Raw genomic sequence first — 115343 nt, 5'->3', positions numbered from 1 at the left:
AATTGATTTAGCTACCTTAAAAATGGATATTTCTTAATACCTTGTCTAAAGTTAAAAGCTTAACTAGTAAAGAAGAATTACAAGAGTTACTACAGGGAACTGACAATCTTCTCTTAGATCTATATGCAGAGTGATGTCCTCCTTGCAGACAATTAATGCCTATACTAGATCTTCTATCTCTTGAGGAAAAATACAAAGATATTAAGTTTATGAAGATCAATACCTCTTTATTCCCAGACGTTGCCAGACAATATGAGGTAACTTCTATTCCAACCCTTATCTTTATTTCTAAAGATAGAGCCAGATCTGTAGAAAGACACACTGGTTTCATTGAATTAGAGATTCTTAAGACTCTAATAGATAAATACTTCTTCTAATCCAATATGGCCGGCGTAGGCCATATGGATGGTGGGGATATTCTGTTTTATGCAGGAATTACTCTTGCAGTATTCATTATTCTGTTATTCCTAAAAAAGGTCTTCTTTAGGTTTTGGCTACAGCAAAACTTCTTAATGTTTCCGAGCCTGAATATCAATGTGATCTCGAGCATTGCAATGATTATTGCAACAAACACTGCAGTAATCTTCACCATTACATTCTTAACCCATAACTTATTAGGAATAGTTTTTCAAATATATCCAGGTAGCAGATTATTAATTGAGACTATTCTGATAAAGATTGGAGGGAGCTTATATGGTCCTGTAATAGGTATGTTGATTGGACTACTAACAGACTTATTAACTGTGGTTCTAACTTCCTCAGTGTTTAACTATGGATATTTACTAGCTGCTATCTTTAATGGTTTCTTAGGTGGCTTTATCTATATGTTTGGAGATAGTGACTCCGCTAAAAATAAGCTAAAAAGCTGACAAAACGCCTTTTGTGTTACTGCCTTGCTGGGAATTACTGCAATAGCCTATTACTTCTTTAATGAGTCTGCATTGATGGCAGAAAAGAAAGGTGATCAAGGCAAAGTCTCTTTGAATATCTTTTCCCAAACATTAACCTTTCCTAGTTGATTCTTCCCTTCCTTTTTAGCAGGCATTGGAGGAATTTTACTCATTGCTTTAGGGGCATGTCTACTTCTTTCTAATAAAAGAATCTCTCCTAAGATAGTTGAGAAAGCAGATAAATGAAATGTGATTATTAGACTAACAATCTTGAACTTTATTGCTTATGTTTTGGTAGACATAATTACTCTTCCTCTATTTGACATCAAAATCTCTACTCTACCTTTCGAACAATTCTTTATTATGAGAAACTTCTTTTTAATCCCTTCTGTGGTCTTTTCTTCTCTAATTATTTGAAAGATATTTAAGCTAAATAGGAAGCTACAATTCACAACTATTAAAAATAAATTACCTTTACCGAAGAAGAAAAAAGTTGTTAAATTGTGTTCGAATTTACATCCGAATTTAGTCTATTAAGTTCACTTCACTTAATTAACTAATAAATAGAGATAGATAACTTTATTGAGCAGAATAGAAAAGTTCTTACTAGAGAATAGATTTATATATCCTTCCAGCTCTATTTATGGAGGGATGGAAAATAGCTGAGACTATGGTCATTTAGGTGTATTACTTAAGGAGAACTTAAAGAAATGTTGAATAGAACACTTTATCTGTGGCAAAGAAAACACAATACTCTATGAAGGGAATCTATTAACTAACAGAGAAATTTGAGAAGCTACTGGACACATCAAACATTTTGAAAGACAATTAGTGGAGTGCAAAGATTGCAATACTAGATTTGAAGATATTGTTGAAAAATGCAAATCTTGCTCTTCAACTAACTTAACAGAACCTAAGAGTTTCAACCAAATATTTAGAGTAGAAAGTTACTATCTAAGGCCTGAAACAGCCCAAACTATCTTTGTTAACAGTAAGTTAATTTCCTTGGACTCTAAACTCAAGTTTCCTTTTAGAGTTGCTCAAATGGGTAAAGCCTTTAGAAATGAGGTAACAACTGGTAGAACAATATTCAGAACTAAAGAATTTGAACAACTGGAACTAGAAGAATTTACCTATCCGGAAGAGACTACTAAAACTCTAAAGTCCCAAAAAGAACAAATTTCTTTCTTCTTAATTTATAAGTTGGGATTCTCTCCTGATTCTTTTTCTTTCAAGGAAATAGAAGGAGAAGAACTTCCTCACTATTCCAAGAAAAACATTGACCTTTACTACAAATTTGAGTTCGGAGAAGAAGAGCTTTGAGGTATAGCTAACAGAGGAGACTTTGATCTTGTGTCCCATCAAGATCATTCGAAAGTAAAACTTCATCTGCAGGCTAACAATAATCAAACTACTTTAGTCCCTCATATAGTAGAACATTCAGTTGGATTGAATAGATTGATGTTGGCAACTATTACTGAGTTCCTACAAACTAGAAGTAATAGATCTTGAGAGGTTTTATGCTTGCCCCTTCACCTAGCTCCCTATAAATTTGCTGTCTTGCCTTTGGGGTCCGAACAGGAAGCGGGAGCTTTCAGACTTTACCAATGATTGCAAAAATTTCCAATCTTCACTACCTTATCTAAAGGGGGATCAATAGGAAAAAGATACAAGGCACAAGATCAAATAGGAACACCTTATTGTCTAACAGTAGACTATGATAGTGGCTCCTTTCATAGTGAGGATTTTTCCTTCACTATTAGAGACAGAGACTCAGGAATTCAAGTAAGAATTGGTTTGACAAAGTTAAAAGGTTATGTCTTAAAGTGTCTGAAAATGGAAGATCTTGTAGAGGCTAATCAATAGCTTGGTGTGGAACGAAACAAACTAAACATAAAAGAAGTTATAGGTAGTTACTTAACTCTAGAAAAAAGAGGAAGAAATTATTGAGCTTTATGTCCCTTTCACGAAGACAACAAACCTTCTCTTTCAATCTCTGAAGAAAAAAATATATTCAAATGTTTTTCTTGTGGAATTTCAGGAGATGCAGTCTCATTCATTATGAGAAAAGACAAGATGAACTCTCAAGACGCTCTCATCCATGCCCACAAGCTACTTAAATTACCTATCGAAAATGTCTTTGATGCAAGAACTTCTCGAGAATATCAATTCAAGCAAAAGCTAATTAAATTCAATAATTTTGTCTCTGAATTCTTTGTAAAGCATCTATTTTCTGCTGAGGGAAAACCAGCTTTAGACTACTTAACTCAAGAGAGAAGACTTACTTTAAACCTAATTAAGCAAGCAAAAATAGGCTATGCGCCAAAAGGTCAAGTGCTTTTGCAAGCTTTAGAGAAGATTAAAAAATCCTCTGAGGAATATCAATTTATTGAACCAGAATTTCTTCTAAAAACAGGAATATTCTCCCCAGAATCCAGAAAAAACAAAGATACCTTAATTGCTTTGTTTCAAGAGAGAATAACTATACCTATCTTTTCTATTCTTGGAGAGTTAATTGGATTTAGTTCTAGAGCACTTCCAACTTCAAAAAGTGAAATTAAATATTTGCACTCAAAAGAAACTCTCTTATTTAAAAAAGTTCATTTACTATACAACTTGCCTGCATTAACAAATGTTTCTAGAGAACCTATTTATTTATTTGAAGGATTTTTTGACTTATTTGCATTATCGCTCTTAAAGCCACATTACAAAGCTTTAGCTCTTATGGGAAGAGAACTCTCTGCAGATACATTGGACTTATTAAAGAAACAAGAAGTAAAAAAAATAGTCTTAGTTCTAGATACTGACAAATCAGGAATTAGTGCAGCCATGAAGATAATTCAACAGCTATTAAAAGTAGGTATTGAGCCCTATTCTTTAAACCTAGACTTCAAGGGGGCTAAAGACTTTTCAGAACTATATTGTTCCAATCCAGCTATAGAACTTACAGAGCCCATTTACTTTGTGGATTGAATTAAATGCAGTTGAAAAAAATACATAAACAACTCTTCTCCCGAAACAGAATTACTTTCCTTAAACCAGATAGTTAATACATTACTGATTGCTTTATTTATTGGTGAACCTAACTATTCTTTTAGACTCCAACCCAATTTAGAAGCGCAATTTACCATCGACTCTCTAAATGCAATCTTCAAGCTATATGAATTAATTGAGTTATCTAAGAAAGAAAAAGAAGTTATTTCCGCCAAACAAAACAGCTATTTAGAAGCCATAAATCTATATTTTCTCTCTCCAAATAAGAGGGAAGTCCCGAAGAGAATGGAACTTTCTAGGAGGCAACAAGAGCAACCCAAAAATATTATCTCTAACTTCTCTTCTATTTTGGCCCTTTGATCCAATGTACTTAAGTCCAAAAGCAATCAAGAGATAATTCAAAAGAAACTGACTGATTGAAAATCACAATCTTTAGAAGACTATTCAGAATTATTTCAATGAATACTTCTTCCTGAAGAAAGACTTTTTTTAAACCAGTTACAAGACAATCTATCAACTACAGAGTGTGAAGATACTTCAACTAAAAGTTCTAAATCTCAACAAAGCTCTTTTAGTAAGCTATGAGACTTCTTTGAGCTTTACTATTCCTTAATTCATTCCCTTTTAGAAAAATCTGAAAAATATCTACAAACTGACAGCCTAACTGAATGGCCAATTAAATTAGATTGACTTAAAAAAATAGAAACTGACAGAGAAGAGTTAAAGCATAAAAGTTCAAATATTTTCAATAGACTTTTGGAACTAGAAAAAAGTTAAATTTATGCCTTTTTTCTTGGAACGATTAATTAAGGAAATGAGATGTACTATCTTAGAGGTAGGATAGTTGAATTACAAAAGGACTATATCATTGTTGAGGCTCAGAGTAAGGGATATAAAGTTCATTTTTTAAATTCTTCATCTCTTAAACAGGGAGAAGAGCAATTAATCTATATCTTTCAGGAATCTAGGTTAGAACCTACAGGACAATTAACTACTCAATTATTTGGTTTCTTAACTAGACAGGATTACGAGATCTTTAGATTTCTATTGTCAATTAAAGGAATTGGTTCTAAGACAGCTCAGAAAATCTTGACTAATAACTGGCACAGCATTCTAACTCTGGCAGAGCAAGAAGATGGAATCCAACTTGCCTCTCTCAAAGGATTCAATTTAAAACTTGCTAATCTATTTATTGCCACTTTAAGAAATTCCAAATCTATTAAACAAAGTCTTTTAAGTCTGCCAATGATTGACTCATCTTCAAATGGAATTTGAGATGAAAACCAAATTATTTCATCACTAACTGAAATTGGGTACAAGTGAAAAGATATTCGAAAAACCTTGGAGATAGTGAAACTGAGAAAAAATGAATTTGTTGATTTGAACTCCATTATTAGTGAATGTGTCAAAACTATCTCACAAGTCAATTGTCTTTAGATAAGGTGATTGATTCTGAAACTCTTAAGGCGCGTCCTAGCTTTCTAAATGAATTTGTTGGAAAATCTGAGATTGTTAGAAGTCTTCAAGTAGGAATTACAGTTTCTAAGAAGCTAAATAAACCTTTAGAACATATATTGTTTTATGGTCCTCCGGGGGTTGGTAAAACTTCTTTGGCCCAAATCATTGCCAATGAATTAAAGGTAAATATCAAGATTATTCCTGCCACTAATATTCAAACACTTCCTGATTTAATTGGTGTTCTAAATACCCTGAAAGACTTTGATGTTTTATTTATTGATGAAATTCACAGCTTGAAATTGGAATATTCTGAAATGCTGTATTCAGCTCTGGAGGATAATGTTTTAGATTTATTGGTTGGAAAAAATTACAACTCCAAGGCTATAAGAATTAAGTTACCTCAATTTACTCTAATTGCCGCGACTACTAATTTGGGGGCTGTCCCGAAAGCTCTAGAAGAAAGATTTGGTTATATCTTCTTTATTGATTGTTACGAAGATTGAGAAATTGTTAATTTAATTAGGTCTCTCTTAAACCAATGGGAGTTAGAACTAACTGACAAAGAAATAAATATTATTGCCAATAATTCTAGGGGGATTCCAAGAAATGTCAAAAGAATATTAAGAAGAGTTATTGATTACAAAACAATCAATAGTGATTGTGAGATTCAAGACATTATCAAAGAATGCGGTTTTCTATTTCAAGGCTTAACAGAAGTTGATCTCAAATATTTAGTTTTTTTAAGTGAAGCTGATAGACAAACGGCTGGAATCAAAACCATTGTTCAAGGAACTAATACAGATGAATTAACAATTATTAAGAAAATAGAACCTTACTTAGTCTTTAGAGGTTATATAAATAAAGGATTAAAGGGAAGAGTCCTAACTTTAGAAGGTCAAAAAATCATTAAAGAATTTCAAACATTTATGCGGAAGAAAGATACAAAAACTTAATTTAACTTAAAAGGGAAACTTCTGTATTTTTCTTAACTAACTTAACTAAAACAAAAATAAATTTATATTGAGAATGTCTTTTTCGGACTCAAATAACTCCGAAGAGTGTCACAATTATTTCTTTTTGTATTGAGAAAAGTTAATTTATGACTTGTGAGAACAATCTCGCACTAGTGATTCCAACATAAAAGCAGATGATTTGGTTGATGATATTTGCAAGACATGATCATTGAAAAAATGAGAAACACATCAACAACAAAGGGTGGAGGTGGAATACAAAGCTTTTTTGAATATTAGTAAGCAAGAGGACACAAAATTAGAGCGACCAATTAAACAATTTTTTGAAAATGATGATATTTTAGCTGTCAATTTATCATCCATTGAAAAATGAATTGATATTTTCAAATATTTACCCCTCAAGCCTAATATTTTCACTAAAAAATTTGATTATCTTCTGTATCGAAAAACTTCAATTCAAGACCCAATTATTAGAAAAGAATTAGCCATGTTATTTAGTGAAAATTCTGAAATAATTTCTATTTGACTTAATGGAATATTGGCAAGAAAAAAAGACTACATATTCAATGCCAAGACTAGAGTTGAAACTTTAACAACATTGCTTTTGGCTGAAAATGGAATCACCTGAGAGCGAAGTAGATGGGGTGAAAATGAAGATATTTTTTGCTTACCTAGTTGAGGGCATAAAAATATAGATTCACAAAAAATTATTTTTTCATGCGTACGAACTAATCTAAGTATGACGGCTGGGGGGGGCAAGAAAAGAGAGAGAAACTGTTAGAGCAATTAGCTCAGCTTAAAACTAAGTATCTTTATCTAATCACGCTGGATCGAAAAATATCAAATGAATTTTTAGATAAATGTAAAGAAAAGGGGATTCTATTAGTAACTACAAAATCTATTAAAGATATTTGCTATTCATCTAATGAAGATGTAATAACTTTTGAAGATTTTTTAAATATTTGTAAAGAAAATCACGATTATTGAAAAGATTACAAATATACAAAAGATGAAAAATGATCTTTTAAGTACTGGCTACAAAAAAGCATTCGTAACTTCTCTGATTTCCCCTTTTTAAAGAAATGTTTTCAAAAACAACTTGAAAAATTAAATGAAAGTGAATACAAATCTCTTTCAGAAATTATTAACGGAGACTGACAATAAATAACTTTTGGAGAAGTTCAAAGAGTTCATAGAAAATTGGCACAAAAATAATGGTCTCGAAGAGTCCCAGCTAGTCTATGGATTATTTATGAAGTTATTGCAAGAAAGTTACAACAATCAAAGTTTCTTAGAAATTGCCAGTGAATTTATTGAAGAGCTAAGAAAGAAATTTGATCACGAATGGAGAAAAAAATGATGAGATTCTTTTCAAGATTCCTGTATTGCTTATTTATTTGAAAAAATGCCTATAGAAAGTGAAGAAGTGAAAGAAAAAATTGGAGATAGATTTAAACCGCTTCCTCAAGAAGGCGCAAAAAATATTCTGTTAGAGCTAGCCAAATGATACTAGTCGAGTAAATAGAAGCTATTCTGGCGAGGAACTAAGGGTTTTTTTAGAGCTTTTCAAAGCACACATTATCTTATATCAAGATTTCTTAGGGTGACTTAATCGCAAATAAACTAACTATAAATGAACCATATTAATATATGCATTTCAATTATTTGGAGAAATACAAAAATTCACTGTAACTAGACATTTATTTAAAAATGTTGACAATGATAAAGGGGGGGATTATCTTCTTTCTCCTAGTCACGCCCATTATCTAATAAATCCAAAAGAAACAATATTCATACTTGTAAGAACTAGAATTGGGGGAGGCGCTTGACAAGAAATTAAAAAGAGTTAAACAAGTACCAATTGAAAGCAAGCAAAATCCATTTATTCACTTTTGACATTAATCTGTATTCTCATTTATTTTGAGAATTTGAGCAGGTAAATATTCAGGTAATAACCCTTAAATCTATCAAAAAAACAATATGCCGACAATGAAGATGTGATAACTTTGGAAGAATTGCTGAGCCTATGTAAAGCTAAGAAACATAATTTCTGAAAAGATTACCGATTGTCGCCGAAAGAGAAGCGGGAAGTTCAGAGATTATTTCGCAAAAAAGTAAGCAATTTTGAAGATTTTGAGCTTTTAAAAAATTGATATCAAGAACAAGTAGAGGAATTAAAGGGTTACAAATCAATGAGCGAAATTATTAACGCACAATAAAGCTTTTATGGAATTAAAACCTGAGAGTCTTTCCAAATTTAAAGAGTTTATGAGGAATTGGCACACTGAAAACGGCCTCGAAAAAACCAGCTTGTTATGTGACTTATTTACGAAATTAAGGCAAGAACATTGCCAAAGCCAAAGTGTATTGGCGGAAGCTAGTAATTTGGTTGATCTAGTGTGAGAGAAACTAGATGATATTTGAAGAAAAAAATGTTACCTTAATTTCCAAAATGCTTGCATTAATTATTTATTAGAAGAAGCAAGCATTACTAGTGACAAAGTAAAAGAAGAAATTACTAGATATTTCCAAAGACCTGATCCTAAAAACTATGGAAATATTTATTTAAAGTTAATGAAAGAAACCTGATGAGTTAACAATACTACCCTTAAAGACGAATTAATTAGTTTCCTATCACTTTTTGCAAAACATGTTAGCACATTTCAATTTAGTCTAGAAAAACTTAATTACAAATACAACCGGTGAAAACAGATTATTCTGCTTTATATTTTCTTGCTAATTGGAGCTTCTGAGAAATTTCTAATTAATCGCCATACTTTTAAAGATTCTTTCTTAATCTTTGCAGAAAATAACTATCTAAGTGTTCCCAGCAATTTTCATCAAAAAATTAATCCCAAAGAGACAATTTTCATACTCGCAAAAACTCAATTGAACGAAGAAAAAAACCTATTTAATTGAACAAAAATTCAGGAAAAAATAAACCAATTACAAACTCGACCTGAAAAAATATTCCTATTTACACTAGATTCAAAATTGAATCCTAGTTTACTTCTTGAATTCCAAAATAACAATGTACAACTTGTAACAACTAAATCAATAATAGAAAAGCACTACATCAATAACGAAGAGATAATACCTTTAGAAGATTTATTGAAGTTATGCAAAGAAAAACAAAATTACTGAGACAACTATAAATTTTCTAAAGAAGAAAAGCATGAACTCGCAAGATTACTAAGAAGAAAGTTAAAGATGTATTCTAGATTACCAATTTTGAAAGATTTTTACCAACAACAATTAGATCAATTAGACAAAGCTGAATTAGAAACAATGGCAGAAGATATTAATAAAAAAACAAGTGAAAAAATAAAGGGAAGGGAAGAAGAAAAAAGCCAAGAAATACAAGACAAAATAATAGAACAATTAGAGGAAATATGCAAAGAACTCAAAAATATAAAAAATAAAAATTCTTAAAATCTCTACTTGAGTGTTTCTAGCAAGCAGAGATTTTCTCTCTTTGCTTGAGACTGATTATGTGCACTTGTCTTAACAAATAAATTAAGATGTGCTAGATATTTGACAATTTCTAGGAACAAACAAAAGACCGAGTAAATAAACAGAAGTAAAAGAAAACAAAAGATTCTTAGTTAAATTACTAAGGGCTAGTAACGGATTCCTTGGAAATGATAGGCGATGAAGGACGTGCTAATCTGCGATAAGTGTCGGGTAGTCGATAAGAGACCTTGATCCGGCAATCTCCGAATGTAGAAATACAGTAGAAACTAATCTTTCTACTATTATCACCTGAATCCATAGGGTGATAAGGCAAACTTGGCGAAGTGAAACATCTCAGTAGCCAAAGGAAAAGAAAACGAAGTGATTCCCTAAGTAGTGGTGAGCGGAAGGGGAACAGGCCAAACCAGCACAATAGAATTGAGCTGGGGTTGTAGGACCTTGCAATGCATCTCCGACTATAGTAGAAATTTATTGGAATGTAGTGCCATAGAGGGTGAAAGCCCCGTATGCGAAATATGAAGAGAGCTGAAGGTATCCTGAGTAGGGCGGGACATGTGAACCCTGTTTGAATCTGCCCGGACCATCGGGTAAGCCTAAATACTAATCATTTACCGATAGCGAACAAGTACTGTGAAGGAAAGGTGAAAAGAACCCAGATATGGGAGTGAAATAGAACATGAAATTACTAGCCTACAAAGTGTCAGAGCGCGTTTAAAGCGTAATGGCGTGCGTTTTGAAGTATGAGCCGGAGAGTTATTGCAAGTTGCAAAGTTAAGCTGTAGAACAGTGGAGCTGGAGCGAAAGCGAGTCTTAATAGGGCGTTTTAGTAGGTTGCAATAGACCCGAAAGGGGACGAGCTAGCCATGAGCAGGTTGAAATTTGAATAACATCAGATGAAGGACTGAACCGACTGTCGTTGAAATGATAGCGGATGACTTGTGGCTAGAGGTGAAATTCCAATCGAGTTCCCTGATAGCTGGTTTTTGTCGATATAGTTTTAGGACTAGCGTCAAGTAAATTTACAGCTGGAGGTAAAGCACTGAATCTATAAGGGCGGTTCGCGCTGTACCAAATAGAATCAAACTCTGAATTCCAGCTGTCTTACCTTGGCAGTGAGACTATTTGGGATAAGCTTTATAGTCGTGAGGGAAAGAGCCCAGACCAACAAATAAGGTCCCTAAATTAAGCTAAGTGGAAAAGGAAGTCAAAATTCATAAACAACTAGGATGTTGGCTTAGAAGCAGCCATCATTTAAAGAGTGCGTAACAGCTCACTAGTCTAGTTTTTTGGCGCCGCAAGTACAACGGGGCTAAGCTTAATACCGAATTTTTGGATGAGACATAGAATGTCAAACATGGTAGACAAATGTTGTATAGGGATTGAAGCTTGAGCGAGAGCACAGGTGGACTCTATACAAGTAAGAATTCCGGCGTGAGTAACGAATGAAAGTGAGAATCTTTTTAGCCGATTGATCAAGGTTTCTGGGGCTAGGTTCGTCCTCCTCAGGTAAGTCGATCCTAAGGTGAGGCCGAAAGGCGTAGCTGATGGGCAATGGGTTAATATTCCCATACTACCTTGATGTTCTGATGGGTTGACAGAACAGGTTAAACTGGGAGGGTTACTGGATTCCCTTTTAAGATTTCGAGCATGCTGGGGATGAAAATCACCCCAGCGCAAGTGTGAGAATCGAATACGATCTCGGCCGGCAACGGTCGGGAGAGCCAGACTTAATCACATTCTCCAGAAAAGGCTCTAAGAACTAAACATCAGGGTACTCGTACCGATAACGAACACACGTGATCAAGGAGAATATCCTAAGGCTAGCGAGCTAACTACAGTTAAGGAACTCTGCAAAATAACTCTGTAACTTCGGGAGAAAGAGTGCCCGCATAGAATGTGGGTCACAGTAAAGAATGAGGGCGGACTGTTTAACAAAAACACAGCTATATGCGAAATTCAAACATGAAGTATATGTGGCGACACCTGCCCGGTGCCAGAAGGTCAAAGAAGGAGGTCAGGCTAGCTTGCTAGCTGAAGCTTTTAACTTAAGCCCTGGTGAACGGCGGCCGTAACTATAACGGTCCTAAGGTAGCGAAATTCCTTGTCAGGTAAATTCTGTCCCGCTTGAATGGTGTAACCAGCTCTTAACTGTCTCGACTGTAGGCTCGGTGAAATCCTGGTGAGAGTGAAGACACTCTCTTGCCGCTATGGGACGGAAAGACCCTATGAAGCTTTACTGTAACTTGATATTGTGAAGATTTGTTGTTATTAGAGAATATGTGGGAGGCGAGGAAGATGGCGCGCTAGCGCTGTTGGAGCCGGCAGTGGAATACCACAATTTCAATAAGTTTTCACTTACATATCACCGTGTATCCGGTGTGTGGACAGTGTTAGGTGGGCAGTTTGACTGGGGCGGTTGCCTCCTAAAAAGTAACGGAGGCGCGCAAAGGTACACTTAGTACGCATGGAAATCGTACAGTAAGGGTAATACTATATGTGTGCTTGATTGTGAGACAGACAAGTCGACCAAGTAAGAAATTAGGCTATAGTGATCCGGTGGTTCTGAATGGAAGGGCCATCGCTCAACGGATAAAAGCTACTCTAGGGATAACAGGGTAATAATCTCCAAGAGTTCATATCGACGAGATTGTTTGCTACCTCGATGTCGACTCATCTTATCCTGGGGGTGAAGCAGCTCCCAAGGGTTCGGCTGTTCGCCGATTAAAAAGATACGTGAGTTGGGTTCAAACCGTCGTGAGACAGGTTGGTCCCTATCTGTAGTGGCTGTAGGAAAGTTGAGGGGATTCATTCCTAGTACGAGAGGACCGGAATGAACACACCGCTGTTGTATCAGTTGTCACGCCAGTGGCATTGCTGAATAGATAAGTGTGGATTAGATAAACGCTGAAAGCATCTAAGTGTGAAACTAGCCTCAAAAAACTTTCCCGTCCGGCGTTAGAAGTGCCGGCATAAACATGGTAGAAGACTACTACCTTGATAGGCTACAAGTGTAAGTGCAGTAATGCATTAAGCTAAGTGGTACTAATTATGTGAAAGATTTAAGGAGAATCTTTTGTTAGAAACTTTATTTCTGACTAAGTCTTTTGACTCCTAGAATTGTTATTTGCGCAGTCAGGATACTATGGTGGAAATACTTATCCCCATCCCGAACATAACAGTCAAGCACTATAGGCTCGGTTAGGCTTCTAGAAGAATGCCTCTCCGAGTTGACTGCGCTACTTTATTGAACTAACTTTGGAATTTACTTAACTAGATTTCCTTCTCCTTTTAGATAGAAATAAATAGTTTTAAAGAGAGGGGCTAGAGCTGTATTTGAATGATTATTTGTACTAGAAACATTAGCTATGTCTAGGTGGATGAACTCTTTATTATCTCTGAATTCAGCTAAGAATGTAGCTGCTCGAGAGGCTCCTCCGGCACCAGTAGTTGCAGAGTTCTTTAGTTCAGCTATACTGCTTTTCAATTTTTCGAGATAGTACTTATCCAAAGGTAGTCTTCAAACATATTCGCCTGTATATTCTGCAAGGGCATTGAATTTCTTTCAATTCTCTTCAGAGCTAGATCAAGCCCCTGCATATTTTTTTCCTAGTGCATAGCCCACTGCTCCTGTAAGAGTTGCGACTGTCATTATCTCAGAAACTTCTAGATCTTTGGAGGCATAGGAAATTGCCTCTGCAAGAAGCAATCTTCCTTCTGCATCAGTATTTGAGATTTCAATAAATTTCCCTCCGTAAGACTGAATCACACTATCTACCTTAATAGAATCTGAACCTATTAAATTTTCTGAGATAGGCAACACTGCTATCACCTCATTTTCATCAGAGAATTTATTTTTAGCTAGTGCAAAAAAGATAGCTGCAACCAATCCAGCTCCAGTCATATCAAACTTCATTCCAGTCATATTACCTCCTGTTTTGATACTCAATCCACCGGTATCAAAACAAATTCCCTTTCCGATAATAGCTATTTTCTTTCTAGGCTTATCTGTATGTTTTTCTCTATTCTCTCTTAAAGTAACTAGGTAGGAATTTCTCTTATTCTGACCAACTGCACAAGTTAACTTAAATCCTTTAGCATTTAACTCTTCTCAATTAAGAACTTCATATTCAACTTCTAATTCTTTAGAACTTGCAATGATCTCAGCAACAAATTTCTCTGCATCTAATATATTGGGAGGTAATTCAGTTCAGTCTTTTATTTGATTCTCTCCGCTTAATATATTGGTAATTTCTTCAGATAGATTTTTTAGTCCAACTAGTTGAATTTGTCTCCCTGCTTTCTTGGATTTAGGTTTTTTTGGTTTATGAAGATATTTCTTAGGCTCTCTAAGAATTGAATCTATTATGCCTCTAAGATTTAGCTCAAGCTCAAATTCATCAAAACTTGGTAATGTGGCTTCTACAAATGAGTTGTAGTCTATATCTCAAGAATAAGCGGATTCTAAACAGCTTTTAAGCGCAGGGATAAATTCTTTAGTATTAACTCTCTTAGTATCAATAAAAAACTTTGCTTCTGCTTGTTCGTAATCTATCTTGTAGTCTAAATGTCTTATTGCAGGGTCTACAATTTTGGAAGCTGTTAATTTAAAAACTCTTGTGTCTTTTTTAGGTTGTATCACTAAATAAAAAGCCTACTCTAATTAAATTTAAATCCAACTTCCCTTAAATAGGGGAGTTAAATTAAATTTTTTGAGAAATTTTATCCCAAAATAGCCAATATAAAGCTCTCTATAGACAATTACTTAGTTTCTAAGCTATTCATAGTAACCAAATTAGATAATTGTTCTGTTCACAAAAACAAAGTTATTAGTTTCTTTTTTTGTATTCCCATAATCTTTCTTTGTAAGGTCTCTCAAGCATTTGATTTTTCATTCATTAGCTTTGATTTAAGCAATCCATCAATTAGATCCAATTCAAAATAGTTATTTGTATTGTTCAGTAACTCTGCTTTCTTGATCTTTCTAGAGATTCAATCTAACTTAAGTGCTCTTTCTCTCCAAAGATAATCGTGCTCTCTTCATCAATCTATCCACACTTGACTATCTTTAGAAAGATATAACACTGAACTATCAGGAGAGTCCTTGGTGATTCTATTTTCGAACTCAGAAACAGATAACCAAAAAAATGAATTAGAAGCTAATTGAATATCAGGAATAGATCAAGAAGAATAAATTAGATTATTGCTTACTTCTTGTTCATTAATTCCTAATATTTCACTCATAATTTGAGCTTTTGTGTGTTTCCTAGAGAATAAGTAAATGGCAGGATCAACTACTTGATAATCAATCTGTACTTGTAACTCCAGTAACTTAATTAAGAAGTTATGTATCTTTTTTATTCTTAATTCAGATTTCTTCTCTGTAAACAACATCTTCAAGCTGTAAACAGAATTGTTCTCTATTACCTCTTGAATTTGGCTCAATTTTTTTAATCTAACGAGCCCAGAATATATTTTTTGCTCTTCTGAATTCAAATAATCGAACCCAAATATAAAAGATTGATTGGCCCCAAGAATTACAAAGATTAAGTTATTGAAGAAGCTAAATCTAACTATTAACTCTAATAGCTCTTGGTCTAAAAAGCTTTCTTTCTCCTTCTTATTAGTTATTAAGTTGTAAACGCAAGTGCCTGAGTTAGAGATTAAGTATCCAATATTTAACTCTTTCTCTTTTAAAAAGTTACTGGCTAACTGTAATGAGGTATTGGTAAACAGAAATAAGTTACCATAAATTCCTAACTCCTTAAGAAGACTAAATAACTTAGTTAGTTCTTCTTCAGAATAGTCTTTCTTAATTTGGAGAAAATCCAGCTCAAAAGCTATTATCTTTTCTTGCTCAATGATCACCTAAAGATTCCCTTCAGCATTTAATTCTTTTAGATGATCAATAAATTCTGAGAACTTAAAAGTCTTGGGTTCCTTTTCTCCTAATTGTCTGACTTGTAAAACATCTAGAGATTGAGATTCTTTCTCTCCCACTAATATTTGGAAAGGGATTTTGGACTTACTAGAGAGTAACACTTTTTTAGTGAATCTTTCTTTTCCAAGATCTGGGCATGCTCTAAAACCTTTTTGAGAAAGTCTATAAGCTAATTCTTGGGCAACTCCCCCAAACTTCTCAGGATCTATAGGAATAATTGAAATTTGGGTTGGACAAAGTCAAAAGGGGAATCTCCCTTGATATCTCTCAATTAGATAAGCAATAAATCTCTCTAGAGTTCCAATAAGTCCTAGATGAATAACCCAAGGATTTAAAGAATCTAGTTCAAAGCCCAATCTTTTAGTCATAAAACAATCTAATTGCAAAGTTGAGATGGTATAGGTTTGATTCTGTTTATCTACTGCATTGAAGTCAATTTTGGGACCATAGAAAGCTGCATCCCCCTCTTTCTTTACCAATAAACCAGCAAGATTATTCTTCTCTGCTCAACCACTTGTTGAGTTGAATAAGATGCTCTCTACTTCTTCTCATTCTTCCTCTCCAGAAATGTATTTATTCTTAGAAGCTTTTGTGGCCAATACTATCTCTTTTAGCTCAATCTGAAACTTTCTCAAGAGCCTTCAAATTCAAGACAGTACTCTGGGAATTAACTCTGGGGCTTGCTCAGGCAACAAGAAGATATGGGTATCTATTAATTCCATAGCCCTAACTCTTTTTAAACCTAATAATCCTCCTGAATACTCATCTCTATGTAATAAAGAGTTTTCTCCCATAAAGTAAGGTAGCTGAGACTTACTGATAATTATTTCTTTGGCCAAGAGAATATGGTGAGGGCAAGTCATTGGTCTCAGTATTAATTCCTCCTCTCCCTTCTTGATCTCAGCAAAAATATTCTCTGAGTAAAGTGGCAAATGCCCCGTTTTCAGAAATAACTCTTTCTTCGCTAAAACAGGTGTCTTAACTAGTTGAATTCCACAAACCTCTCTTTGAAATCTATTGATGTAATTTCTAATTAACTCTTTGAGTCTGTAACCTTGTGGCCCTCAAGAGAGAAAGCCTGGGGCTGTATTAGAGAAAAATCAATTGTGTTCCGATCCGAAAGTTCGATGATCGAAACTTTCTTCTTTATCTTCCAGTTGAGTCTTTTCTAGCTCCTTCAATTTGACGGGGATTGAATCTTAACTTCATAAAGTTCTCGAGCTAATTTTGCATATTCTTTCAGTCAACCATTAAAGATTTGATTAATTCTTCTATATTCTCTTGCAGACATTAGATCAACAGAAAGAGAGTCTAGTGACTCTAAATTAGTCAAAGAGTTGCCTGCGGAGAGGAAACTAAAGTAATCAGAGAGAGCTTGTTCTCTTTCCTCTTCACTAGTTATTCTTTCTGCTAGCAATACAGAGGTCAACATCCCAACTGCATATTTATATACATATAGAATTCCGCTATAGAAGTGAGGAATGGAAAATATTCTGTATAGTGACTTTTGTCTTAATTCTGGGTTTTCTGTAGGAGTTGTTCCTCAGTAGCTCTTAACTATTTCGGCATATTCTTTAACAGACTCTTCTAGATCTCAGAACTCATTATTAGCTATTTTTTCACTGAATTTGTATTCTCACTCACTGTATCCTAGTTGTACTACAGAAGTACTTACAAAGGTATTTAACAAGTGATCAAGGATATAAAACTGTTTGAATTTATCTCCTTCCTTTCTATATTTAGCTAATAAGTGATATTGAACCAATATCTCATTTAATATGGAAGGAATTTCTGCTACAAAGATGGTAGGGTCAAAGTAATAGGTATCTTTCTTATCTATCTCAATATCATGTACAGCATGTCCCAGTTCATGTGCAAGAGTTAACAGATCATCAAAATAGCCATTGTAATTCAGTAAGACATATTTTCCCTTTAACCTATAAGCCCCTCCTGAGAAATAAGCACCGCTAATCTTATGTGGTGGGTTTGGCTTTCAGTCTATTCATTTACTACTGAACATTAGATTTAAAGAGTCTATGTATTCTTTTCCCAGAACTTGTAAAGCAGTCAAGACTACTTGTTTAGACTCTTCTATTTCAAAGGTAATTTGCTTTCCAGAAGGATCTTTAAGCTCTAGATAGCCATCTCATTCTTGGAAACTATCTATTCCTCAAACTTTCTCAATTACCTTTCTTCTAATATTTCTGAATTTTTGAATATCTGGTTGAAATTGTTTCATATTCCTGTATAGATTCAACAAAAACCTTTTAGGGATCTCATCCGCATACAAAGCACTTTCTACATATCCTGTCTTGAAGGAAATATTCTTAGCACCAATATTTCAAGCTAAAAATTGGTAATACAGTAATTTGTGTAAACTTTCCTTTTTTTGATCTAAGAACTCTACGTAGCTAGTAAACAGATTCTTTCTAAAGATCTCATCCTCTTTTTTCATATGAAGAATGTATTCTGCATAATTCCCCACAGTAAAGGTATTTCCTTCAGAGTCAGGAATATCTTTGAGTAAGAAATCTTTTTCTGACAAGATATTGAAGATCTCATAGTAGGCTGAAGCCAGAGGGGCTTTTGTCTCTTCATATTTGGCTACTAAAGATGGAAGTCTTCTAGATTGATATTTAAAGAGAACCTCATAGTATCTTCTTAAGTGAGCAAATTTTGGCTCTGAATAGAAAGAAAGAATGGTTTTTTTATTTTTGATGGCATAAGACTGAAAAGTTGAAAGAGCTTGACTGAATGGAATTGTCTTATGAATAAACTCTTGTTCTTTAATAAATCACTTGGGTTCAGTTAAATCTGTATTCTTGTGATTATGTAAGTAGGTCTGTATTCTGCTAGAGACAATATTTAACTCTCTAAATATTCTGTGAAACTCGACTAAATCATCTAGATTCTTAAAGAGATTGACAGAGTATCTTTCAAGAATAGAGGCTTGAAGTTTTTCTAACTCAATCATTCATTCATCTAAAGTCTTTCCTTCTAATACTTCTTCTAGATCTCACTTGAGAGGGGCATTGACAAGATTATTTGAATTAATGTTCATGTCTTTTAAGTTACTCATCTAAGCCTTTTTTAATATAAGAAATTACTGTTTGAGCTTTTTCTTCTCAACTAAGTGAGCTAGGTATTCATACAACTTCTTCGCCTGTATCCCTTAAATATTTAACAGCTCAATCATAAGCAGTTACTAGATCTTCATAGGAAAATGAATTCACTGAATCATATTCATTATGGGACTTGCCATTCTTTTTGGTCTTATAACTTAAGTGATTCTCTTTGGACACTTCCAAGACAAAGGTAACTAAGGGCTTAATTCCCTTAGAAATGTGTTTCATATTAGAGACAAGTCAATTAGTATCTACTTTCTTTAGGTAAGATTGATAAGCCAATGTAGAGAGAAAATATCTATCACAAAAGATAAGTGAATTCTCTTGTAATTTAGGAACAATAAAGCTGGAAAGATGATCTGCTCGCATAGCTAAGAAAAGATATGTTTCTGATTCGGAACTAAAAATACAATCCTGAGAGAATATTAAATCACTCAATCGAAAATACTTAATTTCTTGGTTAGGACCATAAGGTTCAGAGGTAAAATAAATCTTTTCTCCAAAATAATTCCTGATTAAACTATTTTCTGGCTCCTCTAGTTGTTTTTTTATCAGCTTCAATAAGGTTGTTTTTCCAGAATTATCTATTCCTTCAATAACTACAAAGAAGTGTTTTTTCATCCTTTTTTACTAATTTAGCTAATTAATAGATTGACAAAACTAATCAATAATGCTTTTCTCTAAATCCAAGAATTTAAATGAAAAACTTAATTCCTTAGGAGTCAGACTTTGAGATGAAGATAAGAGAGTTCAAACAAATCCAATAGATAATAACTTCGCAAAGATTCCTACTGGCTCTTATGCTTTGGATAGAGCCCTTGGTACTGGCGGATGACCTGGGGGAAAGATTATTGAAATTTTTGGAGCCGACTCTTCCGGTAAATCTACTTTAGCTTTACATGCAATTGCAGAGGCTCAAGCAGAAAACAAAACTTGTGTCTATATTGACCTAGAAAATACTCTAAATAAAGTTTGGGCAGAGAAGATTGGGGTGAAAACAGACCAACTATATATTTGTTATCCCTCAAATGGAGAAGAAACTTTCAAGGTAATCAACTCTCTGGTTCAAGGAAATGAAGCAGATCTAATTGTGGTTGACTCTGTGGCTGCAATAGTTCCTGGAATGGAACTGGAAAGTTCATTAGAGGATCAAAGTATGGGGCTACAAGCAAGATTAATGAGCAAAGGTTTGAGAATATTGCAATCCTACTTAATTAATTCCCAAACAACAGTTATCTTCATTAATCAAATTAGAGAGCAAATAAAACAATCTTTCTTCCCTTCAACTACAACTTCTGGAGGAAGAGCTCTTAAATATGCTGCAAGTATTCGAGTTGAAGTTAAAAGACTTGAGGCTATCAAACAACAAGACAAAACAATAGGTTTCCTAACGAAAATTACAATCATTAAGAATAAATTCAATAATCCCCTAATTCAGCTAAATCTAAGACTTTATTTCGATTCAGGATTCTGTAAAGCTTACGAACTAATTAATGAAGCTCTTGAAAGAAAACTTCTAGAAAAAAGAGGAACCTGATTCTATTACAAAGATAAAAATATAGCTCAAGGGCTATCAGCTTTAAAGAAAAAGCTTTTTAGCCCAGAATATAATGAACAACTTCAAGAACTTAAATCGAGTCTAGGGAATTAGATACTCAGGAGAGTGAGCTTTTGCTCACTACTCCCCTCTTTTATGCTTCAGGAGATCCGCACATTGGACATGCATACACTCTAATACTCGCCTCTTTAGCCAAAAGATATTACCAATTAATAGGTAAAAAAGTACATTTACTTACTGGAGTAGATGAACATGGAGAAAAAATCCTACTTAAATCTCAAGAGCAAAAATTAAACCCTCAGGATTTCGTAGATCAAGTTAGTCAAAAATTCAAAGAATTAGATCAAACTTTAGAACTATCTTCTGATTACTTCATCAGAACTTCTGCAGAAAATCACAAAGAATTTGTTAAGTCTTTCTTTAATGATTTATTGAAAAAAGGAAATATTTATCTTTCTCAATGATCTGGTTATCAATGTATTAGCTGTGAAACTAACTATTCCTCTAGATACTATGAAAAAAACAATCTTTGTGAACTAGGACATCAATTAATTATTAGGGCTGAAGAAAGTTATTTCCTAAAGGTAAAGGAGTTCAAAGATTGATTTTTAACTCACTATCAAGAGAATCAAATAATCTTTCCTGAACACTACAAGAGTAATCTAGAAACAGGAATAATTAATGAACTTGAAGATCTTTCAGTCTCTAGAAAAGATTTAGCTTGAGGAATTCAGATAGACAATAGTCCCTTTTGTGTTTATGTATGATTTGATGCTTTATTGGGTTATTTAAGTAATTCTGAGCTCCAAGAAAAATGAAAAGATGGAAAACTACAGATTATTCAAATTATTGGGAAAGAAATCTTTAAATTTCACTCTATTTATTTTCCATTGCTTTTAAAAGCTAAGAGCCTAGCTTTTCCTAATAAGTTGATTGTTCATGGATGGCTAATTAATCAAAAAAATAGAAAAATTTCTAAATCTGAAGCTAGTTTGATTGAAAAACCTTTACCCAAAATACTTCAAGAATTTGCTATTGAAACCCTTAGATGATATTGTGCCTATCTAAATTGAGGATCAGACCATGTTTTCTCAGAGGAACTCCTGAAGGAATATCACAATAAATATTTACTCAATTTATATGGAAATCTAATCAATAGATTGAAAGGCATACTTCTTAAAAACAATCTAACCACAAGTTATTTAGGGTGTTCTATGTATTTTCAAACTCCTGAATTAAATACAGAATTCCAGTTGGGCATTCAACTTCTCTCTGAGCTTGAATCCAAAATTGAAGCTTGTGAATTCTGATACATAGTCAGTCAAGTCATTAGCTTATTAGAAAATGTCAATTGTCTATTAGAAAAATTTGAGCCTTGGAAATTAGAAGCTAATTCTGTAAGGTACCAAGAACTAAATGTTTTGATTTATAGACAGCTTGTTCTGGCTTCTTATCTTTTCTATCCAATATTCAGTGAATCTAAGTGAGTAGAAATCAAACAATCTTTGAATATATCTGATAAAAACAACAAATTAGATATTGAATTCTTATCTTCTCTCTCTAATTTTCAAGGAATTTCCTTGCCTAAAGCTCAAAACCTGTTCGTTAAATACTAAGGTTTTGGTTGAAAGATAATGTCTTTATTCTCTAATGTCTTTAGCAAAATTAAAAAATCTACTACATTTGAATATGTTTCTCAATGATTCTCTTCAACTACTGATTGAGACCCAGAAAAATTAAAGAAAAATATCTCCAACTGCCTCATTAAATTAGATTTCCAGCTAGAAATAGCTGACTCAATTGCTGAAAGATTAATTCAAGAACTTAAGAAAGCTAAGGAATTAACAGAATCAATAGTTAAAGAGAAATTAATTGAGTTATTAATTAATCATTACTCTAGCTCTTTAGAGACACCCCCTCAAATAGAAATCAATAATTCTTCCCTACAAGGACTTAATTTCAAGCCCAATCAATGTAATGTTTTTTTCATTGCAGGCTCTAATGGGGTTGGAAAAACTAGTTTCATTGCTAAATTGGTTTACTTACTAAAAGTGAAATATCAATTAGTAAGTAATATTCTTTTGGTTGCGGGAGATACTTTTAGAGCTGGGGCAGTAGACCAGCTAGATATTCTTGCCAAACAACTGAAGGTAGATATTATGACTCCTAATTTGCCTGAAAAAGCAAGTGCATTAATCTACAGGGCCTTGAGAGACAATCACACAAAGTATGAATTAATTATTCTAGATAGCTCTGGAAGGCAATATAATAATCAAAACTTATTGTTAGAGCTCAAAAAACAATATTCAATTATCGAAAAGATAATGTCTAAACCTGCGGAGGAAAGTTTCTTAATTTTGGATTCAACTCTTGGAACATATTCTCAACAAGAATTATCAAAGCTATTAGAGGTTATTCCTATCTCTGCTTTTGTGCTTACAAAAATGGATAGTACTACTAGAGGAGGAGTAATCTATAACCTAAGACCTAAATATTCCATTCCAATCAAGTTCATTTGCTTTGGAGAAAAGGTGGAAGATATTGAACTATTTGAGATTAACTCAATAACTTCTCAGCTAATTAACTCTGTATTTAAAGATGACTTATCTCTTAGCTAATTTACTTTTGAGCTTTAGATTATCTTTAAGTATCTTGTCAAAAGCTTTTGCAGAGTTATAGCCTGATTTTTTCATTTTGTGATCATTGACGCAAGCCTGAATGAGTTCACTAATATTTCTTCCCACTTGAACAGGAATAATGTAGTGAGGTAACTTAACGTCCAATAGCTTTTTATATTTAATTTCTTCACCTCAATTTTCTAAGCTATCTATCCTATCAGACAGGTTATATTTCTTTAGCTCTACTATCAAGTGAATTTTGGTTTCATCAATAATCTTGGATCTTCCAATGGATTCCTTGATATTGATCACTCCAATTCCTCTCACCTGAATAAATTCACTAGATTGTGGGTTAGCTCTCGCAATAACTGCATTCCCTAGTCTAGTGATATTAATGGCATCATCTCCTAAGAATAAGTGATTCAAGCTCAATAAATCTAAAACTAGTTCTGTCTTTCCAATTCCAGGCTCTCCTATGATCAAAACTCCTTCTCCAAAAACACTAACAACAGAACCATGTATGGTTTCTCAAGTTGCTAAGCTTTTAGCTAATCAAGTTCCTACTGAGTTAAATATTTCTTTGGTTGAGTAATCCAGTTGAATAATTGCTGATTGATTATCATTAAATTCTTTATTCAATGAGTCTAAAAGTTGAATTTCAGTAAATCTACTACTTAAGAGAAATAGAGGGGGATTCTTAAGTATTATTGACTTAAGAACTTCAATTTGCCTTTCCTTCCCCATAGTCTCCAAAAATTGACATTCCATCTGGCCTCAAATGACTACAGATAAAAGCTCTTTTTCTAGGAAGATTCCATTTAATTCCATTCCTAAGCGACTTAAAGAAGAAAGTTGAATTAATCTTTGACAATTCTCTGGAGTTTTATTAATAAACTTGCCACCAAATCTTTTGTAGATAGAGAAAACGGGGATAGAACTCCTTTCCATAAAACTTTTATTCTTTAACTAGACAGCCCAAAGAGCTGTCAGTTAACTGAACTAAGTCTAAACTTTTTTGTCTTTAATGACTTCTATTCCAGGCACAGGTCCTTTTTCTAGGTAAGTCAAAGTAGCTCCTCCTCCAGTAGATACAAAGCTAAATTGATCTGTCATCTTCAGTTTTTCAGCGGCTGCAACTGAGTCTCCTCCTCCTATTAAGCTATAAACTCCTCTTTTTTGAGTTAACTCGGCTAGCTTTTTAAGAATTGAGAAAGTACCTCCTGAGTAATTATCAAACTCAAACACTCCCATAGGTCCATTTCACAAAACCACCTTAGCACTTTCAAGAATTTCAGAGAAATATTCAACTGTCTTAGGTCCAATATCTAAAGCCATTCCGATATTTCAGTCTTTAGATTCAGCATCTATAACTCTTCCAGGCTTATCTTCAAATTTGTCTGCCACTAAATGGTCTACAGGCAAAACTATTTTCTCTGGGTATTGTGAAAGTATCTCATTACATTGTTGGATATAATCATGTTCCACTAAAGAAAGTCCTACAGGCTTGCCTTGTGCTTTCAAAAAGGTATAAGACATTCCCCCTCCAATAATTAGCTTGTCTACCTTGCCAATAATTTCCTTAATTAGCTTTAGCTTGTCTGAAGCCTTGCTTCCTCCCAAAATCATCACCTTAGGTCCTTCTGTAGTTTCACAAGCATAGTCAAGAGCCTTTAACTCTTTTTCAACCAAGAAACCAACGGCATTGTCTTTTGCTCTTTCTGCAACCCCTACATTAGAAGCATGTGCTCTATGAGAAGTACCAAATGCATCATTAACAAATACATCTCCTAATTCAGCATAGAACTGAGCTAATACTGGAGAGTTCTTGCTTTCCCACTTAACAGCTTCTTTTGTAGAAGGATCAATGTCATAATATCTAGTGTTTTGCAGAATAACCAAATCAGCTCCTGTATCCTTAATCTTTTTCTTGATTACATCAAACTCTCTATCTTCAACAAATTCAACCTGTTTGCTAGAGAATATTTGCTTAAATTCTTCAGCAACTATCTTCAAGCTTTTCTTTCCAGAAATCATATCGTCATAGTCCTTAATTCTGTCAAAGTGACTTAATGCAACTACTTTACAACCATTTTCCATTAAATACTTAAGAGTCTCAATGGTTCCCAGTATTCTAGTTTTGTTTTTTATAACTCCATTTTCGATAGGAACATTTAGATCTAATCTAACAACTACTCTTTTATTCTTAAGGTCAAGATCTCTTAAAGTTTGCTTGTGAAATCTCACTTTTAAAAGTTAAAAAGAAACTGAAATAATTTTTAAAAAACTAAAGAGAGATATAGTAATGCAAGGTTCTAGATAGTTGGTTCACATAAGAGGACTCGTTGTCATATCAAGAATATAGTTTCACTTCACCTGTAGGCAACACCTTAGTTAGTTGAGAGTCAAAAATAGAACCATAAGTACTTCCAACAATGTCTGAAGAAACTATTGGATCGCTAATGTATTGCATAGTTTCATTCGCAGCTGATTCCAAAGATTGGTTAATTTCTTCAGCAGTAACTGGCTTTGCAAGTCTCACAGTTAAATCAACTAAAGAACCAGTTAATACAGGCACTCTGTGAGCAATTCCATCTAATTTGCCTTTTAGGTCTGGAATTACCTTTCCAATCGCAGCAGCGGCTCCGGTGGTCGTTGGAATAATGGAATTAGCTGCAGCTCTAGTTCTTCTTAGGTCTGCGTGTGGAGCGTCTTGAAGTCTTTGGTCAGAGGTAAATGCGTGAATAGTAGTCATAAACCCTGATTGAATTCCAAACTTTCTATGAAGTACCTTTACTACAGGAGCTAATGCATTTGTAGTACAGGAAGCTCCTGAGATTACATTGTCTGAAGTTGCAATTGAATTGTGGTTCACATTGAAAACTACTGTCTTAATGCTGTCATCCTTTGCTGGTGCAGAGATTAATACCTTGCCAGCTCCTGCATCAAGGTGACACTTAACAGCATCTCTAGTTAATAATCTACCTGAACATTCAACTACACAATCAACATCCATTTCTCCTCAGTGATAACTCTTTTCTTTAATGAAGTTGAAAACCTTAAAGCTCTTTTCTACGCCACTCTTAATGTTTTTTAGATAAATATTGTCTTGGTCGCTTCTAACTTCTCAGTCTACTAAAACTCCTTGTGAGCTATCGTACTTTAGAAGGTGTGCTAATACATTAGGTTCAACAATGTCATTTACTGCAACAACATTAATGCTTTGAGAATTTAATAGATTTCTATAAAGAAGTCTTCCTATTCTTCCAAATCCATTAATTGCTACTCTATAAACTTCCATAATTCAACTAATATTTTAAATCTCTTTTGATAGATTTCTCAAAATATCTCATTAACTCAAAGAGTTTTTCAAGCTCAGAAGTGTTATTTAAAGGTGATAATGAAAACCTAATAATAGCTTTACTAGCCAATAAAGAATTAGAAGAACAAAGATCATTGAATCTAAAGATAAATCTATGTTCCTCTAATAAATATGCAAAGTCATGTATTGAATGCATATTGGATTTCACTAGAAAAATCAGGGAATTAGGATAGTGTGTGTAACTAAAACCCAATCTTTCTGGGAAATGTTCAACTCAGTAGTCAATTAGCTCTTGAGTTTTTGTCTTACTATTTTTTAGGAGATTCAAGATATTTTCAAACTCTTGATTTCACACATATATAGATCTTCAGTCCAGCCCCAAAAGGCATTTTGAAACAAGATTTTTTATTTTTGGAGAAACTATACAACCCAAACCAAAGGGGCCAAAAATCTTGTGAGCAGAGAAATAGAAATAGTCAAAATAATCTTTAATTTCAGAGATATCATCGGTCAACATTGACTGAGTGAAATCACCAATAATCACTAATTCTGGATTGTTTTGGGAGAGAGTCTCAATTTCTTCTTGGCTTCAGTTGCGATTTCCTAAGTTATCTCTTAAGGTAATGAGTATTATTCCTTTCTCATTAGTCAAGCTATGAACAACTTTCTTATTTGACTGATAGTATTGGATCTTAATTAGGTCTTTATTTTTCTCCCTAAAGTTTCAAAGACTAGCTAGATTAGAGATGTGTTCACTTTCTGAGATATAAACCTTAAGTAGATATTGGTTTCAACTCTCAATTAATCTTTCAAATATTTCATTAATTGCATAGGTAGAAGAAGGAACTAAAGCTATTTGATCTAGGGCGACTCTTAATCAACTGGCTAATTTCTCAAGTAAAGATTTGAGATATTCTTCCTTATCTTTTATTCAACTAGTATCAGAGTAGCTTTGGAGTAGTCTATCAATAAAAGAAAGTAATTTAAAAGAAGTTGTGGCATTATCGAAGTAGATTAACTCCTTTGATTTAGTAATCAAGATCTAAGAACTTACTTTTATCCCTAGACCTTAGATATTTCTTATTCTTTTTCTCTTTTAAATAGTTCTTGTTGTATTTGCACAACTGAATCTCTAATTTAATTCTTCTATTTTTTAAGAAGAGAGAGGAAGGGAGTATGCTATATCCATTCTTTTTGGAAGATTCAATAATCTTTCTTATCTCTCTCTTTTGAAGTAGTAGTCTAATTGGTTCAGGACAAAATCCAACTAAGAATAGTTCAGTACCTATAGCTTTCACATAACTATTAGAAAAGGCCAATTCCCCTTTAAGTATGCCTCTAACAATAGGAGAAGTAAGACTTAATCCAGCAACATAACTATCAAAGGATTGATATTTATGGAGTCTTTTTTTGTTACTTTGTAGATGAATCTCCCCCTTACCTCTCTATAAATTCATCTCAAGAATACTCCATTTTCTTAAGTAGAATGAAATCACCTAATCTCTTGTTAGACTTACAGTTTTCTCTTCTAATAAATCCTTCGTAACAATTATCTATTCGGATATTGTAACCACATTCTGTTTTAGCTACTATTATTCCTTCAAACTCTTGATTAGGGTATTTAGTTAATAAGTATTGATACATTTTCCTAGAAGTGAATCTTCTTTCTGCAGTAACAGCTCTTTGTTCAAAAAGATTAGAGAAATAGACTAATTTATCTAAGATCTCAAGACTAGTTTCTTTCTCTCTCTCTGAATAGAGAGAAGGGGAAAGGAAATACATTCATAAAGCCTTATGAACTAATAAATCAGGGAGTCTTCTAATGGGAGAAGTGAAATGTAGGTAATTTTGACTATTAAGTCCAAAATGACCTATATTCATTAGGCTGTATTCTGCTTTTGGCAAAGTTAATAAGAAGTTATATTGAATTAGCTGAAAGTGTGGGCTTTGTTTAAAGACAGATAATAACCTATTTAACTTGTTAGTGGTTAAGTCAGGGGAATCAAGGAATATGGGGGCATTGCACTTAAAGGATTGCATATCATAAAGGAAATTATTTATTCTTGAGTGTTCTGGAGTCTTATGTACTCTATAGATTGTCTTAAGGTTATGTTTCTTAAATCACTCTCCTACTAAGTTATTGGCTAGAACCATATACTTCTCTATCACTTTCTCAAAACTTAAGAAGCTATGAGAGTCTTCATTGCTTCTAGAGTAGCCTGTAATTCTTTCTTGCTCATCTAGGTGATACTTTAACTTATCTTGAGAGATTCTTAAAGGCTCTTTGTCTCCTGTCTGCTCTTTCTCTACAAACTTTCTAGCAACTTCATAACTATGAAGAACAGATAATTTAAGTTGTTCATCTGAAAATAGATTTTGTTCTTGTCCTTTCATATACCTATTTAGTTGTTCATAGGTAAATCTTTTCTTGGAAGAGATAAAAGCTGGAAAGATCTTTAGAGTTGATTTCTTTATTTCAGCTCTTTCTGTGATCTCTATGGAAAGACAGATGGTGTTCTTTTTTTCTCCTTCTCTCAAGGAACAAAGATCCTCAGATAATATGGGAGGAAGCATAGTAATAACTCTATTGAGTAAGTAGATAGAAGTTCCTCTTTGATTAGCTTCTTCAGATATAAAAGGACAGTGTCTTAAGTAACCTCATACATCTGCAATAGCTACATAAAGCCTAAAGCCATTTTCAAGCTTTTCTGTGCAAATAGCATCATCAAAGTCTTTAGCTTTTTCTCCGTCTATAGTGAAGAAATACTTATCCTCTAAAGACTTATATAGTTCTGTATTAGTTAATACAGACTCTCTTTGTGATTTAAGTTGTCTTATTTCTTCCTGTAGTTCTTGGCCTAGAAACTTATTAGGGAGCTTTAGATCTAGTACTAAAGACTTGAAGTCTACTTCCGGCTCTCCTTTAGGTCCTAGTATCTCTAAAAGTTTTCCTTGTATTCTTTCAGGAGGAAAAGCTTTCAATTGAACAAGAATCTTATGTCCTATTTGAACTTTTGAAAAAACTCCAAATATTGCTCTCTTTCCAGACAGTTGAGGATCATCAAAAAAAACAATAATTCCCTGTCTTAATATCTCAAGAACTTCAACTACAAAGTTAACCTTGAATCTCTCAACTATCTTTATGATCTTTGGTTCAGTATCTCTAGAACCTTTTCTGAGATCTGGTAACTTAAATAAAACTAAATCATTATTTAGAGCTCCCTTAAGGTTCTCTTTGGAGATCTTTAGCTTGAATCGGGGAATAAACCCCGTTCCGCTAAATCTATTTACCTTTATTCTTTTGTAAAAATGATTGCGATTCAAGAAACATTAAAAGCTATCCTTTTAATTTTTTCAGATAACTAATACAAAGAATAAATAAAAGTAAGGTAAACAAAAACATTAGTAACTTAAGTATCTTGACTATTCCATAGTCTTTAGTCTTCTTAAATAGTTCTATGTCATAACCAGACAATACAGAGAAACCTCCTGTAGAACCTGAGGAAGAAAGAAGAAGACCTAAAACTAAAAGAAGAAATGCAAGACTATATATAACTGCAACCACTAAGGAATAGTTGTTCTTCTATAGTAACTTAATTGTCTGTGTTGAGCATTTACCATCTCCTTAGCTTTATGAATCTGTAATAGATCTTTGTTGTATTTTGCTTGGAGTTTTCCCCCAACATAATAAAAGGCTCCAGTAGTTAAACTAGCTAAAGCAACAAAAGCAGAGGCGAAGACCTTAATATATAGCGGAGCATCTAAAAATATCTTTTTCATTATTACCTAACTAAATTACTTTTACTTACCCTTAATTTAGTTAATTAGTCTACTTTATGTTCTATATGTTTAGAGTGTTTTCTACATTTCTTACAGAATTTATTTAGCTCTAATTTTTTATTAACCACAGTCTTATCTATCTTCTTTTGACTTAAGTAGTATCTAAATTTACATTCAGAGCACTGGAATAGGATAGCTATTCTAGGCATAATGAAAACTTAAGTTAAGAAATTAATTAATTTAAAGAATACTAAATGTTTTTTTATTATGGTGGCTTCGGGCAGAATCGAACTGCCGACACACGGTGCTTCAGACCGTTGCTCTACCGACTGAGCTACGAAGCCTACCCAAAATCCATATATGGCGGGCCTTACGGGATTCAAACCCGCGATCTCCACAGTGACAGTGTGGTATGTTAGGTCTCTACACTAAAAGCCCCTATTGGTAGCGGGGGTAGGATTTGAACCTACGACCTTCAGATTATGAGCCTGACGAGCTAACCAAACTGCTCTACCCCGCGATATTACAGAAAAAAATACTCTCTAAAGAGGAAGGAATTCCCCTTAATGAGAGACTTCACTCATAGGTGATATTAACAAATAAATGGCGGAAGCTAAGGGATTCGAACCCCTGCGCACCTATTAGATGCCTCTCAGTTTTCAAGACTGACCCCTTCGTCCACTTGGGTAAGCTTCCTATAAATGGTAGCAGGAGCGGGGCTCGAACCCGCGACCTATCGGATATGAACCGATCCCTCTAACCAACTGAGATATCCTGCCAAACTACTGGTCGGGACAACAGGATTCAAACCTGCGACCTCTTGGTCCCAAACCAAGCACTCTAATCAAACTGAGCTATGTCCCGAACTTCTGGCCTCCTAAATAAGAGTCGAACTTATAACCTCTAGCACCGCAAGCTAGTGCTCTGTCCATTGAGCTATTAGGAGCTTTTGGAGGTGTCTATCAGATTCGAACTGATGCATATGGAGGTTGCAGCTCCATGCCTTACCAACTTGGCTAAGACACCCTATTTTTATACTATAAAAACTTTATATATTAGAAATTAGGATTTTCTTCCTCAGTCTTTGTCTCAAAAACCTCTAGTTCGTTAGATAAAGCTTTGTCAAGCTTTTCTAACTTTTTATTAACTTTATTGAGTTTTTCTTGTAACTTTTGTTTTTTAGCTTCTGTTTTCTTTAAATATAAACCTAATTTTCGATCTAGGTTTTTTATTTTGCAATCTAATTTAGTGCGTTTCTTGACGAACTTAACATGTCTTTGCTCTCTTTGTCTATGAAGTCACTCTAAATAAGACTTACAGAATCTAGAGATAAAGTTTTTTAGTTTAGTTCAATAGGTTTTAAAGTTACTCATTAGTTGAAGTTAGAAAACGATTATAGATAGGTTGGTGTTCTGGATTTGGAATAGGTTTTCAGGCTCTATTCCTAATTAATTGAATCTCTCATTTATAGGGAGAGACTAAGGTTTTCTTTTCACCAACTTTTTTAATTCAGAAAGGCGTTTCTACTATTATGGGAAGAGTTGAAAAGAATTCATCATAAGCTCACTTCATTAAAGTATCAAAACCTATATGACCATAATTAAGGTTTGCATGTCTATCTTTTCTAGATCCTCTGGGATTCATTGAATCTCCTAGATGTATAGTCTTAATTCTGTCTAGTCCTATTAAAGAGTCAAAGTGTTTTTTAAATCCTTCTACATCAGAGAGGTCGTAGCCGCTGTCATGTAGATGAACTGTATCTAAACACACAGCTAATCTAGGGTGATTTTCACATCCTTCAATGATTTCTTTAAGTTCTTCTAAACTGCTTCCTAATTGATTCTTTTTGCCTGCCATTGTCTCTAAAGCGAATCAATAGTCTAAATGTTCTGTGGTTTTTAATATTCTCTTTAGATTACTAATAATTTGTTGTATTCCAGCCTGTCTATCTTTGGAGAGTTGCTCAGGATCTTTGGGCTTTGAGTAAAAGAAACCAGGATGAACAACAAAGATCTTTATTCCCATTTGAACGGTTCTCTGAATCTCATTAACCACTAAAGAATGGATGAAGCCATCTTCATCTTTTTTTGCTAGGTTAAAGATATAAGGAGCATGGACTACACAATTTTGGAAGTTTATATTGGCTTTTTGAGCCTCTTTTAAAGCTTCTGATAGAAATAGTTGATCAATTGGGACTCTTCGTTGATTTTGGGGAGGGCCAGTAAAAATCATGAAGCAATCGGCACCATTGTATATTGACTCTTGTACTGCTCCTAAGAGATAGTTATTAGATTTGTTTAGGGAGATGTGTGATCCTAGAATTAATTGTTTTTGTGAATCAATAATTAGTTAGTTTCTATAGTCTTTTTTAGCTCTAAGGCTCCTAGTGTTAGACAAGTTCTTCTGCTTAAAGCTAATTTAAATTTTTCAAATATCTTTAGACTCTCAGTTAAGAATTCAGGGTTAAAGTTTTCTCCTTGAATCATCTTTAAAAAGTTATCGATTATTTGAATACTTTCTGTTTTGCTCTTATTCTCAATAGCTAAGCAAAGAGCATTAACAGAGGCTTTAAGTAAGATACATCCTTGCATCTCTAATTGAATATTTGTAATAAAAGGATTAGAGCTTAAGAGAACTTGAATGTTGTCTTGACAACCTAACTCTTGACTTGGTTTGACTAAGATTCCTCTCTTTTGCTCTTTGGAATAGAATCTAGTAACTTCAGAGAGAGAGTAAACAATATCTTGATACATTAGGCTTAATTGCTTGGCTTAAAGCCAAGCTTAGAGCTAGCCTAACTTAAGCTTCCTTTGTGTCCTGAACAGTCTTTGCAACAACTTCCACAAGATTCTTCTTCAGCGCAAAAATCTGAACAACAACTGGAAGTAGTTGAGCAACAATGATGGTGATGAGAGTGGCAACAAGAAGACATACAGCAACAAGAACCACAACAGTGATGACACATATGTTTACAGCAACAAGACATAGATTTACCTTAATTATATATAAACTTCTTAAGTGTATATTTATTTCTTTATTAGTTTTTGTCTTAATTAATGAATTGGCGAGGCCTACTATATGAAGATTTACTACCAAGAAAGTGAACATGAATGTGGTGTTTCCGTTACAAGATCATTAATTAATCACTTTCTAGGCAGAGAAGTAAGTAGATCAGAGATATTCGATCAACTAAATATCACTGAAAGAGGTATCTCTATCTTTGAATTAGAAACCATTAATAGAAAGTATGGAATACATTTAGAGGCTTACAAGCTATCTATTAAAGAGTTACAGGCAAATCCTTTACAAGGATTTTTTGTAATGCTCTTATATAGAAATAATGCTGAGCACTTTGTAATAGCTAAGAAAACACAAAGCACTTGTGTGTTATATGACTCTGAACTAGGTAGATTCAGAGTTGACTATCAACAATTAGCTTCTATATTCTCTGGGAAGATACTACTAATAGAGAAGATTGATTCTTCTGGTAAGTCCAGAATATTAGTTAACTATTCCCAGAAAGAAATCTCTATTCTTAAGCCTTCTAGATTATTGAGAAATATATCTCTAGAGCTAACAGTTTTTTTCTTACTAATTATTAGTTTTGTTACTAACAAATTGGTATTTGAGGATGTGATACAGAGCCAATACTTACAAAATATTGCCCCCATTATCTTTATTGCCATTCTAGTTATCTTTATCTGAGCTCTAGTAGAGTATCTGAAGTCTATTTATTACTTCAAAGATAAGCAATGATACTGTAAAGAGCTATACAGTATCTTGCTGAATAGATTAGAGAGAAAAAAGAACTATTTCTGATCTAAGTTATCTAAGAATCAATATCTAATGATTCAAGAGTATATAGAGACAATGTCTCTCTTCTACAGTGAATTACTGAGCACAATGATCTCTAGTGTTATGATTGCTTCTCTCATAATCTTCTATCTGATCTATCTGCAATCTTGATTCTTAACCCTAATTATTGTTTTGATATTTACTAAGACAGTTAATTTCTATATCCTTCATAAGCTAGATAATTCAGGAGTAGGAAAGTTACTCAAACATAAGGTCAATATTCAGAAATTAATTTTCAAACTAAATCAATTTCTGAAATATGAATGAGATTTCAGCAAGTTCTCTTTTCTAAATAGTTCACTAAGTACTGAAATAACTGAGTGACAGTTAACTGATAAAAACTTTCAGTTAAAAAAGACTTTGTTCCTAAAACTGAATTTTTTTATGACACAATTGATAAATTGCTCAATTTACTTTATAGGGGCATATCTATGTTTTTCAAGAAGTATTTCTATTTCTCATTTGATCCTTGCTGGAATTGCCTATATGCAACTAAGCTCTGCTTTAGACAAATTAATACTTAATGGCTTGAATTGAGCTAAATATAAAAACTCAGTGAATCACTTTAAACATCTGTTGTTTAATGACAACTTACCAATAACAATGAGTGAAGCTTATATTTTTCCTTTGGAGCCTAGATTAATTGAGATCAAAGGATTGAGTTATCACAATGGAGAAAAAACAATATTTCATAACTTAAATTTGTCCATCTATCCTAGTAGTTTTATCTCTGGGCCTTCTGGAATAGGCAAGAGTACTCTATACAAGTTAATTTCTGCTAAGTTACCTGATGCAGTTAATTCCATCTTTATTAATGGAACTAGACTATCTAGTCTTTGAATGAGTTCTCTTAATAAATTAGTTATCTATCAAAACTCTAAATCAGAAGCTCTAGAACTTGACTGATTGAAACTGAAGCAATCTTTAAGTGAAGAAAGGCTTAAGACTGTTTTGACTTTAGCTAAGCAAATAGGAATTTATGACTATCAAAAACTAAAAACTAAAGAACTTAGTGATGGACAAAGACAGTTTGTTAATTTTCTTTATCTATGTACTCTTTCTAGAAAGATCTTGTTATTAGACGAAACAACTTCTCATATTAACTCTGCTATTAGAGAGATTGTATTTAAGAAATTATTTCCATTAATTTTTGAAAAGAACTTTGTAATTTGTTCTGAACATGATCTCAATCTAAGCCAATTCTTTATTAACCATATTGACTTAAGACAAATATCTTTGATCTCTTAAAGTATGTTTCTTAAGGAAATCTTTTCTGTGATAGCTTTTAGCTTTGTAACTCTAGTATTCTCTGGTTTTGCAATAAAAGTTGATAAGTTTGATTATGCTCATTTGACTAATGATAAATTAATTATTCCTATAGAAAACTGAAAGAAAAGAAAGTTGAAAGACAATGACATTTTTAAATATTTTGAAGATGGAAAGGCGAAATCAGCGAGTATCAAAAAACACTTAGATTTTAAAGATCCTAAAGGTATCGAATATACAACAATTTGACTAAATTTAGGTAATAATCAGGAATCTGTAGTTGGAGGTGGGGGAGAAATAGCTACAATTTTTTCCCATTCAAAACCCGACCAACCTAAGGAACACAGCCCAAAAATGATTAAGTATTTTGTAGAAACTAAATCTTTTTGAGCAAACTTCTTCTGTTAAAGATAATTAATTGGTTAATTAATAAACTGGCGGAAACTAAGAGATTCGAACTCTTGCGCAGCAAATAAGCCACCTAACATCTTAGCAGGATGCCCCCTTAACCACTTGGGTAAGTCTCCTCTAATAAATACTTTTAATTAATTTCTTTGTTTTTCTAAAGTAACTAAAAACTAACTATTGGTTTGCAATTTTAAAGATGGTGCAATCACTTTATCATAATGTTCAGCTTCAGTCATTCCCGCTTTTTTGGCTGCATCAATATTTGCAAGCTTAACTCGCAATGTATAGAAATTCACATAGAAAAGAATCAAATTAATTGCAGTCAATACTGCATCAATGCAACCATAACTTACATCACTTCAATCACACATCCCCCAAATGCAAGCAAATCCTAAAAAGAAACAAGCAAAAAGCTGACCAATCATGAACTTTTTATCAAGAAAAACAGTATTTTTAGTATCCTTCACCCCTTTATATTGTGTAAAAGAAATAAGACTTAGGATGAAAGCTCCCAAGCCAATAAGAACTAAAGCGGGAGTTTTTCCGTTTTCATTAAGAAAAACAATCATTATTTAAGCATTTTCTACCCGTGTATCTATACTAGTGTCAAGAACAATTGATTTTTGATCTTTATTGTTTCTTTCCATTCTTTTATTCTTAAACCAAAGGAACACGGTATATGCATTAACTGACATAACGAAAAAGTTCAGATATACAAATCATCATCCTTTAAAATACCCCGGTTTTCATTCTGGTGATTTACAAATTCCTGCAATAGACCCTGCGGTCATCAAAATACCTACAAGAAGAAATAATGCAAAAAGTTTGATTGGTAGACCTTTAGTATCTTTGGTTTTGTAAGTTTTATAAAATCCCGGCCAAAAAGCTGAAGTTATAGCCCCAGCACCGATAACAACAAAAACAGCCGCTAAACAACCATGTCAGTTTCAGTCATCTAAAAAAAATAACAAAACTCTTAAGACTTAAACAGGTCCAGACCTAAGTCTTGTCTAGAGCCTTTTCTAACTAAAAAACGACCTTAATTTTAGTAATTAACTAAAAACTAATTCATAAATTCTTTAAGTATTAATGCCATTTGTTTGTGTATTCATTGCAGGAATCAATAAAACATCAGATATTTGTTTCATCTGAGAAATATTGCAATAAAAGAATTCATAGTCAAATAAATCTAGAAACTTATCTGAGTACTTATTAAGACAACAGTAATAATTAGCTCTAGAGAAAATAAAACTATTCTTATTACTTACTCTATTGTTGTAACAACTTTCTAAGAACTTCTTCTCATGCTCTCCCAAAAAAGCTAAAGCTGTTTGTATTTCACTAAGATATAGTTCTCAGGCTTGAACTAACTCTCTAGAAAAGAAAGACTTATAACTTAACCTGTGATGAAATATATTGGCTCTATAAAAAGCTAAAAAGGTATGTTCTACTTGTCTTTTATTCTTCCTTATCTTGCATACTTTGTCAGTGTTTAAAAATAACTGTTCTGCCCTTTCAATACAATCCTTCAAATCTAGTTTTTCTAAAACTATTTAAAGAAAAAGTTTAATTGTTTCAATACACTAATAGGAACTAACTATCCAAAAGGAAGAAAAATACCTTTCTTTTCTTCCTAAATTAGTATGTATCTGTGTCTAAGCTCAACTTTGGAAAACTCAATAGTAGTAATCTAAAACTTAAGCTTTCAGGCATTTCGGGAGCTTTCATGCTCCCAATTGCCTCCATGGCTATTACTAGCTTATTCCTATCAATAGGAGGAATAGTTAATAAAGATGGTAATGGAAATATTCCATCTCAAATTGGAAGGGCAATACAGGCCATTGCTTTTCCATTACTACAAGCATTTCCTTTACTCATATGTATTTCTTTTGCTTTAGCCTTCACTAAGAAACACGAGGGAATAGCTATTTGGTGTGCTTTACTAGGATTCTTAACCTTTACCTACTTTAACTCAGCTTTCATTACTAACTGTAAGAATAACAAATCTACTTGTCAGTGTGGTACATCAAATGGAGTGTGTGGTTGTCTACTACCTTGCTGTACTGAAAAAAATGGTGAGTTACAAATCTTATGGAAAGGGGCAGGAAGAGACCAAGCCTCCCATTTAATACATAGATTCTTTGGAGTTACTACCTTAAATTGCTCTATCTTTGCTCCAATGATTATTGGAGGGTTAATAATCCCTTATCTATTCAAGAATTGTTCAGAGATAAAACTACCAGCATGTTTAGCTTATTTCTCAGGTAAAAGATTACTTCCATTACTAACTACTCTTGCAGTAATACCTGTAGCTTTACTATTCCTAGTCTTCTATCCCTGAATAGGAATAGGCTTATCCCATGCAGGTAACTTTATTGCTAAAGGAAAAGGGGCTGATGCCTTCTTCTTTGGTTTTCTTGAAAAACTCTTAATTCCCACAGGTTTTCATCACTTATTTGCCTCTCTATTTTGATACACGCCTTTAGGGGGAGATATCCTGCAAAATGGTGGAGAACTATGTAAAAAATGTTGTACAGGTGGTTGTAATGGAGGAACTACCTGCTGTTGTTGTTTAGGGGGAGGAACTCTTAACTCTCTTCAATGACAAGGAGATGCTTTAATGGGTGCTTCCGCATTAGCTCTTCCTAGTTGTACAAAGATATTTGAACGCTGCAATGGAAATAATGGTAACTCCATTCACATAGGTAGATTTACACAAGGTAAATTCCCAATCATGCAGTTTGCCTTACCTGCAGCTGCATTAGCTATCTATCTCTCTTCTAAAAAGGGAGGAGAAAAGAGAAAAGAGCTTTCTAAGACTCTATTCCCAGGAATGATGAATTCTGTAGTACTAGGTATTACTGAACCTATAGAGTTCAGCTTTATGTACTCTATGCCTAGACTCTTCTATTGATTCCACACAACTATGTGTGGAGTTTCTTTCTTGGCTATGCGATTAGCTAATGCTCATATTCCTACAGCATTCTCTGGAGGGATTATTGAGCTAATAATCAATGGAGTAATACCTGTACAGAAAGGTACAACCTTCTATTGATGAGCTGTGGTTGGTGCTGGACTAGCAGTAGTCTACTTTGCAGTATTCTTCTACCTATTCAGACAAAAGCATTTAAAAGAAGAATTACAACTTAACACCAATATGGAAGTAGATAGTTCTGCTGAAACAGTTTCTGCAGAAGACAGTGAATTACCTCCACAAATTGCTTCCTATAAAAGAGGTCTAGGGGGTTGAGATAATGTAACTAACTACAAGAACTGTGCCTCTAGACTCAGATACGACATCAAAGATAAATCTAAAGTGATAGAATCAGAACTTAAGAAGGCTGGAGTGATAGCCATTAAATGAGTAAGTGACAATCACGTTCAGTTGATTGTAGGTCCTAAAGCTGAAGAGATTAACACAACTCTCTTAAGTTACGCTAATTCAAAAGAGACAGTAACTATTTAATGAAACTAATCTATATCAGTAGTTATTCCCTAGCCTATCCAGAAGTATTTAAGACCCTGTTTGAACACTTTCAAATAGACTCTATTGACTTCTACAAAAAAGGATTAAGTCCCAATGTTACTGATAAGAAACTAGTTTTTTTCGAGCAACAAGTAGAGTTGAATGTAAAGCTATCTAACCCTTCGACATCTATTAACTTCTTTGAAATTCCTAAAGGACAAGACCTAGTAGATCCTGAAAAATGTAGAGACTATGTTCAATCCCTAATAAATAGCAAATACAGCTCTCTACCTAAAGAAACTACCTTCTTAATTGAAACCTTAGCTATAAACCACATCAAGTGAAAGTTAGAAACTCTTTCTAACTCTTATACCTTCCTTCTCTTCACTAACAAACATAAAAAGAGCTTAGACCTTTCTCTAGGGGGTCAAAACTGAAAGAGAATACATATGGCTTCCCCTGAACCAGAGAAGTCTTGAATGGATGCTCTAAAAAGAGCCAGAAAAGAAGAATCTGAAGATAGATTTGAACACACCTTAAGAGTCTTAGATTTTGCAAATCAAATAGCTATATGATGTGCTCTAGATGACTTAACTAAATCAAAGCTATTACTGAGCTGTGCCTATCATGACTTTGCGAAGAATTGATCTACAACCAAACTCCTAAACTATGCAACCAAGATCTACTCTAAACCTAAAAAGGAATTAGAATCAGAGCTATGAAGCCTTCATGGCCCTGTAGCTAAATACTATCTAGAAAAAACATTTAAGTTAGACTCAGATGTATTGGAGGCAATAGAGTATCACACTAAGCCTATTGCAAGCCTAAATAAGATAGGACAATTACTAGTTATTTCAGACAAACTAGAACCGCATAAAAAAGAGAGTTACTCCCCTCAACAATATGAAACTATGATCAATCAAATAAAACAAGGAAAGATACAAGAAGTCTTTAAGTACATTCTGGAAAACCCTACTAAAAGCTAGTTTCTCTTAATCTTTAGTATCAATAACAGACTCTTTCTTTCAAAAACATACAAACCTTTATTCCTTAGATAAATGTGAGTAAATTAGGAGACTACATAGAAAGAGTCAAAGAAGTAATTCCTTATGACAAAAACATTCCAGTTAAAGGTTTAAGTGTAGATAAATGTTTTACAGAAACTCACATAACTAATTTAGATAGGATTAAGGTTCCTTTTCAATTAGTAAAAAGAGGGCAATTTTGTTACAAACCTTCTACAGCGCGAAATGGAGATAAACTCTCCCTCGCTTTTAACAGTGAATTAGACAAAATTCAAATTTCTACCACTTATGTAGTCTTTCAAATAAATAATCCACAGATAAATCACTTTTATCTTGATTTCTTCTTCAAAAAGACACTTACAGACAAAATTGTTAGATATTCTGCTACAGGAGGAGTTAGAGAAGAGCTTAGTTGAAAAAATTTTGGAGAATTACCTATCTCCATTCCCCCTTTAAATAAACAAGAAAGAATAGTCAAGAAATATCAAACAGTAACTAGATATATAGAGCTAAAGAGAAGAATTAATGAATTATTTGAGAAACAAATGACTGCTTATTTCCATATATTGTTTGATAACTTAAGTGATTACACAATTAAGAATTTTGGAGAGTTATTCACCATTATTAGAGGAGGCCGGCCCCCTCGAGGAAACCTAGAACAAGAAAAGAAATATTTCTGCAAAGAGAGAGGAATTCCTTGATTACAAGTAAGAGATATTTCTAAGAAAGGGTTTAAGTTTGTAGATAAAACAGAAGAGTCATTAACTAAAGAGGGGTTCAGAAGAGCCAATTGTCATGTGGTATCTCCCAAAGATCTGATCTTTATACATAATGCCAGTAGCTCTCAATTAGGAAAGATTTATGTGAATTCTTCAGAATTAACTATGAATACTAATTTTTGAGGAATTTCTAATAATCTAGCTCGCAGGGGGGGCATCAAGATAATCTCCCCATAACTTTTATTTATTTTTTGATTAGGGAAAACATTTGACAATTAAAAAGACTGATTAATATGTCCACAGCCAAAATAGCTTTTGATTTAAATAGATTTTTATCTTTTAAAGTTAAGCTCCCTCCCCAATCTTTAATTGACAAATTCAATAGTTTCTGTGAACCTATTTTTGAGTTGCAAAAAAGTAATGAACAGATAATTAAGAGGCTTTTGAGAATGCAAAAATGTTGAGTTGAGAGTTTAGATTAAAAGTCTTTTCTAATATTTCTGTAATTTGATTTCTGTAAATTTAAAGAAAAGCAGGTTTTTAACTTTTGAAAACTTATCTTAAGGCTATTCTTGCTGTTACTGGAGGGGTAGTTGGAGTAGGTGGAGGAACAACTGTCGCTGTAACTCTTCGACAAACAGGCCAGCAAAGTACCTTAGTTGGGGGGGGCGATACAATCCTTGCTAGTGTAAATTCAAGCGATAACGTAACACAAGAAGTTGCACCTATAGTTACTTCAGAAGGTGTTACAGCTAGTCCTACTGATCCGGAACAAACTGATCAAATTTCTGAGCCAGATCAAACTGTTCGGGCGAAAGATGAAGCTGAGCCATTAGCTCCTGCATTACCAGTTAAAGAGAAAGAAAACTGCAGTATTGTTAACTCTAAAAACTTGAATGATGTTTTTTACAACTTGATAAACAACAAGTCTTATTTTCTGGTTTCTTGCTCAGGAACTAATAAAGATTCTGTTGATGAATGATCAAATAATTGAGCAGGATTATTCCCTAGTGAATTATTTTCAAGCGGAAATGCAGTAACAAAATTTAAGATGACAACAGAAACAACGGGTTCAAGTGACAACGGTACAGTGAGTTTTTCTAGTGACGCGCTCTCCCCTTCTTCAATAACAGGTAAAAGAGGTGATATATGGCAAGCTGAAGCTAACAGTAAAACTTTCTTGGTAAAAACAGTTAATTTAGAAACACCTTCAACAGGAAATATTTTCCTTATTTTTAACGAAGATATTGGATTTCTAAGACAAAGTAGTTAGTTTTTAGTTTCAAACCCAAGTTAATTAAGTTTTCCAATAACCAGAGTTTCTTTAATAATTAGTAGATAGTTTCAAAGAAAAGTTATTCCTTTTTAAGACTTTTATTAATTAGTTAATTAGAACTTCAAACTTATTATCTTTGAATTTCAATATGTCAAGCTGAAACACCTGAAATTAATGAAAGAAAAATTACTATATTCCAGTACTTGACCCTTATTGTTTGATGAAGAGGATAAAACCATTGAGTCTTGTTTTATAAAAGAACTGAAAAAATCAGATCGTTTAGAAATTGCTGTAGGATTTTTCTCCCATAATGCTCTGGAAGAATTAGATAGGTTAGTTATTCAACAAAATATTAAGAATATTTCTTTAATTTTGGGAATGCACTACTTTATTGGATTCCCAAATAATAACCTTCTTGAATTAGCACTAAGAATTAATGAAAAATGACAAAGATCTGGCATAGGAGAAATAAGAATAACTTATGCTTTTAGGTACCACGGAAAGTTATACTGTTTTCTCAAAAATAATGAAATTCACTCAGCAATATTAGGCTCTCCTAACTTAAGTTTTCTCCCACTTAAAACTTCATCCTTGCAAAAATGCAAACAGTGTGAAATATCACTTCTATTAAAAAATTCTGAGACTCTAAAAGAAATTAGAAATCATATGAATGCGTTGAAAGCTGACAGTTTCTCAAAAAACATAACTTCTTTTATGAAAAATAATGTTTTTTTAACTTTTGAAACGGATCAACAAAAACTTAAAAGACATCTAAAATCAAACTCACAAATATTCAATTAAACAAGATGTGATTAAATTTCGGAGAATATCAAGAAGTAAAAAACTCAAAAGTATTAAAAACCATCATTTTGACTTTAGATGCTCCAACCGAGGAAGAAGTTATGAATGCAGAAAATTTCGATTATTTATCTAAATATCCTTTAAACGCCTGTTACAGCAAACCATTAGTAGATAAAAAAACTGGAAAAAAACAGAGTTGATATGAAGTGCAGTTCACAGTAGATGTTCCATATGATCTGCCTTCAATAAAAGATTGGTTCTACTTGGTAACAGATGAGGGATACGTTCATAAGGCTTGTTTTTCGGGCAAGAGAGTTAAGAGATTAAGCACTTTTAAAGACAGAGAAGCTATAGGAGCCTGAATTAAAAGTATATTTGTTGAATGACAGGTACTTATTAAGTTTCATTATGTTTACCAAGATTGCCAAAGAATGGGAATAGTTACTAAAGAAGCATTAGAGTATTATGGTAATAACAAGGTATTTATTAAAAAAACTGACAAGGTTATGGTAGATAGCAAAGGAGTTAAGAGGGACGTATGATTTATTTCTTTCCCTAACAAAATCGATTAATTAAAAAAAATTAGACATATTTAAAGTTTTTTAAAACAAAGTCTAAGAATAATCTCGACAAAAATGATGAATCTCGCGTTGCATATTACTACTTCTGTAAATGTAGAGGTTGAGAAGGAACAAAAAGTTTAGGAGGAAGAATAATTTTGATGAAACTACAAGAATTTATATAGACCTATTTTCTTATTCCTTTTTCGAGTCTAGTCTCAATTAATTAAATGGGGGAACTACAAAAAATCAAAAAGTACTGAACTTAAAAACCTAATCAATGCAAGATGATGAGTTGCTGTGTTCTAGTATCTGGCCTTTGTTGACCGAAGAAAATGACAAAACTATTAAAGATTGTTTTAAGGAAGAAATAAAGAAATCGGATCAATTAGAAATTGCTGTAGGATTTGCTTCTTGTAAATCTTTACTTGAATTAGATAAATTAATAACTCAACAAAATATAAAAAATGTCTCTCTAATTCTAGGAATGTATTTTCTTAATGGATTTCCGGAAGAGCTTCTTCAATTGGTTATGGAAATTAATGAAAAATGACAAAAACAAGGAATAGGTGAGATAAGAGTAGTTTTTGCCTTTAAAAATCACGTGAAGTTGTATTGTTTTCTTAAAAATGGCGAAGTTCGTTCAGCTATAATTGGCTCTCCTAATTTAAGTTTTCTAACAGATCAAGAAACAATTTGACCAAAATGAAGACAATATGAAATGGCGTACTTAACACATAATCCAAAAATATTAAAAAAAACTAAAAAACACATAGACTCCTTGAAGTCAGAAGATGTTTCGAACAATATAGCTTATTTAGTTAAAAACCAATTACTTATTGTCAAGAAAGTTAATAAAACAGAGCCTGAAAAGTTTTTTAAAATCAGTGGGAAAAATACTTTTAAGAAGTAAAAATGTTTACTCTCGAAGACTTAGAAAAATCAGAAGCACTACAAACAATTGTGATACCTTTAATTGTTCCTACTCAAGCAGAAGTTACTATTTGTAGAAATTTAGATTGATCAAGATATGACTTAAATGCTTGCTATGGTAAGCCATGAATAGATGCAAGAGGAAAAGAGCAAAGTTGATATGATGTACAGTTAACCGTTAATTCTGCAGATTATTTACCTTCAAGAAAGGAATGATTCTATATGGTAACAGATAATGGATATATCTTTAAGGCTTGTTTTACTGGAAAAAAAATTAAAAAATTAAACACCTTCGAGAATAAGAGAATAATAGGTGAATGAATTAAGAGCCTATTGGTTGAATGGGAGGCGCTTGATGAATTTCAATTTGTTCACCAAGATCGAGGGGGAATAGGAATAGTTACTAAAGAAGCATTAGAGTTTTATGGCGGGGACACAATATTCATTAAGAAGACTAGTAAGACTAAAAAGGATAAAAAGGGGATTGAAAGAGACGTATGATTTATTTCCTTCCCTCATAAAAATTATTTAGAAGAGTGCGGTATTCAATAATTTATTATCAAACCTATTTAGATTGTTTTGCGTTATTTGCGCTTGTACTTGAAACGAAATGATTTTCTCAATAATCACCTCACTCTAAAGCTTTTGAATATAAATTCTTTGCATCTGTTTTTCCATTCCCAAATTGTTTAGTTAAAGTCTCTACTAACACATCTAGCAATAGGTTCAAAGCAATAGGAGACCTTAATCCCTCATTTCATAAGTGGTAGTTACTCATAATTATTTGGTCTTTGTCATTACCACTTGTCTTTAGTAAAGACCTCAGAGACCTTAATTTAGGGCTATCTCAAGAATTAAGAATATTTCAATCATCTGTTGTAGCTAATAAGATGATGGAGTCTGCGGTAGAACTAAAGCTGTCTAGTCCCTTACTAGAGAAATTAAAGTCTCCTAATCTTCACCATCAACCATTGTCATCTACTCCTAATACATCCTCGTGAGAAGAATCTTGTGAGGTCTTTTCAAATCCTTTAGGAATAACTTCATTTAGTCCCAATTCGTTATATAAGAATGGATACTTAGAAACTGTTTGAATAGAGGCATCTCCTGCTCCTAATTGAGATGGAGGGTAGGAAATAATTGCTACTGTTTTAGATTTGGTTTTGGTGGAATTACCCTTGTCTGGATCAAAACACTTATCCACTACTCCAATGTGTTTCAAATATTCTCTAACATTTTTCAGCCTTTCCCTATAATTCTTAGCCATCAAGACTGCATTATTTCAAGCTTTTTCAATAAATTCTTTTCTGTGATCTGAGCCAAACACAGAACTAAAGTGTGAAGTTTTAGTAATCTTGTCCAAAGCGATTGCCATTTGAGAGAGATAAACCAATAAATCTTTTTGAGTTCCCTCGGAAATAGGACTACTGCCCTTCATAGTTTGGTGTTCTAGGGCTGGGTGATGAACCTTCTCGGGAAGGCCATTGATTAATTCTGAGGAACAAATAGAGTCATTAGTAACGGATGGGGAGGCAACTGTAACTGCCGAGGCTTGTACCCCTGTTTCTTTCAGATAATTCATTGAAAACTTTTCAAAATCTCCATTAAGTTCCTTTAACTCCTCGTCAGTAAAAACAGCTGCAAAAAACTCTTTGGCAATGTGTTGGTCTACTTCTTTCTTTCCGTGAGGGGCAAAAAGTTGTTCTCCCTTGTAAGGTAACCTAAATAGGTTTTTTAAGTCTTCTGAGTTATTCTTAGCTTTTTCTTTAAGGTGGTGGCAAAAATCATTTCAGAAATAAATGTATTTGGAACTTCTAAATAGATTGTTAGGGGATATTTTGGAATAATTCTTGTAGTATTCATGTAATTTCTTAGCAATGTGATTATTAGAAGACTGTCCTGAGTTCCCAGAATTCTTGAAATACTTATAAACATCTTCACCAAATAAGCTATAAGGATCTCTCGAGGCCCTAAAGTTAGTAATTGCTAAGTGTTTATGTTTAGGTAATCTTTGAATTAGAAATAAAGGGTCTGAGGAATCATCAACAATGAATTGTTCTAGGAATAAGTAATCTGCGCTCTTAGTATTCCAAAACTGAACATTTCTATTAACTAAACCTCCAGAATATAAGTCTTCATTCCAAAGGCTAGGTCCAAAAGTACTAACTTTACTAATTAACTCATCTATTCTTTTTTGAAGTTTTTCTTTTAGTTGTTTTTTTTTCTCAGAGGTTTTTTCATTAACTACTAAATATCTATTTATATTGGTTAGGTAGTCATATAAGGATCTCTGTTTGAACTGATAGGGAAAATAATCAGGAGTTATTTGTAAACTCAAGAGTAATTCTGCCTGTCCATTATAGTTAGCTAGTATTCGATAATGTGAATGGGTCTTAGATCCTTTTATTGCTAATAAAGAGGGAGAACAACAAGGGGCTAGAGTAGCAAGAACTAGTTTCTTATTAAGTCCCATTAACTATGAATTATTTCTTTATTTCCAAGAAGATAAATATTTGTTCAGCTTATTTAAATCTTGTAAGTTCTGTAGGTTGAATTTCTTTGGTTTTGTTGATAGGTTACTACCACATATATGTGTTACATTCTGACTCAGAATACTACAAAAACTTTCCATTAAAGAGCTTTCTTGCTAATCCTTTTGAGAATCTAAGACAAAGAACTCCTACATCCTCTATTCAACCCACTCATGAATATGCTGGGGCTTATATCCAAAAGAATGGATTGAGTTCTTTCTTCGCAGAACAAGGTTTCTGAACCATCATCCAGCCCTTATATTTAATTTCTATTTTCTCCTCTGCTACCAATTTATTGTTGGCATTGGTGTCTTGATTCTGTTTTTGTAAGGCAAAAGACTTTAACTATCTAGTCTCTAGCTTAGCTAGTCTATTAATTCCTGTATTTGGTGGATTATTTAGTCTCAAGATAAATAGAAGATTGTCTGCTACTTGAGGTCCTAAAGCAGTTAAGTGTATAAGTCCCGCACAGTCCTGTAAGTTTAAAGCTAAATTGCTATTTTCCAAATTATTAGGTGAGCCAGTAATTCCTACCTATTAAGTTTCTTCTTTTAGTTTCAAGCTAGGAATAATTTCTTTTTCATAGTATTCAACTTCAGACATACCTGCTTTCTTGGCTAAAGAGAGATTTTGAAACTTAACTCATAGAGTATATACATTAAGCAGAAGAAGAACGCCACCAGCGGCAAGTAAAGGGAATGAGGCTCTACTACGAACCCCTTCCTGCTCAAGACACATTCCTAAAATGCCTGCAGCTACTAAAAAGGCACTAGCAACTAATTGAACTAACAAAAAACCTTTGTGGAATCCTACAGTATTTCTGGTTCTATATACACTTCTATGTTGGAAGATAGCAATGAAACAAAGGCAAGATGTACCAATCCCAATCAGTGCTTGTGCTGTTGTTTCAATTTCATAACTATTGAAAAAAGATAACCAAGACATTGTTAAATACTCTTGTTATTTTTTATTTCTCAAGAATAGATTTTTGTTCAGCTTAAGCTTTGAAAAAGTTTTTAAAACTGATTCTTTCAGGGATTCTTTGGGAACAGGTGTAGCCATTGTTGTGGAAGATGTCACTGTTCCTTGTATACTTGTTTGCCCCCCCCTATGCTTTTTTCACATTGAAAGAAGATATACACTAGCTCCACAAAGCAAAACCCCTCAAACTAATCCCACGCTCTTTCTTCCTCAAGTAACTCCATTTAAGCCTTCTTTTTCATAGTGAGTGTGCCTGTCTCAAAAACTAAAGAAATAGCCAATAGCTATCAACAATCCGCCAAAAGCACAAAGATAAAAAGTATCTGTTAGTAAGTATCTAAAGGTCTTTGTCTTTTTCATTTCAAAAGTCTCAAGAACAACAGAACCAGCAATTCCTATAGCGGCTATTGCAGTGCAAGCAATTACAGCACCTCCTAATGCTGACATCTAAACTTGAGTTTTTTATTCAGCAATATGCTTAATCCTTTAAATTTAAATTTTCAGTTATTTCAAGTGAACCAGAATCACCCCTCTGATAAATTACTAAAGGTCCTATTTATCGGAGATATCTTTGGAAAGTCAGGAAGAACTATTATTAGAGAACAGCTCTCAGAACTAAAGAAAAAACACTCTATTGATTTAGTAATTGCAAATGCAGAGAATTCAGCACATGGCAAAGGAGTAACTCCCAAAATACTTAATCAATTAATGGAAGTAGGAGTTAATTTCTTTACCTTAGGAAATCACTCATGAGCTAAAAAAGAAAGTCTCCTAACCCTTTTTGATACCTACAGTAATTTAGTTAGACCTTTGAACCTCAAAGAGTCTTTTAAGTATTGCTCATTGGGAGAAGGGAGTAGGGAAATAATCATCAAAGGAATAAAGATAAGAGTCACTAACCTAATGGGTAACAGTGTAGTCTTTAAAGGCAATCAATCTAATTGTTTCCTCTCTTTCAGTAAGTTACTAGACCAATTGAATGCCACTAGCTTTAAGGGCATTCACATAGTAGATTTACATGCAGAAACTACTAGTGAAAAGAATGCATTTCTTTGAGCATTTAATGGAAAGGTCTCTGCTGTTTTAGGAACTCACACACATGTTCCTACCAATGATTGAATAATTACTGAAGAAGGTACTGCCTATATCACTGATGTAGGAATGACTGGCCCTTCCTCTGGAGTAATAGGGGGGGCTAAAGCAGGAATAATAGAGAAATTCTTCTATCCTGAAAAGAGATTCATACTAGAGCCTCAAGAAGGTCCTAGACAGCTCTGTTCAGTTCTACTTACTTTTGATACTGAAAGCTGTAAAGCTATTGATATTAAACCAATAATTCTTAGAGAAGGGTTTGAAGTAGACCAATACAAATTAACTATTTCCTAGTTATAGAGACTACTCTAAACTTTCCCAGATAGTCTTTATATCTTCTTAGGCATCAACTAGTATTGAGGCTCTCTATTTCTTTTCAATAGCTCTCATGGAACTCACTACACTCCAACACAACTAGTTTTCAATAAGTATTCTTTTGAAGATAATATAAGAATTTCTGATAATGAGCTAATCCTTTTTGAGAGGCTACCAAACTATTCTTGGGATCATGTTTGAGATTTTGAGTTCATTCCTCATAAGCTAGATAAGGTGGGTTAATGGTTATCACTTCTCATTGACTTTGTTTCTCTAAAAAACTATGTCAGCTAGACAAAATGACTTTGTTAGACCCTAAAAGTCCCAACTCATAAAGATTCTCTAAGGTGTTCTGACAAGCCCTAAAAGAAGAGTCAACCCCTACAGACCTTGAGATTTCATCCCCAAATTCCAACAACAAAGAAAGATAAATGGCTCCTGTTCCAGAACAAAGGTCCAAATAAGAAAAAGAATTAAGTCCTAGTTCTTTAACTGATTCTCTAGTTACTTGTACCAGCAACTCTGTTTCTGGTCTTGGATCAAAAACTCCTTGAAATAACTGAAACTTGCTGTTATTGAAGAAGGTACATCTAGTTATTCTTGGAACAGGATAGTTAGTATCAGAAAGCCTTCTCTTTAGCTTTTCAGTTAATCTACATTCAAAGTCAAGCTCTTGTTCTTTAAATTGCTCATATTCAGTTAAGTTAGTAACTCTACTAGAAGAAAGAAAGATATATTCAAGAAGCCTGTAAGAGAGTTCTTTAGGAAAAGAAGAAACTAGCTCTTTGAAGGAAAAAGGAGTTCTTTCTTTACTGATTAGTTGCTAGAGATTGAATAATTATCAGCTAGATTATTAAATCAATCTTCTTGTTCTTTTAGAGAGAGTTGTTGATGTATCTGGGAGAGATTCCCTTCCATAATAGAAGTTAAGTTATTAATAGTTAATAGTATTCTGTGGTCCGTCATTCTATTCTGCGGATAGTTATATGTTCTTATCTTCTCAGCTCTCTCTCCTTTACCAATTTGTTGTTTTAGATTAGTGAATTGCTCTTCTTGTTGGAGCTTTCTTTCTCTATCTTGTATCTTTGCTTTAAGAATCTTGAGAGCTATTTCCTTATTTAAAAGTTGAGATCTTTCTTGCTGACAGGAGACCATTATGTTAGTTGGGAGGTGAATGATTCTAACTGCTGACTCTGTTTTATTAACGTGTTGTCCTCCAGCCCCGCTAGCTCTATAGACATCTATTCTTAGTTCAGAAGGATCTATTTGAACCTCAATCTCATCTGCTTCAGGAAGAACACTAACTGTAATAGTAGAAGTATGAACTCTTCCTTTTGATTCAGTTTCAGGCACTCTTTGAACTCTGTGAACCCCTGACTCATATTTCATCTTGGAATAGACTTTCTTCCCTGAGAGTCTAAAGGTAATAAAGGATAGTCCCTTTTCACTTTCCCTTAGCTCTACTACACTAAGCTTTCACTTATTCTCTTGAGCATATTTCTTATATGAATCAAATAAGTTGGAGACAAAGATAGCCGCTTCTTCCCCTCCTGCCGCTGAATGCATCTCAATCACTATGTTTTTCTCATCATATTTGTTGTCAGGGAGTAACTCAGACTTAAATTCACTTTCTAGTTGTGAGATCTTCTTAGTCAACTCTGAACACTCTTCATCTAGTAAAAGCTTTAATTCTTGGTTCTTTTCTTGTGATGAGGAAGCCTTGCATTCTTCATAATCTGCAATTAGCTTTTTGTAGGTAGAGAATTTAGAGACTAGTTCCCTATTTCTAGAGAGCTCTTTTTGAAGAGAAACATTCTTAAGACTAGAAGTATCTAATAAAACCTTTTCTTCTAGTTGTTTTTGTTTTTCAGAAATTGAGTCCAAAAATGAATACAGCTTAGAGTTGTAAATCATTGTGTCTAACTTAATTTAAAAGGCCTAAATCAATTAAGAGACTAGATAGTCAGAGGTGGACCTCTGACTCTTCTCTCTCCTAATTAATTACTTGATATTCTTTCTTCCTGAAGAGAACTTATCTTTAAGTTTTTCTGCAAGACCTAAAGTGGACTCAGAGGCTAATTTACCTAGATAGAAGGGATGACAAGCGGCACAGATATCCAAAGGTACTGTTTTTTGGGAGAGATCTCCACTAAATAATTTATAGGTAGAACCACAAGAATTACAGCTGTAAGTTACTAATTTGTTAGCAAGGTCTTTCTTGCTGGAAGACATACTCTCCTATAATCTTAGAACTCCTATAAACTCAAAATAATTATTTGGGGTTTCTGTGTTATACAACAAACATAGACCCAAATATTTTAAGGATCTGATTGGTCAAGAACTAACTAAAGAATTATTAATTAACTTCTTAACCAGTAAAGAGAATATACATTCCTTCATATTCTATGGACCAAATGGTACTGGTAAAACTACAGCTGCTAGATTGTTCTCACAAGCAGTTAATTGCTCTAAATTCTCTAAGAATAAAGAGTTATGTGGTTCCTGTAACTCTTGCAAATCTATCGAAAAAGGAGAATGTCCAGACCTTATAGAGATAGATGGGGCTACACACAATGGAGTGGAATATATCAGAGAGATAATCAAGAACTCTGTATATCCCCCTCTTTTACTCTCTAAAAAGGTATACATAGTTGATGAAGCTCACTGTCTTAGTTATCAAGCTTGAAATGCACTACTTAAGTTAATAGAAGAGCCCCCGCAACACTTAATACTTATCTTTCTTACTACAGCTATAAATAAGATAATTCCCACTATCTTAAGTAGATGTCAAAAGCTATTCTTTTCACCTATCCAAACAGAAGACTTAAACCAATTGCTCTCAAATATCTCTCAAGCCGAAAATAAGAAAATAACCTCAGAGGTTATCACTAAGCTCTCTGAGAATTCAAAAGGTTCTGCAAGAGAAGCTATTGTTTCTCTAGAGAAAATACTTATTAATAATGAGTCAAGTGAAGAAGTATTAAATAATCTTCCTAATCTTGAAGAAGAGTCTTTAGAGTTATTAGCATTAATACTTAGTTCTGATTATTTAAAAGCTATAGGGAGGCTCAAGAAGAACTTAACTAACTCTAATAAGTTATTTGAATTAATGCTAGATAAGTTACTAGAACTTTCTTTTTATCAATTAAGTTCTTCTAAAGAAGTATTGGGAACTATTTCAGAAGAGCAAGCAAAGATTTTTATGCAAAACAATCCTAACTTAAATTCAATGATTAACTTTCTTGCTACAGCTTTATCTTCTGGAGTGACTCAATTCTCTTTTGCTTACTCTAAGTATTTATTAGTTAACTTGTTTGAGAATTGCTATCCTTCCTCACTTCAAAGATCTACTAAAGAAATCAAGAAAGTTGAAGTTATTCCTAAATCAAAGATAGAGACTTCCAAAAAGAAGAAAGTAATTAAAGAAACGAAAGAAGAAGTTAAAAAAGAAGAAACCACTGAGACTGTTTTAGACTCTTCTTCGGAACCTGATAAAGCTGAACAAAAACATTCAAGCATAGAAACAGGAACTCTATTAAGTGATGCAATAGTTCAGAAGTCTAAGATTGAGGGCCTACCATCAGTTGTTGAGTTATTCAAACATACTCTATTTAGAACTGAGAGTGTTGACCTTCCTCAGTTTAAGCTCGAACAAACACTAACTAAGGAACAAGAGGTTATTTTGTTACTTAGAAGAGCAGATAGAGAAACTAGTAAGGAATACTACTCTCTATTAAAGAATTACTTGAAAAATGATGAAAATAGTGGAGCTGATGAATTATTTATCTCTAAGTTATTTGAGCATATGGTTTCTAAATATGAGCTCATTTGTTCTAGTGATTCCACTTGTATAGTTGTCTTTCCGAATGAATCTAAAGCTAATTACTTCAAATTAAAAGTAAAGAATTTAGAGATTACTCAAAGACTATACAAGATCTTTGAAAACTCTATTAGGTGAAAAGGAATAACCTTATCTGACCTACAAACAGCTATTCAAAAAAACAAAAACTATAGAGATAAGGAAAATCTCCCTAAAACAATACCTGAACAAGATGTTCAATTGTTAAGAAAAATACAAGAAACATTTTTAACTCAAGAAGAATCTAGATTTTTAGCTTAGTTCCTAAGGAGTCATCAACATGACTCCCAAGTGGAAGAAGAGAGGACTGTGTTTAATTTTTCCTATACTTCTTGGTTCCGTTATTAGTTCTGTCGTAGCTACAGAGTGACATGGAAGAATTGGAAAACTAGGTTTTAAATATGCCAAAACTCTCAAACAACAACTAGATCAATTTATTCAAGCTAGTAGTAAACAGGGAGGGAAAACTTCTTCTAGCGACATTACAGCAAATGACTTAATTTCTAAGCTAGCACAGAATCCTAACTCTGTCCCTCTATTGATGGTTGGTTTTGCTACTCAAATAGCTAAATCAATATTTGAAGGAGATTTATTTAAAGGAACTAAGCATGAAAAAACAATTGGTAAAAACTTTTCAGCTTTTTTAAAAGGTCCAAAGAAACAAGCTGAGCAAGCAATTAGTTCTAAAAGAAGGTCAGAAAAAAGAGTTAAAAGAGATTGATCTTCAGATGATGAAAGATATCTTACTGGACTAAAAGAATTTGTTCTAGGACAAATAAATAGTGGAGATATTGATAACTATTACCATCAGGAGAGCCATAAATGAACTACTAACAAGTCATTTCAGAATGACGGAAAAAAAAAAATTTTTACTTTCATTGGATTTCTACTAGCTAAATGAATAGGCAAATCACAAGTTGGTCGTTTTATTCACGAAATACTTCCTTATGCCAATAGCTTTCAAGATTCAACTACTGAACTTTACAAAAAAAAATACAAAAATGTAAACCTTCCTAACAAGCCTAACTTTCACTTCCCCGACTTTAATCCTTCAGATATAGAAGAATATAAGCAAAGTTGAAAAGACTTCTTACTAAATGGTCACGGGGGCCAAAAAAATTTAAAAAAGAGAAGTTCTCTTCATTGAATCACTAAAGACAACACAGAACAAAAAAATCTAGCTTTAAAACTTATAAGTGATAGCCGAAGCACAAATTATGAAATTGTTTTTTCGGGACCTATATCCTTCTTAACTGGCTTATGGCATGAACGAAACAATAATCTTCTTCAACTCTTCAGAATTAAACAAAATGGACAAGAGGACGACAGAAATAAAAGAAGTAATTCAAATAAACCTTTTGAGTTCTTAATTCACAAGAATGGATCTTCAAAAAAAATAATTTTTTGACGAGATAGCAAAGGATTTAATCTTCTCTTCCCAGTAGCAAAAACTAATATGGAAAATGGCAAAAATAAAAAGGATGAAAAAGAAGAATCAAATGAAAAATACAACCAAAGTAAGGAAAAATTAGTAGAAGAATTTAAAAACTACGTAAAAGAAAATTTCCCATACCTCTTACTGAAATACTACTTACACATTAAGGGATGTGATGGTAAAGAAAAGGCCCCTAAAACTTCTTCTACATTTTGTTGCAAAGACATCATTGAAAGTTTGATCAAACTTTGAGAACTTAGCACTAGACTTAAAGAGCTGAATGATAGCTTAAGAGTTTGGGACCATAGAACCAAAAACAATACTTCTTTAAGTACTGTAGATTACTCTCAACAATCTTCTAGTTATCTTTCTAAACTAGGTACAGTTTCAGCAAATCCTCCAACTTACCTATCCAAAGTCTCTCATGAAGAAGAAATCCAAAAGCTCAATTCTTCTATCAAGGATCACTTACAAAAAGTAGGAAATTATTTCAAAGAAAGCTCTAAACAAGGAAACGTAGAAGAACTAAAAGCACAGAATAAAAATGGAGAAGGAGACAATAAAGAACACAAATACTGAACCTTTAATGGTGAAGACTCCTCTACAAAAAAGACACAGGATCAAAAATGCATGAAAAAAAGTGTTGCAGAATTCCTACTAGAAAAAAGTTCAACTCTTGATTTATTAAAGAATCACATACTTCTTTCTATCTCTTTTGACAAAATCACAGACCTGCTTCAAGAAAATGGAAAAAGTCAACCTTCAGATAAATCCTCTTTACAAAAACTAGAAGGTGAACTATCTAAAAACTACAACGGTTTTTTCAATTTCGCTAGTAACACTGGAACTTCTGGGGGCGGGGGAAGAACAAGAAGACAAGCCCCCACAAGCCCCCCTACAACTAATAAAAATTTACTTTCTTTACTCCAACAAGCAATTACAGATGAACTAATAGTTTCTAATTTAGGCTCTATTTCCGATACCCTCCTATATAAGTTATCCAAGGAAAACGGCAATGGACCACAACAAGGACAAACGAATTCTTCAACACATTTTGACACTATTAAAGACTGATTAACTGTAAATGCTCTACTGGGTCAACCTTTAAGAAGAATTAATACTCTAGAGAATACTCAATTAAGACTATTAATTACTGCTCTTTACTTACTAGAAAATTCTCTAAAGGAATATAGAGAGATACTAAAAAGCATTATTAAAAATGACTTTTTTGGTAGTTATGTCTTTTCTTTAAGTTGAAATAAATTCTGTACTCCTGATAAAGACAAGAATCCTTTGGATCCAGATAAATCTGAACCTGCAAGAGGAGATAGTGTAAGTCAAGGCACTAGTGGAAATGGCAAAAACAATTTCTGATTCCCGATAGATCAAAAGGCAACTGGTCAACAGGCAGGAGGTACAAATCAAGAAGAATGAAGCACTTCCAACCTTGACCCAAGAGCTTGCATTAAGAATAATGACAGATTCTCTATTGCGGAGTTCAAAAAGAAACAAGAAAACAATAGTGCAGGCTCTTCAGTCGCTGACAATTCAAAAATGAAACTAATGGGTTACAAAGGTTCTATTTCCAGAGGTTCTCAAGTACTTCTCCCGGGTAATCTCTATGAAAAAATACTTAATTTCTTACTAAAAGAAGGTCATATAACTTGACAACAAATTGAAAATCAAGTAGACCTAATTAAGTCCAATAGTCAATTCTCTAACTTCATCACGCAACTAACTAAAATGAAGAGCTCTATAGGTCAAGCTTTTGAATTACCAGACTATAGAAAACTTAAAGAGGACTTAGATCAATCCAAGAGAGCTGAAGCCCTTGAATGGCTGGGGCTAACAAAGAAAAGAGAATTGCTCAAAGATTTCATTAAAAAACATTTATTCTCAGAAAACACTGACTCTTACTTGCAACTCACACAAGCTAGTTCTACATCAGATTCAACTACAACCCAAACCAAAAAGAATGACAAACAAAGCTTTAGAGGTCTAATGTGAGATAGAGACTCTACAGATTCAAGACAAGAAGGAGAAGATGGTAGGAAATATATCTTTAGCACTAAAGAAGAGAATGAAGGTTCTGCTCTAATCTATCTAATTCAATACACCCACGAAGATCTAAAAGATGAAAAAACTTTTGCCAAATTCCTACAAGAAAACTTAACTCCAGATATGTTAATTAGAGATATAGTTAAGAAAGCTCATGATAAAGGCCTGCAATCCAAGGCCATTAATCACTACTTAATGAGAGGTAGTTGAGCTACAGGAGATAAAGTCTTTAATCTGAAGTCCAATGACTACTACCTAAAAGATCAGTTTTCTTCTATTATTCTTTAGAACTCCCTCTTTATGGGAATACTAATTACTAAGCTATCTTCTTATCTCTTCAATCTAAAAGAGTTATTTTCTCACTTAGGTGATAAGTGATTCCCAACAATTAATGATCCGAGAGAGTTAAGAAAGTGAGCAGGAATCTTTGCCTTTTCCAATATATGTAGTGCAACATTCTTTTACTTTTGACACTTAGAGGTTTTAATTCCTAGAACAGCTAGTTCTTTATTAATACTTTCTATCATTATTCACTTTTTAATTGGAGCTAGATTTATTAAGAATATGCAAAGATTTGGTAGATTGGCTTTTACCAAATGAGCTTGACTAAACCTAATCTTTATCTCTCCTTTAGGTTTTTTCCTTCTCTATTATGTCTTCAACTCTAAGTATTGAATACTAGATGAAATAAGTGAAAACAAAGAATTATTGCAAGCAGAAATTGAGAAAGATAAAAAAGAATCCTCAAGAACTTTTAAAAACAAAAAACTAGAAGCTAGATTTAATTACTCTTTAGCTTACCTAAAGAAAATCAATGAAGAAGTAACTAGAGAAATTCTTAGAGTAGTCCTAAGAATTACACATAACTCTTTCTCAGAACTAACTTTCTTTCAGATAAGTGTTGTTATTGCCTTAGCTACCATTTGTAAGCAATGTAAGCAAAAATCCTTTGATAACTTAATATGGGGGGCTCACTGATATGAAGACAATTTCTTTACCTTTGGATTTAGAAATACTAAACCTGTGTCAGCCTACAATAAATATCCAATGACTGTAGGTTCAATAGTTCTAGATGAACTCAATAACTATAGAAAGATAATAGAAGCTAAGAATCAAATAAAGAAAAACTTATCTTTCTCTGATGCAAAGATAATCTCATTGCATATGGGTGATGAATACAAGCTCTATATAAACCAACAATAGTAGTTACTAAAATCTAGTTAATTTATCTTGTTTATGTCTGTAATAATCTCTCAAAATAACTTAATTAAACATTTCTTAATTGGTGTAAGAGACAAAAATAGTAACAACATAACTTTTGGAAACAATCTAAAGAGAATTACAAGTGCTCTAATTGCTGAAGCTCACAAAGAATTTCAAATGATAGATACTAAAGTTGAATCTCCCTTCATTCAATGTGATGCTCAAAAGATTTCTAAGCCTGTGGCAGTTATTCCTGTGCTAAGAGCTGGTTTAGCTATGTCTGATACTCTTCAATTCTTCTTTGAAGATTGCAAGGTAGTTCATTTAGGAATCTATAGAGATGCTAATTTGAATGCAATTAGTTACTATGAAAAGTTTCCAGAAAATCTTTCTGAGTGCAAGATTGTTATCTGTGACCCTTTGATAGCTACAGCTGTTACTCTTACCAAAGCACTAGATATTCTTTCTAAATATGGTTGTAAGGATATCACTATCTTGGGTGTAATTATCTCTAAACATGCTGTGGAATTACTAAACCAAAAATACCCAAATATAAATGTTTATGTTGCGGCAATGGACAATGAACTTAACTCTAAAGGTTACATTATTCCAGGGGCTGGAGATGCAGGAGATAGATTATTCAGAACTAAGTAGTTAACTTATAAGCTCAGCAGTTCAATCTTTAACAGAAAGTGAGTTATCTTCCTTTGTGGAAGAACTCATCTCCGTTTGAAGATCTAAGCAACCAGAGGATGAAAGTTACTACAAAAGATTTGTTTCTCTTTCTAAAGAAGATTTACAAAGACTAATACAAGGTTTAATAGAAGAAATAGAAGATATTAAGGGAATTAATAAGTTAATTAGGTTAAAGGAGAGTCTTTCAACTATCTTTGACCTAAAACTTCTCTATAACAACTTAAGACTAATTATCCTAAGTACCTACTAACTTTTCTTTACACTCTCTAAGTATTTACATTTAGGGAAATTAGAGCAAGCAATAAACTCACTTTTGCTCTTAAAAGAATATTTGTGAACTAGTTTTCCAGAACATTTAGGACATACTCTATCAGGAACTTCTTTATTTTTAACTCCTTCTTGAGTTTTTCTTCCCTCTATATACTTGCATTTGGGAAAATTAGGACAAGCATTAAAGTAATTTCCTTTCTTACTCTTCTTCTTAACTAAGTTGGAATTACATTCTGGACATAATGTATCTAGTTTCTCTTCGGGTTGTTTGCTTTCGGCAAGCTCAGAATACTTACATACTGGATAAGCCCTACAACCTATAAATCTCTTCCCTCACCTAGAGTATCTAAATATTAGCTCTCCTTCGCAATCAGGACATACTCTATCTTGAACTATCTCAAATTTCTCAGCTTTCTTAAAGGATTTATCTCAATCAACAAATACTCCTTGTAAGAATGACTTTCAATCTGTCTTAGATTGGGAGATATTGTCCAACTCTTCTTCCATTGTTCTTGTGTAATCATAGGAAATAAAGTTAGAGAAATTCCTATCTAAGTCTTTAGAAACTTTGTAACCTAGTTCTGTAATTTCAAATTTGCGATTAATAAAGGTTGCGTAATTTCTTGATTGAATGATCTTTGAGATAGTTGGATAGGTAGAGGGTCTCCCTATTCCCTTATTTTCTAGAGCTTTAATTAGAGTAGCTTCACTGTATTTTGAAGGGGGAGAAGTGCTTTCTTCTACTATGTGTTCTTGTTTCTTTGGGTAATTATTTCCTGTTTTTAAGCTTTCAAAAACAGCACTAAGGTCTTTTTCTGTTTGTTGTTCTTGGGAAAGCCCATATTTTCTCATAATCTTTTTGAAACCATCAAAAGCCTCTCTATTCTCCGTAGTAGTAAATCAATTCTTGTTGTTAGTGAAAAAATAAGTTTTCTTTTCGTTTTGAGCTGGACGACAGAAGGAAGAAAGAGTGATAGCTCAAATTAATTTATAGAGCTTATATTCAGGGGAAGTATTGGAAATAAACTTTGCAAGTTTCTCTGGAGACATAGTCAAATCAACTGGTCTAATCCCTTCATGAGCTCCTTGAACTAACTTATCTTTCTTAACTATCTTTTGATTTCTTTCTTGATCAGAACTCAAGTATTTCTCAGAATATGTGTCTGTTATATGTTGTTTAAGTTCTTGAACAAAATCTTCCGATAAGTCTGTTTTGTCAGTTCTAGGATAGGTAATTAAAGCTATTGATTCTTTTTCAATAATGATTCCTTCATAAAGTTTTTGAGCTGTTTTTTCAACTACATTGGCTCTCATTCCTAATTTATTAATGGCTGATTCATATAAAGTAGAGGTCTTTAGGGGTTCAGGAGGATTTATGTTTTCTGTTTTTGTTTCACCAACTTTCATTAACTGATAGTCCTTATGTAGAGATTGAATTAGCTTTTCAACTCCCTCTTTGGATTGGAATCAGACTATTCCCTTCTTTTGTTCTTTGAAGAGTTTAATTTCAGGAAGTAAGTCAGGATTTAACTGAACTGTTGAGAGCATCAAACCATTTTCTAGTTCAATTCTTAAGACAAATCAACTTTCTTTCTTAAAGGACTTGATCTCATCATCTCTGTCAACCAAGAACTTAAGAGCAATAGATTGAACTCTACCGGCAGAGGCTCCACCAATCTTTTTTCTGGTATAGTCAGAAAGTTTGTATCCTACAAATCTATCAAGTAGTACTCTTGCTAAATAGGAATTAATAATGTCTTGATCTATGTTTCTAGTGTTGTTTAAAGAATTCTTAATTGCTTTCTCAGTGATTTCATTAAAAACTGCTCTCAAACACTTTTTTTGATTATCTTCTCCTAGGATAGAGTAAATGTGTCAAGAAATAGCTTCTCCCTCTCTATCTGGGTCAGTCGCTAGATATATTCTAGAAGCCTTACTCGCTTTTCTCTTAATTGCCTCAATAATAGGAATCTTCTTGTCTTCAAAAGTAACTTCTCTCTTGCTGTCTTCTCATTTGGGTTCAAACATTTTGTCTCCATAACCTGTTCATCTTTTATTTATCTCTCTAATATGACCATAAGTAGCAAATAATTCAATTTCTTTTCCAGATAAATATCTACTTATGCTCTTCATCTTTGCCGGAGACTCAATAAACATTAAGTCTGCCATAGTTTTTTTATTTAACTACATAAGTTAAATATGGGAAATAACTGATAGAACTGCAGGCTTCTTATGTAAATAAGCATCTAGAGAGTTATAGATAGATTTTCTAACAGTTTGTTTTAGAGTCTTGTTGTCTATCTCTACATTATGTTGAAGATATTTAGAAATATCTATCTTTAATTGAGCTTTGATTTTTCCAATAACTTCTTCTGTTTTTTGAAAGTCATTAGCAAACACATTTAGTAACTCTAAATGAGGGACTTTAATCCCGCTTTTCTTGGAATTGTTTCTCAAGGATACTAAGATCACTCCACTTTGAGAGAGTAACTTTTTCTCAAAGATAGTCATCTTATTGAGTTCCAGATCTGACTGTTTTCCAATATAAACCTCTGAAACCACCTGATCAACAATTTCTATATTCTTTCTGTTAATGGTTAGGAGTTGGCCATTTTCTAAAAAGTAAATCTTTTGAGTATTTATTACATTCTCAAGAGACTTTAAGAAAGCCACATAGTCTTTGTAAAAACCATTAACTGGCACAACATGGAAGGGAGAAAGACAGTTAATTAACAACATAATGTCTTCGGCCCCAGCCAAATAAGGTTGAAGGGTATTTGGTTGTTTCAATACCTCTCCTCCATTATCTGCTAATTCATTGATTATTGCAATCTCTTCTAGTTCTCTTTCAATATATGTGTGTGTCATAAACATAATGACATCATCTTGTTTTAAAGAGAAATTCTTTATTTGACCTTTATAAATCTCCCTTAAATTAGAGTACAAAGTATTGTGGTCTCCTGTAATAACTACTAATTGGGGTTTGTCATGATCAGAAGAGAGTTCAGTAACCTTAATAGCTAGTGAATAGTCTGTTAACTTATTTTGAGTTACAAAGTTATTGAATAGTGAGGCCAACTCATTAGGATAAATAGCTAATTGATATTTATAGATATTGGCTATTTTGCTCATGTTAAAGAGAGTATCTCAACTATCTGAATAGTTAGCAATTATTAATCTGGTTGAGATCCTAGATACTAGTTTCTTAAGAAATGGAAAGTTATCTGCTTGTTTTAATGCAAAAGAAGAAACACTTGCACAAGATTGCATTCCAACTATAAGTAAAGAGATTTTTCCTTTTAAGTTCTTGTAAAGTCAATCTAATTGATTCTCTCTACAAGGAAGATTCTCTGAGGCAATTAGAAACTCATCAATAAACACTACATAATCCGATTGAGAGAATTTAAAGGCTCAAGCTAAAGAGTGAGGGAGTGAAGAAGCTACTTTAATTGGAATTGCTTTACAATCAGCAGTTATTGTATGTTCACTAACTAAATCTAGTGGGATTATATTTGCCCTTACTGTCTTATTACTTTTCTCTTCAAACTCTTTTAAAAAGGCTTCAATAATTGACTTACCAAAAGAGTTAGTGTAAATTGGTAACTCTGGAAACTTTTCCAGTAAATAAGGAATAGAAGAGATATTTAAAGGTCTTGGAGAGGAGATGAATAATCCTTTAAGTTTTCTGGCATTTGTAGTAAGAAATTGATAGTCTGGAATTATTTCTTCAATGTCATAAAGATTGGTATTAACACAACTGCCTCCTGCATTTAATAAAAGCATTTCCCCTCCACATTCCAAAACTCCACAATATCTAAATCTCTCATCTTGACCCCCTAAAGAGTAGTACTTAATCATTAGCTAGAAAGTCTTTCTATCTTTTCACTTCCATAATACTTGACTAAGGCTTTAGGAATTACTATCTCTCTATCAGAAGTTTGATAGTTTTCTATTAAAGTGGCAAATAATCTATCTATAGCCAAACAAGAGCCATTGAGAATATGTACATGTTTTGCTTTCTCTTTAGTACTTAATATATCTTGTTTGTATCTTATTTTTCCTCTAATAGCTTGAAAATCTCTAGTGTTAGATAAAGAAGAAATCTCTCTGTATATTCCTTCTGAGGGCATTCAAACTTCAAAATCATAAGTTTTTGAAGAAGAAAAAGACATCTCTGATCTAGAGAGTAATAGCTTTCTATAGGGAAGATTCAAAGCTTTTAGTAAATCTTCTATTACAGAAGAGAGATATTCCTGTGCTTTTTCAGATTCTTCGGGTTTAGAAAACATCACTATCTCAGTTTTACAGAACTGATAAAGCCTTATTAGTCCTTTAGACTCAACTCCCGCGCCAACTTTCTCTGCCCTAAAACAATTAGTATTCGCACAAACCTTAATGGGAAGTGAAGATTCTGACAATATTTGATCTCTAAATAAGTTAACTAATTGAACTTCTGCGGTTGGAGAAAGGTATTTCTCCGTAGAGCCTAAGTTAAATAAAGTATCTGAGAACTTAGGTAATTGAGAGGTACAAACTAATGATTCTTGATTAACAATCACAGGAAGATATTTTCTCTTAAACCCATAGCTTTCAGCTCAATCAAGAGTAAAAGAAACTAGAGACCTAAGTAGTTTTTCCCCTCTATCAGAGTAAATAACAAAACCACTTCCTGAACAACTAGCTGCAGGCTTAAACCCTATGAGGTTTAACTCTTGAGCCAACTCCAAATAAGAAACAAAACTCTTATTCTGGTCAATTTCACCTCATGTACTTACAACCTGATCGGAATCAATCGGAACAGACTCATCGGGAATGGCAGGCAAAGTCAAATAAAGAAAGTCAAATTTCTCTTTACTGGTCTTGTATTCTTGCTCCAAATTACTTAATTCTGTCTTTAACTTAACAATTAAATCTTTGTTTTTAGCTCCCTCTTGAGACAAAACATTCTTTTGATTTCTAAGTTGATCAATTTTTTGTTTAGTGTCAACTAATTTACTGTCTAGTTCCTTGATTAATTGAAGCTTTTCTGTGTCACCTTCTCTTCCTCTGTATCTCTTAAGTAGTTCTTGGAAGTCTTCTCTGAATCACTTAAGAGAGATCATTAAAGAAAGAAAGTATTTGAGGAACTCTTTTCCTCTTTTTTAACTCTTTCTTTTTCTAACTCAGCTTCTTTAGGAATTCTCTTGTATTTGTGAATGAATTCAATTTGAGCTCTATCAATTGTTTCTAATAGAAGCAAAGTCTCAACTATTAGTAAGAACTCTACCTTATTGGCTTCTATTATCTTCTTGGCATTTAAGTATTGAGTATTGATAATTTCTTGCATTTCTCTGTCAATTATCTCTGCATAACTCTCAGAGTAATTGTTCTTGTAAGGATTTTCTGTTTCTTCTGAAGGAATATATTGAACCATTCCTGCAGAATCAGTCATACCAAATCTCAGTACTATATTTCTAGCTATTTGAGTAGCCTTATAGAGATCATTGGAGGCCCCAGTACTGATGTTTACAGGACCAAAGAAGATTTCTTCTGCGGCTCTACCAGCCAACATAGTCAAGATAGAAGAAAGAAGTTGTGCTTTAGTACTAATTGTTCTCTCTTGAACTTTTGGAACAGAAAGAACATATCCAGCAGCTTGACCTCTAGGAATAATAGTTATCTTTTCAACTATCTCTCCATCTTCTGTATATAGACCAGCAATTGCATGTCCAGCTTCATGGTAGGCAATTTGTTTCTTTTCAGAGAAAGAGATCTTTCTTCCTCTCTTGGCAGGACCTGCCATAACTCTATCAATAGCTTCATCTATTTCTCTTGTGGAGATCATCTTTTTATTCTCTCTAACAGCCAATAAGGCCGCTTCATTTAATACATTCTCTAGTTGAGCTCCAGAAAATCCTGGTGTTTTTCTTGCAATCTCCTCAAGATTGACCTTATTAGATAGGTTTTTGTTTTTGGCATGAAGTAACAGAATCTCCCTTCTTTCAGCTATATCTGGTAGGTTTATCTGAATATGTCTGTCAAATCTACCAGGTCTTAATACAGCTGGATCAATACTATCTAGTCTGTTTGTGGCTGCAATAATTATTATTCCAGCATGTGTATTGAATCCATCCATCTCACTTAATAGTTGATTGATAGTTTGTTCATTGCCTTGAATATTGAATTTGCCCCCTCTTTTTCCAGCCAAAGCATCAATTTCATCAATAAAGATAATGCAAGGAGCTAACTTCTTCGCTTTCTCAAAGAGCTCTCTAACTCTTTTGGCACCAACCCCAACAAACATATCATCAAAGCTAGCTCCAGAAGCCTCAAGAAATGGAACATTAGATTCACCAGAAACTGCTTTAGCTAACAAAGTCTTACCAGTTCCGGGAGGACCATAAAGAATTACTCCTTTAGGAATTCTTGCTCCCATAGCAGAATACTTCTTAGGTCTCTTAAGAAAGTCAACAATTTCCTCTAACTCATGTTTTTCTTCTTTAATTCCGGCAACATCTTTAAAAGTTATCTTGGACTTGTGAGTTTGACTTACAGACTTTCCAATTCCAAAGATAGAACCTTTTCCTCCATAAATACCTAATTGGCCTTTCATTGTGGCTCTTGCAATAAAGATGAAAACCATTAAGTAGAGTAGGGTTGGAAGAAGAGAGAAGAATATTCTTGCTGGGGTTATTCGATTTGGATCTTGAGGATTTAAAGTAGCCACTTCTACTAATTGAATGAACTTACAGCAACAACAAGCTTTGCCATTGTGTCCTTGACAACAATTTCCATCTGCGCTTTTACAACAACACTCACTATCCTTTTCCTCGCAACAACAACCTTTATCTCCTTTACAATGGGTTCCATCTTTTCCACAATTCTTTAGTCAACAAGGTTTGCCAGATTTGCCATTTCACTTATAGCTGTATCTAAGACCCCCTGTGCAATCCCCACCATTTTCCTTCAAACAGGTATGAACAGTCCTAGCTACATTAAAAGAAATTCACTTATTATTGGATTTGGTCTTAGCAAAGATAGTGAATACGCTCTCGCCGTTATTGTTCTCTAGCTTTTCTGAATAAGCTGTAGAATAGTCATCTTCAATTTCATATCCATTATTTTTTCCGTTTTCTTGTAGCTTTAATGTTCCATTTCCGCTCTTACAATCCCCACCGCATATACTGAATTTTTTTAGTGGTGTGGCTCTTCCATATATGAATACAAAGTAAATTAATAAGAAAAAGAGGGCAAGAAAAAGAATCTTGATCATTCTGCTTTTTTTCTTTGGATTCATTCCCCCAGAAGAAAGGGGAATCTTCCACTTATCAAACCTATTAGGCTTAGAATCTTCAGAATCTGTAGGCTCAACTGGAGTCTCTCCATCTAACTCAGAAAGTAATTTAGGTAAGAAATTGAATCAGATAAGTAATTTTCAAAACATTTTTTAAAGATAAAAGTTGTTTTGTAGACTCAACTTTAGATCTCTAGAGCCCCTTCCCATAAGGGTTTTATGGGAGTTACCTAATTTTTTTATTTGTTTAGAATCTCCTTTAGAAAACTTTTCAAAAACTGTAAAAATCTAATGAAAATAATTTAATTTCAACTATTACTGACTATTTAAATTCAGCTGAAAAATTTATTCAGATTGAATTAGAACCAACTGAATTTGACTGGATTTCCTTTCACCAGTTCTATTCCTTTATCCTTTCTAAAAAAAGTCTAATACTCTTTCCCTATTTATATGCGCAAGCAAGAATAAATGAGTTAAATTCCTCTAAAAAATATAGTCTTAGTAATTTACTTAATGCTCAAGAAATTAGTTACTCAGAATTTAGAGAACTAATCTCTGAACTAGAAGACTATAAACTTGTATCTATTTTTTCCAAAGAAGAACTATTAACTCTTAAACTAAGCTCTCCAAGACCCCTTAAAGAGTTAATTAAATCTGAGAAACTTATTCACAAACTACCTAGTTTCAAATTAGCTGAATTCAAATACATCTTTGAGAAATATCAAAACTCAACTGAGCTAACTTTCTCTAAAAACACAGACTCCTCAGAAAACCAACTATCAAATCTAAATTCAGATCAAATTAAGCTTTATTGGTCTTTCTATGACAATCTCTACAAGACAGTTGAAAAGGAATTCACTCTTTCACCAGCCATTGTCGAATTAATAGAAAGTCATTGGAATAATGAACAACTTAGCTCTTCTAGATTAATTGAATTAGCTTCTCTTTCCCTAAGAATTGATGAGTCCAATAACTATTATCTTTCTATCTCAGAACTCTCCAACTTAATTAATGAAGAGCTAAATCTCTCTAAAAAGGAATTCAATTTAGATGAATACCACTCTTTCTGACAAAACCTACATTCTCACAAAGACAAAAAAGCTCTAAAGAAACAATTTAAGTCACTGTTCTCAGACTATTCTGAAATAATCTTTTATCTCAAATTAACTAAGAAGAAACAAGCTCCAGCCAAACTAGAACAATGAATTCAAGATTGCATTAAAAAACACTTTGAAAAATCCATTATCAATGGAATGATGTCTTTTGTCTTTTCCCTACTTAAAAAAATTCCTATTAACTATCTAATAAAAATGAGTGATAGTTTAGTTGATGATGGAATCAACACAATAGACCAATTTTTGAATCATCTGAAAGGTTTTGCAAAACATGAAATCAAGAACAAAAATAGATTTAAAGTGCTAAGCAGTGAAGAACTTACAAGATAGATAATTCTTTCAAAGTCTTAAAGAGCTCTAATATTTGTTCAGGACTTAATTCACTAATCCTAGTATTCTTAGAGAGTAGCCTTTTCTCTAAAAGAGACTCTTTAATTGACTCATCTAGCTCTTCAAATATAGGATTATTTAGTAATACCTTTCTAGGTCTAGAAAAACAACTCTTAACAAATACTGAATAGTCTTTTAGTAATTGTTCATCGGGTTGATATTTCTTCTTAAGAGATAGAAAGATAGAATCCACATTTGGTTTAGGAAAGAAATTAAGTCTACCAATAACAAATAATCTTTTAACTTCACAAAAGGTTTGGAACAATACTGACAAAGAAGAATACTGTTTAGAGTTAAAGGAAGCATTGACGGTCTCAAAAAACTCTTTTTGAACTGTAAAGTAAGCTTCTTTAAATATCTCTAACTCTAAAAACTTAAAGAATATTTGAGTACTTATGTAATAAGGAATATTTCCAAATAACAATATTTCTTTGTTATTTGATTCAACTTCTTCAACTGAAAGTTTTAAAAAGTCTTTATTAACTATCTTGACATCAGGGAACTTGGTAAGTAAATAAGATGAAAGCTTTGAATCTAGCTCTACTCCTATATATTCTTTATTAGTTCTGTCTAAATATTGAGTTATTTGACCACAACCTGGACCTATTTCTACTATAGTTTTGTAACTAGATTTATTAATAGTCTCAGCTATTCTTTTCTGAATATTTCTATTCTTTAAGAAGTACTGAGCTAAGTTCTTTTTATTTCTGATCTTCTAAAGTCCTAATACTTTTAGCTTTTTAGTTAAAGAAGTATCTCTAGGTTTTAACTTCTTAAGTATTAAGTGAATACAGTAGTTAGAAAAGATATTTAGTAAAGAGTTAAAGAAGTAATAAATAGCCAAACTAGTAGACCAAAAAAATGAGAACAACATAAACATAATTGTCATTATGTTTTGAATTCTCTTACTACTACCTAAATTAACATTCCTGAAACTTAAATTACTGTCTGCTGTATAGTCTGGGAATCTTTTTTTCATCAACATAGTCGGAAATCTTTGGTTAAAGTAGTTAACTGGAATAATAATTAGACACATTATTAAATACATTCAACCAATTCCCAAGAAATCTGAAAAGATTATTTGAGCAGGTGTATTAGATAATGGCATAACTCCAAACAATTTTGCTGATTTAACTGGTCTAGTAATTGTCATTAATCTAAAGACAATTAAGAATATTGGGGTATTAATAAAGAAGTTTTCTAAAGGAGCTAAAGGTTTTAACTTATTCTTTTTGTTGTATTTATTTAGCTCTTGTTGTCGTAGGACTGTGAGTTGTCTTCAATCTTCAGCTTTATTAGTGCTTTCATATTTAGCATTAATCAAGGCTATATTTCTCTTGTGTCTTTGTTGTTTGTCCGAATAATACTGGGCTCTTAAAGTAGTTAAAAAAACAATAGATTTCATGATTAGCAAAACAATGAGAATGGCAAAGATAACATTGAAACCCATTTTGTCAAGAATACCATCTTTTGTTCCCCTAAAAGCTCAAATTAGTGCGAGAAAAGCCCTAGAAATTGGATATACAAACCACATAATGAAAGGACCAAACCCACCTGAAGAATTAACTAAAGGTCAATAGGCTCAAGGATTTGGAGTCCAAGGAAAAGCATCATATCTTGGATCTCCAGTTCTTCCTTTTTCAGTTAAAGGAGAATATCCTACTTCTAGTCCAACTCCAACCTCCCTAGAATAAGATACATAAGAAGTAAATATTGATTGAAAGAATGACCAACAAATCATCAAGAAACTAAAGGAATAAACACAAACCTTAAATCACTTAAAAAACTTCCTAAAGTAATATTTATATGTCTCTTTGGTATAGTCATCTCCAATAGAACCAAAAGAAAATAAGCTTCTTTTTTTATTGTTTTCTTTAGACTTGACTAATTTACTGAAATTTAGTTTGAACTCTAAGAACATTTAGATAAGAAAATAGAGTAGATTTTTTCTATTTCTTTTTTTAATTCTTGAAAGTTAACCTTTCTGCCCTTGTAATTAGAGTGAAATAAATTAGTAAATAAAAAGATAGATAAGGTTTTAGGAAATTTATCTAACTGATAACTGGAATTAAGTGCTCAAATAACTCTTTTTAAATAATTTCTATCTACAGCTTTTTTTCATTTTTTCTTAGGAACTATTATTCCTATCTTTATATTCTTTAATTGGTTTAAAGAAGCTAGATTAGAAACATATAGGAATATTAGATTCTGAGTCTTAATTCTTGATCTATCATTAAAGACTTTTTCAAACTCCTTTTTCTTTAATAACCTATATTTCTTTTTCAAATTAATAGATTACTTAAAAGAAACAAGGTTTATATATCTGAAACAGTTAGTCTCTTTCTACCTTTAGCTCTTCTATCTTTCACAATATTTCTACCTGTTCTTGAAGACATTCTTTGTAGAAAACCATGAACCCTTAATCTTTTTCTCTTTTTAGGTTGATAAGTTCGTTTCATTTAATAACTTATTAATTAAATTTCCTAAATATTCTATTCAAATTTAAATAATTAAAGAATTATTTATCTACAAAAAATCAGTAGTAACTCAGTTCTTTTATCCAACTTAATTTCTTATTTAGCAAAGAAAAAGAAGCTTACTGATTACGAAAAACTACTAGATAAGAAAAACAAATTAACTCTTAAGAAAAACTACTGTATCCTAAGCCTTAACAATAGTCTTTATAAAAAAGTCAAGGATTTAGAAGAAGAGATAAAAGAGTTTCTCGCTTTAGAACTAAACAAAAGTTTCAATATATTCTTTGAAGTCTTAAAAGATGAAGCTGAACTAGAACTTAAAAACCAATTAGAAACAGAACTAAAGGAATTTAAGACTAAATCAAAACTTGACTTTTTTATAGAGCACCAAGATAACTACCTAATAGTTAATAAGTTAAAAGAATTTCTAAACAATTCTGACTCTTCTATACTACTAATAGGAACTAAAGGTTCAGGAAAGAGTTATTTAATTAGAGAGTTACTAAAAGAAACTGAGTACATTTACCTAGACCTAAATACCTTTCAAGAGAAACTTTTTAGTTTCAAAAACAATAAAAAATCTTTCATTAATTGTTTTAAAGACTATCCATTAATTGTCTTTGATCATCTAGAGTCAATTTCCAGTATCTCTGACTCTTACAAGTTACTTAAACAAATAAAAAAGATTAGAGAAGAATTAGGAAATAAAAACTTATTTATTTGCTCAAATAAAGAACAATTAATTACTGAAAATCTTGTAGAACTCCCTCCACCAACTCAAAAATTAGTTTTGCAACTAACTAAAGAATTATTAAGAAAACACTATCCAGAACTAAAAATCACTGAATCAGCTATTGAATTTCTCTCCTATCTTCTAGGTAACAACCTCAAAGAATTAATAAACAAATTATTTAAGTTCTTTATCTTTCTAGAAAGTTACTCTTTCCAGACCAACATATTGGACAAAGAAGAGCTAAACAATATATTCAATGAACTATTCAATAAGTCTGAGAAAAAAAGACTAATTAACTATGAACAAAACTCACAACTTAAAGCTCTTTGTGAAAAAAAAAGCTTCAATTTAGGAACAGTTAAAAGTAAGTCTAAAACTAAAAAATCAGTCTTTGAAAGAGATCAAATAATTCACATTCTCAAAGAAAGCTTCAATTTCTCTATTAAAGATATTTCTCAGATACTTTCTAAAAGTAAATCCTCTATCCACTACTCCTTAAAAAAGGTAAAAAAGAAAAAAGAAAGTGAGACCTTTAAAAATTACTTTGACTATCTAACAAAAATCTAACCCTTAAATAATTAATTAATGAATTAATTAATAAATAAAAAACAATAAGTAATTAATTAATAAATAATTAATTTATGTATTTTTCTATTAATAACAAACTAAATCTAAAAATAAGAGAATTTATTCACTCAAGTATTAGTACCAACTTATTAACTAAAAAAGAAGAAGAAATACTCATTAAATGTAATAAAGACAAACAGTTAATTTTTTACTCTAATAACAACTACACTGAATCTAAATTAATCTTCAATGAAGATGAATTCAAATACAAAAAACAAGGAGAGATTGTTCTTAGTTCTAAAACATTTTTATCTTTATTAGAAAGTCTTAAACAACAACCAGAAATAGAGTTTCAAAAAGTAAATAACTCATTAATAAAAGTAAGTTCAGAAAAGTTTGAATGTAATCTAATACCTTTATCTAAAAAGTTCTTATTCGAAGATAACTTAGTTATTCCTGATGATTCAAAGAAAATAACTCTAGAGTTTGAGTTCCTAAATCTTATAAATAACAGATTTAAAGACTTTTATAAGAACTTAGGAGGTGGAGGAAATTTACAAAAAAACACAATCTACAATACTATTAACTTAAAAAAAAATCATAACTCTAATGAAGTTAGTGTTTTAGTAACTGACTCTTATAGAATACTATTTGCTTCTTTTAAGTTTTTAGATATCTCAGAAGAAGAATTTCAATTTAACTTACACACAGAGATACTTAGTTGCATAATCCTGTTATTCAAAGATAAGTTTGAATCTAAGAAGCTTAATTTCTATATAAAAGATGACAGTTTATTAGTTAACTCAGAGGGATTAGTCTTTAGAACCAAGTTAAATTCCTCAAACTATCCTAATCTTTCTAGTCTCTTTAATCAAGAAGAACAACTTAGTTTCACTATAGATAGAAACTTATTAATTGCAGCTATTGATAGAAATCTATTACTAGCCGAACAAAACTTACATATAACCTCTTATAAAGTACTAGAAGATAATCTAGTATTGGAATATAGAGATTCTTCTAAGGGTTATACCAAAGAAGAAATAAAGATAGTTAAACATAAGGGAGAGAATATTCACTTCTCACTTAATAGTCTTTATCTAAAACAACTACTAAAGAATATTTCTGATGAAGAGATAATCTTTAATATCTCTGAAGTCTATAAGCCAATAATTTTATTTGGTAAGAATGAAGAAGTTAACTTTAAACAGATAATATTACCTCTTAAATACAGTTAAGTTATTAGCTATGAAACTAATAAACAATCAAGTATTTAACTACCAAACAGACTTCAATAGTTTTTTTAAGGCTGAAAAGAACTTTAAGTTATGTATCCAAATATTCTTACTAGTTTCTTCTTTAGTAATAGCTATTGCTGTATCTTCAAAAGTTCAAAAACTATTGTTTGAGTATGTATTTAGATTCTTTGTACCTTTTAAGATTTATGACTACATTACAGACTGATGAAAAGGTTTTCTTATAACAGGAAAAGAAGAATACTTTGATAATTTTCAAAACCCATTTACTAACTACAGAAGATATATTTATGGTGCAATATTGATATTTACTATAGAGAAAGTTAGATTATTTCTAAAGTACAGAAGAGCAATTAAGAAGTGAGGTAAATTCTCACTATCTTATGGTATTTATGAACACAAAGAGTTCTTAAAGGTTAAGAGAGAATTACTTAGAACTTTAGGTAATGTACTAGCTTTTGGAATAACTCTTTTTGTATTTTGTTCAGCTATATTATTTGCAATTTACAAAGATCTAGTCAAAGACTTTAATTTTGAAAACAACTTTATATTTGAGGGAGTTATATTCTCTTTCTTCTTTTGAATAGCTTTTGTTGTCTTTTATTGTCTAAATATTTATCAAAGAACACATAACTACTATAGAAACTATCTAAAGAAAAACAAGATAGATCAAAAGAAAGATGCTTTTGTTGTTATTAAGAGTTTGGTATGACATTACTTACTGAATCTATTTGGATTAGCAATGATAGCTCTAAATATTCCTATAGATTTGTTCATTATTCTTATGGGTTTGAAATTCCTTCCTTGAAACAATATAGCTTTAAAAACAAAAAGGTTATTTGTAACTAATAAAGAGGAGTTAATCTATAGTACATCTAGAAAAACTCTATTAAGTATTGTTTAGTATGTCTAATCCTGTAGTTGAGTCAAGTGAATCAATTGAGTTACTTATAGATGAAAGTAGTAAAGAGATACTTAATGAAAGACAGAAAGAGATTCTAAAGATAATTGTTGAAGCTTATATAAGTGAAAAAGAGTCTATTAGTAGCTTAAATATCAAATCTAAAAAACTATATAGATGATCTTCAGCAACTATAAGAAATGAAATGTTGATTCTAGAACAAAAAGGATTCTTAAAGAAAGAGCATCAATCTTCTGGAAGAATACCTACTAAAGAAGGCTATAAGATGTACATTTGTCACTTAATGGATAACTTAAAGAATGTAAATGAAGAAATCAAATATAAGTTAGTTGAGTTATTTGCAAATAGAAATGAATCTATTGATGTAACCCTAAATAAGAGTGCGGAAATAATCTCTAACTTCATTAATTTGCCTATTATTCTTTCAGGAAATAATGATTTAGGAAAGGAAATACTTAAGAGATTAGACCTTGTTGAATTATCTGAGAGAGAGTTTGTTATATATGCAATAACTTCTTCAGGAGAGATTTATAAAGACAAAATATTTGTAGATGAATTTAAAGAAAGAGAGGATTTAAGCATATGTGTCAAACTATTAAATGAGAATCTAGTGGGTTGTACTCTTTCTAATATAGATAAAGAAACTCTAAAGTTAATACCTAAGATAAGAAGTAGTGTTCATAAATATGAGTTTGTATATGAAAAAATCATTGCAAAGATTTGTTCAGGAGTAGTTAATAAGAAACAGTCTTTGTACAAGATTTACAACAAAAACTCTATAATATCTCAACCTGAGGTTAGAAACAACCAAATTAGTCTAGAAAAAATCTTTAATATATTAGAGAATTACTCTACATTCTCTCAATTAAATTCCAATTACTTTAAAACAGGAAAGACTTTAATTAATTTAGATAGTGAGATAGATGGTGTTTCTGTAACCACTACTACAGTTTTAGATACTAGAGAAAAAACAAGAAGTTTGTCTGTAGTAGGACCTACTAGAATGAACTATGCATTAATTAGAAGTTTGTTTGAATTTATTAATGAAAAAATAGTAGAGTTCTCCAAATAATGAGTGTTATAGAAGAAAAAAAGAAAAAGACTTTAAAGCTAGATGAGTTACTTAATTTAAAGAAAGAACATAAAGAAATAGAGGATCAAACCAAGAAATTAAATAATTACCTGAATCAAAATATCTTTAGTGTTTTTGATAAGACACAAGAAACAGAACCACAATTAACTGAGTTACTAGATGTAAGTGATAATTCTTTTAACTTCTTTAAGAAATTATCTAAGAGTGGAATATTTGAATATAGTTTTCCAACTTTAGAGGTAAATAACTTAACTAAATACTATGGAAATAAAAACATAGCTTCTTTAGTTAATGTGTCTCTGAAGGTTTATCATGGAGATTTTCACATAATTATTGGAGCTTACTCTTCAGGAAAAACAACTCTATTTAATTGTTTGTCTGGTAGAGAGGAGTATGATGGAGAGATTCTTTTTAACTCTCAAAACTATAAAGGAGACATCTTAAAAATTAGTAAGGTTTGTGGTTTTATAAGTTATGAGCATGAATTTGATTCTTTTAGTACTTTAGAAGAAGTAGTTAATACTAAGTTGCAATTAATGGGAGTTGAAGAAGGAACTATAAGAAGTTACTTATCTATTAAGTTAAAAAGTTTTGGTCTTGAGAATAAAAGAAGAACTCATATTATTGACTTAAATTTGTTAGAAATTAGAAAGCTTCAATTATTAATTTCTCTGATATTTGACCCTAACATATTAGTTTTGGATCAATCTTTATTAGGACTTCAACATACTGAAAAGATTGAATTATTGGATCTACTAGTTCAATTTAAGACTTCAGAGAGATCGGTAGTTTTGTTCTCTCACGATCTTTCAGATTTGCCTAATTACTTTAACTCCTGTACCTTGTTAGTTGAAGGAAAGACTTATTATTCTGGTTCTATGGAAAATCTGTTATTAGAAAGCAAGAATAAGTATGCTATTTCAAGTTCAGACAATGAAGCTTGCTTGAAATTTCTTCCTAAGTACTCAACTTCTCATTCAGTTAATTTAGTGAAAAATGTGATCTTTTGTACCTTTGATGGAAAGATGAATTTCCTTCTATTCCAAAGAGAATGCTCTTCCAAAAACATAATTTTTTTAGAAATTAAGAAAGTTAGTCTGGAACTAGAAGATATCTATAACTCGGTATCTAAGTTAGGAAGTAAAACTGCTAGAGTGGAACTAAATAAAAAGAACTTCTTTTCTACTTAATTAAAGATTTTTCAGCGGGGGATCTCTCCTTCTCTGATTATCTCTTTGTTGTCATAGTCATAGATAGTTGAGAATATTCCTGAGCTAACACAACCAGACTTAACAATCATGAATTTGTCTTTATGTTCCTTGAAGACAATTTTGGCTTCTTGTAGGTCTTTAATTGGTTCTTCTCCAGAGATGTTTGCACTAGTTGAATAGAGAGGACCTAGATGTTCTGAGAGTTTTAGTAAGACTGGATTGGCTGGCATTCTATAAGCATCTCCTTTATATATAACTGTTAAAGGACCAGGTCAGAATCTTTGTAAAAGAGGTTTTAGGTCAGCAGGAATCTTTTGGGGAAATTGATCAAGCTTTCCAATAAAAGTAATCAGTTTTTTTTTAAAGGTCTATTCTTAATTTCATAGAGAACTTTGCTGTCGAGGGCCGCTAAAGCTATCAAGGTATCTGTTTCAATAACAATAGCTTTTCCCATTAATAAACTCTTACAGATTCCTAGATAGTTTTCTAGATATTTCTTAATGAACTTATTCATATTTGATAGGTAGATTTAGATAAAAGTAATAATTAGTGGAGCAGAATATGAGAATCAAACTCACGACTCAACCTTGGCAAGGTTGTATTTTATCACTAAACTAATTCTGCATTAAAGTTAAAAACAAGCCTTTTAAGCTCGTCTGATTATATATTTAATTAAATAAGTTAAAGATGTTGGAATCAAGGGATATTAATGCAGAGTCAGTTATTAATCAAGATGAATATTCTTGATTCAAGATGCACTATAGAAACTTTAAAAGTAAGACAGTTTCTTTTGTTGAAGAGTTCTTTAAAAACTTTCACAGAATACAGTGAAGTAGTAGTCAGAAAGTATTTAAAGAGACTTGTTTTGTTCTTTTAATTACTGGAATATTGACTCTATTCTTCTATGTGATTTTCCTATTTATGTGACTTATTACTTAAGTTAGAAGACAATGGAGTGGATAATTACAAGTGACTTTGATGAGTTTGAAGATGAAATTATTGGTCTTGATTTAGATAAAGACAGTGAAAGTAAAGAATGTGAATGATTTACAGCTAGAACTTTTGTATCAAATGAAGATAAGTTAATAGAACAGCTTTGAGATAAAGTACGACAGTATAAATTAACTGATCAAGTTCAAGAAATTCTTTCTGTTAAGGAAACAATAGTTGATGAGTCTAAGGACTATCCCCCCGATTCATTAGAGTTACCCAAAACAGAATTTAGGAATAGTAAGACTTCTATCTGAGTGAAGACTAAAAATGGTTATTTTAGAAAGATTCGATTAAAAGTTACTAGACCATTTAAGTGTTTTATTTTCATCAAAATGGTTGGAGAGCTTGACTTGTTTGACCAAATAACTAGATGAGCTTTAGGACTTAATTTCTTAGGATATCCTTCTCCAAATGTAGTAACAGAAGCGGAAATTTTGAGAATGAAAGGCATGGTTTCAGAAAAAATTCCATCACTAGAAGACTATATTGCTAAAAAAGAATATCAAATTATTAGTGGTCCTGTATCTAACTTTGTGAAAAGTGGTATGCCCGTTCCAAAACCAGTTGAGGAAGAAGGTCTGGGTTACGATCCTGAAGAAGGAAGGGCGGAACCAACAATGACTGAGGAAGTTGAAGAAACATATGTTTCTACACCTACGGTTATTCACGATAGAAGAGAGATAGTTATTGAGAATTTAAGAGTTAATGATTTTGTTTATTTATCTGAAATGGGAGCAAAGGGAGTTGTTAAGGACATAGACCTTAAGAATCAAGTAGTGACTATCAATATAAACCTATTTGGAAGAAGTCAAACACTTAGATGTAAGCCACAACAATTAAAAGAGTTTTAAAATACTATTTTGGGATTTTTGTAAATATGAAGGCATTAATTGAATTTGTTAAAAAATTTCTTTCTGGCTTTACTAAGAAGAAACGGGAAGAGTTAAATCAAGAGATAAAGATCTATTCTCCTCTAACTGGAGTCATTGTTGATCAAAAGAAGATTCCAGATGAAGGTTTTTCAGAAGGTTATATGGGAGTTGGAGTTGGTATTCAACCTACCGATGATGAAGAAGTTTTATGTCCTTTAACTGGTAATCTAGAAGTTTTATTTAAGACTCAACACGCTTATATAGTTAGAGAGTTAAAAACTCAAATTGCAGTTATGCTTCATCTTGGAATTAATACAGTGAACATTCCTCTAGAAATGAAAGCCTTTACTACTTCTTTAACTCAAGGTTTGCCAGTTTTAGAAAAAGATCAATTATGTCAAATGTCACTAGAAGTTATTAGAAAGAATGCAACTAGTGATATCTCAGCCTTGTTAGTTCAAAATGAAAACATGGAAGGAAAAGAAGTAAAGATACATAAGAAAGATGGTGAGTCAGTTACCAAAGGGGAATTGGTAATGAGCGTGTTCTATAAATCAGCTGAATAGTGAGCAACTTAAATACGAAACTCTTTTACTAGAGGGAGGATTAGCTAGTCCGGGGCTAATCTCCGGCACTTTCTTCCTTCATCCCAGAGGTTGTTTTATTTGAGAACAAATACAGTCTTTTATTAACAAAGAATTTGCAAAACTCAAAGTTCAGAATGTTTTATTTCCCAGTCTAATTCCTTATTCAGGATTTGTAGCTGAACAAAAAAGTCAAAACACCTTAGACCTAAGTGAGATTATTAGATTACATTCTGAAAAAGATGATCTCAATAGTATTGTTGCTTTAAGACCTACTAGTGAATTACTATTTACTCATTTTTTTAAAGAAAGAATTCAAGAAAGAAAGATTAAATTACCTATTCTTTTAAATCAATGATCTTCTGTTTATAGATCAGAAAAAAATACTAAGTTATTCTTTAGAAGTAAAGAATTCTATTGACAGGAATTACATTCAATTCATGTTTCTGAAGATGAAGCCAAAGAATACTTATTACTAATAGATGCAATTTACAAGAAACTCATTAAGAATCTACTATGCATTAGTTATCTGGGGGGAGAGAAGACAAAGCTAGAAAGATTTCCTGGTGCAGAACAAACTCTAACTAATGAATGTATTTTGCCTGATGGTCAAGTGCTTCAACTAACAACTTCTCATTATCTCTCTTCTTTTTTCGCAGAATTACTGAATATTAAGTATTGAGTGAATAATTCAGTTGCTTTGACTCCAGTGCAATTGTCCGCCGGATGTTCCACTAGACTTATTGGTTCAGTAGTTCAGATGCATAGTGATAGATTAGGTTTGGTTCTTCCTTGAGAGTTGGCTCAAGAACAAATAGTTGTGGTGATTTTTGGCGATTTAAATAAAGAGAATTCAGAAAAATATCTTTTTACTTTATGTGAGAAATTAAATAACTATAGATTCACTATAGAAACTCTTTCTGGATCTTTAGGACAAACAATGTATAGATTAGAGAGGCTGGGAATCCCCCTAGTAATAATAGTTGGTCAACAGGAAGTAGAAAATGCTAGAGTTACTCTGAAAGTCAGAATCTTTGAAGAAAAAATAAGATGTAATCTCTTTGAATTAAAACAAGAAGTTAGTCAGATAAAGAAGAATTACACCAAAGAGTTATTAGATAGAAGTAGTCAACACTTTTCTAGTTTTGTAGTTAAGACTAGAGAATGAAAAGAGTTAGTTAAGCTGATTTCTGAGGGAAAGGTTGTGTTAGCTCCTTGAAAAGATGAGCTAGAAAATGAAACACACTTTAAAGCTCAAAAGTATAATTTCTCTATTAGATGTATAAAGAAGAAACTACCTCCAAATACTAATTTTTGCTGTGTATTTAGCGGACAAAAAGCAAATTGTTTAGCTTATTTCGGGAGAAGTTACTAGTATGTCTGTAAGTCTGAATATAAGTTTCTTGAAGGCAATTAGTCAAGATGAGATAAGGGCATTGTATGCAAGCAAACTTAAAGAAATCTTTAATAGCTTGCAGTTGAAGCAGGCTAAAGGGGTTGAGATGACAGGGTGAATTCCCTGAGTTTTTGAAGATCACAAGGAAATATTTGATAAAGCTAAGGGAATTAGACAAGATTGAGTTGATAAAGGAGTAGAGGTTGTAGTAATAATAGGAACAGGAGGTTCTTATCTCGGGAGCAAAGCTTGCTTAGAGTTTGTAGAGCAACCTAGCACTACTAAAAAGTTCTTTGAATTCTTATTTGTTCCTTATTTTTCTTCTAGATTTCTTGAGGAAACTATTAATTATTTAAAGAACAAAAAATTTGCTGTAGTAGTTATCTCTAAATCTGGCGGGACTTTAGAAAGTGCAGTTACATTTAGATTCTTAAGAGATTTGCTTTTTGAGAGAGAAAGAGAAAAACACAATGAGTTCATTGTTGCCATAACAACTGATGGAGAAGGATGTTTGTATGAACTAGCCAAGAAACATAACTACCATATTTTTGGAATAGAGAAGAGTATTGGGGGAAGATATTCCACCTTAACTCCTGTAGGGTTAGTGCCAGCAATACTAAGTAATATTTCTGGAGAAGAATTAATGGCTGGAGCCAAGGCCTGTTATGAAGATTGTTATCACTTAGATTATTCTTCTAATGTTCCCTTTCAATATGCAGCTTACAGAAATTATTTCTTTGAGAATAAGAAATTAAGCTCTGAATGTTTAATTGCTTACGATCCTCAAGTTAATGGAATACTTCACAAAATGAAACAATTGTTTGCTGAATCAGAAGGAAAAGGCGATAAGGGATTAATGCCTGTAATATTGGACTTTACTCCTGATCTCCATTCAGTTGGCCAGTTACTACAAGAAGGAAATACTTCTTTCTTTCAGACCATAGTTTGAGTTAAAGATGATAATAGAAAAGATGAATTAAAGGTTCAAGGAACTGTCTTTGGAAATGAAGATAAGTTAGATTGACTTAAAGACACTAGCTTAAGAGAGATAAATCAAGCAGCCTTTCTTGGTACCGTTAATGCACACAGAGACTTAAAAAATATAAGTGTTTTGGTTCTGAATGTAAATGATTGATCAGCGTTTACATTTGGTTACTTATATTTCTTTCTTTGTCTTTCAGCTATGTTTTCTGCTTATTTATTTGGACAAAATCCTTTTGATCAACCTGGAGTTGAAGCCTATAAATCTAGAATGGTTGAGAACTTAAGAAATAAAAATAAACAAAACTAAGCTATACGACGGAACAGTTAGAAACATATAGGTCACTTAAGTCTTTCAGAATATGTGGATTAGCTCTTTCAGTTTTATTTCTTAGTCTTTTTTTAACTAGCCTCCCATTCTTGGGAAGCCCAGCAATAGGAGTAAGTCTATTATTTAGTTCTTTAATAGGTAATTATCTTTTAAGTTCTTATACGGTTTTTAGGTTATTTGGGAATTTCAAAAAAAGTAATGTACATCTAATCTTTTATGTGGCTTCCTTTGTCTTTGTGCCTTTTGTCTTTCCCATTGGATATTTCTTACTTTGAATGGACAAGTTAAATAGCGATTTAATTGGAAAATATCTTGAATCATTACAAAGACATCAAGATTATGAAGGTAGATTTCTTAACTTTAATAGAGATAAGAGTTGAGTGCCTGTTTTTCTCAGAAGTAAGAAAAAGAACTTCAATAAGTTAGTTAAATACAACCAATTAGCTTGTTACAGATATTTAACTCAAGGTAATTCAGCTCAAATAATAGATAATGCAAAAGATTGTTTATTTTGCTTAGTTCAGCTTATTAAGAAAGCAAAAAAGTTCATACATATTGAGTACTACATATTTTCTGAAGGATATGTATTTAACTACTTGATTCAATTACTGGAACAAAAGATTAAAGAAGGAGTTGAGGTTAGGTTAATAGTTGATGGTTGAGGTAACTTTTTCAAGATTTCAAAGAAGGCTCAGAAAAGAATTAAGTCTTCAGGAATTAAATACAGGATATTTAATCCTCTATTTACTAAAGGAAATGAGCTGTGATGGAACTTTCGAAACCACAATAAATTGTTAGTGGTAGACAATCAGTATGCATTGTTTGGAAGTTGTAATGTCTCAGATGAGTACTTCAATATAACTGACAAGTTCTTTCCAACCTCTGAACTATCTATCTCGTTAGAAGGAGAGATAGTTAATTCTTTAAATGTATTGTTTGCATTCCACTGAGGCTTAATTCAACCTAAAAAGGAGGAGAAAGAGTTGGATATGTTACTTGATTCTCAACATTATTTTGGATTTAATCATCAAAATAAAGGAAAGTTAGAGTTACAATTAGTTCCTTCTTCTCCTTTACTAGAGGATAGGCCTATTAAGACTAATCTATTGAACTTAATTCTTTCAGCAGAGCAGGTAATAAGAATTTCAACTCCTTACTTTTATCCCCCAAAAGATATCTTGAATGCTCTTAAGTTCGTTAGTCAGATTGGAGTAAGAGTACAAATTATCTTGCCTAAGGAAGCGGATCTTAAAGATAAGGTATTAAGAGTTCATAGAAAACTATTATCTAGCTTTGCCTCCAATAATATAGAGATTTATGAGTATCTAGGTTTTAATCATGAAAAATTAACAATAATAGATGATGAAATAGTATATTTTGGTACATACAATTGAGACTATAGGTCACTGTATCTCAACTTTGAAAGTTCTTTATTAATAAGAGATAAGGAGATGGGAAGACAAATGAGAGTATTATTCTTAAAGAGATTAAAAAATAGTCACTTGATTGAATTAACTGACTGTAGTTATAAAAATAAAGTATTACCTAATATATTCACTAGTGTGTCTAAATGGTGTCAATTACTAGCTTAGTTATTTGGGAACCATTAAGAGTAAAGAGCTAACCAAAAAGAAAAGAGCTAGGGTCTTATTTCAGTTGTGTTTTGAAATTCATTTACTTAGAGTTCCAGCTTTATTACAGTCATTAACTCCTTCTGAAGTTGAGTTAGATTTTTGGGATTGAACCTAAAAACTTAAATAGATAATATAGAAACTTTTAAATATTTATTTTTAGGTGGTAGATTCTTCAGACAGCCTTTATTTCCATATAAATATTTCTGAGACTCTTAAAGACAACTTAGAAAAAGAGTTTAAGCTCCCTTTTTCAGAACTTAATATCTTTTCATTTCCAGATGGAGAATATTTTGTTCAACCAAAAGTTTCTGTTAGGGGAAAGAAGGTCTTTCTCTTACACAGTCTTTCTGCTCCTGTGAATGAAAACTTTATGAAGTTATTGGTGACTATTGATGCCATTAAGAGAGCTGCCGCCAAAGAAATAAATCTCATTATTACCTATCTTGCTTACTCAAGACAAGATAGAAAGACAGAAAAAAGAGCCCCAATAACTTCAAAACTTATCTCTAATCTAATTAGTGTTTCAGGAGCTAATAAGATAACTACTTTAGATTTACATTCTGATCAAATTGAAGGTTTTTTTGATATCACCATTGACCATTTATATGCTGTGCCATTATTCGCTGAGTACTTAATAAGAACTTACGGCTCTAAATTAAGGGAGTTTGTGATAGTCTCTCCAGATTTTGGAGCCACAAAGAGAACCAGAGTACTTTCTAATTTACTTTCAATTCCTATTGTCATTATGGAAAAGATTAGAGGTAAGAAAGGGGAGATTAATGAACACACTGTTTATGGAGATGTTGTAGATAAAAAATGTTTGATATTTGATGACATTATTGGTACAGGAGGAACTGTTATATTAGCAATTAAAACTTTGAAGAAATTAGGAGCTAAATCAACTATTATTTGTGCCACTCATGGTTTATTTAGTGGACAGGCTTGAAGTCTTTTTGACTCAGCTTATCAAGAAGATTTGTTTTCTGAAATTCTGGTTTCCGATAGCGTTCCTTTACAAGAAAAAAAAGATTATGTAAAGGTAATCAGCTTAGCTAAGTTGTTGTCAAAAGTAATAGATATTTACTCTCAAGGAATAGGTTCTTTATCTAATATCTATGAATCTTTTAAATCTGAAGTATTACAGTTAAATTCAAAAGTTTAGTGATTTTTTAATTTACACAGCCTTTACGCCTTTCTCCAAGAGAAGTAACTTTTTAAAAGAACTTAAGAGTAGAGGGGTAATCTATAACTCAACTTCTCTAGAAGGATTAGAGAAGTTATTGGATTTTGGTTTAGGGATTTATGTTGGATTTGACTTAACCGCCAATTCTCTGCATTGAGGACACTATTTACTTCTTTCTGTTTTAAATAGAGCTACTCAATATCAAATACCTACAGTAATTATTTTGGGAGACTTTACTACCCCAATCGGAGATGCCTCTTGAAAGGCTGATGAAAGAAGATTTTTAACTCCAAAGGAAAGAGAAAATAACTTGAAATACATTCAATCTCAACTAAAAAGATTAGTTCCAGATGCGGAGATAGTATTGAATTCTCAGTTTTATTCTTCTTTTTCCATTTCTTTTTTGGCTGAGTTGCTCCCACTTTTTAATGTTTCTACTTTGCTTGCTAAAGATTTTTTGAAGTTGAGACTCCAACAAGAGACCTTAAATATGAAAGATGTGTTTTACCCTGCATTACAGTCTTATGATTTCTACTGTTTAGCTAAGAACAAAGGCATAGGCATTCAAGTCGGGGGTCAAGATCAATGAGGCAATATCACAACTGGAATTGAGTTCATAAGAAGAAAACAAGAGAATTTACAAGTTGGGGGCTTTACCATTCCATTATTGACTGATTCTTCTGGAGTTAAGTTCGGGAAGAGCACTAAAGGAGCTTTGTTTTTAGATAACTTTTTAAGCCCTGAATATAAAGTCTTTCAATACTTCTGAAATCTGTCAGATTTACAACTTAGAAATTTAGCTAATTTTGTGTTTTCTATTTCTCAAGAGGAATTAGAGTTACCTCCTCAAGAATTAAAACCAAGAGTTATTAAGGAACTATTTTCTCAGGTTTATTCATTAGAGAAATTTGAGAGAGTGAGCAAAATCTCTGATTGATTGTTTGACTCTAAGAGATTTATTGAGTCAAGTCAGTGAACCAAAGAAGAACTAAAGCTTTTAATGGAAGAGATTCCTTCTTATAGTTCTGCAGAGTCAATGAATCTTTCTGGTATTTTGATTCAATTGGGTTTGTCTAAATCTCATAGTGAATCTAAAAGATTAGTTGAACAAGAGAAGTGTATCTTTTGTTTTGGAAAGAAATTAACTAATCACAAAGAGAAATTAGATAACTCTCTTTCTAGATACTTTTATTTTTTAATTAGGAAGGGAGAAAAAGAATTTGGAATCTTTAGGTTAATTATTCATTAAATATGCTTTTGCTTTCCAAGATTTTGCAAAAAGTTTTAGCAAGAAAAATTAAGCATAATTTTCTGGCCAGAGTTATCGGAGAAAAAGAAATGGAACTAATCTTCGAGGAATTGAAAAATGAATTTATTAAAGCCGATGTCAATTATGAAGTGGTTGAGCAATTTTTTCAGGAAATAAAAGAATCTTTGAAAGAGGAAAAAAGACTTTTTATGGGAAAAGAAGAGGTTCAATTAGAGCTTTACCAAAAGATTAAAGATAAATTAATTAATTCTCTCGGGATTGAGGCAGAACCTTTAAAGCTTAGAAAAAAAGGGAGAGACAAGTTTCTTTTAATAGGTACTAATGGTTCCGGAAAAACTACCACTGTAGCTAAACTAGCCTATTATCTTAAAAACAAAAAAGGGATTGAGACTATTGAGACAGTAAGCTTAGATGTCAATAGAGTTGCAGCTTTTGAGCAACTTCAACAATTAGTTACTCCGCTAGGAATAAAGAGTCACTTTATTAAAGAATTAGATGGTGAGGGGGGACTTCAAGAATTTGAGGAACAATTAAAAAACAGAGAGGTTAACTCTATTCTTTATGACAGTGGAGGAGTTTTACCTAAGGACTTAGAGGGATTAAGTTATCTAAAAAAACTTAGCTCTATAGTTAATCCAACTGAAACCATCTTAGTTTTAGACGCTTTGGCCGGTCAAGAGTCTTTAGAAATAGTTAAGTTATTTTGTGAAAGTATCACTGTAGATAGTTTGATAGTTACTAAATCTGACTCAATGTCTCCATTGGGGGCAGCTTTATCAGCTCATTATTTCTATAAGTTACCTATTAAGTTCTTGGGAGAGGGAGAAAGTATTGAAGATTTAGTAGTTTTTTATCCTGACAGAATTGTCTCTAAGCTATTGGGAGAAGGGGATGTTCAAAGTCTTGCAGAGAAAATTGAGGAGAAAGAGATTGATACCAATGTAGCTGAACAATCAATTTATAAATTCCTTAAAGGTAAGTTTGATTTAGGAGACTTAATTATTCAACTCAAAGAGGTTAAGAAACTTGGATCTTTTGGAGGTTTATTGAAATTTTTTCCACACCTAAGTGGCTTGTCAGAAAAACTTATGAGTCAATCTTCAGTAGTTGAAGAAGAATTTGCAAAATGAGAAGTTCTAATACAGTCAATGACTCCCTATGAAAAGAAAAACCCAAAGATTATTAAGGCTGAAAGTAGTAGAAGAGCAAGAATTGTTAGAGGTTCAGGTAGAAAGGTAGAAGAGTTAAATAGATTAATCAATAAGTGAGAACAAACAAAAAAGAAAGCCGAAGAAATTGGTCAAAAGATGTTAAATAAACAAGGAGATTGAACTAATATATTTGAATATCTCAAGTAATGACCCGAGAAAATATAATAATTCAAGAAGGTAGAGCTGTAGCAATAGCTCAATTGGGATAGAGCACAAACCTTCTAAGTTTGCGGTTGTAGGTTCGAGTCCTTCTTGCTACGCCATATTTAATTAGTTTTGCCTAAGTATGAGATTATGTTTTTGGTTGATTCTGGCTGCTCGGAAGAAGAGTCAGAAAAAGAAGTAGCTCCTTTAGTAGATTTATTTAAAGAAGAAGAGGGTTACAGTTTAAGTGTTTCTTGGTCTGATAAATTAGCTTATCCGATAAAGCATAAAACAGAGGCTCACAGATATCTTTTAAACTTCACAACTTCTAATTCAGAAAAGCTAGAAAACTTCAAAACTTTGTCGAATCTTAATCCAAAAATCCTTCGACACCTAATTATTAATATAGAGAAAAATTACGGGTATCGTGGCAGTGTTAATCCTAAAAAAATACAAGCTGCAGAGCGTAGAGCAAAGAAATATCAAGAGTTTAGAGCTAAGAAACAAAAAACTGGTTTTAGAGTTGGCACCACAAAACCTATTTAATTCTTGCTAACCCAATGCTTCCAAAAGGGTATCTCATAGGGAACTTCACAGCTGATCCAGTCCCAGGAATTACCAGTAGCTCTTTAGATTATTCAAGATTTTCAGTGGCCTGTAGTGAAAATTACACTAGAGCTAATCAATCAGCTAAGACACATTACTACAATTGCATTGCTTGGGGGAAAAGAGCACAATATATTTCTACTTATCTAAAAAAAGGAGATAGTGTATTTATAGAGTACACACTTTTAACTAACAATTACACCAATATAGAAGGCAGAGTTATTAAAAGAGTAGATTTGCAAGTAGATAAGATAGAAATGCTTTATCAAAGACTGAATAAGGCATTTGAGTCAAGTAACTTAAGTAATACTGAAAATAATTCAGAAGATAGATACTTACTGAAGAATCAAGAAGAAACTTTAGTAGATAACAATATCTCTAATTTACCTGAGATAATGACTACTGAAACAAGAGAAGAAAATTATGAAACTCCTGAATCATCTCCAGAACTAGAAGACATTTACAATATGAACAAAGAAATCGAGGATTAAATTAGAGAGTGGATACTCAAACAGAAAACCAAACCCAAACCACAACTACCGAACAACCAGTAAGTCCCACCTCACAACAACCTGCCCCAGCACAATTTGTTCCTAAACCTAAAAAACCACATAGATACAGAAAGCCTTGTTGGATTTGTAGACAAGGAAAGTTATTAATAGATTACAAAGAAGTTGAATTTCTTCAAAACTACCTGAAAAGATACAACAAGATTTTGATTCACAAGATTTCTGGAAATTGCTTAAAACATCAACATCAACTTACTCAAGCTATCAAGAGAGCAAGATATATTGGTTTGTTACCTTTTGTAGCGGATTAATTTCTTGTAGTTAAAATTCTTCCCCCGTGCAGGAGGGAGAAAGCAAGAAGTCACTCACAGAGTTAGATATTGCCTGAGTTGAAAGGGCTGTCCTATCTTCCTATATATACAACTATGCAGATGTTATTAATCTCTCAGAGATAGAAGCTGTTGCACCAGAATTTTTTCAAAATGCAATACCTAGACAGATATTTCAAACGTTATTAACTCTAGAGGTTAAGAATGGTTCTTTTGATCCTATTCTGATCTATGAATCCTTAAAGAGCAATAATCAATTCAATCAGAGTTTTTTAGAAAGTTGTTCAGATTATCTAACTAATTTACCTAGAAGGGCTAATTTCTTTAATTTCAGAAAATACCTAGAAATATTGAGAAATAATTGAGTTAAGAAAGAGTTAAATAATTTGTCTCAAGAGATTCTACAAACTAGATGTAATTCAGACATTATTAATGACTTAATTGCTAGATGAGAAAAGTCTTTCTTAGAGATTACCTTAAAAGACAGAAAGCTTAACTATTTAAGTTCTAAGGAGGTAGTAAAGTCTTATGACTATCTAGTAGAAAGTAGTCAAACACAAGAATCTGATCGTTATTTAACCTCCGGATATTCCCTTTTAGATTTCAAGATTAAAGGATTTAAGCCTGGACAATTTGTTGTTATCGCTTCTAGACCTGGAGTTGGAAAAACCACTTTTGCTCTTAATCTAATTAACAATAATCTTCACAAGATCTCTCCTCCTTTTAAGGCTGAGAAAGAGAATGCCATAGGAATTTTCTCTCTAGAAATGATTAACGAAATCATTATTGAGAAATTGATTGCAATTGATTCCAAAACAGAGTTGTATACCCTCCAAAGATTAACTGAAGGAAAAAAGGTTCAAGACCTCTATCTAGGGATAATAGAGAACTCTAAGAAAAGACTTTCTGAAGCTAACTTGTTATTTTGCGATGATGCCAACATAACTTTAGGAAAGATAATTGCAACCATTAAGTTATGAGCCCGTAAATATTCACTAAAGCTAGTAATTATTGACTATTTACAGCTAATTAATCTACCTTTAGACAAGGAACTAAATAACCTAAATCCTACTCAAAAAATCAGCTTAATTTCAAGACAACTCAAGATTCTTGCAATGGAATTGAATATTTGCATTCTCTCTCTTTCTCAACTAAATAGAAAGCTAGAGGAAAGAAGAGGGTCAGATAGAATTCCTGTTCTCTCTGACTTAAGAGATTCTGGTTCTATTGAACAAGACGCAGACATAGTTATCTTCTTATTTCCTAGCTTAGGTAAAAAAATGAAGGAAGTTGTTGAACTAGAAGATGAAATAGAAATGGTTGGAGATGAAGAACTTAATTACTCTACAGAAATCTCTTTAAAGATAGGAAAAAACAGATATGGTCCTACAGGAATTATTAGATTCTTATTAGATAAAGAGATAGGGAAGTTTAGTGTAACAAAATAGATAGCCTTAAATTGGTGCGTTTAGAGGGGATCGAACCCACACATCTTTCTAAGATACTAGCTCCTAAGGCTAGCGCGTCTGCCAATTCCGCCATAAACGCATATCAACGTAAATTGGTGCCGAATACAGGATTCTAACCCATCTCAATCGATTACAAGTCGACCGCTTTTACCACTAAGCTAATCCGGCTTTGGTGGGTTGTAAGGGATTCGAACCCCTGGCCTACTGCTTGTAAGGCAGTTGCTCTCCCACTGAGCTAACAACCCTTTGGCGATCTGTATGGGATTCAAACCCATGCATGCATGCGTGAAAGGCATGTGTGTTAATCACTTCACCAACAGACCTTAATAATTTGGCGGCCACAGCAGGGATCGAACCTGCGACCAAACGGTTAACAGCCGTTTGCTCTACCACTGAGCTATATGGCCTTTTCAGAGTTCAAAATGAAATACCATTTGGCCTCTAGGAGACCATATGAGTCTCGAATTGATTGTAAATTCTATTTGAATATAATTTCTGACTAATTTCTGTGTCAGCCTTTCAATTGAACTATCAAAACTCTGATTCTACAATACTTGGAGACACAAGAAAACTCTCTTTTAAAACTACAGGAGGACTTTCTTTTCAGAGGGTTTGGTCTTTAAAGAATCCAAGAGCCAAAATGGCTCTAGTACTTCTTTTATCTTTTTGTTCAGGATGTCTTAATTTCTTTTTTGTTGAAAGAGTAGCTTTATATAACCCTGGATTACTTTCTATTTGGCAGTCTATAGGTAGGTGTGTAAAGGGAATTGCGGGGGAAAAGGCAGATGTAGCTTATTTAATACTTTTCTGAGTTTTCAACTCTGTAATTAATTTGGTTATGGCTTTGTGCACTTATAGGGTAATTGGAAAAGAAATGACTAGATTGAGTGTTTTGTTTATAGTGGGATCTTCTGTTACTGGGTTGATTTTGTCTAATTTACCTCAGGAATGGGGTTTCAAAGAATTCTTTTTGTTTTCTAATCCATTTGGAAAAAATGGTTCAACAGAACAGAATGGGAAAAATCTCTTTTTAGTTTGGGATAATGCAACACAATCTGCGGGACCTAGTCAATCTCCAGTAAAAAGTGGAATCATTATTTTGTTTATTTATGCAATAGTCTTTTCATTTCTTAATGCATTAATAACTTCTTTGCTATATGCACTTGGAGGTTGTGGCGGGGGAGTTGATTGAGTTATTTTCTATCTATTTAGGGCTAAGTCTTACTTTGCAAACAAGTTAATTTTTTACACTAGCTTTTGTTTTTGCACCTTTTCTTATATAACAGGGAGTTATATTCCTTGGGCTACAAATGGAGGGGGAAGTAAGCCAGCTAAAGAATTACTTTCTAACTTCTTTTCTCCACTGTTTTTTGCTTTATTAATTGCCTTATTTGTTAGAAGATTTATATTTAATGTCTTTTACCCTAGATTTAGATTTATCAATGTAAAGATCTTTACTAATAAGTTCTTAGAAATTAGAAATGAGTTGATAGATAGAAAATTCCCTCACAGCTTTACAATAGTCCCCTCTTTTGGTAGTTATAGTCTAAGATCTCAAGCCCAGCTTGAGTTCATTTGCTTATTAATAGAACTACAGGAGTTAACTAAGGTTGTGAGAAAGATAGATCAAAACTGTTTTATTTGTTCAATTCCTATTAGATCTTTGAATGCAAGAATTGAGATGTAATGCATAAAGCCAATAGTTATATAAATGGAGAGATTGTGGATGCAGATTTACCTGAAGAGAAGCTCTATTCTCCTTTAACTGGAGAGTGTGTTGGAACAGTTCCATTATTAGATGAGAAACATAAGAAGTTAATCTTTGAGTCTGCACAACAAGGCTTTGAGAAGTGAAAGCAAGTTGACTACAAGACCAGAGAGAAGTTTATGTTTCAGTTTGGTTCCAAGCTAAAAGAGAACTCTAGACTCTTAGTTCAATTAATTAGGTTAGAGACTGGAAAAACTGAAAAAGACGCACAAGAAGAAGTGGATAGGAGTATTGAATACATAACGGAGACAACACATGCTTTTGATAGATTGATGCAAAATCCTAAGTGCTTTAATTCCGAGAAATATCCTTTAATCTCTGATGAAATAGAGGGAATATTCTACAGAGTACCTTTAGGAGTTTCGCTAGTAGTTACTCCATATAACTATCCAGTAAATACTGTCATTATTAAGATTGTTCCAGCAATCTTAATGGGTAATTCAGTAGTGTTGAAGTGTTCTATGTCGGGCTCTTTGTGTGGTTGGTTACTTTCCAAGATATTTAATGAACTGTCTTTAGATAATTATTTGATAACTCCAGGGGTATTGAATTTCTATACAGGCAGGGGTTCAGATCTATCTAAGTATTTAGTAAAAGAAAAGCCTAATATCTCAGCTTTGTCATTGACAGGGGGAAGAGAGGCAGGAATTGAATTATCCAGAGCTTTGCCGACAATCCCTCAGTCACTTGAGTTAAGTGCTTTAAATGTAGCTTTAGTTCTAGAGGATTATGGACCTAACTCAATTAAAGAAATCATTAAAGGTTCTTTTTCTTTGAGTGGGCAGAGATGCACTTCTATTCAGTTAGCTTGTGTTGAATCTTCAGTAGTTGATAGGTTTTGTGAAGAGTTAATTGAGCAGATGAAGGATGTTCAACCTTCTCGAATGCCCTTAAATAGTCAAAGAGCTATTAAAAAACTTAAAGAGATTTATGAAGATTGCTTAAATAAAGACTCACAACTTTTAACTCCGAAGATTGATTGAGATCAAATCCAAAACAATATGGTACCAAACATAGTATTTAAGGGTGTCACTTTTAAGCATTTATTAGCTAATGAAGAAGCATTTGGACCGATATTAGGAGTTATTAGCTTTGAAGATGTAGAAGAAACAATTCAGAAAATAAATGACTTGGGATATGGATTACAAGCCTCTATATTTAGTGAGAATTTAGATAAAGCTTCAGGACTAGCACACCAGTTAGAGGTTAGTAGAATTCATCTGAATTTAGCTCCGTCTAGAAGTCCAGATATGTTACCTTTCCCCTCTTCAAGAAAGTCTGGGAATAGCGAGCAAGGAATAGTTAATTCTTTATATTTCTTCTCCAAATACAAGGGAATAGTTTACAAAAAACAACTTGAAACTGAAGAATAATTTACTTTAAAATTAAAAATTAAAGACTATTGCAATTTTCAGTGTCAGAAGATATTAAAAGCATTGTTAAATGTTTGATTGATTTATCTATATCTTTCGAAGAACATAACAAAATATTAGAGAAACACAACAGGATATTAGAAAATATTGATCGACAATTAGAAGTTGTGAATGAGAACTTAAATTTACTTGCTTATAGATGTTATTAGTTGAAGACATAAATAATATATATAAGGAGTTATTAAGTGTTTTTTAAAACTTAGCATCAATAGGGTTAAGGGAAATTAATTCAATAATTAAGTAATGTCTGACGAGGAAACAAAGCCAATAAATAATTATGATGACAAATCTATTCAAGTTCTTGATTGGAATGCACACATTAGAAAAAGACCTGGGATGTATATTGGCGATAAGGGACTTGGAGGGTTACATCACTTAATTTGAGAAGCACTAGATAACTCTGTAGATGAAGCAGTAGCTGGTTTCGCAAACAAAATAGAACTAGTTATTGAAGAAGATCACATAGTTTCAGTAGCAGACAACGGCAGAGGGTTACCGACAGGATTGAATGAAAAAACAGGCCTCTCAAATATAGTTACTATCTTTACTTCTATTGGGGCTGGAGGTAAGTTTGATAACTCTAGCTACAAAATGTCTGGGGGGCTTCATGGAGTAGGGGTTAAATGTGTTAATGCCCTTTCTACTTTTCTTGAAGTTGAAGTGAAGAGAGGAGGGAGGTTTTATAAGACTAGATTTGTAGATGGTGGAAGGTTAGAGTCAGGGCCGGACTGAACAGAATTAGAGGATAGTTCTCTTTCTGGAACTAAAGTGAAATGACAACCAGACTTTGAAATTTTTGAAGAATTTGAATATGACCTTGGACTAATTAAAGATAGGTTAGAGAGACTTTCTTTCCTAAATAAAAACATCTCTTTTAGTTTCGAACATAAGCCTACTCAAGAAAAAGTATCTTTCCTTTCTGAGGGAGGTTTAACAGACTGAGTAGAAAAGATTAATGCAAACTTACAACCTGTTCACTCCATTCAAAATATTGAAATTACAGAAACAGAGGTCTTAAGAAAAACTAAAAATGAGGAAATAAAGAACTTATTAAAGCTGTCACTTTCTTTTCAATATGTCGAAGATAGAGAAGAGCCAGTAATTTACAGCTTTTGTAACAATATTCCCACTTCTTTAGGAGGAACTCATTTAGAGTCAGTTAGAGATGGTATTTTGGAATGTATCAGAGAATATGCCTTTGACCATAAGATGGTTAAGGACAAATATGACCTAAAAAAAGAAGATGTTACAAATGGTTTAACTGCAATTATCTCTCTTTACTATACAGACCCGATATACAAAGGACAAACCAAAGAAACCTTAATTAATCAAGAAATTAGAAAAAAGATCAAAGAAGAAATAGATAAATGATTCCACTTATTTTTTCAAGAAAATGTGGAAGCAATGCAGGCCATATTGACTCATGTTGAGGAAGAATACAGAAAAAGATTACAAAGAGAAAGAGTTCATCTTCTAGATAAGGAAATTCAAAGAGAAAGCCTATTAGACTTTGCGGGGAAGTTAGCAGACTGCACTATTAAAAATCCTGAACTTTCTGAACTTTACATTGTTGAGGGGGATTCTGCCGGTGGCTCAGCGAAGAGCGCAAGAAATAGAGAATTTCAAGCCATTTTGCCAATCAAAGGTAAGTTGATTAATGTAGAAAAAAATACTAATGTAGGAAAGAATTCCGAAGTTAGAAATTTAGTAACAGCTATTGGTTGTGATTTTGACAAGAAGTTCGATATCAAAAAGCTGAAATACAACAAGATTGTTTTAATGACAGATGCTGATGTAGACGGTGCACACATTAGAGTTCTTCTACTAACTTTCTTTCACAAATACATGCGTCCGTTAATAGAAAATGGAAATATTTACATAGCACAGCCTCCTCTATACAGAGCATCCTCTAGAAAAGAAACCATATATCTTTTTGATGACAAAGAGAGAGAAAAGTTTGAACAAGAAAGAAATAAGTCAAAATCTTTTGAAATAAATAGATTCAAAGGGCTGGGAGAGATGTCTCCTACCCAATTGTGAGAAACCACTATGGATCCAAAAACAAGAACCTTTCTGCAAATTACCAGAAGAGATTTTGAAGAAACACAAGCCGCAATGAATAGATTAATGGGTAAACACGTAAAACCAAGAAGAGAATTTATAGAACAGAATTATTACAAAGCAGTTTTGGATATTTAGTTGAGCTCAAAACTTTCTAGTACTTTAGAAAAGCTCTTAGGGGCTTTAGCAGATTCACAGGTAAAAGAGCAGAACTTAGTTTCAGAGGCTGAACAATCTTTTCTTGACTATTCCCTTTCTGTTATTACTTCTAGAGCACTTCCAGATCTAAGAGACGGACTTAAGCCAGTTCATAGAAGAATTCTTTATGCTGCTTATGAAGAAAAGATGTTTAGTGATGCTAGATTTAGAAAGTCTGCTACTCTAGTTGGTGCTGTAATGGGGGCCTATCACCCCCACGGAGACAGTTCTATTTATGGCGCGTTAGTGAGATTAGCTCAAGATTTCAGCATGAGATATCCATTATTAGAAGGGCAAGGAAACTTTGGTTCTATTGATGGAGATGCTCCAGCAGCCATGCGTTATACCGAAGTGAAAATGAGCAAACTTGGAGAAAAATTCTTAGATGGGATTAAGGAAAATTCAGTAGATTTTGTTCCTAACTATGATGGTTCAAAAGAAGAACCAGTTATCTTACCTATTGTTGTTCCTTCAATTCTCTTGAATGGGGGAGATGGAATTGCAGTTGGAATGGCTTCAAAAATTCCTTCTCATAACTTAAAAGAGTTGTGTCAATTAGCAATAGCACTGTTGGACGAACCTTCATTACATGAATCACAGATGTTGGAGATAATTAAAGGGCCTGACTTCCCTACTGGCGGACTAATTTTAGGTTACAAAGGAGTTCAGAAATATTTATTAACTGGTAAAGGATCATTCAGAATAAGAGCTAGAGCAGAACTAGATTGAGAAAAAAACCAAATTATTTTCACTGAAATTCCATATGGAGTTAAAAAGAATAGATTAATTAAAAAAATCGCTCAATTAGCCAGTGATGAAAAAAATCCTGAGTTTACAGTTCTTCCTTTATTTCAAAGATTTATTAAGCATATTAGAGATGAATCTAACTTAAAGGAAGGAGTTAGATTAGTTATTGAATGTAGACAGGAAGCTCCGCTTGAAACGATACTTAACAACCTTTATAAATATACTTCCCTTCAACAGCCTTATTCAGCTAACTTAACAGTATTAAGTGTAGGTACAACAGGACAAAGAGAACCTAAAACCCTCGGAATTATCCCAATATTAAAGGAATATCTTGCTTATCAATTAGAGGTATTAATTAGAAGAACTCAGTTCAATCTTGAAAAACTAAGAGCTCGAATTCATTTATTGGAAGGAAGAAGGATAATAGTGACAGATCTCAAAGAAGCTATAGACATTATTACTCAAGAAGATGAGCCTGAGAAATTAATTAAAGAAAAGTATTCTTTATCAGATGTTCAAGTTAAAGACATATTTGATCTTCCAATTAGACAACTTAAAAGAATTGAGTTTCAAAAGTTAATTGATGAACTAGAAGAGAAGACTCGATTCAGAATAGCTCACGAGGAAAGATTGGCTAGTAAAGAGTTACAAAATCAAGAAATCAAAAGACAACTTATGGAAATTATGCAAGAGTATATAGATGACCAAAGAAGGACTCAAATTGATTTCACCAAAGGATATTCATTAAGCCAATTAGACCTAATTCCAAAAGAAACATTGGCAATAGGAGTTACTCACAAAAACTTTATTTCAGCTTTGCCTTTAGAAGTAATTAAGTTGAGTGGACGCGGAACTAAGGGTGCGGATGTTGGGAATTATTCATCTAGGGATTTTGTGACAGATTTATTGTTCGCATCCTCTCATGACGATTTATTTTTGTTTACTAATTTGGGAAAGGTTTATAAGGTTAAGGGCTATGATATCAAAGTCAGCAACTCAAACAAGTGAACAAATAAGCCTCTTGCTATCAAGAATTTACTTGGACAGAAAGATTCTTTGTTTCAAGAAGATGAAAAAGTAATTCAGTTAATTGCTATCACGCCAGAAGATTATGAAAAGGATCTTTATCTATTGTTTGCTACCAAAAAAGGTTTAGTAAAGAAAACTCGATTGAGTAGCGAGCAAAGATTAACCAAAGAAGGAAATGTAAGAATACACAATAACTTCAAAACCATTACTAGAAAAGGAAAAAGAGCAATGAAATTATTTAAAGGAGATGAGCTGAAAGGAGTAATCAAGATTAAGGATGACTCTGATATATTATTGACTTCTCCTGACGCAAGAATGCTTAGATTTAATGCCAAAGAATTAAAAGAAAGAAGTAGAGGGGCCGGAGGAATTAAGGGAATTAGTCTCTTTAAGACAAAGAAGGGCAAAAAGATTTATGTAGGTGATTTGGTTTCTGTTTCTTCCAGTTACGAGGGAGATAAATTGTTAGCAATTAGTGAAGAGGGAAATGGAAAGATTAATGAATTAAGTGCTTTTAAGGTTCACAAAAGAGGGCAGAGAGGATGAGTCGCATACAAGACTGATAAGAAATTAGTTGCTTGTGTCGCGATTAGAGGGGATGAGGAAATTGCGTTAATGACCAAACAAAATCACTTAAACAGATTTAGTATTGCGAAGAACATATCAGTCCTAAAAGGAAGAGATGCAAAAGGAGTTAGGTTAATTGACTTGGCGAAAGACAAAAAAGATAAAGTAATTCATTTCGCAAAATATGTCTCCTTAGAAGATAAATTAGAAAAGCCTACTGAAGAAGTTACTGTAGAGGAATAATTTAGTCTATTTTCCTCTGAAATGGGGAGATAGAACTTTTAAATAACTTTTATTAAGTATTGTTTGAGTTTTTTCTTAAAGAGTTATTTGTTATGGTTTTTTGAAATATTTATTAAATATTCGAAAATCTCTAAAAGAATTAAATGCAAACCTAAATAATTGTTAAATTAACGAAATATTGCATTAAATTTAAAATTTCAATCAAATAAATATGACAAAAGAGCTATTGATTTTATTTATTAATGAATCTAATCATGTGGCTTCTATACCGCTTAAAACTATTGAAGAGCAGTGAAAAGATAAAAAACTGGTTAATTTAGGTAGCAAGAAAAATTTTCAAATCTTTATAACTCACAAGAATTCTCAATTATTTTTCTTTACTAATTTGGGAAAAGTCTATGGCGTAAACAGTGAAGAATTAATTGGAACTCCATTAAACATTTTTGTCAAAGATGACCATTGCTTTATAGATTTTCTGAGTTTTAAGGAAATTATCAAAAAGAATGAAAAGAAACCAGAAGGAGAGGCTGAAGAAATTAATGAAATTCAGATAGTTACTGTGATTTCTGAATATGACCTAAACCTTTCAAAAAAATCAAGTTTGTTTTTAGTTACAAAGAATGGAATCGGTAAAAAGTTAGAAATAGATCATGTAAAGGGCGCCAATGACTTTGGAAGAAAGATTATTAATTTACAAAAAGGAGATCAATTAAAGGAAGTAAAGAGAGTGAATGAAAATACTGAATTGGTTTTGGTTTCTACAGGAGGTAGAGCAGTTAAATTTAGTTCTTCCAGCTTAAGAGGACTGGGAAGAGTCGCTGTTGGAGTTAAGACAATAAATCTTAAGACACCTTATTTAGGTGGAAAAAATCATGAAGTGGCATTTGCTACAAATAGCTTAGAAGGAGATCATCTGTTAATAATTGGAGATAAGGGATTTGGGAAAAGAATTAAGTTGAATCAATTTCCTTTAGTGCGAAGAGGAGGAAAGGGAGTAATTTGTCATAACTTTAATTCTGCAGGCTGGATTATTTATGCTTCTTGTGTAAATCAATATGACTATCTAATTGGTTACACTCGCAGGAATTATCTTCACAAGATTGACATAAAAGATATCTTTTTGACAGATAAAAGATATGCTAGAGGAGAGTTAGTACTTAAAGAAAAATCAAAAGTGTATGATAGTTTAGTTGGAGTTATTAAATATATTGATTATTAAGATTTGAAATTAGGCGATATGTCTTGAATTGGATTTTTAGATGCTACCACTATAGGTAGTGTATTAGGTTCTGTTATTCCTTCAGTAATTGGTTTAGCTGTTTATATTTGTCAGTTTTATTTGAAAGTTAAGCAAAAAGGTTGAAAGAATCTAAATGAACAAGACTGAAGAGAATTAGGGGTAGAGGTTGAAAAAGAATTTAACTTAATTAGTTCCGCTTTGAAAACAACTTGTGAACATCATTGTTGTGAACACTGTCAAAAAACTTCACCTAATTTAATTGCTCAAGTACAAGAAGTTCATAATCAATTGTCCAAGTCTAAGACCAATTTGATTGAAAGAGCAAATGTTCAAGTACAAAAGAACTTAACACCTCCAAATACTAAATAGAGGGTTAGATATCTAACCCTTTGATCCAGACCAAGTATTTAATTTCTTTAATATTTCTTTTTTCTGGAGGGGCTAACGGAATAGCTTTTGGCCCAAAGCTTTTTAACTCGGGGGGGGCATTCCTTCAAAAAATTAATGACAGTTTAAATAAAAACTCTAAGCTTTTGGAAGAATTATCTCAAGCAGAAACAGTTAGATTACTTAAAGAGAAAGAAGAAAGTATTAAAAAAGCCAATGAATTGGAGCAAAATTCCCAGAAAATGAATCAAAAAAGAGAGCAATCAGATGCTAGCAGAAAAGAAGTTGAAGCAAAACTAAAAGAAACTAAGGAAAGTCAAGAGAGACAAACTCAACAACTGGAAGAGAAGAAAACACAAATACAAAAGAGTTACGAAGAAGAATCAAGACAAAATTCCGAACAACTTCAAAAGTCTGCTCAAGAATTAGCAGAAAAGTTTAAGAAAACTTGAGAAGAACAAGGTCAAGCAATAAAGAAAATCCTACAAGAAATTCAAGCATCAAATAAAACAAAAATAGAACAATTAGCCAAAGATATTACAGAAATGCCAAATAGAATCTTTGAAGAAAACTCTAAAAGAGACTAATTCACTCCTGTTAATTCATCGCTAATTAGATATTTTTCTAACAACTTAGTTAATAGTTGGATGGTATAGTCTAAATTAGCTCTTTTTTCTCTAACTATGTTTTCTCAATTACTTGTTCCCTTCCCTTTTAATTCAGAGATATTGTTGTAGAGATTGAAGTAGAGCTTAAATTTAGGCTCAGTTCCAGAGAATCTAGCTTTAATTCAACTGCTTGAACAACTAGATAAAGAGAACTTAAATATTCCCTCACTTTCTCCTCTTGAAGCTTTTAGCTGGAATCTTTCCAATTGGAATTGTTTCTCATTATCTGCAAGTCAATTTAATTTTTTAAGGATACTTTCTTTTTTTTCTTGAGTGACTGTAAATGGAACAGTTTTTCCTAGTCAGACCAATCCAACTTTTCACATTAACCAATAAAGTTGAGAGATTAGTTTTCTATTTTCAGACCTCAAAGGATCTTGTCCTGAACCTAATTTATAGAAACCTATCATGTACATAGTTAATAGTGTCTGTTGAAATCCATCCTTCTCTAGAGAGATTTCAGGAAGGAATAATCCACCAATTGCTTCCTCACAACCCATTAACACTTCCCCTTTCTCCGAGTACTCTTTAGCTACTTTTCCAATACTTTTAAATCCTGTGTTGGTTCTGATAATTTCTATCTGAATATTAGGTTGAAATAACTTAACTACCTTATCAATAAAGTCTCCACTTACATAAGTAGTAATTAAATATTTGTATTTGATTTGAGCTCCATATTTAGAAGATTGAGCTAACTCTAGTAAGAAATAAGCCAGCAATACTGCCATTTCATTTCCAGTAAAGTAATATCATTTGTCTTTAGTTCACTCTGCTATTGCACTTCTATCAGAATCAGGATCATGAGCAATGAGATAGTCTGTATCTAGTGATCTTGCAGCTTTAGCCATATCTCTAAAAGATTTAGGATCTTCCGGATTAGTGATCTCATTATTTGAGAAGTTACTAGTAGGAGTACACTCCCAGTAGTATTCTTTAAATTTTTGAGCCCCGATATTCCTAGCCAAGATGGCCATTCTCCCGCAGGAAGTACCATGATGGGCTGAAAACAAGAACTTAATTGTTCTTATTACAGTACTTCCCAAGAAATAGAACTTTCCCAATCTCTTTTGTATTTCTCTAGTAATAGCTATGGCATATTGTTCAAAGCTTTCTTGATCTAGTGACTCAAATTTAGAACCAGAACTGTGCTTAATTTTTAGATAATTTTCTGGTTCAGGGAAATAACTTCTTATTAGAGATTCTTGCTCTGCACTCAATTGACCTCCATTGGGGCCATATAGCTTAAAACCGTTGTAATCTTGAGGATTATGACTTGCTGTGATCATTACTCCTCCTTTTAACTTTCTCTGTTGAATATAGAAAGCTAATATAGGAGTGGCAATAGAGGTTAAAGAGATAATTGCTGGGACTGCATGATACTCTAATACTTTATATATTGTTTCTGCAAATAGCCTACCATGCTCTCTATTGTCATAACCAATAAGTATTGACTCCCTTTCAGGACAAGAAAGAAGGAATTTGGCATAAGCTTCTGCGAAAGCTCTACAGGTATGTACATTAAGTCTTTTAGGCCCTAGTCCTGTTAAAGCTCTAATCCCAGAAGTACCAAATTGAAATTCAGAGCCATTAAGTGTAAATAACTCTTCTTGTTCTGAACTAGTTAGAACCTTTAGTTTTTGTTTCTCGGCGAGAGTTAGTCTTTCACTATTGAGCCATTTAAGGTAAAAATCTCTTGATGTTAAGGCTTTCTCTGACAACTTTAACTAGTATTACCTGCTTTTCCTACCGAAGAGTAAATTAGGTCTAATTTTTTTCTAGCAATTAGTCTTAAGTAATTTGCATTTTTTTGAAGCATTTCTTTAATGTCTTGATCCTTTAATTGAGAGTATTTCTCTTGTATAGAAATAATTCTTTCAATTACTACCTTAGAGAGTTGCTCTTTAAATTCTTTGTAGTTAAGAGACTTTACTTTTTCAAAGATTTCTTCAAGACCTTGGTTAGATAGAGAGGAATAGATAGAAAGGAGATTGTGAATACCTGCTTGAGTCTTATCTAAAGTTATTTGGTTTAGGGAGTCTGTTTTAGCTCTCATAATTTTTTGAGTGATCTCTGAGGGATTATCGCTGAAGAAGATGACTCCATCTTTATTAGTAGTACTCTTAGACATTTTCTTTGAAGGGTCAATTAGATCCATTATCTTGGCCCCTGCATCTAAGTGGATAGCAGAGAGTTTATTTTGAAAAATATTACAGGAGTAAAGCCTATTTATTCTGGTACTTAATTCAGAACATAACTCTAGATGTTGAGTTTGATCTTCCCCAACTGCTAGGTATTGAGAATCATAGAGTAGTATGTCTGCAGCCATAAGTACTGGATAGACTAAAACACCAAATAAGTTAGGTTCAGTCCCATTTGGTTCCTTAAATTGACTCATCAGGAATTTATATTGAGTCATTATTTGGAGCTCACCTAATTTAGAGTGAGTCAATAAGAAATAAAACAGCTCTAGATGTTCAGCTTTTAAATCCGATTGAAGCACTATTCTTGTTTTCTCAGGGTCAACTCCGCAGGCAATGACCCACTTAATCAACTCTCAACTTCTTTGATTAATAGTTCTAAATGAGATCTTTTGAATTGATAGGGGAATAGTGTAAGCATGTAAATCTGCAATCAAAAGAATAGAGTTGAAGGAGTCTTGATTCTTAATTAAAGGAAGTAAAGAGCCAATATAGTTTCCTAGGGTCAAAGTTGAGGTAGGTTGGATCCCACAAATTAATGTAGGTTTTTCTTTATTTAGAGTCATTTTTAGCTAGTTAATTTGGAGTGTCAATTGCCTTTTTAAGATATAAAAAGTACTTGATTTTCTAAGGTTTTATGAGTTACAAAATAGCTTTGGTAGGCTTACCAAATGTAGGAAAATCTTCAATCTTTAACCTCTTGAGCTCACAATTGAAATCCACAGTTGCTCCTTATCCATTTTCAACTATTCATACAGTTAAATCAGTGGTTGACTTTCCTGATGAAAAACTAGACAAAATTTATCAATTATTTCTGTGATGATTTAGAGATAGCTTAAATTCTTCTAAATTAATTAAAAAACATTGCTCTTTTGAATTATGAGATATAGCAGGAATAGTTCCCTTAGATGGAACTGAGGAAAAGACTTCAGAATTAGGTCCAACTTTTTTGTCTCACATAAGAGCTTCAGATTTGATTCTTCTAGTAGTCAGAGCCTTTAGTGATCAAACAGCCCCCTCTAATCTGAAGGATTTTCTTAAAGAAAGACCTGAGTTCTATGATATTCTCTCTGGCTTAGACTCTTGGGCTGATAGTGAAGATTCCCCCAAAGAGTTAACAAAAACTAATGAGTTTCTGAAAGAGCAAGGAGTCTCAGATCTCTCCTTTTTAGGTAACTACAATTTCAAGAACTCTGTAGATATAAATTCCCCACCCAACAAGAATGAAGTTTCAAATTTAAATAGATTCTCGGAAAGCATATTAGAGACTCAATTAGTCTTAATGACTTTAATTAAGTCTGATTTAGAGATTCTTACTAAAACTATTCAGAAGTACTCTAAGAATCTAAAGGACAATGAAAAAGAGCTTGGAATATTAAATCCCATTAAGACTGAATTAGAAAAAAGAAGACATGTGCCCATTAGTTCTCTTGAAAGCTACACCAATTTATCCAAGCAGGATCGAGAAATAGTTAATAGTCTCTCACTATTAAGCTCTAAGCCCATAATAGTATTGGCTAACTATGGGTCTAGTTCTGAATCTCTAGAGAATCTTTTTGGTCTAGAAAAGTGAGTTACTAAGCACTCTTTACCCTTTTGTTCTTTGAATTTAGAGGCAGAAGAGATCTATTCCTTATTGAATTCTGAAGAAGAAAAGATAGAGGCTAAAAGCTCTATCTATCTAAGGTATTCTTCCAAAGATAAGCTATTCAGTACCATTAAAGAGGTCTTGAAGCTAAGTTCTTTCTACACCTTTAAATTAGAGGATTCAATTGGTAGAAAATACAGCCTCACTAACTGGAATTGAAAGCTAGAACCTGTTTCAGGAGAGATCAGAGCCTGACTCTTTGATCAATCAGAAGAAAACAACTATCTTTATAAGTGTGTTTCCAGTATTCACAATCAACTCTCTGATTACTTTGTCTCTTCTAAGTTAATAGAAAGTGATAAGTTCTTAAAACTTTCTCCTGTACAAGAGTTTTCCAGCGAGTTAATTACTGGTTCCAAGAACTATAAATTGCAAGGAGGAGAGATAGTTCAGATTATTGCTTCAATTTAGTGCCTTTTAGTCTTAGAAATAATTCAGCTACTTTAACAGTTATTTGTGGTCCCATGAAATCTGGTAAGTCCAAGGAATTATTTCTAATAATGGACAGACTCAACTATCAAAAGATAGATTACAAGATCTTTAAACCTAAGCTAGATACTAGAAATAGAGACACTATCTCGTCTAGGTATTTTTCTTTATTTAACTCTGCAATAATTATTGATGAAAGTGTTCCTTCAGAGATACTAGAACATATTCCCAAAGAATTATCTAAGCCCTTAACTGTATTAGTTGATGAAGCGCACTTCTTCTCACATGAATTGATCTCAGTAGTTAAGTTATTGCTTTTTAGAGGAGTTAATGTGGTCATTTCAGGATTAGATTGCGATGCTCACTTCAATACTTTTGGGCCAATGGGAGATCTATTGGCAATAGCAACCAATATTAAAAAACTAAATGCAGTGTGTGAGTCTTGTTTTAGTTCAGCTAGTTTAAGTGCACTAAAAGACTCAGTTCAATCTTTTGAGAGAGGAAATATCCTTATAGGTAATGATCAATATCTTGCTTTGTGTTTAAATTGCTATTTAAAACATACTAACTACTCGGAAAAAATTCCAGTAACCCACTTAACTGAGAAATATGAAAAATTGAATTCAAACTAAATACTTTAGTTAGTTAAGTTAATAGTTTTTAGTTAAATTAATTCTCTTAATTAATCAGTTAACTTATGAGGTTTCTCAAAAGATGAATCAGGAAGTGACAATACACCATCAATTCCATTCAGAGGAATATACATAGAAAAATCAAGCTTATTCAACTAAAGATCAATGCAATTATTCGTGCTATTCAACAATTCTTTCTTAGGCTATGAAACAAACTTGTTGTTATTCCCTGCAAGTTTATTGTCAAGTGATGAAATAGGTTATTTTGAAGACATGTCGTTAGGTTTAGTAGATGGGTTTTTAGAAAGACTTCTTTCTTTAGGTGAAAAAAGTTTGCCTCCGCAACCTCTGAAGCTGAAAAGGAAAGATATCGATTATTTATAGAGGTATTAGGGGGCTGAAAGAATATAGTGGCTTTTAAATGTAAAACTAAAAGTTGACACCTAAAGATAATACATTCATTCTTAATTGATTGAGAAAAAATACCGCATTTTGGAATTAGAGTAGTTCAGTGAAACTGACCTTATCTAAATCTAGCTATAGGTTCTTACTCTAAATGAATATTTAAGAGATTAAGAAAAACTACTAAGATGCCTTTTAGGATTAAGGAGAACAAGAGGGCTTTTAAGTAGAACTTAATTATTAAAAGAAACAAGAATTTTTGCATTATTGCACATATAGACCACGGGAAGTCTACTCTTTCTGACAGAATAATAGAGCATTGTTTAAATCTACCTCTCTCTTCCATTTCCAATTGTTTCTTAGACAGTATGGAGCTAGAGAAAGAAAAGGGAATAACTATAAAGCTGGCATCTATCAGATTAAGTTGGAAAGATTGCCATCTTAATCTCATAGACACTCCTGGACATATAGACTTCTCTGCAGAGGTATTTAGAAGTCTCAAGGTATCTGAATCGGCTGTACTGTTAGTTGATTTAACTAAGGGAGTTCAAGCCCAAACTATCTCACTATTCAAGAAAGCTAAGAAAGAGAATCTAAAGATTATTCCTGTACTTAATAAGATTGACTCTCCTTTAGTTACTAAGGCACAAACCGCCCAGATAATTGAAACACTAGGTAAGGAACCTTTTGGCTTTAAAGAAGAAGAGTTTAAGTACATCTCCGCCAAGACGGGTCAGGGAGTTAAAGATCTTTTAGATTACTTAGTGGAGGTCATTCCAGATCCATCTGCTCACAAGTATCTCTCCAAGTTAAATATTCCTTTTATTCAAGAGAACAAGCTTTGCGCTCTCGTATTTGAGGCAGAGTACAGTAACCAAAGAGGAACTATCTTGACTATTAGAGTGTTCTCAGGAAAGCTTTCTGTTGGAGAAGAAATCTATCTAGTTAAGGCAAAGGTAAAGACAAGGGTTAAGGGAATTGAGTTCTTGGTGCCAAAAGTAGAGAAAGCAGAGAGTATCTCTGCTGGGGAAGTGGGAAGAATCTATTTGTTTCTCGCTAAGGATTTGCAGTTAGAGTCCGGAGAGCATATCTGTAACTATCCTGCACCACCCAAAGATCAACTTGAGTTACTTCCCGAAACTAGTAGCATGAGTTCTTTTAAGGCTATGATATTTAGCTTTATAGCTCCCTATGAAGAGTCTCAGAGAGAGTTATTTATTAATAGTCTGTCTTCTTTGAAACTCTCAGATACTTCTTTTTCCTATAACTTTGTTAAGTCCTCAGCATTAGGTTTTGGAGCCAACATAGGAGCCTTGGGACCTTTACATCTAGAGGTTTTGGTCTCAAGATTAGAGAAAGATTATAGACTACAGTTGGTTAGTGGACCAGCCACTATTGAATACAAAGCAGAACTTAAGCAAGGAGGAGAGATTTGATTTTCTTCTGCGCAGGATTTACCGGAAAGAACTACAGTTTCTCAATATCTAGAACCTTATATTCAGTTAGATTTGTCTTTTCCTGCTCAGTGTGAGAAAGAGTTTATGGGCTTTATCTCTACCAAAAGATCAGCAAGTTTGCTCTCAATTAATAGAACTGAAAAGGAAGTAGAGACTCAATATTTCCTTCCATTGTCAGAATTGAATTCCTCTTTAATACATGCTTTGTTTGCTATCACTAAAGGATATATAGATTACAGTTATTCTCTAGCTGATTATGTTCCCTTAGCTCTAGTAAAAGTCTCTATATGTATTAATAACTTAGAGTATCCAGAATTAAGTTTTTTAACAGAGAGAGGAGAGGCAAGTACCAAAGCCAGAGATATACTTCTAAAGCTAAAGAGTAGTCTTTCTGCGCAACTTTATGAATTAGCATTACAGGCCAAGATAGATGGAAAGATTATTGCTAGAGAGACTCTTAAGGCTATTGGTAAAGCTGTAGCGGCCAAATGCTATGGAGGAGATATTACTAGAAAGAAGAAATTATGAGAAAAACAGTCTCAGGGAAAAAAGAGACTAAAACAAGAATCTAAACTGAAACTTCCACACTCCTTCTTTAAGACTCTAATCACGAGTCATAATTAGTAAAATCAAGATTAAGTTTTGTTTACCTTAGAGTTTCTTAAATAGCCTTCTAGAGCCATTTTATGGAATCAGAAACTAACAAATTATCTACCTTAAATCCACTAGAAGACCCTAATTTTAGTGTAGAGAGTTGTTACTCAGACAATCTATCTTTAGAAGAAAAGATAACTAGAACCATCTTACTTCTTTCTAAGGTAGATGGAATACCTAGTGTAGAGAATCTATTGAATAGTTTGAAGTTACAAAAGAGTAATATTCTTTCTCTCTATGATGTATTGTCTGCAGAGATAAGAGCTAAATTACTAGATCATTTAGAAGAGTTATTTGAATTGAAACTAAATAGTTCTAAGTGAGAAAGAAAGATGGATCATTTACTTTATCTAGTGAGAACTAATAATGTTTTCCCTAATAGCTTGACTCAAGATCACTTGCCTAAGTCTAAGGAATATAGACAATTCTTAAGTCTATACAGTGAGAATATGAGTTTCCAACAAGAGATACTTAAGTTAAAGAGTTCAGTTTCTTTACTATTAGATTCTCAGAGACTATTAGATAAGAACTTTGCTATTCATATGGCTCATCTAGACTATCAGATAATCTCTTTGGCTCGTATTCTATCTAACTTAAGTGAGGCAAGTAGAGAAGAAGTAGACTCACTCTATCACTCGAAGTTTGATAGAGTAGAAGAGTTAATTAGCAGAATTACTGAAAGAGAAGAGAAATTCAATAAGCTAAGACTAACTATGAAGTTAAATCCAGAAAACTTTATATATGATGGGTTTAAGAAGAATATCCTAAATGACATTGACTCTTTTGAGCGTTTGACAATAACAAGAGGATAACTATTCTTTTATAGTTCGGGCTAGCTTTTAAATTTAAAAAAACTCATTAGTTATGCCGAGTGTAACCCTTCCAGCTTTAGGCTTAGAGACACAAGGAATTGCTTTACCTGTTAGTGGTTCTGATGTTGCTCAACAAACAGATACTGCTGTAGATAGTTCTCATAGTAGCAACGGAGGACAGTTATTTATTAAGGGAATTAATATCCCTGAACTTAAGAAGTATTACAAGAAACTTAAGAGAAATATATTTATCTCCATGTTCATTGCACAGTCTGTTTTTATGGCAGCACTTTGATTTATTTTTGTTGAGAGCGGAAATATGTGGGGTTGGACAGCTACAATTACTTTTTCCGCAAAGGCTTTAGAAAGTGTAAAAAGTAGTGGCCCGTGAGCACAAGTTCCTATTTCAGTGGGATTTGGCTCTTTCTTGCTGGGTTCCATTAAGAATCTTTTCAGACTTTCAGCCCAGAAGAAAAGAATTTGTTGGGAGTGTGATTTATGTCAGTCAGGAAGATATCCTACCTCTTTGACTCCTGCATTAAGTCAAAAGATATTAACTCTTTTCGCCTGAAGAATTAATGGTTTTTGAGTAGGTTTTACCATTGCTGGACTTGGGGTAGTTGCAGGTGTTTATGGATACTTTATAAGGGGATTCCACGATTCTGTGTGAAAAGTTGAATGAGAGAGGATTAAAGACGGCATTTTTAAATGACAAAACACAGCAGGAGGAAAGACGATTAAAGTTTCTGTGTTAGTTGGATTGTTTGGTCTGTTAGTTCTCTTTACTACAAATGTTTTTAGCCGGTTCGCCATCAAGAATGCTTTGAAGATCTTTGACTCTGATGAGATGAATATGCATCCTGACATTAGAGAAAAAGTATTCAGACTAAATAAGAGAAACAAGATTATCAGCACTGTAATACTGTGTGTATTGGGATTAGCAATCTTCATTATTCTAAAGAGATTGATAGTGGCAGTATTTAACAGAAGCTTTAATGTATCTAAGTGGTAATGCAAAGGAAATAAACTTTTAAATTAGTTGGGTTACTAATGACTAGAAAGAGAATAATTGGTAACCTGAAGATGAATCTCCTGAGACACGAACTTAGCTTTTACTTTTTAGAACTAAAGAAGAGATTTCAAGATGAAACTCCTGAACATCAATTAGGTTTTGCTGTACCTTATATCTATCTGGAAAAAGTAGCTGAAGAAATTCAATCTGAAATACAGTTGTTAGCACAAGATGTACACCATTTAGAAAAAGGAGCCTATACTTCTTCTATTTCTGCCTCTCAATTGAATTCAATTAATGTCCGATCAACCTTAATTGGTCACTCAGAGTGCAGAGCTTTAGGGCAAACAGAAGATATAGTCTCTAAAAAGGTAAGAATTGCTTTACTTAATGGATTCAATGTAGTCTATTGTTGCGGAAAAGATCCTTTAAGAGAGATTAAGAATGAGCTATTCTTTATTAACTCCTCTAACTTAGAAAGAGTGGCTATTGCTTTTGAACCATTAAGTGCAATTGGTTCTGGTTCCGCAATGCCTCCTGAACTAGTAGCGAAACAACTAGAAGAAATAAGGAGTTTAGCTATAGATATGTGGGGAGAGGCTGGAAGAAAAGTTCCATTACTGTATGGAGGATCAGTTTCTCCAGAAAATTACAAGTCATTTTTAAGTCTTCCTGTATGTGATGGGATCTTAGTTGGTTCAGCCTCTTTGAATATCGACAATATGTGAGAAATGGCTATGAATAGATAGTGGCAAAGAGAGTATTCCTGACAATATTAGATGGTTGAGGACTTAGAGAAGAGAAAGAATGAAATGCAATAGCCAATGCAGACACAAAGAACTATGACTTTCTTTCAAAGGAATATCCTATGACTTCATTGACCGCCTCAGGAGAAGCGGTTGGATTGCCTGATGGTCAAATGGGAAACTCTGAAGTAGGTCACTTAAATATAGGGGCTGGTAGGGTAGTTGAGACTGGACTTTACAGAATAAATCAAGCAATTAAGTTAGGACAATTTGCCTCTCTAGAGGCTGTTCAGGCAGTATTTGAAGACCTAAAGTTTGATCCTGACTCAAAACTACACATTATGATTCTGGCCTCAAGAGGAGGAGTTCACTCCCATATAGATCACTTGTATGCTTTTCTAGGTGTAACAAAAGAACATGGAGTTAAGCCTTTTGTACATCTATTCAGCGACGGTAGAGATGTGCCCCCTAAACAATTCCTGACTGATTTAGCAGAAATAGAAACAAAGATAAAGGAGGCTGGAGCGATGTTAGCCTCTATTTCAGGAAGATACTATGCAATGGATAGAGATGAAAACTGGGATAGAACAGAGAAGGTCTTAAAGGTATTTGTAAAAGACAAAGGAACCCCTCATTTTAAGTCTGCAGAAGAATATGTGAATTCAGAATATGAAAAAGGAATTACAGATGAATTTATTAACCCTTCAGCCTCAGAAGAGTATATGTCTTCTGAAGGATTAAATGATGGAGATGTTGTAGTCTTCTTGAACTTTAGACCTGATAGAGCTAAACAAATATCTCACTTATTAGTTGATTCTGCTGATTTATATGCCCATAGAACTCCTTTAACTCCTGATGATTTATCTTTGTATTCTATGACAGATTATGAAGGGATTTTGACTGCCGGAGTATTCTTTCCAGCTATTCAATTAAAGAACACTATGGGAGAAGTGATGAATCAACTAGGCAAAGCTCAATTAAGAGCCGCAGAGAGCGAGAAATATCCTCATGTTACTTACTTCTTTGATGGGGGAGTAGAAAAACAATTTGAGAAGACAGAAAGAATTATTGTTCCTTCGCCAAAAGTAGGTACCTATGATAAAGCCCCCGAGATGTCTATCTTTGAGCTATATGAAAAGATTGAAGCAAGTGTTAAATCTAAAGACTTTGACTTAGTAGTAGTTAATTTAGCTAATCCAGATATGGTGGGGCATTCAGGTGATTTTGAAGCCACTGTTAAAGCTTGTTCTGCTGTAGATAAGGTATTAGGGAAAATATACAACTTAACTAAAGAAAAGGGCTATACCTTAGTAGTTATGGCAGATCATGGTAATGCAGATGTAATGAGAGATGAAAAGGATGAACCACACACTGCTCACACTCTATCTCCAGTACCGTTAATTGTTTGTGATAAAGATGTAGTACTTAAGAATGGAGGGAAGTTAGGGGATGTTTCTCCAACTATTCTTGAATTACTATCTATCAAACAGCCTGAAGAAATGACAGGAGAATCTTTGCTATTAACAAAGTAAAATTTCCTTAAGTTTTAGATAGCATAAATGATTAAAGTTCCCACAGCACACAACGCAGCCCCAAAAGGATCAATATCCAAGTGAGTGATAGTTACTGGAGATCCTTTGAGATGCAAAAAGTTTGCAGAAATGTATCTGGAGAACTTTAAGCTATTAAGTTCAGTAAGAAATGTTTATTGTTACACGGGAACATATAAAGGGGTTGAGATTACGATTATGGGTCACGGAATGGGCCAAGGATCTATGGGAATCTATAGTTATGAATTGTTTGCTCCCGAGATCTATGATGCAGACTTTGTTATTAGATTGGGTTCTTGTGGAGCATTAAATAGCAAGACTCATATTAACGATATAGTTGTTGTTGCAGGAATTAAAACCAACTCTAACTATGGAGACTTATTGAAACTTCCATATAAAACAGGAGATATTGTAGAAGTAGATCCACAATTAATTGAATTAGCTCATAAGTGTGCTACAAATCTAAATATTCCCTTGTTTAATTCAATTAACTGATCACAAGATAACTTCTATATTCCCTTAACTCTTAGAGGCTTGGGAGAATATTCAGGTTGCGACACTGTAGAAATGGAAAGCTATGCACTATCAGTTAATGCAAAATACCATAAAAAGAAAGCCTTAACCATCTTAACTGTTGTGGATGAAATTAAAGATGATGTAGGATTTGTAGAGCTAAATTGAAAGGAAAGAGAGCAAAATCTAAACAACATGTTCTTAATTGGTTTAGATGTTCTAGTTCAATATTCAAAGCTAAATAAAGTCTAAGAAGACTTTAGATAAACCTAGGTTTGGGCCATTGCCCAAGTCTAAGTTAACTAATTCTATGAAAGAACTCCAAGAATTTCCCCAAAACTCTTTATTTCTAAAGGAAAGAGAAGATTTATTAGCTAGTTCTTTATTGCTTGAACCTAAAGATGGTGATAGCTGATCTGTTAGTAAAGAGACATTAGCTAGCATAACTTCCAAATTAGATAAAAATAAGAATTGAACATTACTTCCAGAACTAAAAAACTTAAAAACCAGTAGACTCTTTACCTGAGAAAAACTGTGAGATCATTCTTTTTTATATCCAACCTCTTATTTTTTCTCTCATTCACTTAAGAAACTAGGAGAAGAAGAGACAGACTCAACACCTTCTCTATCTGATAAAAATCTTTACCTAAGATTCAAGAAATCAACTAAGAAAACTAACTATAGTTGAGCGAATCAATATCTAGATCTTGTTGACCTTGAAGCTCTTAGAAAGGAGTTAATTGATGAAAGACAAAAGGCCAAAGAAGAGAATCTTCTCTCTGAGCTAACCAAGTTAGATCTAATTAGACAGTTTGAGACGTTTGATGAAAAGCTGGTAGCTTCTTCTCTCGACTTAGAGAAAACTGTAACCACACAAGAATCTGCCCCACAAGTAATTGTTGAGTGAAAGCCCCCCACCTTAGAGATCACTCCCCTCGAGATCAAATTACCTTTACCCAATTGCCTTCCTTCTATGTTTTTGTCTTATGTAAATTCCAAAGATTTTGCTAGATCCACCACAGAACCTTTAAAAGCTCCTCCTGAATGACTTAAGAAATTAAGCTCTCTAGGAAAAAGATGATCAATTGCTAAATATATTCCTGAAGAAAGAACTAAAGCACTCTTTAGCCCTCCAGATCTAAAAACTCTAACTAAACAAAATGTTCAATGACAAGATCCAGAAGAAAAGTGACATTACTACTATCTGCCTCTAATTACTCTCTTCTTTGACAAATTTAGAGAAAGATATAAGAAATCCCTAATAACTACTTGAGAAGAGCAAGAATACACCTTCCCATTAACCGAAATAGATCTCTCTGATTCTTTAGATCCTTCTAGAACTAAAGATAGACCCATCTTTGTATATGAAGGAATTCCTTCTATAAAGATAGGTAGAGAGCTAGAATTAATTCAGTCAATTATTGATCGTTATAGCGCTCACTATGAGGAACAAGCAAAAAAGGAATTTGCTGAAGAGGGTTTTGCTCCAGTTGAATTAAGTCAATCTTTGAGCTCTACTGAATTACTAAATGAAATGGAAAAAGAAAATAATATTGTCTAACCCCTAGAATCTATTATTTAACTTAACTAATGGAAAAGGATTCAAGAGATAGTTACGAGAGATATCTAGAAGAAGTTACTTTATCTGATGGAGATACACCTGAACCCAAAACAAAGTTAGCTTGAAGTAGAGAATCTTCAGATGAATTAGAAGATCTAAATAGTCACTTTAGGTTCAAGTGACAATTCTTTAGAAAGCTTTATGATACTTTCTTCATAATAGATAATCGAGCATTTCAGTGAGATGGTTATTGCCCTCGCTTTGAGAGAGCAGAATTATTTGATAAGTGTAAGAGTTATTCGTTTAGTTTCTCTAGACTCTTCTGGGAAAGGGTTTTTAGAGATACTAGACCTCTAAACTCTAGTATTAGGGCTAAAAAGTTTAGATAAAGGTTAATGAAAAATATAAATATTCCTAAACATGATGGGTTTATAGAAAGAGACTATAAGTTTGAGAACTTAATTGTTTGAGATGTAGATTATGACCAAGGAGATTACCAGAATCAAGATGGAGTTTTAAGTTCTACTAAAGATAAGAAAGAATTAATATCAAAGCCAGTAAATCCCCAAGAGACCCCCTCACCAGAGCCCATTGTATTAACTTCTATTCCCCAAAGAGTTCAACAATCTTTTTTCTCTAGAGAGAGACTTCAAGTAAGCCAAAGCTGTAAAGCCTATGGAGAAACAATAGAGGAAGATAAGGGGTCTGTCTTAAAAGAAATTGCTTTAGATCGTAATTTAGAACTCAATAAGCTTTTTCCAGATATCAGTCCTCTTTTTAGAAATGCGCAAAAAGACCTAGAAGAAGAGGAACACCAAAAGTTACTCAAGGAACAAGAAAAAAGTTTTCAACAAGATCAAAGAAATGTACATACCTATAACTTAAAAGACTTTCCTTTAGCGGAACCAGAATTAATTAATCAATTAGCAGAGATTCATACTAGATTCTTTCAACTGCTATCTAAACTACAAAATACTCATACCCCAGATGATTTTGCCACTGCTTTCAGAATACAAGACAGAATTGCCTATCTTCTAGATAATCAAACCCTACTCTACAAGACCTTAACTAAGAAATTAATTGGATATCTTGAAAAAATAAATAAGAGACTAGAGAAATATCTCGCAGACATAACTATAAAACAAGAAGATATTAAGAAGATGAATTCTCAAATCTCTAGATTCAATGAATATGACAGAAAAACTCAATCTAGAATAAATCAAGCTGAAAAAGAAACCAATCTATTTAAGAAAGATCTTCAAAGTTATCAGGATAGCTTAAGAGGCTTAAAGTCTGAATTACAATCTTCAGAGCCAGAAAGTAATGTCCAAGAACAGAAATTTAATCCAGAATCTAACCAAGACCTTGTAGTTCATTAAAAAATCCTCTTAAATGAGGGTTTTGAGGACCAAGAACCATAATATTATGTTCTTGTAGCTGGATTGATACGGGAGAGGGGAATTCCACTTCTTCAGCTTTCATCAGTTTCAAAAAAATATGACTCCAAAGGTAAGTTAATACTCAAGAACTTTAGCTTAGACATAGAGAAAGGTTCTTTTGTTACTATCATTGGCCCCTCTGGTTCAGGAAAAACCACCATTCTTAACTTAATTGCAGGTTTCATTAAGCCTGATAAAGGAAAGATTCTTCTCTCAGGGATAGATATAAAAGACATTCCGCCTAACCAGAGACCTACTGCTACAGTCTTTCAAGATTATGCCCTATTTCCTCACCTGAATGTCTTTGAAAATATTGCTTTTGGCCTTAAGAAACAAAAGAAGATACTTGAGGATCCTCCTCAGCACAAGAAAGAGAAGATGGAGAAACTCTTATTAAAAGCCAAATTTAAGAGTCAATCCAACCTAGAGAAGGTCTCTCTAGAAACCACCAAATATACCAATCTACTTAAGAAATGATTTAACTATCTAGGCATAACTGAAGAAAAACAATTAAGAAAGAATAGATACT

The 115343-nt window shown here is 32.8% G+C and carries 111 protein-coding genes, 16 tRNA genes, 2 rRNA genes and 1 pseudogene (1 of these 130 running past the window's edge); 77 read left to right on the top strand and 53 right to left on the bottom strand.

Going from position 1 to position 115343, the window contains the following annotated elements:
* From DNK47_RS00635 to rrf, 13 genes are all read left to right on the top strand, one after another.
* A protein-coding gene (locus DNK47_RS00635; RefSeq protein WP_112665004.1) for a hypothetical protein crosses the window boundary here: on the top strand, nucleotides 1-37 show its 3' portion. The gene continues 716 nt to the left of window position 1, outside the view; only the last 37 of its 753 coding nucleotides appear in the window; the start codon falls outside the window, past its left edge; the stop codon is at nucleotides 35-37.
* Between the two features lie 4 nt (nucleotides 38-41).
* Nucleotides 42-377: a thioredoxin family protein gene (locus DNK47_RS00630; RefSeq protein ID WP_112665003.1), complete on the top strand. Its 336-nt coding sequence runs from the start codon at nucleotides 42-44 to the stop codon at nucleotides 375-377.
* 6 nt (nucleotides 378-383) lie between these two features.
* Nucleotides 384-1427: a glutamyl-tRNA amidotransferase gene (locus DNK47_RS00625; RefSeq protein ID WP_112665002.1), complete on the top strand. Its 1044-nt coding sequence runs from the start codon at nucleotides 384-386 to the stop codon at nucleotides 1425-1427.
* A gap of 45 nt (nucleotides 1428-1472) precedes the next feature.
* The gene (locus DNK47_RS00620; RefSeq protein ID WP_112665001.1) at nucleotides 1473-2756 is read left to right on the top strand and encodes an aminoacyl--tRNA ligase-related protein; all 1284 of its coding nucleotides are present in this window, start codon (nucleotides 1473-1475) and stop codon (nucleotides 2754-2756) included.
* A 6-nt stretch (nucleotides 2757-2762) separates the two neighbouring features.
* Entirely contained in the window at nucleotides 2763-4661 is a 1899-nt protein-coding gene (locus DNK47_RS00615; RefSeq protein ID WP_112665000.1) for a CHC2 zinc finger domain-containing protein, read from the top strand.
* Between the two features lie 42 nt (nucleotides 4662-4703).
* Nucleotides 4704-5321 carry a Holliday junction branch migration protein RuvA gene (ruvA, locus tag DNK47_RS00610; RefSeq protein WP_112664999.1) on the top strand — a complete coding sequence of 206 codons (618 nt, stop codon included), beginning with the start codon at nucleotides 4704-4706 and terminating at the stop codon, nucleotides 5319-5321.
* Nucleotides 5285-6295, top strand: coding sequence for a Holliday junction branch migration DNA helicase RuvB (gene ruvB / locus DNK47_RS00605; protein ID WP_112664998.1), 1011 nt, complete (start codon nucleotides 5285-5287; stop codon nucleotides 6293-6295). Before ruvA ends, ruvB begins: the two co-directional genes overlap by 37 nt.
* A 73-nt stretch (nucleotides 6296-6368) precedes the next feature.
* Nucleotides 6369-7094, top strand: a complete 726-nt coding sequence (locus tag DNK47_RS00600; RefSeq protein WP_112664997.1) for a hypothetical protein — start codon at nucleotides 6369-6371, stop codon at nucleotides 7092-7094.
* A gap of 390 nt (nucleotides 7095-7484) precedes the next feature.
* Complete coding sequence (locus DNK47_RS00595; RefSeq protein WP_112664996.1) at nucleotides 7485-7826, top strand: hypothetical protein; 342 nt, start codon at nucleotides 7485-7487, stop codon at nucleotides 7824-7826.
* A gap of 484 nt (nucleotides 7827-8310) precedes the next feature.
* The gene (locus DNK47_RS00590) at nucleotides 8311-8532 is read left to right on the top strand and encodes a hypothetical protein (protein ID WP_146737503.1); all 222 of its coding nucleotides are present in this window, start codon (nucleotides 8311-8313) and stop codon (nucleotides 8530-8532) included.
* Nucleotides 8533-8539: 7 nt separating this feature from the next.
* Nucleotides 8540-9745 (top strand): hypothetical protein, encoded by a 1206-nt coding sequence (locus tag DNK47_RS00585; protein ID WP_112664994.1) that lies wholly within the window; start codon nucleotides 8540-8542, stop codon nucleotides 9743-9745.
* Between the two features lie 171 nt (nucleotides 9746-9916).
* A 23S ribosomal RNA gene (locus tag DNK47_RS00580) occupies nucleotides 9917-12854 on the top strand.
* Nucleotides 12855-12914: 60 nt separating this feature from the next.
* Nucleotides 12915-13024: ribosomal RNA gene (gene rrf / locus DNK47_RS00575) — 5S ribosomal RNA — on the top strand.
* A 25-nt stretch (nucleotides 13025-13049) separates the two neighbouring features.
* Here rrf and DNK47_RS00570 read toward each other — a convergent pair.
* From DNK47_RS00570 to tmk, 5 genes are all read right to left on the bottom strand, one after another.
* Nucleotides 13050-14426, bottom strand: coding sequence for a M17 family metallopeptidase (locus DNK47_RS00570; RefSeq protein ID WP_258393877.1), 1377 nt, complete (start codon nucleotides 14424-14426; stop codon nucleotides 13050-13052).
* Between the two features lie 119 nt (nucleotides 14427-14545).
* Nucleotides 14546-15652: a hypothetical protein gene (locus tag DNK47_RS00565; RefSeq protein ID WP_112664992.1), complete on the bottom strand. Its 1107-nt coding sequence runs from the start codon at nucleotides 15650-15652 to the stop codon at nucleotides 14546-14548.
* A complete protein-coding gene (locus tag DNK47_RS00560; RefSeq protein WP_112664991.1) occupies nucleotides 15653-16906 on the bottom strand; it encodes an aminoacyl--tRNA ligase-related protein in 1254 nt (417 codons plus the stop codon). It abuts the gene before it with no gap.
* The gene (locus tag DNK47_RS00555; protein WP_258393876.1) at nucleotides 16894-18804 is read right to left on the bottom strand and encodes a M3 family metallopeptidase; all 1911 of its coding nucleotides are present in this window, start codon (nucleotides 18802-18804) and stop codon (nucleotides 16894-16896) included. Before DNK47_RS00555 ends, DNK47_RS00560 begins: the two co-directional genes overlap by 13 nt.
* On the bottom strand, nucleotides 18797-19471 hold the full coding sequence (gene tmk, locus DNK47_RS00550) for a dTMP kinase (RefSeq protein WP_112664990.1): 675 nt from the start codon (nucleotides 19469-19471) through the stop codon (nucleotides 18797-18799). The genes DNK47_RS00555 and tmk overlap by 8 nt, the downstream gene beginning before the upstream one ends.
* Nucleotides 19472-19520: 49 nt before the next feature.
* On the opposite strand from tmk, the gene DNK47_RS00545 reads away from it, so the two are divergent.
* From DNK47_RS00545 to DNK47_RS00535, 3 genes are read left to right on the top strand one after another with little or no spacing between them, the layout of a single operon-like run.
* Nucleotides 19521-20501: an ATPase domain-containing protein gene (locus tag DNK47_RS00545; RefSeq protein ID WP_112664989.1), complete on the top strand. Its 981-nt coding sequence runs from the start codon at nucleotides 19521-19523 to the stop codon at nucleotides 20499-20501.
* Nucleotides 20483-22024 carry a methionine--tRNA ligase gene (locus DNK47_RS00540; protein WP_309250882.1) on the top strand — a complete coding sequence of 514 codons (1542 nt, stop codon included), beginning with the start codon at nucleotides 20483-20485 and terminating at the stop codon, nucleotides 22022-22024. The genes DNK47_RS00545 and DNK47_RS00540 overlap by 19 nt, the downstream gene beginning before the upstream one ends.
* Nucleotides 22025-22042: 18 nt before the next feature.
* Nucleotides 22043-23026, top strand: coding sequence for a hypothetical protein (locus DNK47_RS00535; RefSeq protein WP_112664987.1), 984 nt, complete (start codon nucleotides 22043-22045; stop codon nucleotides 23024-23026).
* Here DNK47_RS00535 and hprK read toward each other — a convergent pair.
* The 20 genes from hprK to DNK47_RS00435 all read right to left on the bottom strand — a co-directional run bounded on the left by hprK (nucleotide 23012) and on the right by DNK47_RS00435 (nucleotide 32878).
* Nucleotides 23012-23974, bottom strand: coding sequence for an HPr(Ser) kinase/phosphatase (hprK, locus tag DNK47_RS00530; protein ID WP_112664986.1), 963 nt, complete (start codon nucleotides 23972-23974; stop codon nucleotides 23012-23014). The two genes, DNK47_RS00535 and hprK, sit on opposite strands and share 15 nt — an antisense overlap.
* Before the next feature lie 57 nt (nucleotides 23975-24031).
* Nucleotides 24032-25270 carry a phosphoglycerate kinase gene (locus DNK47_RS00525; protein ID WP_112664985.1) on the bottom strand — a complete coding sequence of 413 codons (1239 nt, stop codon included), beginning with the start codon at nucleotides 25268-25270 and terminating at the stop codon, nucleotides 24032-24034.
* Nucleotides 25271-25310: 40 nt separating this feature from the next.
* Entirely contained in the window at nucleotides 25311-26324 is a 1014-nt protein-coding gene (gene gap / locus DNK47_RS00520; RefSeq protein ID WP_112664984.1) for a type I glyceraldehyde-3-phosphate dehydrogenase, read from the bottom strand.
* Nucleotides 26325-26331: 7 nt separating this feature from the next.
* The gene (locus tag DNK47_RS00515; protein ID WP_181454131.1) at nucleotides 26332-27384 is read right to left on the bottom strand and encodes an aminotransferase class V-fold PLP-dependent enzyme; all 1053 of its coding nucleotides are present in this window, start codon (nucleotides 27382-27384) and stop codon (nucleotides 26332-26334) included.
* Nucleotides 27374-27664 (bottom strand): SsrA-binding protein, encoded by a 291-nt coding sequence (locus DNK47_RS03625; RefSeq protein ID WP_080568606.1) that lies wholly within the window; start codon nucleotides 27662-27664, stop codon nucleotides 27374-27376. The genes DNK47_RS00515 and DNK47_RS03625 overlap by 11 nt, the downstream gene beginning before the upstream one ends.
* A gap of 118 nt (nucleotides 27665-27782) precedes the next feature.
* A complete protein-coding gene (locus DNK47_RS00505) occupies nucleotides 27783-29669 on the bottom strand; it encodes an RNB domain-containing ribonuclease (RefSeq protein WP_112664982.1) in 1887 nt (628 codons plus the stop codon).
* Between the two features lie 13 nt (nucleotides 29670-29682).
* Complete coding sequence (locus DNK47_RS00500) at nucleotides 29683-29910, bottom strand: preprotein translocase subunit SecG (RefSeq protein ID WP_110555165.1); 228 nt, start codon at nucleotides 29908-29910, stop codon at nucleotides 29683-29685.
* Nucleotides 29910-30125 carry a hypothetical protein gene (locus DNK47_RS00495; RefSeq protein WP_112664981.1) on the bottom strand — a complete coding sequence of 72 codons (216 nt, stop codon included), beginning with the start codon at nucleotides 30123-30125 and terminating at the stop codon, nucleotides 29910-29912. Before DNK47_RS00495 ends, DNK47_RS00500 begins: the two co-directional genes overlap by 1 nt.
* 44 nt (nucleotides 30126-30169) lie before the next feature.
* Complete coding sequence (rpmG, locus tag DNK47_RS00490; protein ID WP_099197283.1) at nucleotides 30170-30334, bottom strand: 50S ribosomal protein L33; 165 nt, start codon at nucleotides 30332-30334, stop codon at nucleotides 30170-30172.
* A 59-nt stretch (nucleotides 30335-30393) separates the two neighbouring features.
* Nucleotides 30394-30469, bottom strand: a tRNA-Phe gene (locus DNK47_RS00485).
* Between the two features lie 17 nt (nucleotides 30470-30486).
* Nucleotides 30487-30563 (bottom strand) — tRNA-Asp (locus DNK47_RS00480).
* Between the two features lie 4 nt (nucleotides 30564-30567).
* Nucleotides 30568-30645: transfer RNA gene (locus DNK47_RS00475), tRNA-Met, on the bottom strand.
* An 84-nt stretch (nucleotides 30646-30729) separates the two neighbouring features.
* A tRNA-Ser gene (locus DNK47_RS00470) sits at nucleotides 30730-30821 on the bottom strand.
* Nucleotides 30822-30827: 6 nt separating this feature from the next.
* Nucleotides 30828-30904, bottom strand: a tRNA-Met gene (locus DNK47_RS00465).
* Between the two features lie 7 nt (nucleotides 30905-30911).
* Nucleotides 30912-30989: transfer RNA gene (locus DNK47_RS00460), tRNA-Pro, on the bottom strand.
* A 6-nt stretch (nucleotides 30990-30995) separates the two neighbouring features.
* Nucleotides 30996-31071 (bottom strand) — tRNA-Arg (locus DNK47_RS00455).
* A gap of 4 nt (nucleotides 31072-31075) precedes the next feature.
* Nucleotides 31076-31151, bottom strand: a tRNA-Cys gene (locus DNK47_RS00450).
* 29 nt (nucleotides 31152-31180) lie between these two features.
* A complete protein-coding gene (locus tag DNK47_RS00445) occupies nucleotides 31181-31498 on the bottom strand; it encodes a hypothetical protein (protein WP_112664980.1) in 318 nt (105 codons plus the stop codon).
* A complete protein-coding gene (locus DNK47_RS00440; RefSeq protein ID WP_309250881.1) occupies nucleotides 31491-32447 on the bottom strand; it encodes a deoxyribonuclease IV in 957 nt (318 codons plus the stop codon). The genes DNK47_RS00445 and DNK47_RS00440 overlap by 8 nt, the downstream gene beginning before the upstream one ends.
* A 23-nt stretch (nucleotides 32448-32470) precedes the next feature.
* Complete coding sequence (locus DNK47_RS00435; protein ID WP_112664978.1) at nucleotides 32471-32878, bottom strand: hypothetical protein; 408 nt, start codon at nucleotides 32876-32878, stop codon at nucleotides 32471-32473.
* A 57-nt stretch (nucleotides 32879-32935) separates the two neighbouring features.
* Between DNK47_RS00435 and DNK47_RS03370 the strand changes: the two genes are divergently transcribed.
* The 3 genes from DNK47_RS03370 (at nucleotide 32936) to DNK47_RS00425 (ending at nucleotide 35654) form a co-directional block, all read left to right on the top strand.
* Entirely contained in the window at nucleotides 32936-33124 is a 189-nt protein-coding gene (locus DNK47_RS03370; protein WP_146737501.1) for a hypothetical protein, read from the top strand.
* A 79-nt stretch (nucleotides 33125-33203) separates the two neighbouring features.
* On the top strand, nucleotides 33204-35228 hold the full coding sequence (locus DNK47_RS00430; protein ID WP_112664977.1) for a cysteine peptidase family C39 domain-containing protein: 2025 nt from the start codon (nucleotides 33204-33206) through the stop codon (nucleotides 35226-35228).
* A gap of 3 nt (nucleotides 35229-35231) precedes the next feature.
* Complete coding sequence (locus DNK47_RS00425) at nucleotides 35232-35654, top strand: hypothetical protein (RefSeq protein ID WP_112664976.1); 423 nt, start codon at nucleotides 35232-35234, stop codon at nucleotides 35652-35654.
* A gap of 27 nt (nucleotides 35655-35681) precedes the next feature.
* Here the strand turns inward: DNK47_RS00425 and DNK47_RS00420 are convergent.
* From DNK47_RS00420 to DNK47_RS00405, 4 genes are all read right to left on the bottom strand, one after another.
* Nucleotides 35682-35773: transfer RNA gene (locus DNK47_RS00420), tRNA-Ser, on the bottom strand.
* Nucleotides 35774-35824: 51 nt separating this feature from the next.
* On the bottom strand, nucleotides 35825-36223 hold the full coding sequence (locus DNK47_RS00415) for a hypothetical protein (RefSeq protein WP_112664975.1): 399 nt from the start codon (nucleotides 36221-36223) through the stop codon (nucleotides 35825-35827).
* Between the two features lie 3 nt (nucleotides 36224-36226).
* Nucleotides 36227-36625 (bottom strand): PQ-loop repeat-containing protein, encoded by a 399-nt coding sequence (locus DNK47_RS00410; protein ID WP_181454130.1) that lies wholly within the window; start codon nucleotides 36623-36625, stop codon nucleotides 36227-36229.
* 108 nt (nucleotides 36626-36733) lie between these two features.
* On the bottom strand, nucleotides 36734-37186 hold the full coding sequence (locus DNK47_RS00405; protein WP_258393875.1) for a hypothetical protein: 453 nt from the start codon (nucleotides 37184-37186) through the stop codon (nucleotides 36734-36736).
* A 119-nt stretch (nucleotides 37187-37305) separates the two neighbouring features.
* Between DNK47_RS00405 and DNK47_RS00400 the strand changes: the two genes are divergently transcribed.
* From DNK47_RS00400 to DNK47_RS00360, 9 genes are all read left to right on the top strand, one after another.
* Nucleotides 37306-39120, top strand: a complete 1815-nt coding sequence (locus DNK47_RS00400) for a PTS transporter subunit EIIC (RefSeq protein WP_112664973.1) — start codon at nucleotides 37306-37308, stop codon at nucleotides 39118-39120.
* Nucleotides 39120-40106, top strand: coding sequence for an HD domain-containing protein (locus DNK47_RS00395; protein ID WP_112664972.1), 987 nt, complete (start codon nucleotides 39120-39122; stop codon nucleotides 40104-40106). The genes DNK47_RS00400 and DNK47_RS00395 overlap by 1 nt, the downstream gene beginning before the upstream one ends.
* Nucleotides 40107-40180: 74 nt before the next feature.
* Entirely contained in the window at nucleotides 40181-41101 is a 921-nt protein-coding gene (locus tag DNK47_RS00390; protein WP_258393874.1) for a restriction endonuclease subunit S, read from the top strand.
* Nucleotides 41102-41157: 56 nt separating this feature from the next.
* Nucleotides 41158-41346, top strand: a complete 189-nt coding sequence (locus DNK47_RS00385; protein WP_112664970.1) for a hypothetical protein — start codon at nucleotides 41158-41160, stop codon at nucleotides 41344-41346.
* 65 nt (nucleotides 41347-41411) lie between these two features.
* Nucleotides 41412-42137, top strand: a complete 726-nt coding sequence (locus tag DNK47_RS00380; RefSeq protein WP_112664969.1) for a hypothetical protein — start codon at nucleotides 41412-41414, stop codon at nucleotides 42135-42137.
* A gap of 177 nt (nucleotides 42138-42314) precedes the next feature.
* Nucleotides 42315-42941 (top strand): restriction endonuclease PLD domain-containing protein, encoded by a 627-nt coding sequence (locus DNK47_RS00375; protein WP_112664968.1) that lies wholly within the window; start codon nucleotides 42315-42317, stop codon nucleotides 42939-42941.
* 5 nt (nucleotides 42942-42946) lie between these two features.
* Nucleotides 42947-43513: an NgoFVII family restriction endonuclease gene (locus DNK47_RS00370; protein ID WP_112664967.1), complete on the top strand. Its 567-nt coding sequence runs from the start codon at nucleotides 42947-42949 to the stop codon at nucleotides 43511-43513.
* A 268-nt stretch (nucleotides 43514-43781) separates the two neighbouring features.
* Nucleotides 43782-44414, top strand: coding sequence for a restriction endonuclease PLD domain-containing protein (locus tag DNK47_RS00365; RefSeq protein ID WP_112664966.1), 633 nt, complete (start codon nucleotides 43782-43784; stop codon nucleotides 44412-44414).
* Nucleotides 44415-44416: 2 nt separating this feature from the next.
* A complete protein-coding gene (locus DNK47_RS00360) occupies nucleotides 44417-44986 on the top strand; it encodes a restriction endonuclease PLD domain-containing protein (protein WP_112664965.1) in 570 nt (189 codons plus the stop codon).
* A gap of 13 nt (nucleotides 44987-44999) precedes the next feature.
* Here the strand turns inward: DNK47_RS00360 and DNK47_RS00355 are convergent, their stop codons facing one another.
* Nucleotides 45000-46907, bottom strand: a complete 1908-nt coding sequence (locus tag DNK47_RS00355) for an ABC transporter (RefSeq protein WP_112664964.1) — start codon at nucleotides 46905-46907, stop codon at nucleotides 45000-45002.
* A 5-nt stretch (nucleotides 46908-46912) separates the two neighbouring features.
* Here DNK47_RS00355 and DNK47_RS00350 point away from each other — a divergent pair, with 5 nt between their 5' ends.
* Nucleotides 46913-47506 (top strand): hypothetical protein, encoded by a 594-nt coding sequence (locus DNK47_RS00350; RefSeq protein ID WP_112664963.1) that lies wholly within the window; start codon nucleotides 46913-46915, stop codon nucleotides 47504-47506.
* On the opposite strand, the gene DNK47_RS00345 is transcribed toward DNK47_RS00350, so the two are convergent.
* Entirely contained in the window at nucleotides 47503-47910 is a 408-nt protein-coding gene (locus DNK47_RS00345; protein ID WP_112664962.1) for a hypothetical protein, read from the bottom strand. The genes DNK47_RS00350 and DNK47_RS00345 overlap by 4 nt on opposite strands.
* Nucleotides 47911-47925: 15 nt before the next feature.
* Nucleotides 47926-48393: a hypothetical protein gene (locus DNK47_RS00340; protein ID WP_112664961.1), complete on the bottom strand. Its 468-nt coding sequence runs from the start codon at nucleotides 48391-48393 to the stop codon at nucleotides 47926-47928.
* Nucleotides 48394-48459: 66 nt separating this feature from the next.
* On the opposite strand from DNK47_RS00340, the gene DNK47_RS00335 reads away from it, so the two are divergent.
* Nucleotides 48460-49332, top strand: coding sequence for a TIGR00282 family metallophosphoesterase (locus DNK47_RS00335; RefSeq protein WP_258393873.1), 873 nt, complete (start codon nucleotides 48460-48462; stop codon nucleotides 49330-49332).
* Here DNK47_RS00335 and DNK47_RS00330 read toward each other — a convergent pair.
* The 3 genes from DNK47_RS00330 to rpmE form a co-directional block, all read right to left on the bottom strand.
* Nucleotides 49322-49873, bottom strand: coding sequence for a class I SAM-dependent methyltransferase (locus tag DNK47_RS00330; protein WP_258393872.1), 552 nt, complete (start codon nucleotides 49871-49873; stop codon nucleotides 49322-49324). The genes DNK47_RS00335 and DNK47_RS00330 overlap by 11 nt on opposite strands.
* Before the next feature lie 296 nt (nucleotides 49874-50169).
* On the bottom strand, nucleotides 50170-51267 hold the full coding sequence (gene prfA / locus DNK47_RS00325; protein WP_112664958.1) for a peptide chain release factor 1: 1098 nt from the start codon (nucleotides 51265-51267) through the stop codon (nucleotides 50170-50172).
* Nucleotides 51268-51354: 87 nt separating this feature from the next.
* Nucleotides 51355-51585, bottom strand: a complete 231-nt coding sequence (rpmE, locus tag DNK47_RS00320; RefSeq protein ID WP_110555200.1) for a 50S ribosomal protein L31 — start codon at nucleotides 51583-51585, stop codon at nucleotides 51355-51357.
* A 55-nt stretch (nucleotides 51586-51640) separates the two neighbouring features.
* On the opposite strand from rpmE, the gene dnaX reads away from it, so the two are divergent.
* From dnaX to DNK47_RS00295, 5 genes are read left to right on the top strand one after another with little or no spacing between them, the layout of a single operon-like run.
* Nucleotides 51641-53473 carry a DNA polymerase III subunit gamma/tau gene (gene dnaX / locus DNK47_RS00315; RefSeq protein ID WP_112664957.1) on the top strand — a complete coding sequence of 611 codons (1833 nt, stop codon included), beginning with the start codon at nucleotides 51641-51643 and terminating at the stop codon, nucleotides 53471-53473.
* Nucleotides 53474-53492: 19 nt separating this feature from the next.
* Nucleotides 53493-56993, top strand: a complete 3501-nt coding sequence (locus DNK47_RS00310; protein WP_112664956.1) for a DUF3713 domain-containing protein — start codon at nucleotides 53493-53495, stop codon at nucleotides 56991-56993.
* A gap of 12 nt (nucleotides 56994-57005) precedes the next feature.
* On the top strand, nucleotides 57006-57908 hold the full coding sequence (locus DNK47_RS00305) for a hypothetical protein (protein WP_112664955.1): 903 nt from the start codon (nucleotides 57006-57008) through the stop codon (nucleotides 57906-57908).
* A 33-nt stretch (nucleotides 57909-57941) separates the two neighbouring features.
* Nucleotides 57942-58562 (top strand): uracil phosphoribosyltransferase, encoded by a 621-nt coding sequence (gene upp / locus DNK47_RS00300; protein WP_112664954.1) that lies wholly within the window; start codon nucleotides 57942-57944, stop codon nucleotides 58560-58562.
* 55 nt (nucleotides 58563-58617) lie between these two features.
* A complete protein-coding gene (locus DNK47_RS00295; protein ID WP_258393871.1) occupies nucleotides 58618-58854 on the top strand; it encodes a hypothetical protein in 237 nt (78 codons plus the stop codon).
* Here the strand turns inward: DNK47_RS00295 and topA are convergent.
* From topA to ftsH, 4 genes are read right to left on the bottom strand one after another with little or no spacing between them, the layout of a single operon-like run.
* Nucleotides 58851-61043 carry a type I DNA topoisomerase gene (topA, locus tag DNK47_RS00290; protein WP_112664952.1) on the bottom strand — a complete coding sequence of 731 codons (2193 nt, stop codon included), beginning with the start codon at nucleotides 61041-61043 and terminating at the stop codon, nucleotides 58851-58853. The genes DNK47_RS00295 and topA overlap by 4 nt on opposite strands.
* 24 nt (nucleotides 61044-61067) lie before the next feature.
* Nucleotides 61068-62732, bottom strand: coding sequence for a ribonuclease J (locus DNK47_RS00285; RefSeq protein ID WP_112664951.1), 1665 nt, complete (start codon nucleotides 62730-62732; stop codon nucleotides 61068-61070).
* Complete coding sequence (serS, locus tag DNK47_RS00280; protein WP_112664950.1) at nucleotides 62732-63976, bottom strand: serine--tRNA ligase; 1245 nt, start codon at nucleotides 63974-63976, stop codon at nucleotides 62732-62734. Before serS ends, DNK47_RS00285 begins: the two co-directional genes overlap by 1 nt.
* Nucleotides 63976-66297 carry an ATP-dependent zinc metalloprotease FtsH gene (gene ftsH, locus DNK47_RS00275; RefSeq protein WP_112664949.1) on the bottom strand — a complete coding sequence of 774 codons (2322 nt, stop codon included), beginning with the start codon at nucleotides 66295-66297 and terminating at the stop codon, nucleotides 63976-63978. The genes serS and ftsH overlap by 1 nt, the downstream gene beginning before the upstream one ends.
* Nucleotides 66298-67457: 1160 nt before the next feature.
* Between ftsH and DNK47_RS03620 the strand changes: the two genes are divergently transcribed.
* Nucleotides 67458-67592 (top strand): hypothetical protein, encoded by a 135-nt coding sequence (locus DNK47_RS03620; RefSeq protein WP_258393870.1) that lies wholly within the window; start codon nucleotides 67458-67460, stop codon nucleotides 67590-67592.
* Here the strand turns inward: DNK47_RS03620 and rsmA are convergent.
* The 4 genes from rsmA to rpmH are packed head-to-tail and all read right to left on the bottom strand — an operon-like array spanning nucleotide 67582 to nucleotide 70111.
* On the bottom strand, nucleotides 67582-68364 hold the full coding sequence (gene rsmA / locus DNK47_RS00265; RefSeq protein ID WP_112664947.1) for a 16S rRNA (adenine(1518)-N(6)/adenine(1519)-N(6))-dimethyltransferase RsmA: 783 nt from the start codon (nucleotides 68362-68364) through the stop codon (nucleotides 67582-67584). The two genes, DNK47_RS03620 and rsmA, sit on opposite strands and share 11 nt — an antisense overlap.
* A gap of 3 nt (nucleotides 68365-68367) precedes the next feature.
* The gene (locus DNK47_RS00260) at nucleotides 68368-69573 is read right to left on the bottom strand and encodes a YidC/Oxa1 family membrane protein insertase (protein WP_112664946.1); all 1206 of its coding nucleotides are present in this window, start codon (nucleotides 69571-69573) and stop codon (nucleotides 68368-68370) included.
* Nucleotides 69564-69938 carry a ribonuclease P protein component gene (rnpA, locus tag DNK47_RS00255; RefSeq protein WP_112664945.1) on the bottom strand — a complete coding sequence of 125 codons (375 nt, stop codon included), beginning with the start codon at nucleotides 69936-69938 and terminating at the stop codon, nucleotides 69564-69566. Before rnpA ends, DNK47_RS00260 begins: the two co-directional genes overlap by 10 nt.
* 29 nt (nucleotides 69939-69967) lie before the next feature.
* Nucleotides 69968-70111 carry a 50S ribosomal protein L34 gene (gene rpmH, locus DNK47_RS00250; protein ID WP_099197241.1) on the bottom strand — a complete coding sequence of 48 codons (144 nt, stop codon included), beginning with the start codon at nucleotides 70109-70111 and terminating at the stop codon, nucleotides 69968-69970.
* Nucleotides 70112-70169: 58 nt separating this feature from the next.
* On the opposite strand from rpmH, the pseudogene DNK47_RS03680 reads away from it, so the two are divergent.
* The 6 genes and pseudogenes from DNK47_RS03680 to DNK47_RS00225 form a co-directional block, all read left to right on the top strand.
* Nucleotides 70170-70874: pseudogene (locus tag DNK47_RS03680) on the top strand (AAA family ATPase); the annotation flags it as partial.
* Between the two features lie 45 nt (nucleotides 70875-70919).
* Nucleotides 70920-71429, top strand: a complete 510-nt coding sequence (locus DNK47_RS03615) for a hypothetical protein (RefSeq protein ID WP_258393869.1) — start codon at nucleotides 70920-70922, stop codon at nucleotides 71427-71429.
* Between the two features lie 74 nt (nucleotides 71430-71503).
* Complete coding sequence (locus tag DNK47_RS00240) at nucleotides 71504-72664, top strand: DNA polymerase III subunit beta (protein ID WP_112664944.1); 1161 nt, start codon at nucleotides 71504-71506, stop codon at nucleotides 72662-72664.
* A 10-nt stretch (nucleotides 72665-72674) separates the two neighbouring features.
* Nucleotides 72675-73586, top strand: coding sequence for a hypothetical protein (locus tag DNK47_RS00235; protein WP_112664943.1), 912 nt, complete (start codon nucleotides 72675-72677; stop codon nucleotides 73584-73586).
* 1 nt (nucleotide 73587) lies between these two features.
* The gene (locus DNK47_RS00230) at nucleotides 73588-74676 is read left to right on the top strand and encodes an HrcA family transcriptional regulator (protein ID WP_112664942.1); all 1089 of its coding nucleotides are present in this window, start codon (nucleotides 73588-73590) and stop codon (nucleotides 74674-74676) included.
* Complete coding sequence (locus tag DNK47_RS00225; protein ID WP_112664941.1) at nucleotides 74676-75887, top strand: ATP-binding cassette domain-containing protein; 1212 nt, start codon at nucleotides 74676-74678, stop codon at nucleotides 75885-75887. The genes DNK47_RS00230 and DNK47_RS00225 overlap by 1 nt, the downstream gene beginning before the upstream one ends.
* On the opposite strand, the gene DNK47_RS00220 is transcribed toward DNK47_RS00225, so the two are convergent.
* From DNK47_RS00220 to DNK47_RS00210, 3 genes are all read right to left on the bottom strand, one after another.
* Nucleotides 75884-76138 (bottom strand): L-threonylcarbamoyladenylate synthase, encoded by a 255-nt coding sequence (locus DNK47_RS00220; RefSeq protein ID WP_112664940.1) that lies wholly within the window; start codon nucleotides 76136-76138, stop codon nucleotides 75884-75886. The genes DNK47_RS00225 and DNK47_RS00220 overlap by 4 nt on opposite strands.
* A 65-nt stretch (nucleotides 76139-76203) precedes the next feature.
* A complete protein-coding gene (locus tag DNK47_RS00215; RefSeq protein ID WP_112664939.1) occupies nucleotides 76204-76422 on the bottom strand; it encodes a hypothetical protein in 219 nt (72 codons plus the stop codon).
* Nucleotides 76423-76458: 36 nt separating this feature from the next.
* Nucleotides 76459-76532, bottom strand: a tRNA-Gly gene (locus tag DNK47_RS00210).
* Between the two features lie 63 nt (nucleotides 76533-76595).
* On the opposite strand from DNK47_RS00210, the gene DNK47_RS00205 reads away from it, so the two are divergent.
* The 15 genes from DNK47_RS00205 to DNK47_RS00140 all read left to right on the top strand — a co-directional run bounded on the left by DNK47_RS00205 (nucleotide 76596) and on the right by DNK47_RS00140 (nucleotide 89399).
* Nucleotides 76596-76847 (top strand): preprotein translocase subunit SecE, encoded by a 252-nt coding sequence (locus tag DNK47_RS00205; RefSeq protein WP_112664938.1) that lies wholly within the window; start codon nucleotides 76596-76598, stop codon nucleotides 76845-76847.
* A gap of 11 nt (nucleotides 76848-76858) precedes the next feature.
* A complete protein-coding gene (gene nusG / locus DNK47_RS00200) occupies nucleotides 76859-77752 on the top strand; it encodes a transcription termination/antitermination protein NusG (RefSeq protein ID WP_112664937.1) in 894 nt (297 codons plus the stop codon).
* Between the two features lie 26 nt (nucleotides 77753-77778).
* Entirely contained in the window at nucleotides 77779-78339 is a 561-nt protein-coding gene (locus DNK47_RS00195; protein ID WP_112664936.1) for a PTS sugar transporter subunit IIA, read from the top strand.
* 616 nt (nucleotides 78340-78955) lie between these two features.
* Nucleotides 78956-79732, top strand: coding sequence for a His/Gly/Thr/Pro-type tRNA ligase C-terminal domain-containing protein (locus DNK47_RS03610; protein ID WP_258393868.1), 777 nt, complete (start codon nucleotides 78956-78958; stop codon nucleotides 79730-79732).
* 1 nt (nucleotide 79733) lies between these two features.
* Nucleotides 79734-81044: a glucose-6-phosphate isomerase gene (locus DNK47_RS00185; protein ID WP_112664934.1), complete on the top strand. Its 1311-nt coding sequence runs from the start codon at nucleotides 79734-79736 to the stop codon at nucleotides 81042-81044.
* A 110-nt stretch (nucleotides 81045-81154) separates the two neighbouring features.
* Nucleotides 81155-82657, top strand: a complete 1503-nt coding sequence (locus DNK47_RS00180; RefSeq protein WP_258393867.1) for a phospholipase D-like domain-containing protein — start codon at nucleotides 81155-81157, stop codon at nucleotides 82655-82657.
* A 4-nt stretch (nucleotides 82658-82661) separates the two neighbouring features.
* A complete protein-coding gene (locus DNK47_RS03400; protein WP_181454129.1) occupies nucleotides 82662-82814 on the top strand; it encodes a hypothetical protein in 153 nt (50 codons plus the stop codon).
* 45 nt (nucleotides 82815-82859) lie between these two features.
* A complete protein-coding gene (locus DNK47_RS00175; RefSeq protein WP_112664933.1) occupies nucleotides 82860-83861 on the top strand; it encodes a ribose-phosphate diphosphokinase in 1002 nt (333 codons plus the stop codon).
* Nucleotides 83848-85131 carry a tyrosine--tRNA ligase gene (gene tyrS / locus DNK47_RS00170; RefSeq protein ID WP_309250880.1) on the top strand — a complete coding sequence of 428 codons (1284 nt, stop codon included), beginning with the start codon at nucleotides 83848-83850 and terminating at the stop codon, nucleotides 85129-85131. The genes DNK47_RS00175 and tyrS overlap by 14 nt, the downstream gene beginning before the upstream one ends.
* A gap of 23 nt (nucleotides 85132-85154) precedes the next feature.
* Nucleotides 85155-86510, top strand: coding sequence for a signal recognition particle receptor subunit alpha (locus DNK47_RS00165; RefSeq protein WP_258393866.1), 1356 nt, complete (start codon nucleotides 85155-85157; stop codon nucleotides 86508-86510).
* Between the two features lie 38 nt (nucleotides 86511-86548).
* Nucleotides 86549-86626 (top strand) — tRNA-Arg (locus tag DNK47_RS00160).
* Between the two features lie 13 nt (nucleotides 86627-86639).
* Nucleotides 86640-87053, top strand: coding sequence for a 30S ribosomal protein S6 (rpsF, locus tag DNK47_RS00155; protein WP_258393865.1), 414 nt, complete (start codon nucleotides 86640-86642; stop codon nucleotides 87051-87053).
* A 14-nt stretch (nucleotides 87054-87067) separates the two neighbouring features.
* Nucleotides 87068-87604: a single-stranded DNA-binding protein gene (locus DNK47_RS00150; RefSeq protein WP_099197270.1), complete on the top strand. Its 537-nt coding sequence runs from the start codon at nucleotides 87068-87070 to the stop codon at nucleotides 87602-87604.
* Nucleotides 87605-87612: 8 nt separating this feature from the next.
* Complete coding sequence (gene rpsR, locus DNK47_RS00145) at nucleotides 87613-87933, top strand: 30S ribosomal protein S18 (RefSeq protein WP_112664931.1); 321 nt, start codon at nucleotides 87613-87615, stop codon at nucleotides 87931-87933.
* Between the two features lie 26 nt (nucleotides 87934-87959).
* On the top strand, nucleotides 87960-89399 hold the full coding sequence (locus DNK47_RS00140; protein WP_112664930.1) for a replicative DNA helicase: 1440 nt from the start codon (nucleotides 87960-87962) through the stop codon (nucleotides 89397-89399).
* Between the two features lie 12 nt (nucleotides 89400-89411).
* On the opposite strand, the gene DNK47_RS00135 is transcribed toward DNK47_RS00140, so the two are convergent.
* The 5 genes from DNK47_RS00135 to DNK47_RS00115 form a co-directional block, all read right to left on the bottom strand.
* A tRNA-Leu gene (locus DNK47_RS00135) sits at nucleotides 89412-89499 on the bottom strand.
* Nucleotides 89500-89513: 14 nt separating this feature from the next.
* Nucleotides 89514-89588, bottom strand: a tRNA-Thr gene (locus DNK47_RS00130).
* 2 nt (nucleotides 89589-89590) lie between these two features.
* A tRNA-Val gene (locus DNK47_RS00125) sits at nucleotides 89591-89665 on the bottom strand.
* A gap of 2 nt (nucleotides 89666-89667) precedes the next feature.
* Nucleotides 89668-89743: transfer RNA gene (locus tag DNK47_RS00120), tRNA-Glu, on the bottom strand.
* A 9-nt stretch (nucleotides 89744-89752) separates the two neighbouring features.
* Nucleotides 89753-89827, bottom strand: a tRNA-Asn gene (locus DNK47_RS00115).
* 101 nt (nucleotides 89828-89928) lie between these two features.
* Between DNK47_RS00115 and DNK47_RS00110 the strand changes: the two genes are divergently transcribed.
* The 7 genes from DNK47_RS00110 (at nucleotide 89929) to DNK47_RS00080 (ending at nucleotide 99680) form a co-directional block, all read left to right on the top strand.
* A complete protein-coding gene (locus DNK47_RS00110; protein WP_112664929.1) occupies nucleotides 89929-91107 on the top strand; it encodes a YitT family protein in 1179 nt (392 codons plus the stop codon).
* Nucleotides 91107-92561 (top strand): aldehyde dehydrogenase family protein, encoded by a 1455-nt coding sequence (locus tag DNK47_RS00105; RefSeq protein ID WP_112664928.1) that lies wholly within the window; start codon nucleotides 91107-91109, stop codon nucleotides 92559-92561. Before DNK47_RS00110 ends, DNK47_RS00105 begins: the two co-directional genes overlap by 1 nt.
* 303 nt (nucleotides 92562-92864) lie before the next feature.
* Complete coding sequence (locus DNK47_RS00100) at nucleotides 92865-94820, top strand: DNA gyrase/topoisomerase IV subunit B (RefSeq protein ID WP_112664927.1); 1956 nt, start codon at nucleotides 92865-92867, stop codon at nucleotides 94818-94820.
* The gene (locus DNK47_RS00095; protein ID WP_112664926.1) at nucleotides 94821-97466 is read left to right on the top strand and encodes a DNA gyrase/topoisomerase IV subunit A; all 2646 of its coding nucleotides are present in this window, start codon (nucleotides 94821-94823) and stop codon (nucleotides 97464-97466) included.
* Between the two features lie 211 nt (nucleotides 97467-97677).
* Complete coding sequence (locus DNK47_RS00090) at nucleotides 97678-98685, top strand: DNA gyrase C-terminal beta-propeller domain-containing protein (RefSeq protein WP_112664925.1); 1008 nt, start codon at nucleotides 97678-97680, stop codon at nucleotides 98683-98685.
* A gap of 18 nt (nucleotides 98686-98703) precedes the next feature.
* Nucleotides 98704-99075, top strand: coding sequence for a hypothetical protein (locus DNK47_RS00085; RefSeq protein WP_112664924.1), 372 nt, complete (start codon nucleotides 98704-98706; stop codon nucleotides 99073-99075).
* Nucleotides 99076-99095: 20 nt separating this feature from the next.
* Complete coding sequence (locus tag DNK47_RS00080) at nucleotides 99096-99680, top strand: hypothetical protein (RefSeq protein ID WP_112664923.1); 585 nt, start codon at nucleotides 99096-99098, stop codon at nucleotides 99678-99680.
* Here DNK47_RS00080 and DNK47_RS00075 read toward each other — a convergent pair.
* Nucleotides 99677-101479, bottom strand: a complete 1803-nt coding sequence (locus DNK47_RS00075) for a phosphoglucomutase (protein WP_258393864.1) — start codon at nucleotides 101477-101479, stop codon at nucleotides 99677-99679. The genes DNK47_RS00080 and DNK47_RS00075 overlap by 4 nt on opposite strands.
* 2 nt (nucleotides 101480-101481) lie before the next feature.
* The gene (trpS, locus tag DNK47_RS00070) at nucleotides 101482-102525 is read right to left on the bottom strand and encodes a tryptophan--tRNA ligase (RefSeq protein ID WP_112664921.1); all 1044 of its coding nucleotides are present in this window, start codon (nucleotides 102523-102525) and stop codon (nucleotides 101482-101484) included.
* 71 nt (nucleotides 102526-102596) lie between these two features.
* Here trpS and DNK47_RS00065 point away from each other — a divergent pair, with 71 nt between their 5' ends.
* The 13 genes from DNK47_RS00065 to DNK47_RS00005 form a co-directional block, all read left to right on the top strand.
* A complete protein-coding gene (locus DNK47_RS00065; RefSeq protein WP_112664920.1) occupies nucleotides 102597-104018 on the top strand; it encodes a GTPase in 1422 nt (473 codons plus the stop codon).
* On the top strand, nucleotides 104018-104668 hold the full coding sequence (locus DNK47_RS00060; RefSeq protein ID WP_258393863.1) for a thymidine kinase: 651 nt from the start codon (nucleotides 104018-104020) through the stop codon (nucleotides 104666-104668). The genes DNK47_RS00065 and DNK47_RS00060 overlap by 1 nt, the downstream gene beginning before the upstream one ends.
* A gap of 65 nt (nucleotides 104669-104733) precedes the next feature.
* A complete protein-coding gene (locus tag DNK47_RS00055) occupies nucleotides 104734-105300 on the top strand; it encodes a hypothetical protein (protein ID WP_112664919.1) in 567 nt (188 codons plus the stop codon).
* Nucleotides 105301-105303: 3 nt separating this feature from the next.
* Nucleotides 105304-107151: a GTP-binding protein gene (locus DNK47_RS00050; RefSeq protein ID WP_309250879.1), complete on the top strand. Its 1848-nt coding sequence runs from the start codon at nucleotides 105304-105306 to the stop codon at nucleotides 107149-107151.
* 62 nt (nucleotides 107152-107213) lie between these two features.
* Nucleotides 107214-107993 (top strand): hypothetical protein, encoded by a 780-nt coding sequence (locus tag DNK47_RS00045; RefSeq protein WP_112664917.1) that lies wholly within the window; start codon nucleotides 107214-107216, stop codon nucleotides 107991-107993.
* 52 nt (nucleotides 107994-108045) lie between these two features.
* Nucleotides 108046-109005 carry a hypothetical protein gene (locus DNK47_RS00040; protein WP_112664916.1) on the top strand — a complete coding sequence of 320 codons (960 nt, stop codon included), beginning with the start codon at nucleotides 108046-108048 and terminating at the stop codon, nucleotides 109003-109005.
* Between the two features lie 38 nt (nucleotides 109006-109043).
* Complete coding sequence (locus DNK47_RS00035; RefSeq protein ID WP_112664915.1) at nucleotides 109044-109754, top strand: triose-phosphate isomerase family protein; 711 nt, start codon at nucleotides 109044-109046, stop codon at nucleotides 109752-109754.
* Nucleotides 109754-111283, top strand: a complete 1530-nt coding sequence (gene gpmI, locus DNK47_RS00030) for a 2,3-bisphosphoglycerate-independent phosphoglycerate mutase (protein ID WP_181454128.1) — start codon at nucleotides 109754-109756, stop codon at nucleotides 111281-111283. The genes DNK47_RS00035 and gpmI overlap by 1 nt, the downstream gene beginning before the upstream one ends.
* Before the next feature lie 27 nt (nucleotides 111284-111310).
* Complete coding sequence (locus DNK47_RS00025; RefSeq protein WP_112664913.1) at nucleotides 111311-112066, top strand: phosphorylase family protein; 756 nt, start codon at nucleotides 111311-111313, stop codon at nucleotides 112064-112066.
* Between the two features lie 31 nt (nucleotides 112067-112097).
* Nucleotides 112098-113375, top strand: coding sequence for a hypothetical protein (locus DNK47_RS00020; RefSeq protein WP_112664912.1), 1278 nt, complete (start codon nucleotides 112098-112100; stop codon nucleotides 113373-113375).
* Between the two features lie 29 nt (nucleotides 113376-113404).
* Complete coding sequence (locus DNK47_RS00015) at nucleotides 113405-113764, top strand: hypothetical protein (RefSeq protein WP_112664911.1); 360 nt, start codon at nucleotides 113405-113407, stop codon at nucleotides 113762-113764.
* Nucleotides 113765-113770: 6 nt separating this feature from the next.
* Nucleotides 113771-114754 carry a hypothetical protein gene (locus tag DNK47_RS00010; protein ID WP_112664910.1) on the top strand — a complete coding sequence of 328 codons (984 nt, stop codon included), beginning with the start codon at nucleotides 113771-113773 and terminating at the stop codon, nucleotides 114752-114754.
* A 66-nt stretch (nucleotides 114755-114820) separates the two neighbouring features.
* A partial coding sequence (locus DNK47_RS00005; RefSeq protein ID WP_181454127.1) for an ATP-binding cassette domain-containing protein occupies nucleotides 114821-115343 on the top strand: 523 nt, incomplete at its 3' end.

Source organism: Mycoplasma wenyonii, from assembly GCF_003265155.1.
GTDB classification, from domain to species: domain Bacteria; phylum Bacillota_I; class Bacilli_A; order Mycoplasmatales; family Mycoplasmoidaceae; genus Eperythrozoon_A; species Eperythrozoon_A wenyonii_C.
The sequence above is the reverse complement of the archived record's forward strand: the minus strand, read 5'-3'. Positions and strand labels throughout refer to the sequence as shown.